At 41.2% G+C, this 101,056-nt stretch carries 97 protein-coding genes, 1 other RNA gene, 1 pseudogene and 1 other annotated feature; of the genes and pseudogenes, 71 read left to right on the top strand and 28 right to left on the bottom strand.

The annotated features are described in order from the left end of the window. Nucleotides 1-241: 241 nt before the first annotated feature. On the bottom strand, nt 242-1,459 hold the full coding sequence (locus WKU33_RS08735; RefSeq protein WP_336253535.1) for a dicarboxylate/amino acid:cation symporter: 1,218 nt from the start codon (nt 1,457-1,459) through the stop codon (nt 242-244). A gap of 536 nt (nt 1,460-1,995) precedes the next feature. Here WKU33_RS08735 and moaA point away from each other — a divergent pair. From moaA to WKU33_RS08695, 8 genes are all read left to right on the top strand, one after another. After that, a complete protein-coding gene (gene moaA, locus WKU33_RS08730) occupies nt 1,996-3,006 on the top strand; it encodes a GTP 3',8-cyclase MoaA (RefSeq protein WP_336253534.1) in 1,011 nt (336 codons plus the stop codon). Between the two features lie 33 nt (nt 3,007-3,039). Further along, a complete protein-coding gene (locus WKU33_RS08725; protein WP_336253533.1) occupies nt 3,040-4,050 on the top strand; it encodes a MoeB/ThiF family adenylyltransferase in 1,011 nt (336 codons plus the stop codon). Between the two features lie 11 nt (nt 4,051-4,061). Beyond that, nucleotides 4,062-5,339 (top strand): molybdopterin molybdotransferase MoeA, encoded by a 1,278-nt coding sequence (locus tag WKU33_RS08720; RefSeq protein ID WP_336253545.1) that lies wholly within the window; start codon nt 4,062-4,064, stop codon nt 5,337-5,339. Nucleotides 5,340-5,347: 8 nt separating this feature from the next. Beyond that, nucleotides 5,348-5,794, top strand: a complete 447-nt coding sequence (locus WKU33_RS08715; RefSeq protein ID WP_442946248.1) for a molybdenum cofactor biosynthesis protein MoaE — start codon at nt 5,348-5,350, stop codon at nt 5,792-5,794. 72 nt (nt 5,795-5,866) lie between these two features. Continuing rightward, entirely contained in the window at nt 5,867-7,261 is a 1,395-nt protein-coding gene (locus tag WKU33_RS08710) for an NAD-dependent succinate-semialdehyde dehydrogenase (protein ID WP_336253544.1), read from the top strand. 92 nt (nt 7,262-7,353) lie between these two features. After that, on the top strand, nt 7,354-7,554 hold the full coding sequence (locus WKU33_RS08705) for a hypothetical protein (protein ID WP_156854864.1): 201 nt from the start codon (nt 7,354-7,356) through the stop codon (nt 7,552-7,554). Nucleotides 7,555-7,670: 116 nt separating this feature from the next. After that, nucleotides 7,671-8,879, top strand: coding sequence for a DUF4317 domain-containing protein (locus tag WKU33_RS08700; protein ID WP_188855986.1), 1,209 nt, complete (start codon nt 7,671-7,673; stop codon nt 8,877-8,879). A gap of 36 nt (nt 8,880-8,915) precedes the next feature. Continuing rightward, a complete protein-coding gene (locus WKU33_RS08695) occupies nt 8,916-9,872 on the top strand; it encodes an acetamidase/formamidase family protein (protein WP_340454155.1) in 957 nt (318 codons plus the stop codon). 51 nt (nt 9,873-9,923) lie between these two features. Here WKU33_RS08695 and WKU33_RS08690 read toward each other — a convergent pair whose 3' ends face one another. After that, a complete protein-coding gene (locus tag WKU33_RS08690) occupies nt 9,924-11,249 on the bottom strand; it encodes a short-chain fatty acid transporter (RefSeq protein ID WP_340454153.1) in 1,326 nt (441 codons plus the stop codon). Between the two features lie 157 nt (nt 11,250-11,406). After that, the gene (locus WKU33_RS08685; RefSeq protein ID WP_340454152.1) at nt 11,407-12,876 is read right to left on the bottom strand and encodes a glycine betaine uptake BCCT transporter; all 1,470 of its coding nucleotides are present in this window, start codon (nt 12,874-12,876) and stop codon (nt 11,407-11,409) included. Between the two features lie 162 nt (nt 12,877-13,038). On the opposite strand from WKU33_RS08685, the gene WKU33_RS08680 reads away from it, so the two are divergent. Continuing rightward, on the top strand, nt 13,039-13,776 hold the full coding sequence (locus tag WKU33_RS08680) for an MBL fold metallo-hydrolase (protein ID WP_340454150.1): 738 nt from the start codon (nt 13,039-13,041) through the stop codon (nt 13,774-13,776). A 365-nt stretch (nt 13,777-14,141) separates the two neighbouring features. On the opposite strand, the gene WKU33_RS08675 is transcribed toward WKU33_RS08680, so the two are convergent. Further along, nucleotides 14,142-15,080, bottom strand: coding sequence for a DMT family transporter (locus WKU33_RS08675; RefSeq protein WP_156854856.1), 939 nt, complete (start codon nt 15,078-15,080; stop codon nt 14,142-14,144). Nucleotides 15,081-15,142: 62 nt separating this feature from the next. Continuing rightward, entirely contained in the window at nt 15,143-15,667 is a 525-nt protein-coding gene (locus WKU33_RS08670; RefSeq protein ID WP_188855983.1) for a Gmad2 immunoglobulin-like domain-containing protein, read from the bottom strand. Between the two features lie 196 nt (nt 15,668-15,863). Here WKU33_RS08670 and metA point away from each other — a divergent pair, with 196 nt between their 5' ends. Then, nucleotides 15,864-16,772: a homoserine O-acetyltransferase MetA gene (gene metA, locus WKU33_RS08665; RefSeq protein WP_188855982.1), complete on the top strand. Its 909-nt coding sequence runs from the start codon at nt 15,864-15,866 to the stop codon at nt 16,770-16,772. 436 nt (nt 16,773-17,208) lie between these two features. Here the strand turns inward: metA and WKU33_RS08660 are convergent, their stop codons facing one another. Next, nucleotides 17,209-17,466 carry a DUF3006 domain-containing protein gene (locus tag WKU33_RS08660; protein WP_156854850.1) on the bottom strand — a complete coding sequence of 86 codons (258 nt, stop codon included), beginning with the start codon at nt 17,464-17,466 and terminating at the stop codon, nt 17,209-17,211. Next, nucleotides 17,463-18,641, bottom strand: a complete 1,179-nt coding sequence (locus WKU33_RS08655) for an MBL fold metallo-hydrolase (protein WP_340454146.1) — start codon at nt 18,639-18,641, stop codon at nt 17,463-17,465. Before WKU33_RS08655 ends, WKU33_RS08660 begins: the two co-directional genes overlap by 4 nt. A 113-nt stretch (nt 18,642-18,754) precedes the next feature. Here WKU33_RS08655 and WKU33_RS08650 point away from each other — a divergent pair, with 113 nt between their 5' ends. Continuing rightward, on the top strand, nt 18,755-19,114 hold the full coding sequence (locus WKU33_RS08650; RefSeq protein WP_336252349.1) for a hypothetical protein: 360 nt from the start codon (nt 18,755-18,757) through the stop codon (nt 19,112-19,114). Here WKU33_RS08650 and coaW read toward each other — a convergent pair. Then, nucleotides 19,046-19,846 (bottom strand): type II pantothenate kinase, encoded by an 801-nt coding sequence (gene coaW, locus WKU33_RS08645; protein ID WP_336252348.1) that lies wholly within the window; start codon nt 19,844-19,846, stop codon nt 19,046-19,048. The two genes, WKU33_RS08650 and coaW, sit on opposite strands and share 69 nt — an antisense overlap. A 185-nt stretch (nt 19,847-20,031) precedes the next feature. On the opposite strand from coaW, the gene WKU33_RS08640 reads away from it, so the two are divergent. The 11 genes from WKU33_RS08640 (at nt 20,032) to WKU33_RS08590 (ending at nt 32,546) form a co-directional block, all read left to right on the top strand. Further along, complete coding sequence (locus tag WKU33_RS08640; protein ID WP_336252347.1) at nt 20,032-20,673, top strand: 5-bromo-4-chloroindolyl phosphate hydrolysis family protein; 642 nt, start codon at nt 20,032-20,034, stop codon at nt 20,671-20,673. Continuing rightward, nucleotides 20,673-21,833: a toxic anion resistance protein gene (locus WKU33_RS08635; RefSeq protein WP_156854840.1), complete on the top strand. Its 1,161-nt coding sequence runs from the start codon at nt 20,673-20,675 to the stop codon at nt 21,831-21,833. Before WKU33_RS08640 ends, WKU33_RS08635 begins: the two co-directional genes overlap by 1 nt. 193 nt (nt 21,834-22,026) lie before the next feature. Continuing rightward, nucleotides 22,027-23,016 carry an NAD(P)H-dependent flavin oxidoreductase gene (locus WKU33_RS08630; RefSeq protein ID WP_340454143.1) on the top strand — a complete coding sequence of 330 codons (990 nt, stop codon included), beginning with the start codon at nt 22,027-22,029 and terminating at the stop codon, nt 23,014-23,016. A 12-nt stretch (nt 23,017-23,028) separates the two neighbouring features. Further along, complete coding sequence (locus tag WKU33_RS08625; protein ID WP_336252345.1) at nt 23,029-23,802, top strand: enoyl-CoA hydratase/isomerase family protein; 774 nt, start codon at nt 23,029-23,031, stop codon at nt 23,800-23,802. Between the two features lie 20 nt (nt 23,803-23,822). Continuing rightward, nucleotides 23,823-24,761 carry an MBL fold metallo-hydrolase gene (locus WKU33_RS08620; protein WP_336252344.1) on the top strand — a complete coding sequence of 313 codons (939 nt, stop codon included), beginning with the start codon at nt 23,823-23,825 and terminating at the stop codon, nt 24,759-24,761. Between the two features lie 341 nt (nt 24,762-25,102). Next, entirely contained in the window at nt 25,103-25,927 is an 825-nt protein-coding gene (locus WKU33_RS08615) for an aldo/keto reductase (RefSeq protein WP_336252343.1), read from the top strand. Between the two features lie 9 nt (nt 25,928-25,936). Next, nucleotides 25,937-26,371: a hypothetical protein gene (locus WKU33_RS08610; RefSeq protein WP_336252342.1), complete on the top strand. Its 435-nt coding sequence runs from the start codon at nt 25,937-25,939 to the stop codon at nt 26,369-26,371. A gap of 235 nt (nt 26,372-26,606) precedes the next feature. Beyond that, nucleotides 26,607-28,502 carry a PrkA family serine protein kinase gene (locus tag WKU33_RS08605; protein ID WP_156854828.1) on the top strand — a complete coding sequence of 632 codons (1,896 nt, stop codon included), beginning with the start codon at nt 26,607-26,609 and terminating at the stop codon, nt 28,500-28,502. Nucleotides 28,503-28,913: 411 nt separating this feature from the next. Beyond that, nucleotides 28,914-30,083, top strand: a complete 1,170-nt coding sequence (gene yhbH / locus WKU33_RS08600; protein WP_156854826.1) for a sporulation protein YhbH — start codon at nt 28,914-28,916, stop codon at nt 30,081-30,083. Beyond that, nucleotides 30,080-31,477 (top strand): SpoVR family protein, encoded by a 1,398-nt coding sequence (locus WKU33_RS08595; RefSeq protein ID WP_336252340.1) that lies wholly within the window; start codon nt 30,080-30,082, stop codon nt 31,475-31,477. The genes yhbH and WKU33_RS08595 overlap by 4 nt, the downstream gene beginning before the upstream one ends. A gap of 520 nt (nt 31,478-31,997) precedes the next feature. Then, nucleotides 31,998-32,546 (top strand): GNAT family N-acetyltransferase, encoded by a 549-nt coding sequence (locus WKU33_RS08590; protein WP_336252339.1) that lies wholly within the window; start codon nt 31,998-32,000, stop codon nt 32,544-32,546. 65 nt (nt 32,547-32,611) lie between these two features. Here the strand turns inward: WKU33_RS08590 and WKU33_RS08585 are convergent, their stop codons facing one another. Further along, nucleotides 32,612-33,088 carry a GNAT family N-acetyltransferase gene (locus WKU33_RS08585; protein ID WP_156854820.1) on the bottom strand — a complete coding sequence of 159 codons (477 nt, stop codon included), beginning with the start codon at nt 33,086-33,088 and terminating at the stop codon, nt 32,612-32,614. A gap of 2 nt (nt 33,089-33,090) precedes the next feature. Next, on the bottom strand, nt 33,091-34,086 hold the full coding sequence (locus WKU33_RS08580; protein ID WP_156854818.1) for a YcjF family protein: 996 nt from the start codon (nt 34,084-34,086) through the stop codon (nt 33,091-33,093). A 277-nt stretch (nt 34,087-34,363) separates the two neighbouring features. Here WKU33_RS08580 and WKU33_RS08575 point away from each other — a divergent pair, with 277 nt between their 5' ends. Beyond that, nucleotides 34,364-35,326 carry a dipeptidase gene (locus tag WKU33_RS08575; RefSeq protein WP_336252338.1) on the top strand — a complete coding sequence of 321 codons (963 nt, stop codon included), beginning with the start codon at nt 34,364-34,366 and terminating at the stop codon, nt 35,324-35,326. Nucleotides 35,327-35,340: 14 nt separating this feature from the next. Here WKU33_RS08575 and WKU33_RS08570 read toward each other — a convergent pair whose 3' ends face one another. Beyond that, complete coding sequence (locus WKU33_RS08570) at nt 35,341-36,198, bottom strand: YitT family protein (RefSeq protein ID WP_336252337.1); 858 nt, start codon at nt 36,196-36,198, stop codon at nt 35,341-35,343. 124 nt (nt 36,199-36,322) lie between these two features. After that, nucleotides 36,323-37,417 (bottom strand): branched-chain amino acid aminotransferase, encoded by a 1,095-nt coding sequence (locus WKU33_RS08565; protein WP_336252336.1) that lies wholly within the window; start codon nt 37,415-37,417, stop codon nt 36,323-36,325. Nucleotides 37,418-38,259: 842 nt separating this feature from the next. Here WKU33_RS08565 and WKU33_RS08560 point away from each other — a divergent pair. The 15 genes from WKU33_RS08560 (at nt 38,260) to opp4A (ending at nt 58,086) form a co-directional block, all read left to right on the top strand. Next, complete coding sequence (locus WKU33_RS08560) at nt 38,260-39,048, top strand: HAD family hydrolase (RefSeq protein ID WP_156855017.1); 789 nt, start codon at nt 38,260-38,262, stop codon at nt 39,046-39,048. A gap of 203 nt (nt 39,049-39,251) precedes the next feature. Continuing rightward, on the top strand, nt 39,252-40,934 hold the full coding sequence (ilvD, locus tag WKU33_RS08555) for a dihydroxy-acid dehydratase (RefSeq protein ID WP_336252335.1): 1,683 nt from the start codon (nt 39,252-39,254) through the stop codon (nt 40,932-40,934). Nucleotides 40,935-41,645: 711 nt separating this feature from the next. Further along, a complete protein-coding gene (gene ilvB, locus WKU33_RS08550) occupies nt 41,646-43,367 on the top strand; it encodes a biosynthetic-type acetolactate synthase large subunit (RefSeq protein ID WP_340454139.1) in 1,722 nt (573 codons plus the stop codon). Next, nucleotides 43,364-43,885, top strand: a complete 522-nt coding sequence (gene ilvN / locus WKU33_RS08545) for an acetolactate synthase small subunit (RefSeq protein WP_336252333.1) — start codon at nt 43,364-43,366, stop codon at nt 43,883-43,885. The genes ilvB and ilvN overlap by 4 nt, the downstream gene beginning before the upstream one ends. A 35-nt stretch (nt 43,886-43,920) precedes the next feature. Then, complete coding sequence (gene ilvC / locus WKU33_RS08540; protein ID WP_156854802.1) at nt 43,921-44,955, top strand: ketol-acid reductoisomerase; 1,035 nt, start codon at nt 43,921-43,923, stop codon at nt 44,953-44,955. Then, nucleotides 44,942-46,492, top strand: a complete 1,551-nt coding sequence (locus WKU33_RS08535) for a 2-isopropylmalate synthase (protein WP_340454137.1) — start codon at nt 44,942-44,944, stop codon at nt 46,490-46,492. Before ilvC ends, WKU33_RS08535 begins: the two co-directional genes overlap by 14 nt. 44 nt (nt 46,493-46,536) lie before the next feature. Then, nucleotides 46,537-47,643 (top strand): 3-isopropylmalate dehydrogenase, encoded by a 1,107-nt coding sequence (gene leuB, locus WKU33_RS08530; RefSeq protein WP_340454135.1) that lies wholly within the window; start codon nt 46,537-46,539, stop codon nt 47,641-47,643. Nucleotides 47,644-47,951: 308 nt separating this feature from the next. After that, nucleotides 47,952-49,358: a 3-isopropylmalate dehydratase large subunit gene (leuC, locus tag WKU33_RS08525; RefSeq protein ID WP_340454133.1), complete on the top strand. Its 1,407-nt coding sequence runs from the start codon at nt 47,952-47,954 to the stop codon at nt 49,356-49,358. A gap of 16 nt (nt 49,359-49,374) precedes the next feature. Further along, entirely contained in the window at nt 49,375-49,962 is a 588-nt protein-coding gene (leuD, locus tag WKU33_RS08520; RefSeq protein ID WP_336252330.1) for a 3-isopropylmalate dehydratase small subunit, read from the top strand. A 243-nt stretch (nt 49,963-50,205) separates the two neighbouring features. Further along, nucleotides 50,206-51,240, top strand: coding sequence for a threonine ammonia-lyase (gene ilvA / locus WKU33_RS08515; RefSeq protein WP_255454333.1), 1,035 nt, complete (start codon nt 50,206-50,208; stop codon nt 51,238-51,240). Nucleotides 51,241-52,212: 972 nt separating this feature from the next. After that, nucleotides 52,213-53,223, top strand: coding sequence for an ABC transporter ATP-binding protein (locus WKU33_RS08510; protein WP_340454130.1), 1,011 nt, complete (start codon nt 52,213-52,215; stop codon nt 53,221-53,223). Further along, on the top strand, nt 53,210-54,142 hold the full coding sequence (locus WKU33_RS08505; protein WP_340454128.1) for an ABC transporter ATP-binding protein: 933 nt from the start codon (nt 53,210-53,212) through the stop codon (nt 54,140-54,142). The genes WKU33_RS08510 and WKU33_RS08505 overlap by 14 nt, the downstream gene beginning before the upstream one ends. Before the next feature lie 6 nt (nt 54,143-54,148). Next, nucleotides 54,149-55,111 (top strand): oligopeptide ABC transporter permease, encoded by a 963-nt coding sequence (gene opp4B / locus WKU33_RS08500; protein ID WP_336252326.1) that lies wholly within the window; start codon nt 54,149-54,151, stop codon nt 55,109-55,111. A 29-nt stretch (nt 55,112-55,140) separates the two neighbouring features. Next, nucleotides 55,141-56,040, top strand: a complete 900-nt coding sequence (locus WKU33_RS08495; protein WP_156854786.1) for an ABC transporter permease — start codon at nt 55,141-55,143, stop codon at nt 56,038-56,040. A 132-nt stretch (nt 56,041-56,172) separates the two neighbouring features. Beyond that, entirely contained in the window at nt 56,173-58,086 is a 1,914-nt protein-coding gene (opp4A, locus tag WKU33_RS08490) for an oligopeptide ABC transporter substrate-binding protein (RefSeq protein WP_340454124.1), read from the top strand. A 68-nt stretch (nt 58,087-58,154) separates the two neighbouring features. Here the strand turns inward: opp4A and WKU33_RS08485 are convergent, their stop codons facing one another. After that, nucleotides 58,155-58,940 (bottom strand): HAD family hydrolase, encoded by a 786-nt coding sequence (locus WKU33_RS08485; protein WP_156854783.1) that lies wholly within the window; start codon nt 58,938-58,940, stop codon nt 58,155-58,157. Nucleotides 58,941-59,117: 177 nt separating this feature from the next. Here WKU33_RS08485 and WKU33_RS08480 point away from each other — a divergent pair, with 177 nt between their 5' ends. Next, nucleotides 59,118-59,399 (top strand): hypothetical protein, encoded by a 282-nt coding sequence (locus WKU33_RS08480; protein ID WP_156854782.1) that lies wholly within the window; start codon nt 59,118-59,120, stop codon nt 59,397-59,399. A 67-nt stretch (nt 59,400-59,466) separates the two neighbouring features. On the opposite strand, the gene WKU33_RS08475 is transcribed toward WKU33_RS08480, so the two are convergent. After that, nucleotides 59,467-60,318, bottom strand: a complete 852-nt coding sequence (locus tag WKU33_RS08475) for a CvfB family protein (RefSeq protein WP_336252322.1) — start codon at nt 60,316-60,318, stop codon at nt 59,467-59,469. Nucleotides 60,319-60,482: 164 nt separating this feature from the next. Here WKU33_RS08475 and WKU33_RS08470 point away from each other — a divergent pair, with 164 nt between their 5' ends. Beyond that, complete coding sequence (locus WKU33_RS08470) at nt 60,483-61,382, top strand: AEC family transporter (RefSeq protein ID WP_340454121.1); 900 nt, start codon at nt 60,483-60,485, stop codon at nt 61,380-61,382. A 128-nt stretch (nt 61,383-61,510) separates the two neighbouring features. Here WKU33_RS08470 and ytaF read toward each other — a convergent pair whose 3' ends face one another. Continuing rightward, nucleotides 61,511-62,131, bottom strand: a complete 621-nt coding sequence (gene ytaF, locus WKU33_RS08465; protein WP_336252320.1) for a sporulation membrane protein YtaF — start codon at nt 62,129-62,131, stop codon at nt 61,511-61,513. A gap of 155 nt (nt 62,132-62,286) precedes the next feature. Between ytaF and WKU33_RS08460 the strand changes: the two genes are divergently transcribed. The 4 genes from WKU33_RS08460 to WKU33_RS08445 all read left to right on the top strand — a co-directional run bounded on the left by WKU33_RS08460 (nt 62,287) and on the right by WKU33_RS08445 (nt 64,438). Beyond that, nucleotides 62,287-62,430 (top strand): hypothetical protein, encoded by a 144-nt coding sequence (locus WKU33_RS08460; protein WP_336252319.1) that lies wholly within the window; start codon nt 62,287-62,289, stop codon nt 62,428-62,430. 233 nt (nt 62,431-62,663) lie between these two features. Further along, nucleotides 62,664-62,879 carry a hypothetical protein gene (locus tag WKU33_RS08455; protein ID WP_340454120.1) on the top strand — a complete coding sequence of 72 codons (216 nt, stop codon included), beginning with the start codon at nt 62,664-62,666 and terminating at the stop codon, nt 62,877-62,879. Nucleotides 62,880-62,888: 9 nt separating this feature from the next. After that, complete coding sequence (locus WKU33_RS08450) at nt 62,889-63,569, top strand: nuclease-related domain-containing protein (protein WP_340454119.1); 681 nt, start codon at nt 62,889-62,891, stop codon at nt 63,567-63,569. 629 nt (nt 63,570-64,198) lie between these two features. Continuing rightward, nucleotides 64,199-64,438 (top strand): DUF362 domain-containing protein, encoded by a 240-nt coding sequence (locus tag WKU33_RS08445; protein WP_188855943.1) that lies wholly within the window; start codon nt 64,199-64,201, stop codon nt 64,436-64,438. 55 nt (nt 64,439-64,493) lie between these two features. Here the strand turns inward: WKU33_RS08445 and WKU33_RS08440 are convergent, their stop codons facing one another. Next, nucleotides 64,494-65,045: a cupin domain-containing protein gene (locus WKU33_RS08440; protein ID WP_336252354.1), complete on the bottom strand. Its 552-nt coding sequence runs from the start codon at nt 65,043-65,045 to the stop codon at nt 64,494-64,496. Nucleotides 65,046-65,368: 323 nt separating this feature from the next. On the opposite strand from WKU33_RS08440, the gene WKU33_RS08435 reads away from it, so the two are divergent. Next, nucleotides 65,369-66,022: a YczE/YyaS/YitT family protein gene (locus WKU33_RS08435; RefSeq protein WP_336252317.1), complete on the top strand. Its 654-nt coding sequence runs from the start codon at nt 65,369-65,371 to the stop codon at nt 66,020-66,022. Nucleotides 66,023-66,192: 170 nt separating this feature from the next. Here the strand turns inward: WKU33_RS08435 and WKU33_RS08430 are convergent, their stop codons facing one another. After that, a complete protein-coding gene (locus tag WKU33_RS08430) occupies nt 66,193-67,299 on the bottom strand; it encodes an NAD(P)/FAD-dependent oxidoreductase (RefSeq protein WP_340454118.1) in 1,107 nt (368 codons plus the stop codon). Continuing rightward, entirely contained in the window at nt 67,296-67,754 is a 459-nt protein-coding gene (locus tag WKU33_RS08425) for a DinB family protein (protein WP_336252315.1), read from the bottom strand. Before WKU33_RS08425 ends, WKU33_RS08430 begins: the two co-directional genes overlap by 4 nt. A gap of 220 nt (nt 67,755-67,974) precedes the next feature. Here WKU33_RS08425 and WKU33_RS08420 point away from each other — a divergent pair, with 220 nt between their 5' ends. After that, on the top strand, nt 67,975-68,898 hold the full coding sequence (locus WKU33_RS08420) for a manganese-dependent inorganic pyrophosphatase (RefSeq protein ID WP_336252314.1): 924 nt from the start codon (nt 67,975-67,977) through the stop codon (nt 68,896-68,898). A gap of 96 nt (nt 68,899-68,994) precedes the next feature. Here WKU33_RS08420 and WKU33_RS08415 read toward each other — a convergent pair whose 3' ends face one another. From WKU33_RS08415 to WKU33_RS08405, 3 genes and pseudogenes are all read right to left on the bottom strand, one after another. Then, a complete protein-coding gene (locus WKU33_RS08415; protein WP_156854769.1) occupies nt 68,995-69,195 on the bottom strand; it encodes a cold-shock protein in 201 nt (66 codons plus the stop codon). A 213-nt stretch (nt 69,196-69,408) separates the two neighbouring features. Beyond that, nucleotides 69,409-71,130 carry a SulP family inorganic anion transporter gene (locus WKU33_RS08410; RefSeq protein WP_340454117.1) on the bottom strand — a complete coding sequence of 574 codons (1,722 nt, stop codon included), beginning with the start codon at nt 71,128-71,130 and terminating at the stop codon, nt 69,409-69,411. A gap of 130 nt (nt 71,131-71,260) precedes the next feature. Continuing rightward, nucleotides 71,261-71,513 (bottom strand): annotated as a pseudogene (locus WKU33_RS08405) (helix-turn-helix domain-containing protein); the annotation flags it as partial. Nucleotides 71,514-71,717: 204 nt separating this feature from the next. On the opposite strand from WKU33_RS08405, the gene mscL reads away from it, so the two are divergent. The 11 genes from mscL (at nt 71,718) to WKU33_RS08350 (ending at nt 79,683) form a co-directional block, all read left to right on the top strand. Further along, nucleotides 71,718-72,095, top strand: a complete 378-nt coding sequence (gene mscL, locus WKU33_RS08400; RefSeq protein WP_156854767.1) for a large conductance mechanosensitive channel protein MscL — start codon at nt 71,718-71,720, stop codon at nt 72,093-72,095. Nucleotides 72,096-72,338: 243 nt separating this feature from the next. Continuing rightward, a complete protein-coding gene (gene sda / locus WKU33_RS08395; protein ID WP_156854765.1) occupies nt 72,339-72,500 on the top strand; it encodes a sporulation histidine kinase inhibitor Sda in 162 nt (53 codons plus the stop codon). Nucleotides 72,501-72,879: 379 nt separating this feature from the next. Beyond that, entirely contained in the window at nt 72,880-73,485 is a 606-nt protein-coding gene (locus tag WKU33_RS08390; RefSeq protein WP_188855938.1) for an adenine nucleotide alpha hydrolase, read from the top strand. 89 nt (nt 73,486-73,574) lie between these two features. Then, nucleotides 73,575-74,561, top strand: coding sequence for an ABC transporter ATP-binding protein (locus tag WKU33_RS08385; RefSeq protein WP_336252312.1), 987 nt, complete (start codon nt 73,575-73,577; stop codon nt 74,559-74,561). Then, complete coding sequence (locus WKU33_RS08380; protein WP_156854759.1) at nt 74,539-75,312, top strand: ABC transporter permease; 774 nt, start codon at nt 74,539-74,541, stop codon at nt 75,310-75,312. The genes WKU33_RS08385 and WKU33_RS08380 overlap by 23 nt, the downstream gene beginning before the upstream one ends. Before the next feature lie 126 nt (nt 75,313-75,438). After that, nucleotides 75,439-75,855 (top strand): spore coat protein, encoded by a 417-nt coding sequence (locus WKU33_RS08375; protein WP_156854757.1) that lies wholly within the window; start codon nt 75,439-75,441, stop codon nt 75,853-75,855. A gap of 79 nt (nt 75,856-75,934) precedes the next feature. Next, nucleotides 75,935-76,519 (top strand): DUF1273 domain-containing protein, encoded by a 585-nt coding sequence (locus WKU33_RS08370; RefSeq protein ID WP_340454116.1) that lies wholly within the window; start codon nt 75,935-75,937, stop codon nt 76,517-76,519. A 50-nt stretch (nt 76,520-76,569) separates the two neighbouring features. Next, nucleotides 76,570-76,731, top strand: coding sequence for a hypothetical protein (locus tag WKU33_RS08365; protein WP_156854753.1), 162 nt, complete (start codon nt 76,570-76,572; stop codon nt 76,729-76,731). Beyond that, nucleotides 76,728-77,255, top strand: a complete 528-nt coding sequence (locus WKU33_RS08360) for a GNAT family N-acetyltransferase (protein ID WP_340454115.1) — start codon at nt 76,728-76,730, stop codon at nt 77,253-77,255. Before WKU33_RS08365 ends, WKU33_RS08360 begins: the two co-directional genes overlap by 4 nt. Nucleotides 77,256-77,430: 175 nt before the next feature. Next, nucleotides 77,431-79,107 carry a formate--tetrahydrofolate ligase gene (locus WKU33_RS08355; RefSeq protein ID WP_156854751.1) on the top strand — a complete coding sequence of 559 codons (1,677 nt, stop codon included), beginning with the start codon at nt 77,431-77,433 and terminating at the stop codon, nt 79,105-79,107. Between the two features lie 18 nt (nt 79,108-79,125). Further along, nucleotides 79,126-79,683, top strand: coding sequence for a 5-formyltetrahydrofolate cyclo-ligase (locus WKU33_RS08350; protein WP_336253624.1), 558 nt, complete (start codon nt 79,126-79,128; stop codon nt 79,681-79,683). Nucleotides 79,684-79,898: 215 nt separating this feature from the next. Here WKU33_RS08350 and WKU33_RS08345 read toward each other — a convergent pair whose 3' ends face one another. Beyond that, the gene (locus tag WKU33_RS08345) at nt 79,899-80,447 is read right to left on the bottom strand and encodes a YusW family protein (protein WP_156854747.1); all 549 of its coding nucleotides are present in this window, start codon (nt 80,445-80,447) and stop codon (nt 79,899-79,901) included. A 199-nt stretch (nt 80,448-80,646) separates the two neighbouring features. Here WKU33_RS08345 and WKU33_RS08340 point away from each other — a divergent pair, with 199 nt between their 5' ends. Then, on the top strand, nt 80,647-82,044 hold the full coding sequence (locus WKU33_RS08340) for an MDR family MFS transporter (RefSeq protein WP_336252308.1): 1,398 nt from the start codon (nt 80,647-80,649) through the stop codon (nt 82,042-82,044). 256 nt (nt 82,045-82,300) lie between these two features. Here WKU33_RS08340 and WKU33_RS08335 read toward each other — a convergent pair whose 3' ends face one another. Then, entirely contained in the window at nt 82,301-82,858 is a 558-nt protein-coding gene (locus WKU33_RS08335) for a beta-class carbonic anhydrase (RefSeq protein ID WP_156854743.1), read from the bottom strand. Between the two features lie 97 nt (nt 82,859-82,955). Next, a complete protein-coding gene (locus WKU33_RS08330; protein WP_336252307.1) occupies nt 82,956-83,996 on the bottom strand; it encodes a C45 family peptidase in 1,041 nt (346 codons plus the stop codon). A gap of 155 nt (nt 83,997-84,151) precedes the next feature. Between WKU33_RS08330 and WKU33_RS08325 the strand changes: the two genes are divergently transcribed. The 4 genes from WKU33_RS08325 to cydC all read left to right on the top strand — a co-directional run bounded on the left by WKU33_RS08325 (nt 84,152) and on the right by cydC (nt 89,612). Continuing rightward, nucleotides 84,152-84,586, top strand: a complete 435-nt coding sequence (locus WKU33_RS08325) for a universal stress protein (protein ID WP_336252306.1) — start codon at nt 84,152-84,154, stop codon at nt 84,584-84,586. A 15-nt stretch (nt 84,587-84,601) separates the two neighbouring features. Beyond that, nucleotides 84,602-84,820, top strand: a complete 219-nt coding sequence (locus tag WKU33_RS08320) for a YdbC family protein (RefSeq protein WP_336252353.1) — start codon at nt 84,602-84,604, stop codon at nt 84,818-84,820. Nucleotides 84,821-86,169: 1,349 nt separating this feature from the next. Beyond that, nucleotides 86,170-87,900: a thiol reductant ABC exporter subunit CydD gene (gene cydD, locus WKU33_RS08315; protein ID WP_188855932.1), complete on the top strand. Its 1,731-nt coding sequence runs from the start codon at nt 86,170-86,172 to the stop codon at nt 87,898-87,900. Then, nucleotides 87,897-89,612, top strand: a complete 1,716-nt coding sequence (gene cydC, locus WKU33_RS08310; RefSeq protein WP_340454114.1) for a thiol reductant ABC exporter subunit CydC — start codon at nt 87,897-87,899, stop codon at nt 89,610-89,612. Before cydD ends, cydC begins: the two co-directional genes overlap by 4 nt. A 112-nt stretch (nt 89,613-89,724) precedes the next feature. On the opposite strand, the gene cydS is transcribed toward cydC, so the two are convergent. The 4 genes from cydS to WKU33_RS08295 all read right to left on the bottom strand — a co-directional run bounded on the left by cydS (nt 89,725) and on the right by WKU33_RS08295 (nt 93,180). After that, complete coding sequence (cydS, locus tag WKU33_RS19075; RefSeq protein WP_442946241.1) at nt 89,725-89,838, bottom strand: cytochrome bd oxidase small subunit CydS; 114 nt, start codon at nt 89,836-89,838, stop codon at nt 89,725-89,727. 5 nt (nt 89,839-89,843) lie between these two features. Further along, nucleotides 89,844-90,857 (bottom strand): cytochrome d ubiquinol oxidase subunit II, encoded by a 1,014-nt coding sequence (locus tag WKU33_RS08305; RefSeq protein WP_340454113.1) that lies wholly within the window; start codon nt 90,855-90,857, stop codon nt 89,844-89,846. Next, complete coding sequence (locus tag WKU33_RS08300) at nt 90,854-92,200, bottom strand: cytochrome ubiquinol oxidase subunit I (RefSeq protein WP_336253441.1); 1,347 nt, start codon at nt 92,198-92,200, stop codon at nt 90,854-90,856. The genes WKU33_RS08305 and WKU33_RS08300 overlap by 4 nt, the downstream gene beginning before the upstream one ends. A gap of 203 nt (nt 92,201-92,403) precedes the next feature. Continuing rightward, entirely contained in the window at nt 92,404-93,180 is a 777-nt protein-coding gene (locus WKU33_RS08295; protein WP_336253440.1) for an NRDE family protein, read from the bottom strand. A 502-nt stretch (nt 93,181-93,682) separates the two neighbouring features. Here WKU33_RS08295 and WKU33_RS08290 point away from each other — a divergent pair. The 9 genes from WKU33_RS08290 to argC form a co-directional block, all read left to right on the top strand. Further along, nucleotides 93,683-94,114, top strand: a complete 432-nt coding sequence (locus tag WKU33_RS08290) for an OsmC family protein (protein WP_229782535.1) — start codon at nt 93,683-93,685, stop codon at nt 94,112-94,114. A gap of 11 nt (nt 94,115-94,125) precedes the next feature. Then, the gene (locus WKU33_RS08285) at nt 94,126-94,386 is read left to right on the top strand and encodes a hypothetical protein (protein ID WP_156854723.1); all 261 of its coding nucleotides are present in this window, start codon (nt 94,126-94,128) and stop codon (nt 94,384-94,386) included. Between the two features lie 118 nt (nt 94,387-94,504). Next, nucleotides 94,505-95,212 carry a CBS domain-containing protein gene (locus WKU33_RS08280; RefSeq protein ID WP_336253438.1) on the top strand — a complete coding sequence of 236 codons (708 nt, stop codon included), beginning with the start codon at nt 94,505-94,507 and terminating at the stop codon, nt 95,210-95,212. Nucleotides 95,213-95,265: 53 nt separating this feature from the next. Further along, a non-coding RNA gene (ssrS, locus tag WKU33_RS08275) (6S RNA) lies at nt 95,266-95,453 on the top strand. A 216-nt stretch (nt 95,454-95,669) separates the two neighbouring features. Then, nucleotides 95,670-96,056 carry a hypothetical protein gene (locus WKU33_RS08270; protein ID WP_156854719.1) on the top strand — a complete coding sequence of 129 codons (387 nt, stop codon included), beginning with the start codon at nt 95,670-95,672 and terminating at the stop codon, nt 96,054-96,056. Between the two features lie 87 nt (nt 96,057-96,143). Further along, nucleotides 96,144-96,394 (top strand) — a binding site (T-box leader). Nucleotides 96,395-96,448: 54 nt separating this feature from the next. Then, a complete protein-coding gene (locus tag WKU33_RS08265; RefSeq protein ID WP_336253437.1) occupies nt 96,449-97,285 on the top strand; it encodes an SAM hydrolase/SAM-dependent halogenase family protein in 837 nt (278 codons plus the stop codon). A gap of 98 nt (nt 97,286-97,383) precedes the next feature. Next, nucleotides 97,384-98,208, top strand: coding sequence for a cytochrome c oxidase assembly protein (locus tag WKU33_RS08260; protein WP_336253436.1), 825 nt, complete (start codon nt 97,384-97,386; stop codon nt 98,206-98,208). Nucleotides 98,209-98,329: 121 nt separating this feature from the next. After that, entirely contained in the window at nt 98,330-99,289 is a 960-nt protein-coding gene (locus WKU33_RS08255; protein WP_188859653.1) for an alpha/beta hydrolase, read from the top strand. Nucleotides 99,290-100,017: 728 nt separating this feature from the next. After that, nucleotides 100,018-101,056, top strand: a 1,039-nt coding sequence (argC, locus tag WKU33_RS08250; protein WP_188859654.1) for an N-acetyl-gamma-glutamyl-phosphate reductase, incomplete at its 3' end; no start/stop codon positions are given.

The raw sequence follows: 101,056 nt of genomic DNA, 5'->3' as shown, positions 1-101,056 counted from the left end.
AGCGATTGAATTCATTGTTTATAACGCTAATTATGAAGAAGATATGTCAAAAACAGAACTTGCAAGAAATTATGAAGTTGCTGTTTCAACCGTCACAAATAATATAAATAAAATGATGCCTGTCATCGTAAAAGAACTAACCAAAATACAAGAAGAAATAAATGAAATCATTTAACAACACGGAGTCAAAGGATTTATCTGGGACAAGGGCTCTGACCCCGTGTCCCAGAAGATTCCTCTCTTATCCAGTTTTTTTACGTTTTTCATTCTCGGAAATAATGTAGGCACATGCCGCGTCACCTGTAATGTTAACTGCTGTCCGCAGCATATCAAGCAGCCGGTCGATTCCAATTATTAGAGCAATCCCTTCAACCGGGAGCCCAATTTGCGAAAGGACCATTGCAAGCATGATTAGTCCGACACCTGGTACACCAGCCGTTCCAATACTAGCCAGTGTTGCTGTAAGAATAATCATAATGATTTCCGAGAATCCAAGATCAATCGCATACACTTGAGCGATAAACACAGCAGCTGTTGCTTGCATAATGGCTGTTCCATCCATATTGATTGTGGCGCCAAGGGGTTGAACAAAGCTGCTTATACTCTTGCTCACTCCAAGGTTTTCCTGAGCTGACTTCATTGAAATTGGTAAGGCTGCATTGGAACTTGACGTACTGAAAGCAACTGACATCGCAGGGAAAAATACTTTATAAAATGTCCAAGGATTTGCTTTTCCAAGCAGCCAGATGGCGAGACTATAAACAACAGCAGCATGGACAAATAACCCAAGGATAACAGTTCCCATATATGCTCCCATTGAGCCGATTGCATCAAGTCCTGCTCCGCCAATCGCCGAGGTAATAAGCGCAAATGCACCATATGGGGCTGCTTTCATAACTAGGTTAACAAGAAACATAAGAATGTCGTTGGCTTGCGTGAACAAACGTTGGATACCTTGTGTTTTATCTTGTAGAAAGGCAAGTGCAATACCGATGAAGATGGCAAATGCGATGATTTGCAACATATCACCAGAAGACATGGCAGACACTGGATTCGTAGGAATAATATTAACGATTGTTTCAACAACTGGCGGGGCTTCAGCCGCTTTGTAATCTGCGGCATCTACATCAAAGACACCTTCCGTCCCTGGCTTGATCATAAAGGCAAGCGCAAGGCTAATACATATAGCAATTGCAGTCGTAATAAGGAAAAAGCTAATCGCCTGAATTCCAATCCTACCTAGCTTAGCCGGCTCACCTAGACCAGCGGTACCGAGCACAATCGAGACAAAGACAATGGGAACAACGAGCATCATAATCAAGTTGATGAACACTTGACCAACCGGGGTTAATAAATACATATCAAGTGTTGAGAAAACGCTTTCAGGAATAAACGTTAAAATAATACCTGCAATGACACCAAGAACGAGGGCGATTAAAATCTTTTTCGTCAGACTCATCATCCGCCTCCTCATCTTTGTTGGTATGGGTTACAATTATATTCCCTATAGTTTATGCTTTTAAAACATAGTTAGAACAGAAATATTAACCCTGACGCACCACCAGCCATTCAAATGCTATCCAATTTAATACTTGGAAAAAGAACGGGAACTAAATCAGTACGAGAAAAAAGATTTTAGAAGAAGTATGTATTGAATGTAAAAATTTAAGCGGGTTAATCAAGGAAGTCTCCTTGAAAACCCGTTTTTTTACTTCTCTACGAAACAGCAGCTTTCATTCAGCGGAAATGTTTAGCACGTTCTCTTGGCTAGACCTCTAATCGCCGTTCAGTTGCCCGATGGACTGCAGACCTCCAAAGGTAAGTTGCACCCACTTAAGCTGAATGAAAGTAATAAGCAACTCAATAAAAAAATAACATGTATCACTATTAATCATACAAACTATTCGATATTATCTAGCAAAAGGCTTATAATGAAGGATAAGAGTGAAAAGAACGGCAACTTGAGGAATATTAATTGGAAGGGAGAGAGCGTCTATGGTGAATATTACCGATAAATTCGGGAGACCACTTCAGGATTTACGCATTTCTGTTACAGACCGCTGCAATTTCCGGTGCACATACTGTATGCCACGGGAGATATTTGGTCCGGATTATGCTTTTTTACCAAAGGAGCAATTACTAAGTAATGATGAAATCACAAGACTTGCGACTGCTTTCGTTGAGCTTGGCGTGAATAAAATTAGATTAACCGGCGGTGAGCCGCTATTAAGAAGGGATCTCCCACAACTGATTGAACAACTAAACGGAATTGATGGCCTTGAAGATATTGCCTTAACGACGAATGCCTCCCTGCTTCCGGTTAAGGCGGAAACGATTAAAAATGCAGGTCTGAAACGGATTAATGTAAGCTTGGATGCCCTCGATAATGAAACGTTTCAAGCGATCAATGATAGTGGAGTAAGTACTGAACGAGTGCTTAAAGGAATCGATGAAGCGCTGAAAGTCGGCTTGCATGTGAAAGTTAATATGGTCGTTAAGAAAGGCATGAATGAACAGGAAATTATCCCGATGTCGAAATTTTTTAAAGAAAAAGGAGTTACGTTACGATTTATTGAATTCATGGATGTTGGCACGACGAATGGGTGGGACTTCAGTAAAGTCGTAACGAAAAAAGAAATCCTTGACAACATTACGAAGCATTTTGACGTCGAGCCGGTTGACCCGGATTACCTTGGCGAAGTGGCGAAACGTTACCGCTATAAAGGAACAGATACAGAAGTCGGTTTCATTACATCTGTGTCTGAATCATTCTGTTTGACTTGTACCCGCGCCCGCATTGCGGCAGATGGGAAACTTTATACCTGTCTCTTTGCTTCCAGTGGGTATGACTTAAAGGATCTTGTCCGCTCGGAAACAGATGACGGAAAAATTAGAGAAACAATAGCTTCAATTTGGGGCAAGCGAACAGACCGGTATTCAGATGAACGCACAGAACAAACAGCGAAAAATAAGAAAAAAATCGAAATGTCTTATATCGGTGGTTAAAATGGATTGCGAGAAAAGAAAGGAAATGAAGTGATGAATGAACGATATTCGCGACAAGCTTTATTTAAACCGATTGGAGAATCCGGTCAGGAAAAAATCAATCAAAAACATGTTCTCATTGTTGGCTGCGGGGCCCTAGGAACAGCTAATGCCGCGAATCTCGTCCGGTCTGGAATTGGTAAACTGACAATCATTGATCGCGACTATGTGGAACTTAGTAACCTCCAGCGTCAGCAATTATTCACGGAAAAGGATGCGAAAAATCAAATACCTAAAGTGGTGGCAGCAAAAGAAAGGTTGAAAGCGATTAATCCGGAGGTGGAAATTGCCGCATATATTCTTGATGTTACTGGAGAGGACTTTGCACCACTGCTTGAGGGAGCGGATCTTGTAATTGATGCGACTGATAACTTCGACATTCGCTTCATTATGAATGACCTGATTCATAAATACAAGCTCCCATGGATATTCGGTTCTGTCGTCGGTAGTACAGGGATGAGCTATACGATTTTACCTGGTGAAACACCATGCTTAGCTTGTATTTTAAATACAACGACGATGACTGGCGCGACATGCGATTCAGTTGGAATCATTGCTCCGGCAGTACAAATGGTTGTTGCCCACCAATCTGCAGAAGCATTAAAACTGCTCGTAGAAGATGAAGAGGCTTTAAGAACCGAACTTGTCATGTTTGATCTCTGGTCCAATCAATATCAGACGATTAAGGTTGACCGGGCAAAAAAAGCAGATTGTCCAACATGCGGTACAAATCCGGCGTACCCAGCATTAAGTTATGATGAAAGAACAAAAACAGAAGTCCTCTGCGGCAGAAATACCGTACAAATAAGGGCGAAGCGTGACGTTGTTTTACCAGACCTTGCAAGCAAGCTGGGAAGGCTTGGTCAAGTTAATGTGAATGACTTTTTACTATCCCTTCAATATGATGATTTACGGATTGTTATTTTTAAAGATGGTCGGACTTTCATTCATGGGACCGATTCAATTGAACAAGCAAGGAAAATTTATTACCAGCTTGTTGGTTAGGAGGTTATTTAATGGTAGAAATACGTACACCTATTGAGGTGGACGATGCAATTCAAAGGGTCATGCAACACGCGGTAAAAGGAGAGAAGACGTCAATCCTTCTTGAAGAGAGCCACGGTTTTTTTCTTGCGGAAGATTTGATTAGTGATCATGCTGTTCCTCCCTTTGATCGAACACGATATGACGGATTTGCCGTTCGGGCAAACGATACTGGAAATGGTCTTAGTAAACTGGAAGTAGTTGGTGAAATTGGGGCGGGTAGTATATTCGAAGGAACCGTTCAGGAAAATGAAGCCGTCCGGATTATGACCGGTGCAGAGATTCCAGCCGGGTGCGATGCGGTGATTATGCTGGAGGATGTAGAGGAAAAGAGGCAAGATGGAAAGACATTTATCGAGTTTACTAGAAAACTAACATCGTTTGAAAATATTACAAAAACAGGTGAAGATACGAAAAGAGGCGAAGTGCTTGTCCAAAAGGGGACATACATAAATCCAGGAATTATGGCGTTGCTCGCGACCTTTGGTTACAGCGAAGTTCCCGTCGTTAAGCAACCGCTAGTAGGAATTATTTCTACTGGTAGTGAGCTTCTATCAGTGGATGCAGCACTAGAACCGGGCAAGATAAGGGACAGTAATTCTTACATGTTAATCGGGCAAATTGAGCGGGCTGGTGGCATCCCCGTTTCCCTCGGCCAGTTTGCGGATGAGCTCGAAGTTTGCTATGACCAAGTTGTTGCTGCGCTGGAAAAGATAGATATATTGCTTACAACGGGCGGTGTATCTGTCGGCGATTATGATTATATCCCGGATATTTTAAAGAGATTAAATGCGAATGTATTGTTTAATAAAATTAAAATGCGTCCCGGCTCTGTTACAACGGTAGCAGAGGTTGATGGCAAACTATTTTTCGGTTTATCAGGCAATCCATCCTCCTGTTATGTCGGCTTTGAAATGTACGCAAGGCCTGTAATCCGGCGCTTTTTGCATATGGAGAAGCCCTATTTGAAAAGGCTAAGGGCAGAGCTTGGTGCCGACTTTCCGAACGCTAATCCATTTCATCGATTCGTCCGGGGGAAGCTCGTATATGAAAATGGGAAAGTAATTGCAGTTCCTGTTGGCCTTGATAAACCGAATATCGTTACTTCCTTAGCTGAAGCAAATATACTTATTGTGCTCCCTGGAAATAAAGAAGGCTATGAAAAAGGTGAACAGAAAACAGTGATTTCCCTGGAGGAGCAGTCTGGAGTTACATGGGGAGATTGGTTGAAAGGGGGAGAACTTGTGTGACAGAGAAAATGTATGAAATTGTAAAAGAGCCAATCGATACGGAGGCTGTAATTCAGAAGGTGATACGCAGAGAAGCTGGGGCAATCACTACCTTTCTCGGGATTGCGAGGGAATGGACTCGGGGCAGGAAAACAATTTATCTTAAATACGATGCTTACGTAGCGATGGCCGAGAAGAAGCTTGCTGAAATAGGAGATGAAGTAAAGGGAAAATGGCCAGAAACAGAAGTCGCAGTCACCCATAGAATCGGGCGTCTGGATATATCGGAGACTGCTGTATGTATCGCTGTCTCATCCCCTCATCGCAAGGCCGCTTATGAAGCAAATGAATATGTTATTGAGCGCATTAAGCAGATTGTCCCGATTTGGAAAAAGGAGCATTGGGAAGATGGGGAGACATGGATTGGTAACCAGTTGGAAACACAAGTCTATCCAACTGGCGCACCAGAGCAGTAGTGTTTTTATCAATATAAACAAGTATGGGAAATGTAATTTTTGATCTATAAATACGGAAGGGGACGAGGAAACATGACGGAAAATATAGAAGTATTGAATCCAGCTACGGGTGAATTAGTGGAAGAGGTTACAGTTGATACTATGGAAGAAATTCAGGCAAAACTGGATAAGGTTGCAGATGGGTTCAATAAGTGGAAGAAAGTGAATGCCCACGAACGCGCACGTTTACTTCGGAAATGGTCGCAAAAAGTATTGGAGCAAAAAGAAGAAATTGCCCGTGTGATGACTCTTGAGAGTGGGAAGCCGCTTTCTGAGTCTCTTGGAGAAGTTGAATATGCAACAAGCTATATTGATTGGTTTGCAGAAGAAGCAAAACGGATTTACGGGAGAACCGTTCCAGCGAATACCGAGTCTAAGCGTATCCTCGTGACCCGCCAGCCAATAGGAGTGGTTGCAGCAATTACACCTTGGAACTTCCCTGCAGCAATGATGACGAGAAAAGCTGCACCGGCACTTGCTGCGGGCTGTACATTTATCGTAAAACCGGCAAGTGAAACTCCACTTACAACGATTAAGCTGATTGAACTAGCATATGAAGCAGGAATTCGAGAAGATGTGGTCCAATATGTCAATGGTTCAGGGAGAACGGTCGGTGAGATTTTCACAGATAGTCCACTCGTGAGAAAAATTACATTTACCGGTTCAACTCCAGTTGGAAAACAGTTAATTAAACAAAGTGCCGATTCGGTAAAACACGTATCGATGGAACTTGGTGGGCATGCCCCACTCATCATCACGAAAGATGCCGACCTTGACATCGCAGTTCCACAAACTATTGCATCTAAGTTCCGTAACGCAGGCCAAACTTGTATTTGTGCAAACCGAGTCCTCGTTGCAAAAGAAATTGTAGACGAATTCGCTGACAGACTTGTAAGGGAAGTAGCAAAATTAAAAGTTGGAAACGGACTGGAAGAAGATACTCAAATCGGCCCGGTCATCAATGGGGACGGCTTTAGAAAAGTTGTCAGTCAAATCGATGATGCCGTTCAAAAAGGTGCTGAAGTACTTACAGGGAATGAATTCGATAAAGATGATGATAAAGGCTATTACTTCATCTATCCTACCGTTCTTAAACAAGTAACTGGCGAAATGGATATCATGCAGGAGGAAACTTTTGGCCCCGTGCTTCCAATTACTGTGTTTGATACGGTGGAAGAAGCGATTGATATCGCAAATAACACACCATTCGGTTTAGCTGCATACTTCTTTACAAATGATTACCGGACAGGTACGTATTTACATGAACATCTAACCTTTGGTGTCATTGGTTGGAATGATGGTGCCCCGTCTGCTGCACACGCTCCGTTCGGTGGTTTAAAGGAAAGCGGAATCGGAAAAGAAGGCGGACTTGAAGGAATTGAACCATATTTGGAAACAAAATATTTATCCATTGGTGGTTTAGAGTAAAAGGACAGGGAAAGGCTCCGTTCCTTTCTTCTAATATGCACACGGACAATCAGAATTCCTGTTGCATATTGTAGAAGAGAAGGAGGGATACCATGGTTGAAAAATTAAGCTGGCTGCTTGCTGCAATTGCTTCCGGATTTGCGTTTATCGGTTTAAGCTACCTCATCCCGGAAGAATATTCAACCTTAGGGACAGTCTTTTTCATTATAGGAGCAATTGCAGTGGTAGTCTTTGCAGCAACGATAATTGTTAATACGTTAACTAGTTTAGTGAGAGGACAGGCAGGTAGCTAAAGAGAAAATATATTATTATATCTAAAAATAAGGACGTTCTGAGGATTCTCCTTGACGTCCTTTTTTGTAGTATAATGAATGAGTTAAGATTAGATTATTAGATAAGGAGTGTTTACGTGAATAAAAAGGATATTGCTAGTTTTCGCAGGCAGTTAAAGCCGGAAAATGATTTATTGAAAATAAATGAAGTATTTAACGTATATATTATGAAAGATTCAAGTGAAATCTATCATCAGGAGAGCACACCATTTGAAATGTTAGAGAGAGAGCAACAAGAATTGTTTATGAACAATTTTAAGAAAGTACTTGCAGGCCAACTCGATCGGAAGCTGTTTGAATTAAGATTCGCTCACGAAGCGGAAAACAGTACCCAGTTGCTTCTCCATCAAGGCGTGCTGACTGAACATAGTGAAACATGGAGAGATCGTATGCTGCAGATTGTAGAGAAGATGTTGGAAGTAAAGCAGTATGAGGAAGATATTATCGTTACATTCACAAAGGGTGAATATTTGAAGACGGTAAAACCGAGCAGTGAAGAAACCGAGGAGAATGAACGAGATAAAGTCTATTCCCATTTCTTTATTATGTGTACGATAAATACGACTCAGGAGCCAAGGAAAGAATTGGCGTTTGATTATGTGGAAAAAGAATTCAAATACAATATTGAAGTCAATCCAATTATTGATTTGAATGCCCCTATAGGTGGGTTTTTGTTCCCATGTTTTACGGATGGCGTTTCAGATGTGAATCATGTCCTTTATTCGACTGGTAAATCAAAGGAATTGGATTTTGCTTTTATTGAAGACGTGCTGAACGCGGAAGAGATGATGACCGCTGAGGAAGATAAGATTGTGTTTGAAGAGATTGTTAAAGACGTTGCTGGAGAACAGTTTACAACAGCGACACTTGCAAATGTGTATGATGAGATCCAGCAGGTGATTGAAGAGACGGACCCGGATGATACACCGAAGCTTGATTACCGAGATATGGAAAGTGTTTTAAGCAGCAGCGGTATAGAAAATGTACAACCGGAAGCTGTAGAGGAAGCCTTTAAAAAGGTAATCAACGATGAGAAGTTCGAATTAAAGGCAACGAATGTTGTACCGAAATATGATTCTAAATCAATTAAAATCAAAACGAAAGCTGCTGATTTGAAGGTGAGCCCAAGTGAATTACGGTACATTCGCCAGATGCGACTTGACGGGAAACTTTGTCTTGTCATTGAACTAGAAGAAAATACGGTGATTGAAGGGTTTGAAATCATCGAGGAAGATTTAGGTAAGAGTGAGCCGGGAAAAGACTCAGATGAATCAATTGTGTTATAGTTTAAATAAATAAAAATATTCCAAGGAGGAGAAAAGATGAGTATACACAGGCACCAACATACACATATGACAATTCATGATTTCCAAACGCATATGCATATTGGCTGGGACAAAGATATACCGCCGATTGCTGAAGTCGATTCTGGACAGACGATTACATTTGAAATTAGTGAAGCTTCCGGCGGACAATTTACGAAGCGTTCGACGAAGGAAGATGTTGCTTCCCTGGACTTTTCCAAAGTAAATCCGGTCGCTGGCCCGATTTATATTAAAGATGCGGAACCGGGGGATACGCTTGAAGTTGAAATGATCAATTTCCAGCAACTCGATTGGGGTTGGACAGCGATTATTCCTGGTTTTGGTCTATTAGCGGATGATTTCGAGGAACCCCATATTAAGACATTCGATCTCACAAAACCGAATACGACCGAATTTCTACATGGAATCGATTTGTTTATCAAACCCTTCCCAGGAACAATCGGTGTAGCCCTGCCGGAAGAAGGGAATTTTGGTGTCGTTCCACCTCGGCAAAATGGCGGGAATATCGACATTCGCTATATGACCCGAGGGACCAAATTATACTTACCGGTGTGGGTGGAAGGTGCCTTGTTCTCCATCGGTGATACACATGCTGCGCAAGGGGATGGCGAAGTTTGCGGTACAGCGATTGAAGCCTCGATGGAAGCGACTGTACGGTTTAAACTACATAAGGGTAAGACAATCGCCGAGCCGCGTTATGAAATTCCTGGACCTCCAACTCCTGAGGCGGACAGCCATGGATACTATGTAACGACCGGATTTGGTCCAGATTTAATGGAAGCATCCAGAAAAGCAATAAAATATATGATTGAACATCTCATGGACACATACGGCATGAAAGCTGAAGAAGCATATATGCTATGCAGTCTAGCAGTTGACTTACGTATAAGTGAAATCGTCAATGCACCGAACATGCTTGTTTCCGCTTTCCTCCCAAATGCTATATTCAAATAATGAACATGAAAAATAAGTCGCCGAGAGAATATCTCTCGTTGACTTATTTCATTAAAATAGCAAAAATCCAAGGGCGATCGGAATGAAGCTGAAAAATAGAATCATAACGCAAAAGCCCATGATATCCCGGATCTTAAGGCCAGCGATTGCGAGGATTGGTAAAGCCCAGAAAGGTTGGATCATATTCGTCCATGCGTCTCCCCAGGCAACTGCCATGGCTGTTTTGGGAATGTCAGCCCCTAATTCCATTGCCGCCTGGATCATGATTGGCCCTTGCACGGCCCACTGCCCGCCGCCAGAAGGTACGAAAATATTAACAATCCCGGCGCTTAAAAATGTGATGATTGGCATCGTATAATCTGTTGCGAAAGATACAAACCAGAGCGAAATTTGTTCGGATAGGCCAGAAGCTGTCATCATGCCCATTATTCCCGCATAGAACGGGAATTGAATAATGATTCCTCCTGCGTTCTTCACACCGTCTGAAACGGTATTCAAGAAACGTTTTGGTGTGCGGTGAAGCAAGATCCCGAGAAAGAGAAAGATGAAATTGACAATATTAATATTCAAGTCGAACCCATTGGTTGCAAAATGGTAAATAACAAAAGCGAGCCCTAATATACTGATGATGAGTGAAACGAGCCGACTATTTTCAAGCCGCTCAGCTGGAGTAGTCGCAGCCACTGTGTCGATTACTTGCTCCTCCTCATCAGAACTGAAACGATTTGTTTTCTCCGATAGATTGGATTCGGCAGCTCCTTTCAGCAAATAGCGGTTGAAAAAAGGTAACGTAACAAGCATTGCAATTACAATAAAAATATTCGCTGGACTAAATAATGTTTGAACGACTGGGATATTTCCCATTGTATCTTCAAGAAAATGACCAGGTGTTGCAATCGTTAATGGAATGGAAGCTGAGAAACCTCCATGCCAGACGAGCATGCCACTGTATGCACTCGCTATTAACACGCGAAAGTCGACGGTCGGTACTCTTTTTGCCACATGGATAGCAAATAAAGCGCCGACAACTAAACCGAACCCATAATTGATTAAACATGCAACAAGTGCTACAAAGGTAACGAGGATAACAGCTTGTGCCGGTGTTTTTGCAAGTGAACTTAGTCTTTTAAGCAACCCTTTCACGACAGGTGTGCTTGCTAAAATGTACCCTGTAACAACAACAAGAGACATCTGCATCCCAAATGCAAGCAAATCCCAAAATCCATCACCCCAATAGGACACCATTTCAATTGGTCCGCTGCCAGTGAAAAATACACCTAATACATACACGAGAACGGTTAGTATGATTGCAAATAAGAAGGCATCTGGCAAATAACGTTGGACAAGCCTATCAAACATTACGGTTAAAGCTTTCATCATAATCCTCCCGTCTAAATTCATTCAAGCCTGTAGCTTGTCTTACATCCTATGCAGGATTTTCCTATATCATGAAAACCCAGCATAGGAGTGCTGATTTATTAAATAAAAAAGCCAGTTCAATGGATTATCTCCACTGAACCAGCTTTATTTTTCGCTATACTTCCTTTTTCAACGCTTTATACAATGCGAATATCATTAGGATCATGATGAAGGAGAAGGGCAGTGCCGCGATGATGATTGTATTTTGCAAAGCGGTGAGGCCTCCTACATAAAGGAGAATGACTGCAACTGCAGATTGAGCAATTCCCCAAGCAACTTTAACGGTATTAGGCGGTGTTAGCGATCCTCTCGTTGTCTGCATGCCAAGTACAAACGTAGCTGAATCCGCAGATGTTATAAAGAATGAAGCAATTAAAATAATCGCTATAATAGAAAGAATCGTTGACAACGGCAATTGATCGAACATATTAAATAATACGAGCTCTGTTGCGAAATTGGACAAGTCGAATCCAGAGTCCTGGATACTCCCGGCTGTCGTACCGAATGCTGCATACCAGATCGCGATAAAGAGAGTAGGAGCAATCATCACGCCGACAATAAATTCGCGGATAGTGCGTCCACGGGATACTCGAGCAATAAACATTCCGACAAAGGGTGCCCAGGATAACCACCACGCCCAGTAAAATATTGTCCAGCTATCAAGCCAAGCACGGTTGTCGCCCGAAAGAGGTGCAGTTTTAAAGCTCATTCCAATTAGATTTTGAACATATAATCCGAGAGTTTCCGTAAACATATTCATAATGAGAACGGTCGGTCCAATCGCAATAACAATTATTAACAGAATAACTGCTAACACAATATTTGTATTAGATAAATATTTTATTCCTCGGCTTAGTCCTGACCAAGCAGACATAATAAAGAGTCCAGTCACAACGATAACAATTATTGTTTGCGGGACAAATCCTACTTCAATACCGAATAAATGTGATAATCCACCGTTTATTTGAACAGCACCGAAACCAAGAGAAGTTGCGACTCCGAACACTGTTGCAAATACAGACAACACATCAACAAACGTTCCGAATGGCCCATTCATCTTGTCGCCAAAGAGCGGTTTTAATGTTGATGAAATTAAACCAGGCTCGCCCTTTCTGAACTGGAAAAAGGCAAGGGATAAAGCAACGACTCCATACATCGCCCAGATATGGAGTCCCCAATGGAAATAAGAATAGACAAGGGCATCTTTGAAAGCTGCACTTGACCCTGCCTCTGCGTTCGGAGCGTCAACAATATAATGAAATAATGGCTCAGCTGCCCCGTAGAAAACAAGACCGATCCCCATTCCGGCAGAGAATAGCATTCCAATCCATGTAACTGTGGAAAAGTCGGGCTTATCGTGATCTTTTCCAAGGCGAATTTTCCCAAATCGGCTGAAAGCAATCATTATTGCTACTATGACCATGGCGGACATGAGCAACATATAATACCACCCAAAAGTGGTGGAAACAAATACTTTAATCCGACTCGTTAAATTTTCAAATTCAGTAGGGAACACTGCTCCCAAAATAACCATAATAACTACAATTGGTAGTGCTATGTAAAACACTTTTGAAACTTTCTTCATAGGTCCTCCCTTAAAACAAGTATAAAACATACGCGTTCTATTATACCCATAATAAAATAAATTGAAACCCGAATTACGTTTTTTTACATCGTTTAGGGAAAAAAAGTAAAATAACAACTTCAATCCAGAAAGGAAAACAGGGTATAATAAGGTGGGGAGATGATGGAGATGAAGATTACAGTAATTGGAATGTGGGGAGGCTATCCTAAAAAGGATGGGCCGTGCTCAGGCTATCTAGTTGAACAAGATGGTTTTTCAATGCTAATTGATTGCGGAAGTGGAGTACTTGTTAAACTGCAGGAATTCATAGATTTAAATGAGATTAATGACGTTCTATTATCCCATTACCACTATGATCATGCAAGTGATGTCGGTGCTTATCTGTTTTCCCGTCTGGTAAATACTCAGCTTGGTAGGGTTGATGAATCCCTTACAATTTATGGACCTCAAGACGAGATGAAAGAACAGGAGTTTACATCGGTTCCCTATACGGAATTCCAAGCAATTGATGAAGAGAGCGAGCTACATATTGGGCCGTTTCAACTAAATTTCTTAAAAACGATTCACCCGGTAGAAACATATGCGATGAAAATATCGAATGGAAAGAAAAGATTCGTATATACTGCGGATACAAGTTTTACGAAGGGACTTGTAGACTTTGCAAAAGGAGCGGATTTATTAATTGCAGAATGCAGTCTGTATGAAGGAATGGATGGGAAAAACTCAGGCCATATGAATGCGAGGGAAGCTGGGATGCTTGCAAAAAAAGCAGGAGCGCACAAGACATTATTAACCCACTTGCCACATTACGGAAATATTCAGAAGCTGGTAGAGAGTGCAGAAAAAACAGGAGCTGCAGCTGTTGAATTAGCGCAGCCCGGTATGGTAATTACCATTTAGAAAAATATGAATAGCTTTGGGAAAAGTATGAAATTCAATTATTTTCTTGAGGAAAAGTAAAAAAGTGGAGATTTTAAATTTTAAATCGGATTATCGACACACTTCGACGAATTCCGCTAAAAAAATTGAGTTATTTGCAAGTGAATCGACCTTTCTCGACATAAAAACAGAAGAAAAATCAAAAATTGCTTTTTGACGGATTAATGAATATTTATTATCTTTGGACTTAAGAGATTGGTTGAGGGACACTTCCCTCCAATATAAAACGCCATGGAGAGGTTCTATTAATTACGAATGCTCCCTTCCCGAAGAAAGCGATAGACCTCCTCCATGACGACTCGCATTAACCCCTCCATATTGGTTTCTTATTCCCTCGACCATTCCTTTTGATTTTGTGGTCTCATATTTACGATAATGATCCCAAGTGCAACCAAGGCAAGCGCGAATAGTATTGCCGGCGTAATATTTTCTCCTGGAATAAAGAGCGTTGATAAAATAGACCCCGAGACTGGGACAATGAATTTGTACATTGTGATTTCTCCAGCAGGGTTATATTTTAATAGGGAGTACCAGAGAGCAAAAGCAACGGAAGAAAGTAAAGCCGAATAAATAAATAATCCCCAGCCAAATGTGGTGAAAACAATCGCGTTTTCTCCAAGCTGTGGTAAGCCGATGATTAATAGCACGATTGCCCCTAAAGTGAACTGCCAGCCTGTAATCGCAAATGGATGGATCCCTTTAGCAAGTTCCTTCGCCATAATCGTTGCAACCGCACTGGTTACACCAGATAGAATCATAAATCCTTCACCAGTGAATGTGAATTGGTAGGAAAAACCTTGTCCCCAGTTCGCGATAATGATTCCTCCAAATCCTGCGAGGAGTCCGATTGCTTTTTGGATTGTCATCTTGTCGTTTACATAAAAATAATGTGCCAACAGGACGGTGAAGAATGTTCCGCTTGAGTTTAGAATTGCTCCTTGCATACCCGTAACATTGGCTAGTCCATTATAAAAGAAGAAATATTGCAATGCGGTCTGGACAATTCCGAGTACGAGCAAGATCATTAATTGTTTTTTAGTAATGAATAACTGTTTGATGTTACTAATCATTAGAAAGCCAAGTACGATAAGCCCAGCGAGCAGAAATCTCAGTCCAGCAAACACAATTTTTGCAATCACATCTTCTGAACCAATTTGGAATTCTTCATAACTTATTTTAAGTAATGGAAAGGCACTTCCCCATAATAATGAACAAAATACAGCAATGGCCACGACGGACCATTTATTCTTTAACAATCTTTGCATCTATAAAACCTCTAATCCGAAAATTAGGGCCAATTAGACAGTATCTAATTGACCCGTTCTTATTAATCTTCAACTTTTACTGGGATGATCAATTCGTTTTGTCTGGAACCGTCTTTGGCACTCTCTTCAAAAAGAACGATCATTCCAGTGTCATTCGTAACTTCATCGAATGAAATTTTAATTTCAAACTCGCCCCATTCTGGAGCCCCTTGGCTTGCCGTAACAGTTCCCTTATCAAGGATGTTATGGCCGTCTTCAAATTCATAGGAAACAGTTGCCTCGAATACGCGGGCTTCTCCGCGGACAGTAATCTCGTTATCGACAACACTGTCGGGTGCAGGTTCGAAAACTTTAAAAGCATCATTTTCTGCGACGATTTCTTCTCCCATTTCCTCAGTCGTGTCCTCTTCGACCGCTTTTTCATCCTCTGCTGACTCGTCATCTGTTGCTTCCTTTTCTGAGACATCTCCCTGTTCCGGTTCGTCTTGCTGTTCTGTATCCGGATCATTCCCATTTGTTCCACAAGCACTCAGGGAAATCAACCCGGAAAGAATGATTGCAAAGAAAATTATTCTGAACTTTTTCATTGCTTCTACCCTCCGAAGATATGACTTGTTGCATCTTGATTATATAACATTAAACAGCAACCTGAAAGCAAGGCACTTGGAAACCGATTCCATTTAGGCGGATTATGGTTTCAAGAACTTGCTGTTTCATGACTTAATATTTATAATGATTGGTATTATATAAAATGAAACTTTATTCAGAGGGGAGATGCGTGGATTGCCAATTAATATACCGAGAGAATTACCAGCAAGAGAAACATTGAAGAAAGAAAAGATTTTTGTAATGGATGAAGACAGGGCCCGTACACAGGATATCCGTCCATTAAATATTTTGATTTTGAATCTAATGCCCGAAAAGGAAAAGACCGAACTGCAATTATTACGTTTATTGGGAAATACACCATTACAAGTGAATATCAATTTCTTACGGACAGCAACGTACCAATCAAAAAATGTCAGCAATTATCATCTTGATACGTTTTATACAACATTTGATATGGTGAAATCCCGTAAGTTCGATGGCCTTATTATTACTGGTGCGCCGATTGAACATCTGGAGTTTGAAGAAGTGAGTTATTGGCGGGAATTACAGGAGGTTATGGATTGGTCGGTAGAGAATGTAACGTCCAATCTATACATATGCTGGGGAGCTCAAGCAGCACTTTATCATCATTATGGAATCAAGAAGAAATCCTTGCCGGAGAAATACTTTGGCGTTTTTAATCATGATATTTCCCTGCCTACTGAGAAACTCGTTCAGGGTTTTAATGATCATTTTTTAGCACCACATTCAAGACATACAACGGTTAGCGCGGAAGCAATTGAAAAGCACCCGGAACTTACGCTGTTATCGAAGACAGATGAAAACTCTCCATTCATCATTCTTTCAAATGATCGGAAAAATATTATGATTACAGGCCATCTTGAATATGATGCTACGACACTTCGTGATGAATACGAACGGGATGTGAAAAAGGGGCTCGACATCGCGGTTCCCGTGAATTATTTCCCTAATGACGATCCGGAGAAGACTCCGCCTAATTCATGGCGCTCCCACACACATTTATTATTTTCGAATTGGCTGAATTACTATGTGTATCAGGAAACACCGTACCATTGGAATTGACTCCTTAGCTTATAAAAAACAAAGGCGCAAGTATTTATCACGTATCAACGGTCTGTAATACCTCCACCTCTAAACAAGAGGGAAAACCAAAATGCTAAGGGGTGGAGGATATACAGTCCGTAAATACCTGATTCTGTTCAACTAACATTCGGTGGGGGGTAAGGATTCCCCACTGAATGAAGTTTCACTTTATCACGTATCAACGGTCTGTAATACCTCCACCTCTAAACAAGAGGAAAAACCAAAATGTTAGGGGGTGGAGGATATACAGTCCGTAAATACCTGATTCTGTTCAACTAACATTCAGTGGGGGTACGGAAACCCAACTGAATGAGTTTCGCTTTATAGTATCCTATGCTAAAAAACCGAACAAACCATATGTTGTACCTGCTGAGATGATTGGTTTGTTCGGCTATTTTCACATTTACCGCTTGTTTTATTGTTTAAATTTGCTACCTTTGTTTTTTGCGCGCAGTTGATCCATAAGGGAGGAGGATTTTCTCTCTGCTGCCTTTGTCTGTGCTAAATCAATGTTGACAATGGTGTAGCCATCGCTTTCTTTTTTCAAGTTGAATATTGTATTCTTCATACTGCCACGAGGTAAGACTTCCTTGTTGACTATCAATTCCTCTTTCGTTTCTTCGATTAGAATAACTGCTTGATTACCTTCAAATCGATCTAATATACCTTTCATTGTATACACGCTATCCCTTCTGATTGAATATCCGCAATTCGTGCTGGTCCAATTCCATCAATTTGAGTGAGGTCATCAATGGACTGGAATGGGCGTAATTCAACTAAATCCTGAGTCCGCTCCGGACCGATATGGATGATCTGCTGTAATTCTTCGGCTGTTGCTTCATTTATATTTACACAGCTTGAATTAGTGTCTTGTTCCGTATCTCCGTTCTCATCATTTTGGGACATTTGCTCTGACCCCGTTGTCCCACTTTCAGGCGTTGTTATATTTGTGTTGATTTGGATGTCGGTGCCGTTGGTTGTGAGAAGGATGGTGCCGTGTTTGTCTGTACCATATAGTTCGATCTCTCTTTCTTCAACTGCGGTTACGACTTCTGGGCTCGGATGGTCATAGCTGTTATCTGTACCTGCGCTATAAACGGCAATTTTTGGTGAAACAGCATCAAGGAATGCGGGATCACTGGATGTTTTCGAGCCATGGTGTCCAAGATGCAGGACGTCAGCTGCTACATTGAATGTGTTACGCATATACGTTTCTTCTCCCCTGCCAGCATCTCCAGTAAGAACAAACTTCACATTACCGTATGTAAATAAGGCAGAAATGGATTCCTCATTAGTCTTACCTGAAATACTTTCCGGGTAGAGAATTTGAATATCCATTGGACCGATGGAAAAATCTTCACCTGCCCGAGGTTCATAATAGTCTGCATCACTTGCCAAGACAGCTTCCACCGCTTGTTGAAACGTCTGGGAGGTACTTTCATTTCCAGACATCCAGACCTCTCCAACCTCAAAATTCTGCATTACTTGAGCAAGCTGTCCAATATGATCTGCATCTGGATGACTCACGATGACAAGATCGATAAAATCAACTTCATTAGCATTGAGATAACTCGTTACCTCGGTACCGCGCCAATCTCCCGTATCAAATAAAATTGTATATTTTCCTTCAGTCGTGTGATAACGGAATAACGTGGCATCACCTTGACCAACATCAATAAAATGAACGGATAATTCCTCAAGGTTTTCTCCAGCAATGGTAGTAGTATCTTTATCTTTCGTTGTTACCGGTGTTTCGTCTGAGTTGCTTGATTTCTCTGTTGGCATTTCATCACAAGCCGTGATAAAAGAAAAGATGAAAAATGCCAGTATAATTGTTAAACGCTTCACTTGCTTTCCCCCTAAGATTTCCAAAACTTCCATTCATAGAGTAGCAAATAGAATGTGGAAAATCCAGCGGTCAATATTTTTCATCCGACTGTTTCGATTCGAGGAGGTGTATTATGAACATATGGCTAATTATTTATTTATTATTTTCTGGGCAGCACGCCATTCCTGAAATTGGTGTAGTAGATCGAATCGAAGGGGGAAAGGCTGTTGTTTTACTAGAACAGAAAGGCGATGAGCTCGTTATTTCCACCGAACGTTTTGACCATATTATTACTGAAGATAGCTGGTTGCTGCTTACAGTAAGAAATAATGAACCGATTATTTTAATAGAATTAGCCGGTCTAGCGGACCGGCAACGGAAAAAGAGTAATACATTAATTGGTGAATTAAGAGAGAAGAGCCAGCTATTCCAGCATGGCCCCAATGGCACCGGCATAAGCCCCCATCTCCAAAAATATCGCCTCATACGCTAACATTTCTTGAAAGCTTGTCAGTACATTCTGCAGCGGTTTATTCCCTTGAATGGTGCTACCGATAAAAACAACTTTCCCTACATTTTTACTTTGCATGACGGTACTCGCAAGGGATAAAATGACCTCACCGATCAGTTGTGTTAGAGCATGCAGTTGATCAGCGTGTGTACTAGTTTTTAACAGCCCTAGTTTACCAAAATTAGCAGCCGTTAGTTCTTGTATGAGGGGAGCTTGTTGCTCGCCGTATATATCTTTTACAAGCAAATCGACTTGTAGATGATTTCCAGCCGCGCTCAGTTCGACAAGTTCTTGGAAACTTTTCTCATTACCTGTTAGAAGGGAGCCGATTCCCATCCATGTACCACCACCAATTCCGCTTCCTATCACCCTTTCGAAGGATCCATTATAGACGTGGAAAATTGAAGTCCCCGTACCAATATTTACGAGAATGTATTCCTTTGGTGATCCGACCTCTTTGCTCAATAAATAATCTGCGCCCCGGACAATAGCGGGAAATTCCTCTACCGTTTCGGTTGATTGCCGAATGATACGTGATACATCCTGCCATCTTCCACCCGTTCCGTAAACATGGACTTGTGGTGCGAGCATATGGAGCCAATTCATGATGGAATCTTTTTCCGGGTATTGGTAAGTTTTAACATGTAACCGTTCTCGTTCTACATAAGCAAGCTTGATTAACGATCCGCCAGCATCAATTCCAATTCGTTGCATCCCATTCATCTCCTAAAATAATGAATTTAAAAACTCTAACCAAACATCTAATTGTCATTATCTAAGTGTAGTTATTTCTCGTCAAGTTAGGTAAAATAGATTTAAGTGAAACTTTATACTTGGTTTTATCGTATTAATGGTTGAGTATCCATACAGGCCGTGTAATTTATTATAGGAGTGATGAAATGAAAGCATTTTTCGACTTTGTTTTACGACAGGCGGCGGCTTTCACTGCAACAGGGGTGATCTGGTTGATCAGTTTTTTCGCCTTTACACAAGTTATTCTCCTATCAACGACATACGCTATTGTCGGTGGTGTAGTCACCTATTATTCTGTAAAACATATACAGATTTCGCGCTATGCGAAGCGTCAAGGGCTGACAAGGAAGGAATATAAATTCATTTCCGAGAACTTGAAAGAAGCGAAAGCAAAAGTTATCCGACTGCAGCGCGCCTTTCTTCAAGTCCGTCACTTTGGGAATGCGAAGGAGAATTTTGAAATTCTTCGTACCGTAAAAAGGATTTATACGAATACGCAACGGGAACCATGGAGATTTTTTAAGGCGGAAGCTTTTTATTATAAACATCTTGATTCGTTAGTTGAAATTGCGGAAAAATATGCCTACCTATCCAAACAGCAAGTGAAATCCCGTGAAATGAGCGAAACGATGCGGGATTCCAGACATACCATTATCGTTCTTGGTCAAACCGTAAATAAAGACCTACGCGAGATGCTGAATGATGATGTCGATACATTACATTTTGAGCTTGACGTAGCGAAAAAGACATTACAAAAACCGAAGAAAACAAATGGGAGGGTTATCTGATGGCCGAAGAGAAGAAGAATGAATTTGAATTGGACGAGCTGTTGGCGAATCCGTTCGGCAGCGACTCTATTGACAAGGAAATTAGCGAAATAGAGACAGAGAAGGAAGTAACCGAAAAGAAACTCATCGATGTATTGCCGGAAGATAAGAGGAAGCGAGCTTTGCAGCTTGCAGAACAAATCGACCCGCAAAATCTTCAGAGTGTATCTTTATACGGTACGGAAGCACAGTCTAAGCTAATGGATTTTTCCCATGACATGCTGGACCATGTAAAAAATAGTGATATCGGCGAAATTGGTGGCATTTTATCCGATCTGATGAAAAAGCTCGAACAAGTAGATCCGGACGATTTGCGGACAGATAACCGTGGGTTTCTTTCCAAGATTTTCAATCGGGTATCTAATTCAGTGAATCAAGTTCTTTCTAATTATCAAAAGACTGGTGCACAAATTGACCGAATTAGTGTAAAGCTTGACCGGGGGAAGGACGAGCTCACGAAGGATAATAAATTATTGGAACAGCTATTCTCGAAAAACAAGGAATACTTTGATGCATTGAATGTTTTCATTGCTGCTGGAGAAGTGAAGATTGCTGAGCTCCGGACAAAAGAAATTCCCGCTCTGAGAGAGAAAGCGGAAGCAAGTCAAAATCAAATGATGGTTCAGGAAGTAAATGACTTGATTCAATTTACCGATCGTCTTGAGAAGCGGACGCATGATCTGAAATTAAGCAGACAAATTACGATTCAAAGCGCACCGCAGATTCGGCTCATTCAAAATACGAACCAGGCACTAGTGGAAAAGATTCAATCATCAATCTTAACTGCAATCCCACTATGGAAAAATCAAATTGCAATTGCACTAACCTTGCTGCGTCAGAGAAATGCCGTTGAAGCTCAAAAACTCGTTTCTGAAACAACAAATGATCTCATGTTGAAAAACTCCGAGCTCTTACGAACGAATACAATTGAGACGGCAAAAGAAAATGAACGTGGACTTGTCGATATTGAAACATTGAAGAAGACGCAGGAAGATTTGATTTCTACCATCGAAGAAACACTTACAATTCAAGCAGAAGGTAGAGAGAAGCGCCAACAAGCTGAAAAAGAAATGATTGTAATGGAAGAAGAAATGAAGCAGAAATTATTAGAGTTGAAATAAAAAGAACAGGGTCAGTTGGATTTTTCCAATGCCCCTGTTCTCTTTTTTACGCGTAATCACTTGACATTAAAAATATGAAAATTTAGAATTAGAATAATACAAGAAGAATAGATTTGACCAATTCTATTTTTTTTGAAAAGGAATGAATGAACATTCACTCAAGGAAAGAGATGTTAGAGGAGGAGTATATTTCATGACAAATGAAGCAACGAAAAAATTGCTGCAAGGGGTTAAACTACCGGTCATCATGGCACCAATGTTTCTCATTTCCAATCCAAAAATGGTGCTTGAAGCATGCGGTTCGGGAATTATCGGGACGTTTCCAGCATTAAATGCACGCACAACCGAACAGTTAGATGACTGGATGCAAGAAATTACAGATGGCTTGCAACAGTTAAAAGAAGAAAACGGGGAAGAAACTGCCCCATGGGGAATCAATTTTATTAGTCATCGTTCGAACAAACGCTTTACAGAAGATCTTGCGTTAATCGAAAAATATCAACCACCACTTGTCATTACGTCACTGGGAGATCCGAGCCCCGTGGTAGCAATTGTGAAGGAATACGGTGGAGTCGTTCTTAGTGACGTCATCGATATGAAATTTGCGAAGAAGGCTTTAGAAAAAGGAAGTGACGGACTTGTCCTTGTTGCTGCCGGAGCAGGCGGGCATGGTGGCAGGTTGAATCCGATTGCTTTTATGCATGAGATCCGTGAAAATTTCGATGGGCCTATCGCTTTAGCAGGAACGTTATCGAAGGGGGAGGACATCCTCGTTGCCGAGACACTTGGTGCTGATCTTGCCTATTTCGGAACTAAGTTTATCGTCGCAGAAGAAAGCAGTGCTGTGGATGAATATCGAAAGCTTGTTATTGATTCTTCAGTTTCAGATATTACGTACACGCCTGCATTTAGCGGAATTCACGCTAATTACCTGACGAAGAGTATTGTAAATGCTGGTCTTGACCCAGAACAGCTTCCTGAAAAAGGAAAAATAGATTTTTCTGAGCTCGGTAATCCCGATGTGAAAGCATGGCGTGATGTTTGGGGGGCAGGTCAGGGAGTTGGCCCGATTAAAAAGGAGCTGACGGTAAAGGAGATAACAAATGAGCTTCGGGAAGAATATTTAAAAGCTAAAGAAAAAATCGCAAATGAATATCACGAAACCGTCCAGCGAATGAAATGAGGGGGAGAGAGTATGGGGTTAGTAAAAGTAACAAAAGAAAATAGTATCGCTTATATTTCAATGAACCGGCCGGATAAGCGGAATGCCTTATCCATCGAACTTGTAAATGACGTAATTGCCGCCCTAAAAGATGCAGATGAGGATCAAGCAATTCGTGCTGTCATTTTATCAGGTGAGGGAAAAGGGTTTTCAGCTGGCGGTGATTTAGAAACACTTCACACCTTAAATAAATCCGCTTCCATTATGAAGTATATGAGGCGGGCGCTCGAAGTCGTCCAGATAATCCGTAAGATGGATACGTATGTTGTTGCGGCTGTGAATGGCTTTGCTGCTGGAGCTGGGTTTAGTATTGCAATGGCGGCAGACTTTATTGTAGCGGAGAGCAAAGCAACATTCATTAGCAGCTTTTCAAATATTGCACTGATTCCCGACCTTGGGCTGATGAAGGCCTTAACAGATAATGTCCCGCATCCGCTTGTAAAAGAATGGCTTTCTTCAGCAAAACCTGTATCTGCGGATGAACTGAAAGCTTGGGGGCTTGTTAATCATGTTGCCAAAGAAAATCTAATGGAGGAAGCAACTGAGTATGCCCAATTTATTGTAGATGGTCCTCCGCTTGCGAATCGGTTTGTGAAGCATTTCGTGAACCATGCTGAGCAGCTGAATTATGAAACGAGTGATTTACAAGAAACAGCAATTCAGACACTGCTCCTCCAATCTGAAGATAATAAAGAAGGGATTGCAGCGTTTTTTGAAAAGCGAAAACCAAACTTTAAAGGTAATTGAGGCGAAAGGTGTTGATGTAAATGTTAGAAGAATATGGTTTACGACTTATTCGGCTTGACTTGCCATTTCGCCTGAACCATGTGAATTGCTTCCTTGCAGAAGGAGTGGATGGCTATAAAGTCATTGACGTTGGTCTTCATAATAAGGAGACGGTGAAACGTTGGGAAGAAGAGCTTGCGGGCAAAGAGGTCACTGATTTGATTATTACCCATTATCATCCAGATCATTACGGGTATGCGGGAGCTTTTCAAGAGAAGTATGGGCCCCAGGTGTCCATGTCCCAAATCGATGCGGAAAATGGGCTGTACAGCTGGGAAGAAGGATTGCTCAGCGAACTCGGGAAATATTATACGTTATCCGGAATACCGGAACAAGTTGCGCGGCAGATGATTGAGAATACGGAAGAATTTGTCCCAAGGGTACAACCATATCCGACCGTCGGGCATTATTTAGAAGAAGGGGAAAAGCTTGTTCTCGGAAAATATGAATATGAAGTTATTTTTACACCGGGTCACTCGGAAGGGCTTGTCACCTTTTATAATATGGAAAAAAATGCACTTCTTAGCACGGATCATATTTTACCGAAGATTACACCAAACATTTCCCATTGGTTCCATGGTGACCCGAATCCGCTCGCGAGTTACTTCGATTCTTTGGATAAAATTGCTGCACTTGAGGTCGACTTTATTATCCCTTCACACGGGAAACCATTTCATGACGGGCACTTGCGGGTGCTTGAATTAAAAGCACATCACGACGAAAGACTCGCTGCTTTGCACGAAATTATTCAAACAGGCTGCACGGTTTACGAGGCATGCGAAAAGCTTTTCAATAAACAATTAAATATCCATGAAACACGGTTCGCAATCGGTGAAACCCTCGCTCACCTAGAATATCTCCGCCTAAAAGGAGAATGCATAAGGGAACTACAAGGGGGAGTTTATGTATATCGAAGTTGAGTCACAACTATTTTAATATAGAAGAAAACAAGAATAACATTGCTGATCAGTGCCGGAAATATATGGAGACTCCAGCAAAAGGGCGACTAAGCACATTCAACTCCTGTGGCGGGCAACGACATTAGAACGCCCCGTTCGTCTTCGTCGGCCGGCATAGTGAGACCCACGGGCCGATAGCCTTTACCCGCCAAGATACTCAACGTATATTTCCGGAGCGGCAGATGCTCTTATAATAATTTTTCAGCTTTATACGATATTTTTTCCCTTTCATTCAATTTGTTAGAAGTAAGAAAATAATGATAAGATAGAAGACGATAGAAGTAATGAATGGGAGGATAACGATGATTAATAACTTGCAAGATACAGTCGCATTAAATAATGGAGTGAAGATGCCTGGATTCGGACTCGGTGTATTTAAAGTAGAAGACGGTGATACTGTAATTAATGCCGTTAGGGATGCACTATCTGTCGGTTACCGTCTGATTGACACTGCGAGCGTTTATGGGAATGAAGAAGGTGTCGGACAAGCAATTAAGGATTCCGGAATCCCTCGGGATGAAATTTTCGTTACATCTAAAGTTTGGAACGATCAACAAGGATACGAATCTACATTGCAAGCTTTCGATGAATCTTTGGAAAAGTTAGGACTCGATTATCTTGACCTTTATCTTATTCACTGGCCAGTATCAGGAAAATTTAAAGATACATGGAGAGCACTCGAAAAGCTTTACCGGGATAAAAAGGTGCGAGCTATCGGTGTCAGTAACTTCCATGTCCATCATATGGAAGAGCTGCTAAAAGATGCAGAAGTGAAACCGGTAGTGAACCAGATAGAATTCCACCCACATCTGACACAACGTGATGTATTAGCTTTCTGTAAAGAAAATGATATTCAAATGCAAGCATGGTCTCCACTCAAAAAGGGTCGTATTTTCAATGAGCCATTACTTGTTGATATTGCCGAAAAGTATGGAAAAACAGTACCCCAAGTACTTTTACGTTGGGATTTGGACCAGGATGTTATGACAATTCCAAAATCGATTAATAAAAACAGAATGATTGAAAATGCGGATATCTTTGATTTCAAGCTTACTGCAGAAGAAGTGGAACAAATTGCTGGCATGAACAAAAATGAACGTACCGGTTCCAATCCAGATGATTTCTAAGGTAATGGCATGCGAAAAATTACTGCTTTGTTAGTTAGTTCTGTCTTTCTTTTAACAGGATGTTTTAACCCTGCATCGGTTTCTGTTGTGGAGGATATGTACGGACAGGCACTAATGGAAAATGAAGCAGCTGTGGCAGCTTATTTCAGTGAAGAATTTTTAAGCGAGCATCCGATTGAGGAACTAGTAGAAGAACTGGCGGTTCAAGTCCGTAGTGTAGAAGGGGTTAAACTTTTAAACGCAATTGAACTTACTCGCAAACGATTGAATCCCGAAATTGTGGAAGAATTGGACGAGATGTATGAAGAACGCTGGCATTACGTTGTGAACGATGCAGGTGGAGAAGATATCATGACCTGGGTCGTCCTGAAAACATCGAGCCAATACGAAATTGTCGAAGCCGAAAAAGTTACCAACGAATATTACAATGAATCTATAAAGTGAAACTTCATTCAGTGGGGAATTCCTTCCCCCCACTGAATGTTAGTTGAACAGAATCAGGTATTACAGACCGTTAATACGTGATAAAAAACTAGTCAAGCCTTAACCAAGTATATCAGGGCCGCCGGAACGAAGTAGTAAGATACTCGTTCTGGCGGTTCTTTCTCATTCCGGGGTAATGTTAACTTCCTGTCCGGCATAGGATATATAAATCGCCGCTATCATGGAGGGAGTAACTATGGAAATTATAAATAAAGTTCGAGCGTACCGCGAAGAAGAAAGTCGTTTACGGTGGGAAGGAACGTTTGCCGAGTATCTTGAGATTGTCAAAGAGAGACCCCATGTCGCTCAATCTGCTCACTCCCGTATATATAATATGATTAAAGATAAAGGATTCACCGAAGAAAATGGCAGGAAAACCTATCATTTTTTCGGGGATGATATATTCGGATTAGAAGAGGCGATTGAGCGGCTCGTGGAGGAGTATTTTCACCCGGCAGCTAAGCGTTTGGATGTTAGAAAACGAATTTTATTACTAATGGGTCCAGTGAGTGGCGGAAAGTCTACGATTGTAACCCTGTTAAAACGTGGATTGGAAGAATATACCCGTACAGATGCAGGTGCTGTTTATGCGATTAAAGGATGTCCAATGCATGAAGATCCGCTCCATTTAATTCCGCCACATCTGCGTAAAGATTTCCAGGATGAATATGGTATCCGGATTGAAGGGAGCTTGTCTCCACTTAACACGATGCGACTTGAGAAAGAATATGATGGACGAATTGAAGATGTACGTGTGGAACGAATCTTTTTCTCAGAAGATAAACGGACTGGGATTGGGACATTCAGTCCATCCGATCCGAAATCCCAGGATATTGCCGATTTAACCGGAAGCATCGACTTTTCAACGATTGCGGAATACGGGTCGGAATCCGATCCGCGGGCATATCGCTTTGACGGTGAATTGAATAAGGCAAACCGTGGAATGATGGAGTTTCAGGAGATATTGAAGTCTGATGAGAAATTTTTATGGCACTTACTATCGTTAACACAGGAAGGGAATTTTAAGGCGGGAAGATTCGCATTAATCTCGGCGGATGAGATGATTATAGCCCACTCGAATGAGACGGAGTACCGCTCATTTATCGCCAATAAAAAGAACGAAGCGCTTCATTCAAGAATCATCGTCATGCCAATCCCGTATAATCTCCGAGTGAGTGAAGAAGAAAAGATTTATGAAAAGATGATCATGGAAAGCGATATAGCAGATGTTCATATTGCTCCGCACGCATTAAGGGTTGCAGCCATTTTTTCCATACTGACTCGTTTGAAGGATTCGAAAAAGCAGGGAATCGATCTCGTGAAGAAAATGCGTCTTTATGATGGAGAAAATGTTGAAGGATTTAACCAAGTTGATATTGAAGAGCTCGGGCGTGAGCATCAAGATGAAGGGATGTCCGGAATTGATCCGCGCTATGTAATCAACAGAATCTCTTCTGCCATCATCCGTAAAGAAGTTCCGTCAATTAATGCGTTAGATGTACTTCGTTCCTTGAAAGATGGGCTTGATCAACATCCAGCGATTTCGAGGGAAGATGCGGAGAAATATATGAATTACATTGCTGTCGCCAGGAAGGAATACGATGAAATCGCAAAAAATGAAGTCCAAAAAGCATTTGTCTATTCTTATGAAGAATCAGCGAAATCTTTGCTTGATAACTATCTCGATAATGTCGAGGCCTATTGTAACAAGAATAAGCTGCGTGACCCATTGACAGGAGAAGAGATGAACCCAGATGAAAAGCTCATGCGATCGATTGAGGAGCAGATTGGAATTTCGGAAAATGCGAAGAAAGCCTTCCGTGAAGAAATTTTAATTCGTTTATCTGCCTATGCACGTAAAGGAAAACGATTTGATTATAGTTCGCATGAACGGCTCCGGGAAGCGATTCAGAAAAAATTGTTCGCAGATTTAAAAGACGTCGTGAAAATAACAACAACCTCCCAGACACCGGATGAAAATCAGCTGAAAAAAGTGAATGAAGTCATCGCGAGACTCATTGATGAATACGGCTATAACTCTACCTCTGCCAACGAACTGCTCCGATATGTCGGGAGCCTACTGAACCGTTAAGATTAAACTCTCATTCAGCATAAGTGTTTTAAACGTTCAATTATTCCGAAACTCTAATCGCCGTTCAGTTTCCCGGCGAACGGATGCTTTCCGTGGGCACGGCCTTAACCTCGACGCACAAGACGTGCTAATGCAGACGTTGCTACAGGACGTGGCGATCTAAGTCTGCCTCGGAAAAAGTTCGCTTCCTGCGGGGTCTTCGGACACGTGCTATTCCCGCAGGAGTCACCGTGCGCCGGTGCGAGAGGTGTCTGGACTGCGGACCTCCAGTTGAAAGCTGCACTTACGCTGAATGAGAGTGATATTTTTTGGATATGAAAGTTGGGTTATGGGGGGAAGCAATTGATCCTGAAGATGAATAGGATATAACAAGCAGTATTCATTTTGAAAGGGATATGAAGGAGGAGAAAGATGGGAGAAAAGCCAAATAAGCAGCAATTTATCGTTTCCAAGGAAAATTGGTCTCTCCATCGTAAAGGCAATCAGGATCAGCAACGTCATTTAGAAAAGGTCCGGGAAGCTATAAAAAACAACCTACCCGATTTAATCAGTCAGGAGAACATTATTCTTTCTGATGGTAAGAAGGTTGTAAAAATTCCAATCCGCTCCCTGGATGAATATAAAATCCGTTATAACCATGATAAAACAAAACATGTCGGCCAAGGGGATGGAGAGAGTCAGGTCGGTGATGTGATCGCCCGCTCAGGAAGTGAGGATGGAAAAGGCGGCGGGGAGAAACCAGGTGATCAGCCGGGAGAAGATTTTTATGAGATGGAGGTCTCCCTCGCTGATATTGAAGCTGCATTATTAAAAGAGCTGGAACTGCCGAACTTAGCGGAAAAAGAAACGGGAGAAATGGTAACGGAGAATATTGAGTTCAATGATATTCGAAAAAAAGGTCTCATGGGGAATATTGATAAGAAACGGACGATTTTATCTGCTTTGAAGCGGAATGCAACAGAAGGCGAGGCAAGTATCACGCCGATTCATCCGGATGATTTACGTTTTAAAACATGGAATGAAGAAGTGAAGCATGAATCGAAAGCGGTAGTCCTTGCGATGATGGATACAAGTGCGTCTATGGGAACATTTGAAAAGTATATGGCGCGCAGTTTCTTTTTCTGGATGAACCGCTTTTTAATTAAAAAATATCAGACGGTTGAATTTGAATTCATTGCGCACCATACGATGGCAAAAGTTGTGTCAAAGGATGACTTTTTCTCCAAGGGGGAGAGCGGTGGGACGATTTGTTCCTCCGCCTATATAAAAGCACTGGAATTGATTGAAGAGAAGTATCCGCCGTCCCGTTATAATATTTATCCGATTCATTTTTCGGACGGGGAGAATATCACATCAGATAATGTAAAGTGTCTGCAATTAGTTGATGAGTTACTGGATGTGTCGCAAATGTTCGGTTACGGGGAGGTAAATAGCTATAACCGTTATTCAACATTGATGAACACGTACCAGACGATAAAACATCCTAACTTCCGCTATTACCAGCTTCGGGAGAAACAAGATGTGTATCCCGCACTAAAAACCTTTTTCTCACGGGTGAAGACGAGGGAGGGGTCTCGTTGATAGAGAGTAAGGAATTGGAATATGCAATCCAGGAGATTACGGAAATTGCAGAAGGTTTCGGACTCGATTTTTACCCGATGCGTTATGAAGTTTGTCCGGCAGATATTATATATACCTTTGGCGCTTATGGGATGCCGACTCGTTTTAGTCACTGGAGTTTTGGTAAACAGTTTCATAAAATGAAGCTCCAATATGACCTCGGTTTAAGTAAAATTTATGAGCTTGTTATCAATTCTGATCCTTGTTATGCTTTTTTACTTGATACAAACTCACTTGTACAAAATAAAATGATAATTGCTCATGTTCTCGCCCACTGCGACTTTTTCAAGAACAATGTCAGGTTCTCTAATACACGCCGGGACATGGTGGAGAGTATGACTACGACAGCAGAGCGAATCGCAGCTTACGAGATGCGGTACGGCAAAAAAGAGGTCGAGGATTTCCTCGACCGGGTGCTCGCCATTCAGGAGCATATCGACCCGTCCTTGATGCGTGGGGAACAAGATTATGAAGAGGTAGAAACAAAACCAGAGCGAAAGCCTATACCCTATGATGATTTATGGGGACTAGATGAAGTAGAAAAAGAAAAGCCTATTGTTAGAAGGGAACGGAAGAAATTTCCGCCACAGCCTGAAAAGGATTTACTTTATTTTATCGAACAGCATAGCCGGGAACTCGATGATTGGCAGCGTGATATTTTAACGATGCTCCGGGAAGAGATGCTCTATTTCTGGCCGCAGCTTGAGACGAAAATCATGAATGAGGGCTGGGCATCGTATTGGCATCAGCGCATCATGCGCGAGCTTGACTTAACGAGCGCCGATACGATTGAATATGCAACATTAAATGCGGGAGTCCTGCAACCTTCTCGCACATCGATCAACCCGTATTATTTAGGAGTCAAAATGTTTGAAGATATTGAGGAAAGGTACAACAACCCGACGGAGAAGATGCTTGCCCGCGGTGTGAAACCTGGAAGCGGACGGGAGAAAATCTTTGAAGTTCGTGAAATAGAATCAGATATTTCCTTCATCCGCAATTATTTAACAAAGGAAATTGTGGAGCGCGAGGATATGTATCTGTTTGAGAAAAAGGGAAGGGATTACCGGGTTTCTACAAAGGAATATGAACAAGTCCGCAATCAACTTGTTTCTATGCGGGTCAATGGTGGATTTCCATATATCACAGTAGTGGATGGCGACTATAGCCGGAACGGAGAGCTATACCTTATGCACCACTACGAGGGAACCGAACTTGACCTACCTTATCTTGAACATGTATTACCTTATATTTATGAACTTTGGGGCAGACCTGTCCATCTTGAAACGATTGTAGAAGACCGTGATATCCGCTTCAGTTGTCACGGCGAAGATGTTAAAAAGAAATTTTTATAATGTTATTGTCAGTCAAGCCGGATTGCGAGATATGCAATTTCCGGCTTTGACTGTTCTGTTTTTGTGGTATAAGAAACTATAAAATAAAATGCTATGATTACTTAGGTATCCGGGGCTAGCCACGTCCGCTCTGCACCCAGCAACTAGCAGATCTTTTGGCGGGGCGAGAAGTGCGCAGTCCCAAACTTCACACTCCTCCAATCGATCATCTTACTTTAAAGGGAAAACAACTGGGTTTATTTTCCCATCAGCATGTTCATCTTACTTTAAAGGGAAAACAACTAGGGTTTATTCTCCCATCAGCATGTTCACCTTACATCAAAGGGAAAACAACTAAGGTTTATTCTCCCATCATCACGTTCACCTTACTTCAATCGGAAAACAACTGGGGTTAATTTTCCCATTAGCATATTCTTCTTACTTTAATAGGAAAACAACTAGGGAACTATTTTCCCATTAGGGCGCTTGCGCCTTTGTGTGGTATAATAATCCCCAACATTTAGGCAGGGGGGAGAAGGCAATGCGAGTTCAAGATATATATAATAATTTACCTACATTGGAAACAGAACGGCTTCGGTTAAGAAAAGTAAGATCAACGGACTTGCAAGCGATGAATGCTTACGGCGGTGATGCAGAAGTGAGCAAGTTTGTAACGTGGGAACGACATGAATCCCTTCAAGATACAGAGGCTTTTTTAAATTTTGTACTAGGGAGGTATGAAAAAGGGGAAATTGCTCCGTGGGCGATTGAATATAAGCCAAATAGCGAAATGATTGGTACCATCGACTTTGTTAATTGGAAACCGGCTAGCAGAGTAGCTGAAATCGGCTATGTGCTCCATCGTGATTATTGGGGGAAAGGGCTTATGACCGAAGCTGTGAAGCGTGTCATTCAATTCGGTTTCGAACAAATGAATCTCGTCCGTATCGAAGCAGTCTGCTTGCCGGAAAATGTCGGCTCCTACCGTGTTATGGAAAAGGCGGGATTACAATACGAAGGGACACTCCGGAAAGCACGAGTAATCAAGGGGAGAAATCGAGATATTAAAATGTATGCTATCATTCGTTAACTGTTTCAAGTGGAAAAAGAACTGGAGGCTGGGACATAAATCCATTAAGGCTAGTCCCAGCTACATTATAATTCCTTTAAGTACCAGCAATCACATGCATTATGTTCTGAGCCAGAGAGCGGTTTTTTAAGCTTCACAAAACCAAACTTTTCATATAAATGGTTTGCTGCGGAAAGGGATTTGAATGTCTCCAAATAGCATTGGGTGTAATGTTTGCTAGCAAATTCTAGCGCTGTTTGCATCAGTTTTTTTGCGAAACCTCGTCCTTGTGCAACTGGTGCAAGATAGAGCTTCTGAAGTTCCGCCACACCAACGTGGTTGCCAAAGGGGCCAATACCAATGCCGCCAAGTACCTCATCGTTTTCATCAACAACAACCCAATAATTTGCATTTGGCTCCGTTTGATAAAATTGGTAAAGCTCACCAAGGTGAGGGTCAAAATAAGCGGTTCCCGGAATATTTAAGTTCTCGGACTCGAGTGATTGCTTAATGATTGCTTCAATTTTTTTATTGTCTTTTGCCTGGATGGTGCGAATCTGCATAATTAACTCCTTTGCTTTTTTTCTTTAAAGAAATCATACAATGATCGAAGTGTCTTCGCATCAAGTTCCATATCATTTTCATAGGCATACTTTACAGCATATCCTAGGGCGAGTGTCATTCCGCCGGCAATACTTCCGCCAGCAACAGAGCCTGCACCTGGTACGAATTTAACGACTTGTCGGAACAATGTTTTTCCGATATTCCCGGTAATTGTCGCTAAGATTAATTCCTTTGCTTTCGCTTTTGATAGAGGCTTTTCATATAATGTAGCAAGCCTTACCATCAGTCCAACCTGGATACCAGTTAAAGGTACAAAGTCAGAACCAGGAATCGGCGCAGCTCCAACAGCTGTTGCTGAACCGGCTGCTGTGAGAATCCATTTATTTGCTGTTGACGCTTTTTCCTTGATTAGCCGCGCAAATTGGACTTCTTTATGCTTTTTTTGCAGGATATCCAAAATCTCATTACGCAGTTTGTCGATATTCTCTCCAGTCCTTGAGGAAATAGGCACCACCTTGGACCGGGAACCCGTATGCTTTTTAATATAGTTGACGAGTTCTGGAATATCGTCTGCTGCATCAATTTTATTTAGGACGAAAAGGATGTCTTTATTTGCTTTTCGAATGATTTCAAAGGATCGTAATTCCCCTTCAGAGAGGACCGTTCCTGCTGCGTTTAGAAAAAAGAGCACGACATCCGCTTCTTTATAAAATTTTAATGTTTCTTCCGAGTGCTTTGCTTCAATATCATCTAAACCAGGGGTATCGACAAAGATGATTTTATCACGGTATACATAGCGGTCGATTCCTGTTGTTTCGCCAGGTCTTGCGCCGACCTCGGCAACTTCATCACCAATCAGCTGATTAATGGTGGATGACTTACCCGTGTTTACATCACCGATCATTGCAAACAAAATCTCTTTCTCAAGTTCTGCATTGACCTTTTTTGTTTCATGTTCAAATGCTTGGTTAAAATCTTTTTCATTGTATTGCTGCAAGCAAATCACACTCCTTTGTATTATTTTATCACGTATTAACGGTCTGTAATACCCCTTCCTCTAAACATGAGGGAAACCCAATATGTGAAGGTGGGGGGATATACAGTCCGTGAATCCCTGATTCTGTTTAACTAACATTAAGTGGGGAGGTAAGGGAACCCACTGATGAAGTTTCACTTTATCAGACAATTAACTTTTTTGATAGAAAATAACTTTTCTTGTCGAATGCTCTATTCAGGTTTAAACTGGATGTACTATCGTTGAGAGGAGAGTAATAGTGAAAATTATCGATACCCATTGTGATGCCCTATTAAAATTGCAACATACGAAAAGACGTATTGATTGTGATACACCGCTTAACTTTCGCACATCTCCAGAACTGGAAACAAATATGCTGCGCTTAAAAAAGGGTGGAGTACGTGTACAATTTTTCGCTATATTTATTTACCCTGATATACCAACTGATGAACAATGGCAGCATGCGCTGGAACAGGCTGATATGTTCCATTCAGAAATTATCGGGAAAAATCCCGAAATGAAGCATATTAGAAGTTTTACCGAAATTGATAATTTAAAACCAGGGGAAATTGGTGCCGTTCTTACACTCGAAGGTGCTGAGTGCATCGGGAATGATTTGACGAAGCTGAGAACGCTTTACCGGCTTGGAGTATTATCCGTTGGACTAACATGGAATTATGCCAACCTTTGTGCTGATGGGGCAGGGGAAGTGCGCGGGGCTGGGCTGACTGCATTTGGAAAAGAGGTTGTTGCACTTAATAATGAGAACCGGATACTAACGGATGTTTCCCATTTATCTGATCAAGCTTTCTGGGATGTGTTGGAACATGCCGATTATCCATTTGCGAGCCATTCCAATGCCAGATCAATCTGTAATCATCCGCGTAATCTTCCGGATGAAGCGATACAAGCGCTGATTGGAAAAGGCGGTTTTATCCATATAGTTTTCAATCCGCCATTTATCCGGGAAAATAGTGAAGAAGCATCAATCTTGGACTTGATCAGGCATATTGATCATATCTGCTCCCTTGGTGGTGAGAAATATCTTGGCTTTGGCTCGGATTTTGATGGAATAAGCAGCTTTGTCGATCGTCTCTCTCATGCTGGTGAATACCAGAATTTAATCAACGAACTACTTAAATCCTACCCGGAAGAAATCGTTAAGGGATTTGCCTATGATAACTTCATGAATCATACTAAAAAAATAGAAGCTCATGGGTAATCCCCCCTGAGCTTCTATAATTTTTGTCCATAATATTTATCAATGGAAAAGCCGCGTCCAAGAATTTCAGAAGCATTCAGGAAGATGACAAATGCATTCGGTGTTTCTTTTTGCAAGATTTTCTTTAATTCGACAGCCTCATGTTGTTCTGTCACACAAAGCAGCATTGTTTTATCCTCGTTAGAATAACCGCCGACTGTACGGACTTTTGTTAGCCCCCGGTCAATTTCCTCTCTAATGATTTGCTGAATCTTTTCTTCTTCCTCACTAATGATAAGGATAAGCTTCGTTGCAGATGTACGCAGTTGTACAAAGTCGATTGCCTTGCTTGATATGAAAATTGTCATCAAAGCGAACAATGTTAGTTCGAGACTGAAGACGAATATGGAAGTAGTGACAACGAGACCATCAACGATTAATTGAGCATAGCCATCCGACAGATTCGTGAAGCGTTTCATAATTTGCGCGAGAGCAGCCGTCCCACCGGTAGAGCCATTTCCTTTATAAACAATTCCCAACCCAACGCCGAGAAGGAGCCCGCCATAAATGGCACCTAGTAAAGGGTTAGTAACCGTAATCGCGATATCTTGAGTCAAATAGATGATAAAAGGGACCCAAAATGTTCCGACCAACGTTTTTAACCCGAAGTCACTTCCCATCGTAAGCCAGCCAATCAGGAAAATTGGGATGTTGATTGCAAATTGGGTCAGGCCAGGACTGAGTTCGTACATTTCAAAAAGTAAAGTAGCTACCCCAGAAATTCCTCCGGCGGCAAGCTTTGCGGGTAGTAAGAACATATTGTACGTTACCCCGACAATAGTTGCCCCGAAAATAATATAGAAATACTGAATAAGTTGATTTTGATTTTGCATCAAAGTGTTTCCTTTCTAAATTATTATGACCGTATCTACTTTACCATTCACAGGCTAAGGCGTAAATAGTTGAAGGAAAGAAATAAAAAATCTCCAGCACAAAGGCGGCTGAAGAGTATATATCTTATTGATTTACTTTTGCTTTTTGTGTTACTGGTATGTTCCAGTTGAATGGATCTTCAAGTTTACCGTACTGGATTCCAGTTATCGTATCATATATTTTCTTAGAGAGTTCACCGGTTTCTCCGTTGTTGATAGGATAATCTTTACCATCCCAGCAAAGCAAACCAATCGGTGAAATAACTGCGGCTGTTCCAGAGCCAAATGCTTCTTCCAACGTTCCATCCGCGTGGGCATCTGCAAGTTCCTGCATGCTCACTCTTCGTTCAGATACTGGGATGTTCCAATGTTGGAGCAATTGAAGAACAGAATCACGGGTAACTCCAGGTAAAATACTGCCATTTAACGCAGGTGTGATGACTTCACCATTAATTTTGAAGAAGACGTTCATACTGCCGACTTCCTCAATATATTTCCTGTCAACCCCATCAAGCCAAAGTACCTGGGAATAGCCGTCTTTTGCTACATCCTCCTGACCTTTTAGCCCTGCTGCATAGTTTCCACCTGTCTTAGCCTCACCTGTTCCGCCTTTAACAGCACGGACAAATTTACTTTCAACTGCGATTTTCACGGGATTGATACCTTCTTTGTAATAGGAACCAACTGGTGAAAGAATGATGATGAATTTATAATTTCGGGATGGTGCGACACCTAGAAATGGTTCTGTTGCAATGATAAACGGGCGAATATAGAGGGAAGTACCATCTGCACCCGGCACCCAATCCTTATCGATTTCAACTAGTTTTATTAATGCATGCAAGACAAATTCTTCGTCAATTTCTGGAATAACAAGCCGTTCATTAGATTTATTCATGCGTTCAAAGTTTTTTGTAGGTCGGAACAGCTGGACCTCACCTGATTCGGTACGGAATGCTTTTAATCCTTCAAATACGGACTGGCCGTAATGGAATATCATTGCAGAAGGATCAATCGAAAGCGGCTGATATGGTTGAATTTTAGCATTATGCCATCCAAGCTCATCGGAATAATCCATTACAAACATGTGATCCGTAAAGGCTCTGCCAAATTCTAATTGATCAGTCATAGGTTTTTCCTTAGGTGCTGTATTTTTCTCGACTTGTATTGACTGTACTTCCATATCTCTATCTCCTTATTCAACAAAGTTTCCCTTAATGATAAGCGATTTTTCTGATTTTAGCAAGAGAATTTTTTGATTCTTTATTTTTTTGTGTTAACGTGGAAGTGTTATTTAGGCGTTCAATCGCAGTTTATATTTATTCGATAAAAAAATCACTGTTTTATCATCATCCAGTTGAACACATAACTCCCTGAATAAAGTTGCGTTTTATGCTAAAGTAAGGTTATCCAACCTTCGTAGCATGAAACAGTGGATTACTATCAATCAGCGTAAGTGCAACTTTCTTCTGGAAGTCCGCAGTCAGACACCCCTAGCTTTCCGCAGGCGGCCGGGTTACTCCTCGCACGCTTTGCGTGCTGCGGGGTCTCACCTAGGCCTATCCTCCTGCTGGAGTCTCGAGGTGTCTGGACTGCTCCGGGGAAAGGCCAAATTTGGAGCACTATTTTTCATTTTAGTAAGAGGACACTATCATGGTGGGATATTTTCCATTAATAATAATTCTCTCTACCAGTTCAGTTGCCCGGTGGACGGTGACTTCAGCGGGAATAGCACGAATCCGGAGACCCCTTAGTTCTCAGCCCAAGGCAGACTAAGTTCGCTCTCGTATGTTCTCGTATGTGGCAACGTCTGACATTAACGTCCTGTGCGTCGAGGCTTCGGCTGTGCCTTAGGATAGGATGCGCATCCGTCCACCGGGCAACTGAACGGCGATTAGAACGCCATAATTAGTTAACAAACCAGACACTTACGCTGAATGAAAGTAATTGGCAGGTTTGTAATTTGATTTTTAAGGTGTGAAAGTTGATTAAGATTAGCTTATTGATTTGAAGGGAGAACGAATGGTGATTAAGACGATTATATTTGACTTGGATGATACCTTACTCTGGGATGAGAAGAGTGTGCAAGATGCATTTGAAGCAACATGTAAGATGGCACAGGAAAAATATGACCTGGACTCCCTGGAATTGGAGAAACGTGTTCGGGCAAATGCACGAGAAATTTATGCATCTTATCCTACATATGAATTTACCCAAATGATTGGGATTAACCCATTTGAAGGCTTATGGGGGGAGTTTCCGGATGAAGGCGGCATGTTCCCGGAACTTTATAAGCTAGTCCCGGGGTACCGGAAAGAAGCCTGGACAAGAGGATTGAGCGACCTTGGAATTGATGACGCAAAACTTGGAGCAGAACTTGGTGAAGCATTCCCTGCCAACAGAAAGAAAACGGCAGCCCTCTATGACGATACATTACAGTTACTCGATGCTTTAAAAGGGAAATACCAACTTGTTTTATTAACAAATGGTTCGCCAGCTCTGCAAAATATTAAACTTGATTTGACACCGGTTCTTGTGCCGTATTTTGAACAGATTGTAATTTCCGGAGCGTTTGGCAAAGGAAAGCCGGATGTGGCAATATTTGAGCATGTATTGGAGCTTGTGCAGAAAGAGAAAGAAGAGGTTATCATGGTTGGTGATAACTTGAACACGGATATACTCGGTGCGTTACAAACGGGGATCACATCCATCTGGATCAACCGCAAAGATACGAAACCTGGCCAAGTTCAACCCGATCACGAAATCAACGCACTTATGGACCTTGTTCCGCTATTGGAGAAATTAAATAAATAAACGTTCACACATCAGCTTGGATATAACTATAATGGACTAGTTGTATCCTTGCTTTTTTATTTCCGAAAAATGTTTACGGAATTATCGAAAATGTTGAGTTGTCCGCATTTTATGACTCTTTTCTATACATAAAAACAAATTTATACATTGAACTATTTGAAAGTTAGTCATATAATTATTCGAAAATGAAAGGTGGAGAGGGAATGTCAAAGGATCTAAGAATTAAAAGCCAGGCATTTGATGGAAAAACGCGTGCACCGAACCGGGCGATGCTTCGTGCGGTAGGTTTAACCGATGAAGATTTCAAAAAACCGATGGTCGGGGTTGCTGATACAGAAAGTGATGTCACACCATGTAACGTACACCTCGGAGCATTAGCTAAAGAAGCAAGAGAGGGTGTTCGGGAAGCAGGAGCAGTTCCGTTCTTATTCCATACGATTACTGTTTCAGACGGAATATCCATGGGAACACAAGGGATGCGCTACTCGCTTCCAAGCCGGGAAATTATTGCAGACTCGATTGAAACAGTTGTCGGAGCGGAGAATATGGACGGACTTGTCGCGTTTGGAGGATGTGACAAGAACATTCCAGGATGTATGATCGCAATAGCAAATGCGGAAATCCCATCTGTTTTCGTGTATGGAGGTACGATTGCACCGGGTAATCTGAACGGAAAAGACATTGACCTCGTATCTGTTTTTGAAGGTGTTGGAAAAAATAATAAAGGGGATGTCAGTGACGAGGAGCTAAAACAGATTGAATGTGCTGCTTGTCCGGGAGCCGGTTCCTGTGGCGGAATGTATACTGCCAACACGATGGCATCAGCAGTTGAAGCGCTCGGTATGAGTTTACCAGGTAGCTCTTCCCATCCTGCAGTATCTAAAGAGAAAGGAATCGACTCGAAGGAAGCAGGACGAGCTGTATATAATTTGATTGAAAAACGGATTTACCCGAAAGACATTATGACGAAAGAAGCATTCGAAAATGCAATTACAATCGTTATGGCACTTGGTGGCTCAACGAACGCAATTCTCCACTTACTTGCGATTGCTCATGCGATTGAAGTTGACCTTACGATTGATGACTTCGCACGTATTCAGAAAAAAGTACCTCATCTTGCCGACTTGAAACCGAGCGGAAGATTTGTATTTCAGGATTTATATAACGTGGGCGGTGTACAGGCAGTAATGAAGTTGCTTCTTGAAAATGGTTATCTGCACGGAGATTGTCTCACCGTAACTGGAAAAACATTAGCGGAAAACTTAAAAGATGTTCCAGATTTGTCAGAAGGACAAGAAGTTATTATGCCACTAGACAATCCAAAGCGAAAAGACGGACCATTAGTCGTCCTAAAAGGGAATCTCTCTCCAGAAGGTTCGGTTGCGAAATTGTCAGGAGTTAAAGTAAAACAACATACTGGTCCAGCACGTGTATTTAACACGGAAGAAGAGGCAACTCAAGCCGTAATGGACGATAAAATTAAAGAAGGTGACGTACTAATTATCCGTTATGTCGGACCAAAAGGCGGTCCAGGAATGCCGGAGATGCTATCGCTATCTAGTATTCTAGTTGGGAAAGGCCTCGGTGAAAAAGTTGCCCTCTTAACGGATGGACGTTTCTCAGGAGGTACTCATGGGCTTGTAGTTGGTCACATTGCGCCAGAAGCACAAGTTGGTGGACCAATTGCGCTAGTTGAAGAAGGCGATTCCGTTACAGTTGATACGGTGAACATGGAGCTTACGTTCGAAGTGAGCGAAGAAGAACTCGAGGCCCGTCGCAGCAAGTGGGTTGCACCGCCTCTTTACAAAAAAGGTGCACTAGGGAAATACGCACATAATGTTACAAGTGCCTCTCGAGGTGCCGTTACCGATTACCTAAATAGATAACCCACCTGAAAATGATCCGGGAATTCCCGGATCATTTTTTTCGTATTGGGGGACAGAGGGTCAGAGCACTTGTCCCATGTGGGACAAGTGCTCTGACCCTCTGTCCCGTTTTAATTTTTTATCAGAAAAAAATAAAATATTTTTTAAAAATATAAAAGTTGATTGAATCAATAATGTAAGCGCAATCAAAGTGTTTGATTTATCAAAAGTGTCGAATAACTTTACAAAAAGCTGTTGACCTTTTAAAAAATACGTTGTATGATAAACGGCAACATCATAAAGCACAACCGCTTAAGGCATGAAGCCGAGCGAAATGGAATTAATAGTGCACAATGAAATGCTAAATCTGATACTTAAAAATCGATGACGAGAATAAAGGAACATGGTCCTGGTACTAACAGAGATCTGGGGTTGCTGGAAGCCCAGAAGTACCAATTGTTCTGACATCATCTCCGAGTGCCCAGCTGAACGATCTTGCTTTAAAAGATTCATTAAGCTGTGCCAGGTGCATCCTATTGCACCTGTTATCCAATCAAGCTGCTATTAGCTTGATGAGACAGTATCCGTAAGGGTGCTGTGAATATGGGTGGTACCGTGAAGAGTAGACGCTTTTCTCCCCAGTATACATGCAATTAGGCGTGTTGTGGGGTGAATAGCGTCTTTTTTAATATTAAAATATCTAATTCTTTAAAAAATAAGGGAGGTATACGAATGGCGGTTGAAGCTAGGCAGAAGACGGAAGCAGGAAAGGAGTTCGTGACGGGGGCTGATTTACTCATTGAAGCCCTGGTGGAAGCAAAAGTCGAAAAAGTTTTTGGGTATCCAGGTGGTGCAGTATTACCGATTTATGACGCGATGTTTCGCCACGAATTTCCCTTTGAACACGTACTCTGCCGCCATGAGCAAGGCTCCATCCATGCAGCAGAAGGGTATGCAAGAGTAACAGGAAAGCCGGGAGTAGTCGTTGCAACGTCAGGTCCTGGAGCGACTAACCTGATCACAGGAATTACGGATGCAATGATGGATTCCTTGCCACTAGTTATCATTACGGGGCAAGTCGCGCAAGGAGTGATTGGAACAGATGCTTTCCAAGAAGCAGATGTATTAGGTCTTACAACCCCAATTACGAAATACAATTATCAAATCCAGGATGCAAAGGAATTACCACGAGTCATCAATGAAGCATTCTACATTGCAACAACAGGACGTCCAGGGCCGGTTCTCATCGATATTCCGAAAAATATCTCAGCGGAACTGGCTGTCCGGAATGAGAGCAACGCGATTGAATTACCAGGCTACCAGCCGAATGTTAAACCGAATGCATTACAGCTGCAGAAGTTAGCAAGCTTGCTTGAAAAAGCGGAACGACCAGTCCTCTTGGCAGGAGCAGGCGTGTTACTTTCAGATGGAGCAACATATTTACAGGAATTTGTCGAAAAATATGAACTTCCAGTTGTAAATACCTTACTTGGACTTGGAAGTTTCCCTGGCGAACATGAGCTATTCCTTGGAATGGGCGGGATGCATGGAACATACACTGCGAACATGGCGATTTATGAAGCGGACTTTCTTATCAATATCGGAGCAAGGTTTGATGATCGTTTAACCGGAAAAGTCGCAAACTTTGCACCAGGGGCAAAAGTTGCACATATTGACATTGACCCGGCAGAAATTGGGAAAATTATCCGCACAGACGTACCGATTGTAGGTGACGCGAAAACAGCCTTACAAGCATTACTCGCTATGGATATTAAAAAACCGGAAACGACAGAGTGGGTAACGCGGCTGATGGAAAACAAAGTCAACTACCCATATTGGTATAACCGGAGCGAGAAGCAGGTTTCTCCGCAATGGCTGATTGAACAAATCTGTGAAAAGTCAAAAGGAGAAGCAATTGTCGCGACGGATGTTGGACAGCATCAAATGTGGGCCGCGCAGTTCTACGCTTTTAATAAGCCGCATAATTGGCTTACGTCCGGCGGGTTAGGGACGATGGGCTTCGGCTTACCAGCAGCAATCGGTGCACAACTTGGTAGACCAGATGATTTAGTTGTGGCGATTGTCGGTGACGGCGGCATTCAGATGACCATCCAGGAACTAGCTGTTATTCATGAACGTAATTTGCCGGTTAAAGTATTTATCGTGAATAATGAAGCACTTGGAATGGTAAGGCAGTGGCAGGAGGAGTTCCATGGCGAGCGTTATTCCAGTTCATTATTAACTCAAAATCCAGACTTTTTGAAAATAGCAGAAGGTTACGGTATCCGTAGCGTACTCGTCGATAAAGAAAAAGATGTGCCAGGTGTACTGGAAGAGGTTTTCGCCTATGACGGTCCAGTACTTGTTGATTTCAGAATTCATTGGAAAGAAAAAGTATTTCCAATGGTGGCACCTGGAAAAGGTATTAACGAAATGGTGGGGGTGAAGCCGTGAAGCGGATTATAAGTTGTACCGTTCAAAATCGCGGTGGAGTTTTAAATAGAATTACCGGAATGTTTTCAAAGCGACATTTCAATATCGAAAGCATTACCGTTGGCGAATCAGAAACAGAAGGAATGGCGAAAATGACTTTCGTCGTTAATGTGGAAGATGAGCATAAGCTTGAACAGCTGACGAAACAGCTTCACAAACAAATTGACGTTATTAAAGTATCCGATATTACAGAGAAATCTGTCGTTGCTCGCGAACTAGCATTAGTGAAAGTGACAGCGACCAGCCAATTGCGAGCTGAAATACAAGGACTGATTGACCCATTCCGTGGGACGGTTGTTGATATCAGTAAGGAAACGATGACCATCCAAGTAACTGGAAAAACAGATAAGATTGACGCGTTCATCTTGTTATTAAAACCATTCGGTATTAAAGAAATTGCTAGAACAGGAGTAACAGCATTACTTAGAGGCCAACAAGCGAAAGCCTATGTGGCTGAAGTAAGCTCACTTACAATATAAAAAAACAAATTAAATCAGGAGAGGAAGATTTAAAAATGGCAAAAGTGTTATACGAAAAGGACATCAATAATCAAGTATTAGAGGGGAAAAAAGTTGCAGTTGTAGGATACGGTTCCCAAGGTCATGCACATGCACAAAACTTACGTGACAGCGGATATGAAGTAGTGATTGGATTACGTAAAGGTAAATCTCAGGAGCAAGCGGAAGAAGATGGATTCAACGTATTCCCGGTTGAAGAAGCAGTAAAACAGGCAGACGTTGTTATGGTTTTACTTCCAGATGAAACGCAGCAAAAAGTATATGAAGCAAGCATTAAAGAAAACTTGAAACCCGGCAGCGCGTTAGCGTTTGCTCATGGATTCAACATCCATTATTCACAAATCGTTCCACCACAAGACGTTGACGTGTTCCTAGTTGCTCCAAAAGGACCGGGTCACTTAGTTAGAAGAACATATGAAGAAGGTGCAGGTGTACCAGCATTATACGGAGTGTATCAGGACGTAACTGGTAAAGCGAAAGATGTTGCCCTTGCGTATGCACAAGGAATTGGAGCTGCTCGCGCTGGAGTACTAGAAACTTCCTTCCAAGAAGAAACGGAAACAGATCTATTTGGAGAACAGGCAGTTCTTTGCGGTGGGGTAACAAGCTTAATCAAAGCTGGATTTGAAACGCTAACGGAAGCGGGATACCAACCAGAAGTTGCGTACTTTGAGTGTCTCCATGAAATGAAACTAATCGTTGACTTGCTCTATGAAGGTGGACTCGAGAACATGCGTTATTCCATTTCTGACACAGCACAGTGGGGTGACTTCGTATCTGGAGAACGCGTCATCAATGACGAAACGAAAGAGCGTATGCAAGAAATCCTAAAAGAAGTTCAAAACGGTGCATTCGCTAAAGGCTGGATTCTTGAAAACCAGGCAGGACGCCCGCAGTTCAATGCAATCAACCGCGCGGAAAATAATCATCCGATTGAAAAAGTTGGAAGGGAGTTACGTGACCTGATGCCGTTTGTTAAACAGCCTATTCAAGAAAAACAAAAGGATGTGAAGGAATATGTCCAGAATTAAAATATTTGATACAACACTACGAGACGGCGAACAGTCACCTGGAGTAAATCTAAATAAATTAGAAAAATTAGAGATCGCTAAACAACTTGAACGTCTTGGTGTAGACCGGATAGAAGCAGGATTTCCTGCTTCTTCCCAAGGTGAATTCGAGGCAGTGAAAGAAATTGCGGACACGATTGAAACAACATCTGTAATTGCCTTAGCAAGAACCGTAAAATCGGATATTGATGCGGCTTGGGAAGCTTTAAAAGGAGCTAAAAAGCCAGCAATTCATATGTTCTTGGCAACCTCACCAATCCATATGGAATATAAATTACGTAAAACCCCAGAAGAAGTAATCGAAACCTCGGTTGAAATGGTTCGCTATGCGAAGCGGAAATTTACGGAGGTGCAATGGTCAGCTGAAGACGCATCCCGTTCCGACTTGAATTTCTTAGCAAAAATCATTGAAAAAGTGATCGATGCTGGGGCAACGGTCGTAAATCTTCCAGATACGGTAGGCTATGCGACGCCAGAAGAATACGGGAAAATGTTCAAGTATATGAAGGATAGCGTGCCAAATATTGATCAAGTAAGCCTGTCTTGTCATTGTCATGATGATCTTGGAATGGCAGTAGCGAACTCGATTGCAGCGGTAGAGAATGGTGCAACCCAGGTGGAAGGTGCAATTAATGGTATCGGTGAACGGGCAGGGAACGCGGCATTGGAAGAAGTAGCTGTCGCACTGAAAGTCCGTTCTGACTTTTACCCTTATGAAACAAGACTTGTCTTAAACGAAATTAAACGGACGAGTGACCTTGTGGCGAAGTTAACTGGAATGCATGTTCAGGCAAATAAGGCAATTGTCGGACGAAATGCCTATAGTCATGAATCAGGCATCCACCAAGACGGTGTACTAAAAAATGTGGAAACATACGAAATCATCACGCCAGCAATGGTTGGAGTCCAAGAAGCGAATACGTTATTCCTAGGTAAACACTCCGGCAGACATGCATTTAAAGAGAAAATACAGGAGTTTGGTGTCGAATTATCGGATACAGAGCTACAACAGGCCTTCAAGAAGTTTAAAGCATTAACCGATCATAATAAAGAAGTGACGGATGATGATATTTACACGATTATTATGGAAATCAAAACAGACTCAGATGAAATGAATAAATACGAGATTGAAAGTTTCCAAGTGTACTATGGGACAGAAAATTCACCAACCGCAGTTGTGCGGTTGATATCACCGGATAAAGAACAATTTGAAGCAGCGTTAACAGGGAATGGGAGTGTGGAAGCACTTTATAAAGCGATTGAAAGTTTAATTGGAGAAGAATTGAAACTCATCGATTACCAATTAAATTCAGTTGGCGGCGGGCAAGACGCATTGGCAGAAGCGTACGTCCAATTGAGTGTGAATGGTGAGGTTATGAATGGTCGCAGCTCAAATCAAGACGTATTAATGGCATCAGCGAACGCATATATTAATGCGGTAAATCGCTATTTCTTAAAACATAGCCCGGTGAACCAGAAACGAGCAGTCAGCCACTAAAGTAAGAAAAAAGAGTATGTAAACTACAGGAAGGGGAACCAATCATGAAAAAACAAATTACTTTGCTTCCAGGTGACGGTATCGGCCCAGAAATTATGGAGAGTGCGAAAGAAGTATTACAAGTCATTGCTGAAGAGTTCAATCATGACTTTATATTTCATGAACATGCCATTGGTGGAAATGCAGTTGACGCCTATGGTGAGCCCCTCCCGGAAGAGACATTGAAAGCTGCTGAAGAAGGCGATGCAATATTACTCGGTGCGGTAGGTGGCCCAAAATGGGAAAACCATCCGGTGTATCAGCGACCTGAACAGGGGCTGCTCAAAATCCGTAAGAGCTTGGGATTATTTGCAAACTTACGCCCGATTAAATTAATCCCTGCGTTAATTCATGCCTCACCATTAAAAGAGGAGATTGTGGCAGCAAGTGATATTGTCATTATCCGTGAATTGACCGGGGGATTATATTTCGGAAAACCAAGTGAACGCCGGAATAACGGGAATTCTGTAGTAGATACTCTAAGCTATGAACGCTACGAAATGGAGCGGATTATTGAAAAAGGCTTCGAAACAGCAATGTCCCGCAGAAAGCATCTGACATCTGTTGATAAAGCCAATGTGCTTGAATCCAGTAGAATGTGGCGGGAAATTGTGGAAGAAAAGGCAAAAGATTATCCGGAAGTAACCGTTGAGCATGTCCTTGTCGATGCCGCGGCGATGAAGTTAATCACAAACCCAGCTTCCTTTGACACGATTGTGACGGAAAATTTATTTGGTGATATTTTAAGCGATGAAGCATCTGTCATTACTGGTTCATTAGGTATGTTGCCATCAGCAAGTGTCAGGGAAGATGGATTAGGGTTATATGAACCAATCCATGGTTCTGCACCTGATATTGCTGGTAAAGGAATTGCTAATCCATTAGGGATGATTTTGTCTGCAAGCTTTATGCTAAGAGATTCATTCGGACTTGAAGTGGAAGCAAATGCAATGGAACAAGCGGTGAATGAAGCTTTAGAGCAAGGCTATCATACAGCAGATCTGGACGTGAAAGATGGAACTTTAGTTTCGACGAAGGAAATGACGGATGTTGTAATAGGCAGTCTATCTGCACGAAGTATTTCAGACGATATTTGTTATATGTATGTGTAAGAGTGTATTCAAAAGGGAGGATAAAAAGGACCGAGGTCGGCTAAGTTCGCGATCGTCTTTGCAACGCCGGCACTAGCACGTCCTGTGCGTCGAAGTTCGAGGCGGCGAAAGTTCCCGGCACCGGAATGTACGTTTTAAGTACATGAGGAGCGGAAACGCGAGCAAACGAGCTTCTCGCGTGTGTGGTGAGTTCTACATTGTCCACAGGACGTGGACGGTTTTAGTAGAACCTTCTCTTTCTCGGAGTGTCCTTTTTACCGGACTTTTTGAATATCCCCCTATAAGAGAAAACGTAAGAGGTGAGGAAGATGGGAAAGCCGAAAACAATTATTGAAAAAGTTTGGGAACAGCATGTCGTTCATCGAGAAGAAGGGAAGCCTGATCTTTTATATATTGACCAGCATTTAGTGCACGAGGTAACATCTCCTCAAGCTTTTGAAGGTCTGCGCCTTGCAAATCGCAAGGTCCGTAGACCGGATTTAACCTACGCGACGATGGACCATAACGTACCAACAAAAAATCGGGATGTCGTGAAAGATGAAATCTCCCGTAAGCAAATGGAAACACTACGCAAGAATTGCGAGGATTTCGGAATCAAGCTTGCGGATATGTTTCACCCGGATCAGGGAATTGTGCATGTCATCGGTCCACAACTTGGTCTAACGCAGCCAGGTAAAACAATTGTCTGCGGGGACAGTCATACATCTACGCACGGTGCCTTTGGAGCACTTGCTTTCGGAATTGGTACAAGTGAAGTGGAGCATGTTCTTGCAACACAAACAATCTGGCAAGACCGCCCGAAAACATTGAATGTAAAAGTTGAAGGCGATCTCGGGCCAGGTGTTACAGCAAAGGACCTTATTTTAGCGATTATTGCAAAATTTGGTGTCCGGTTCGGTACAGGTTATGTAATGGAATATACTGGTGAGGCAATACGTAAGCTATCTATGGAAGAACGGATGACGATTTGTAATATGTCAATTGAAGGTGGTGCGAGAGCTGGTTTAATCAGTCCGGATGAGACAACTGTTGAATTCTTAAGAGGCAGAGAGTATGTTCCGAAAGATGAAGAGTTTGATAGAGTAAGTGAGGAATGGCTTGCCTTAGCAACCGACGAAGGAGCAGTTTACGATCATACGGTTACAATCAATGCAGCAGAAGTTGAACCACAGGTCACTTGGGGAACAAACCCAGGAATGGGGGTTCCAGTTAGTGGTGCAACCCCACGCGTTGCGGAATCGGATAACCCGTACGAGGTAGAACGTGCGCTAGAATATATGGGACTTGAAGAAAATCAGCCGATTACCTCCATTGAAATCGATCATGTCTTTATTGGTTCTTGTACGAACTCGCGCCTTAGCGATTTGAAGAAAGCGGCGGCGATTGTAGAAGGGAAACAAGTAAAAGACACGATTAAAGCAATTGTTGTTCCAGGATCCTTCAGCGTTAAGCTTCAAGCTGAAAAAGAAGGTATTGACAAAATATTCAAAGAGGCAGGTTTTGAATGGCGTGACTCCGGTTGTAGTATGTGTCTAGGAATGAACGATGATATCGTCCCGATCGGTGGCCGTTGTGCATCCACTTCTAACCGTAACTTTGAAGGAAGACAGGGGAACGGCGCACGAACGCACCTTGTTAGTCCGGAGATGGCTGCAGCAGCTGCTATTGAAGGTCGTTTTGTCGATGTCCGTCATTTTGCAGGTGTAGCGCAATAGGAAGGGAGATATTATAATGGAAGCAATTGAACAGCATGAAGGATTGGTTTACCCACTAAACCGCGCCAATATTGACACCGATCAAATAATCCCAAAGCAATTTTTAAAGCGGATTGAACGAACAGGCTTTGGTCAATTCCTCTTTTATAATTGGCGTTTTAACGAAGATGGAAGCTTAAGAGAAGATTTTAGTATGAATGATCCGAAATATGAAGGAGCATCTATCTTACTTGCCGGAGAGAATTTCGGTTGTGGTTCTTCAAGAGAACATGCACCATGGGCGCTTGAAGATTATGGTTTCAAAGTGATCATCGCTCCGAGCTTTGCTGATATATTCTACAATAATGCGCTGAAGAATGGAATCATCCTTATCAAGCTGGATGAAGCGCAAATAAAAGAGTGGCAGAATCAGTCGGAAGATGGCGAATTGAAGTTGAGTGTGGATTTGCCAAATCAGACGATTACAGATGAAGCCGGTAAAGTTGTTGGATTTGAAATTCCAGCCTATCATAAAGAAAAGCTAATCAATGGCTGGGATGACATAGCTCTAACTTTATTAATGGAAGAAAAGATTTCAGAGTTTGAAAATGGTGCCCAAGCTTAATCAAGAGATAGAATTGGAAAAAATAGAGTAGTAACGTAAAGTGAAACTTCATTCAGTGGGGAATCCTTACCTTCCCACTGAATGTTAGTTGAACAGAATCAGGTATTTACGGACTGTAAATCCCCGCTTCATATACTGGGTTTCCCTCATGTTTAGAGATGGGGATATTACAGACCGTTAATACGTGATAAAGGAAGATATGGAAGATGTAATGTATATAGAAGGAAACTGATAATAAGGAGTGTGGCTTTCTTTGGGGATTTAGTAGGAGATTTATTAACTGGTGAGAAAATTTATCAAGCATGGAAGCGGTTGGCACCGATCGTGCATCGAACACCATTGCTTACCTCCCATACAATTGATGATATGGTTGGCAGAAAAGTGTATTGCAAGATGGAGAATCAGCAAAAGACAGGTGCCTTTAAGTTTCGAGGGGCAACATTCAAGCTCATGCAACTGACGAAAGAAGAATTGCAAAGAGGTGTAATAACCGCTTCAGCTGGTAATCATGCACAGGGAGTTGCCTATGCAGCAAGAAAGCTCGGCGCCAATGCAAAGATTTTCATGCCTGAAGGAACACCGCTTGCTAAAGTACATGCAACAAGAAATTACGGAGCAGATGTTGTACTTACTGGTGAAAGTTTCCAAGAGGCTTATCAAGCATCGATGGAATATGAAAAGGAAAGCGGAAGTGTATATGTCCATCCCTTTGATGACTATGATGTGATGACAGGACAAGGAACGATTGCTATGGAGCTGCTGCGGCAAGAAGACCGGATTGACACTGTCTTTGTACCAATTGGCGGGGGCGGTCTCATTGCTGGAATTGCAGTTGCCTGTAAACACATCAACCGTAATATCCAAGTAATCGGTGTCCAAGCAAGCGGGGCAGATGCAATGTATCAAAGCTACCATTCGAAAGAGATGCGGCATTCGACCGAGGTAAACACGCTTGCAGACGGAATTGCTGTAAAAGAACCTGGGAAATCAACATTTCCGATCATTAGAGATTATGTTGATGATATTGTTACAGTTACCGATGAACAGATTGCTGCAAGTATTTTATTTATGCTGGAACGGAATAAAACCCTTACGGAAGGTGCGGGAGCGACTGCATTAGCTGGATTATTCGCTTATCATAAAGAGATTCCGAGCAGGCACACTGGTGTCATTGTAAGTGGCGGAAACTTCGATATTAAACGAATGGCCGAAATCCAAGATCTGGCAGAAGGTTTTTTTCCCGTTGAGGTAAAGGAAAAGGAACAAATGGCTTATTAACATGAAGTGAAAAATATAAAGTGAAACTTCATTCAGTGGGGGTTTCTTTCCTTCCTCCACTGAATGTTAGTTGAACAGAATCAGGTATTTACGGACTGTATAACCCCTGCCTTCACATTTTGGTTTACCCTCTTATTTAGAGTTGGGGGGTATTACAGACCGTTAATACGTGATAAAGTGAAACTTCATTCAGTGGGGGTTTCTTTCCTTCCTCCACTGAATGTTAGTTGAACAGAATCAGGTATTTACGGACTGTATAACCCCCACCTTAGCATTTTGGTTTACCCTCTTATTTAGAGATGGGGGTACTACAGACCGTTAATACGTGATAAAATTACGCAAATCCGAACAATTCGAAGTATCATTTTCCAATGATCGAGATAATTGTTCGGATTTATTTTTATTTAGGCTGAATGAAGGCTTAACTGTACTATTACTATAGCAGGAAATGGTTATTACAGATGCATTTCGGTGGGAAATGAAATACATAAAAAGGAAAGAAACAATTGAAAAGAACATTCGTTATCTAGTCTCAGAGAGCAATTTCCAAAGTTTTTAGTAAAAAAATAAACTATTCCATATTTAGACGGAGTGATAAGAAAGGTTATCCTAGCAAGGCTTTTTATCTTTGGTTGCTGAGTTTTGGAAAAATACTGGAATTAAATTGATTTTATAATATTGCTTTTTTCAAATAATTCCATTATAATCACATTACTATAATTTTTCACTACTATTACGAAAGTTACAGAGGTGCTAATATTATGTAACAAAAGCCAAAAATGAACTCTTTTTCTTGTATCAGCTGAATGATGATTCAGAAGGAATGAAAAATAGTTGCAAAAATTGTTAAAAATGATAAAATAATATACAACTAAATCAAAATTGTCTGAACTTTACGATATTACGTGTGATTGAAAAGCCCTTAGAAGGACATCTATTCATTAGAAATTTGCTACGTAAGAGGGGATAAATTTGAGCAGAAAACTACTAGAAATAGAAAATCTAACCACTTCATTCCAAATCGGTGATGCGTACTATGCTGCAGTGGATGGTGTGTCATTAACCGTTAATAGAAATGAAGTTTTAGGAATTGTTGGTGAATCCGGTTCGGGAAAGAGTGCACTGGCATTTTCCATAATGAGATTACATAATCGTGCAAAGATTGAAGGAAAAATACAACTTGAAGGAATTGATTTGGCAAAAGCGTCAACGGGTGATTTGAATAAGCTTCGCGGGGATAAACTTTCCATGATATTCCAAGACCCGTTAACTGCACTTAATCCATTAATGGAAATTGGTGTACAAATCGATGAAACGCTCATTCTCCATCGACCGAAAATGTCAAAACAGGAACGCTATAATCGCGTGATTGAATTATTCGATTTAGTAGGCATTACAGGACCGGAATACGTCTACCAGCAATATCCACATGAGCTTTCGGGTGGAATGAGGCAACGTGTCATCATCGCTATTGCGATTGCGAACAAACCGCAATTACTTATAGCTGACGAGCCGACAACAGCGCTCGATGTGACCATTCAAGCGCAAATACTTGATTTGATTCGGGAATTGCGGGACGAAATGGATGCAGGAATTATCTTAATTACCCATGACCTCGGTGTTGTTGCAGAAATGGCAGACCGAGTTGCTGTCATGTATGCAGGTCAAATTGTGGAAATCGCTGATGTACATACATTATTTGAAAACCCTTTACACCCATATACAAGATCATTACTTAATTCGGTACCAACTGAAGGGCAGGATAGGCTTCACGTCATTCAAGGAATTGTACCAGGCTTACAACATTTACCTCGAACAGGTTGTCGCTTTGCCGCACGAATTCCATGGATTGATGAATCTGTTCATGAAGAAAACCCGTTATTACATGAAGTGACACCAGGGCATTTCGTCCGCTGCACTTGTCACAGTTATTTCTACTTCCCAGAAAAAGGTAAGGAGGAAATCACACATGGCGATACTTGATATTAGCGGATTAAAAGTACATTTCCCGATTAAAGGTGGAATATTCAATCGTACAATCGGGCATATCAAAGCCGTCGATGATGTCTCCTTCTCGATCGAGCAAGGTAAAACATATGGGCTTGTAGGTGAATCTGGTTCAGGTAAATCGACGACTGGAAGAGCAATTGTTGGATTAGAGAACATCACAGCCGGCAAAATCCTTTTCGAAGGAGAAGATATCACCTCACGAGAAAGTAAAACAAAAGATATGAGAAAAGATATTCAGATGATTTTCCAAGATCCGTATTCATCATTGAATCCGCGTAAAAGAGTACGCGATATTATTGCAGAACCACTACGAAACTATGAAAAGTTAACAAAAAATGAAGAAAAGCAACGAGTATATGAATTATTAGAATTAGTAGGGTTGAACCCGGAAAGTATATGGAAATTCCCACACCAATTCTCTGGTGGACAAAGACAGCGGATCGGAGTTGCACGGGCAATCGCTTTAAAACCGAAGCTGATTATTGCAGATGAACCGGTTTCTGCACTTGATGTATCCGTACAAGCACAGGTGTTGAACTTTATGCAGGATATTCAAAAAGAACTTGATTTAACGTATTTATTTATTAGCCATGACTTAGGTGTCGTTGAGCATATGTGTGATGAAATCGCAATCATGTATAGGGGACGCTACGTTGAACAAGGTACACGTGAAGATATATTTGAAAATCCGCAGCATATTTACACGAAGCGGCTCATTGCGGCAATTCCGGATATCAATCCGCGTAACAGGGATGCACAATATGCATTTCGCCAAGAAGTGAAGAAAGAGTATGAAGACTCATTCGATGACTACTTCGATGCGGAAGGGTTAGCGTATAACTTACAGAATATCTCTGAAACCCATAGAGTCGCATTACCGGAGAGAGGTTGATTCGATATGTGGAAATTTATCGTTAGAAGACTATTAATCACATTCCCGCAAATTGTATTACTAAGTATATTAATCTTCTTAATGGCGCAGTTTATGCCTGGTGATGCATTAACTGGAATGCTAGATCCGAACGTGGATCAATCAACCATTCAAGAGCAGCGTGAAAGAATGGGGCTAAACGATCCATGGCATATTAAATATGCTAATTGGATTAGTGGTGTAGTACAAGGGGATTTAGGGAAATCCTTCCGTTTTAAAATGGATGTGTCCGAACTTATTTCACAACGAATGCAAAATACAATTATACTTTCATTTGTGACATTAATATTTACATATCTCTTAGCAATACCTTTAGGAATTACCAGTGGGCGTTATAATGATACGTTACTGGACCAAGCAATAACAGGCTATACGTACGTTGGTTTTGCTACACCGTTATTTATATTCGGGCTTATCATGTTATTTGTTTTTGGTTATCAATTAGGATGGTTTCCGACAAGTGGAAGTGTTGCACCTGGCATGGTTCCGGGCACATTCGAGTACTGGGTAAGTAAATTAAAACACGTGATGTTACCAGCGCTTTCCATGGCATTAATCCAAACGGTATCAACGGTCCAATATTTAAGAAGCGAAATCGTTGATACGAAGCAGAAAGATTTTATTATTACCGCAAGAGCGAAAGGGGCTTCTGAATCCCGGGTCTATAATAGGCATATTTTTAGAAACTCATTACTGCCGATTGCAGCATTTATCGGTTGGGAGATTACGACTCTTATTGTTGGAACAGTATTTATTGAACGTATATTCAGTTATCCTGGTATGGGCCTACTGTTTTTAGAGTCTATTAATATGCGTGATTACAGTGTAGTAACTGCACTCGTCTTATTATTTGGTATTGCACAGATCTTAGGTGCTCTGCTATCGGATATTATTTTAAGCATTGTTGACCCGCGTATTCGCATAAAATAGAAGTCGAACAACTCTGAGGTGAATATAAAATGGAAATAAAAAATGTTCAGATGGAGGCAGCGAAGGCGGAGAACCCTACTGCACTCCGGATACTCTGGCGCGAGATATTTAGGGATAAACTAGCATTAATTTCATTAATATTTTTAGTATTAGTCACAGCCTTAGTATATGGAATTTCAATTGTCCTGGATCAAGATGATATTGTTAAAGTAGATTTGTTCGCGATCCACCAACCGCCCAATGATGAGTTTATATTAGGAACGGATTACGGGGGGCGTGATGTGTTTGGGCAACTTATTATCGGAACTCGAAATTCCCTGACGATTGGTTTTCTAGTGACGTTAATGAGTGGAATAATCGGAATTGTCTTTGGTCTCGTTTCTGGTTATTTTGGCGGACATGTCGATAACGTGATGATGCGTATTTTGGATTTTTTCAATGTCCTTCCTTTCCTGATGATCGTTATTGTGTTTGTTTCACTTGTTCCAAAGTATAATACGCTCACGTTCTCGTTAATTATGACAATATTTTTATGGATGGGAATCGCCAGATTGATCCGGTCAAAAGCTTTGCAGGAAAAAGAACTTGATTATGTACAGGCATCGAGAACTCTCGGTTCATCGCATTTTAAAATCATATTCAAAGAAGTGATGCCGAATATCACTTCACTTATCGTCGTAACGATGACGCTTAATTTGGCTGCGAATATTGGGATTGAATCCGGATTGTCCTTCTTAGGATTTGGTTTACCCGAAAGTACGCCAAGTTTAGGTACACTATTAAGTTATGCAACGAATCCGCAAACGCTTGAATCAAGATGGTGGATTTGGATCCCTGCAGCCATCTTGATTCTGCTGCTCATGCTAGCGGTAAGAAACGTTGGCGAAGCATTAAGACGAGCAGCTGATTCAAGGCAGAGAAGAGGATAGCTTTTAAAAAAATCTTTATTTATTCCATTACTTACATCAATATCAATCCTTGTATTGGTGTTTAGTATAAGCTGTCCGCGCCAATGGGATGGACAGCAAAAAAATAAAAGAATTAAAGGGGAGGTTAAAAGGATGAAGAAGGCAAGCTTTAGTAAATGGCTAGTAGCTATGATGTTACTATTACTCTTAGTACTGGCGGCTTGTAGCGGAGATTCTGATGATGAATCGGGCGATACAGGTACCGGTTCTGATACAGATACTACCGGAGAGGAAACGGATGATGAAGAAGGCACAGAAGATGAAGGTGACGATTCTGCTGAAGGCGGAGACGACGTTTTCTCTATCGATGATTTCGCTACAGAAAAAACAAATGAAGGGGAAGCTATCGAAGGTGGTACGCTGAACTTTGGTTTAGTAGCGTCATCCGTATTTGAAGGAACGCTTAACTTTAACTTCTATTCAGGAGAAGATGATGCAGAGGTTCTTAAATGGTTTGATGAGCCGTTACTCACAATGGATGAGAATTTCTACTATACAAACGACGGTGTTGCCACGTTTGAAACAAACGATGAAGGTGATGTATTCACATTCACAATCCGTGATGATGTTTACTGGCATGACGGTGAGCCTCTAACGGCAGAAGACTGGGTATATGCCTTTGAAGTAATTGGTCACCCAGACTATGACGGAGTTCGTTTCGGTAACATTACGAACGTAGTCGGTGCGAGAGAATATCGTGAGGCAGAAGAGGAAGCGGAAACAACGTATGCAGCTGAAGCAGGTACAATTGAAGGGCTGAATATTATTGATGATAAGACATTAGAAATCACATTTACACACGCAACACCTTCCTTGCTGGCTGGCGGTATTTGGGAATATGCTTTACCGAAGCATATTTTTGAAGAAATTCCAGTGGCAGAAATGTCTGAATCAGATGCAGTTCGTGTGAATCCAATCGGAATCGGACCGTTTAAAGTCGAGTCTGTTGTTCCTGGAGAGTCTGTAACTTATACAGCGAATGAGGACTACTGGCGAGGTGCACCGAAACTTGATGGTGTGACATTAAAAGTAGTTAGTCCACAAACGATTGCTGAAGCACTCGAAACTGGAGAAATCGACTTAGTTGATAAATTCCCAGCAGACCAATATATTGACGTGCATGATCAGTTAACAAACGTGGAATTCTTAGGTCAAACCGATCTATCCTACACGTATATTGGATTTAAATTAGGTTCATGGGATGCGGAAAACAAACGTGTCCAGATGGATCCGGATTCAAAAGTGGCAGATGTAGAATTACGTCGTGCAATGTGGTATGCAGTGGATAATGAAGCTATTGGCGAACGTTTCTATAATGGATTACGTTGGAATGCAACAACACTTATTCCACCATCACATGGTCTGTTCCATGATCCATCAATTGAAGCGCCAACTTATGATCCAGATGAAGCGAATCGTATTTTAGATGAAGCTGGCTACGAAGATGTAGATGGTGATGGCATACGTGAAACTCCGGACGGGGAAGAGTTAGTACTCAACTTTGCTTCCATGGAAGGTAGTGACGTAGCTGAGCCAATCGCTAACTATTACATCCAAGCTTGGAATGATATTGGAATTAAAGTGGAATTACTTGATGGGCGCTTACAAGAGTTCAACGCATTCTATGACCGTGTAGGGCAAAGCGGTGAAGATGATCCTGAAATCGACATCTATCAAGGAGCCTGGGGAGTAGGTTCTGACGTTGACCCGACTGGTCTATATGGACCGGAAGAATTATTTAACTTCCCTCGTTATGAAAGTGACGAGAACACGCGTCTGTTAGAAGAAGGGGTCTCTGCTGAGGCGCTTGATGATGATTATCGTTTTGAAGTTTACAGCGAATGGCAAGAATTGATTGTGGAAGAGATTCCAGTATTCCCGACGAATTACCGTGCGGAGCTAGTCCCTGTTAATAACCGTGTGGTGAACTACAACATTGAGCCACATATTAATCCATTTATACGACATGAAATTGCTGTAACTCAGGAAGATCCTATATTGCCTTAATAACAGGAACTGCCAGCAACAATAAAAAAGTTCCGAGTATCAATCTGATACTCGGAACTTTTTTTAAATTACCCAACAAGACCTAACTGCTTTAAGCCGTTAAATATTCCTGAGTCGCTCACCGTAGTCGTCCGGTGTGTTGCGTATTGGAAGAGCTCAGGGTCGGCATTCCCCATTGCAAAGCTAGTTCCAACGGTTGAAAACATTTCTTTATCATTCATTCCGTCTCCAAAAGCAATTGTTTCTTCTTTATCGATTCCCAAATGATCAAGAACTTGCTTAATTGCTTTTCCTTTATTTACATTTGTACGAATGACATCGTAAGCATGCTGCATACCAGGAACGTTCACTTGAGAGAGGTGAATGTTTTTATCCGATTGATATGTATTGACTTCTGACTCTTTAAGTTTCATCAATGTCATTCCTAAAATGTTGTCATATTTAGGGGCTACTAGCTCCACATTTATTTTCATTTCAAAAGTTTTAATAAATCCTTGTGCGAAGGGGTCATCGATGGCCGTGAAATAGTTCTCGCCATTCGCATAGAGGACCATTTCATTCTTTTTCTCTTCAGCTGTTTTTCTGAAACGCTCTACTGTTTCTGGTGTGAATGGTTCGTTTACAATTTCTTTCCCTTGAACAATCCCGTATGCCCCGTTATAGCCAATTAGGTTCGTAATATTCAGCTCTTCCGTCAGTCCCTTAATTTCATGCAGAGGGCGCCCAGTTGCAATGAATGTATGTATATTTTGCGCTTGCAACTGCTTGATTGCTTCTACGGTAGAGGAAGAGTAGGTATGGTCCGGCATTAATATAGTGCCGTCAATATCTAGAAATACTGCTTTATATCTCATGTTATTCTCCTTTATTACCCATATTCCTATCTTATTATACCATATTTAGTTTCATTTCCATGCATCTTAACGAAAGGATAATATTTTATATGAAATTTCGTCATTCTAATGAATTGACTTTAATTCTCTTTGGATATAGTCTATAATAAGAACTATATCAATATATGGGGTGAAAGCATGGTACAAACAGTTATTTTAGCAGGAATTATTCTTACAGTAGTAACCCTTGTCGTTAACGCTGTTATTCTGCGAGCAAACAAAAGTTCACAGGCCTGCTATTATTTAAGTTTCTTCTTTGTTATCGTAGGTTTGCTACTATTAGCAATTGCTTCCGTAGCTCCAAAAGTTGATCTGCTTGGTGCAGGATTTGGAGGCTGGGGAATTGCATCCTTATTCGCAGCAGCAGTCAGCTTCATGATTACATCGATCCTTGATGCATATCAGAACGTTGAAGCATAAAAAGTTAACAATGTAAAAGCAAAAAACATAAAACATTTCATCGAAGAAATGTTTTATGTTTTTTATTTTAAAGTAAAAATGTTTTCCCGTCGCGTTGTTCAATCTTTCCTTCTTTCATTAACTTCCCTAGTGCGCGTTTAAAAGCAGCCTTGCTTATATTGAATGTTGCGCGGATTTCTTCAGGATCACTCTTATCGTTGAATGGAATAACGCCACCGCTTGCTTCAAGATGCTCTAAAATATCTTCTGCATCAAGTGGGATGCTCTCTTTCTTTACTGGACGAAGGGAGATGTTTATCGTGCCATCTTCTTTTACATCGATGACCCGACCAGTTACGAGTTCTCCTAATCGTGGTTCTGTTTTACGTTCCGTGTGATGGATAAACCCACGATAATTATCTTCTGTGAAGACTTCGGAACCTTCTCTACTCGAGTAATAAACTCTCCCGGATACCGTTTTATTTAATAAATGTTCTGGTGCTGCTTCATAATATTCAGCGATAACATTTCCTGTAGCGAGAAGGCCTATGAGACGATTTTTATAATCTAAGTCAAGACGGACAAAAAGCTTGTCTCCTGTCTTTGGCCAAACCGAGCGAAATTTAGGGAGGTCATCATTTGAAATGAGTATCTCTTTAGCGATTCCGATATTGATAAAGACGCCAAGCCTTGGGACGACCTCGACAACTTCTGCCCAGCCATAATTAATGGTCGTTACGGTTGGCAGTGAAGTTGTTGCTGCAATGTTCCCCTTTTTATCACGATAAAGAAATACTTCCACTTCTTCGTTTTCTTCTAATTCTCTATCTGTCTCATTGTGATGAAGAAGGGCTTCACTATCATCCTTTACAAGCACATAGCCGGTTTCAATTTTCCTGAGTACGGTCATCGTTATATGATTACCTAATGGAAGATGCATCTTTCACACTTCTTTCTTTAAGCTTTTGTTCATCCTTTTTGAACATCTATTTTTAGCTGTTTTTCTCATCGTATCACAGTACAGAAAAAAGCAGAAGAGATTCATCCTATCCTATACTGTGGTAAAATAGAAGAGGTGACTAAAAAATACTGGAGCGATGAGTTTTGGCTTTATTTATTCAAGTTATTATCCCAATTATGCTAGTCTTTTTATCAGGCTTTATCCTGCAGCGATTACGCCCGATGAGTGTGCGTTCTGTTTCGGCAGTGACGATTTATATTTTGTCACCGGCGCTTGTTTTTATTACATTGTATGATACGGATTTTGACAGTGGCTATTTAGTAATTATTATTTATATGCTCGTCTTATTTGGAATCATGGTTATTTTAAATAAAATTTTAGGTAAAATATTCAAATGGCCAGATAAAACGGAAAGTGCAGCAATCCTTGCGACAGGATTTATGAATTCGGGGAACTACGGGTTGCCGGTTGTTCTCTTTAGTGTCGGAACGGTTGCTCTTCCATATGCCGTATTCATTATGGTTATTCAAGGGTTGATGAATAACTTCTTCGGGATCTATTATGCTTCCCGGGGAAGGGACGGAGTGAAGACGGCATTTCTTAATGTGATGAAAATGCCGACTACATATGCAGCAATACTTGGTGTTGCCTTTCAATATCTGAAGGTACCAATCTCGGAATCGATCCATTCCATGCTCTCGATGGTCGGGGAGGCTTCAATCCCAGTGATGATGGTTGTGCTTGGCATGCAGCTCGGATCTATGACCTCTTTACGTTTGAATTGGCAAGTGATTGCTTCCAGTGTAACGCTGAAAATGGTCGGGGCACCAGTTATTGCTTATCTGTTCGTGAAACTGTTTCATATCGATCCACTTGTCGGGGGAGTGTTAATCATTATTTCTGCAATGCCAACTGCAGCAACGACGACGATGTATGCAATTGAGTTCGATAGTGAACCAGAACTCGTTTCAAGTATGACCTTTATAGCGACGGTCGTCAGTGTCATCTCTATTTCCGTCGTATTGAATTTATTGCAATTGTAAAAACAGGTGCAGGAACCGGATGGGGTTGCTGCTAGCAATTCCAGTTATCCAGTGTATCTTAATTTAATTCACTTATGTTAATAAAAGCTAGGATTCTTTTGAATAAGAAAATCCTAGCTTTTTAGATTTCATGTTATTAAATTGAATAATCCGATGCCAATTAAGAGGAGGGATGGGAGTAGGGTGAAGAATTGGATGTCTTCGTATTTCGATAGAAGCAGCCCGATCTTTAATCCGACGATGAGAAAAATCCCACTCATCATTGCGACGAGCACAGCTGTAAGGAATGCCGAATAGTGCAGCAGACTTGCTGCAAACCCTGCCCCGAAAGCATCGAGTGAGAGCGCCATGCCAAGAAGGATTGCTTCTGGCTTTGAAATTGTTCCGGAACGGTCCAAGTCAGCTTGCTTAGGTGAACGAAACACTTTTTTTACATTTGTAAGCATCGAATTATTTTGGGTTTCTTCTTGTTTTGTTTTATTTTTCCGGATTATATTGTATAAGGTAAAAATACCTAGGGAAATTAGTATTAGTGCCCCAATATTTTCAGAAACAGTTGGTGGAATGATAACTTTTAACCCCTCACCAATTGACATCGCGGCAAAAACGGTAACCCCTGAACAAAGCATAATAATCGTTATTGCAAACATCGGGACGCGGGTTTTCTGAATTCCATAACTTATGCCAACCCCAAGTCCATCAAGACTTACTGCAATAATTAATAAAAATAAACCAGTATAATAAAGCATCGCATCCATTCCTTTTTCATATCTAAAGTATTGTATGAAAATAGAGGAGGGATGTGCGGAGAAAGCTACGTGGGGGAATTCCGACAATTGATAACGTTACCCCCTTTTTTGATTATAAATATGGTGAAATATAACTAGTAATATAGGGGGGCGACATGCGTGTTGCTTATATTGATGATGAACAGTTAGCCTTAAGTTACCTGAAACGGCAGTTAGTAAAAATAGCAGGAGTTGAAGTAATTGTTCAGTCATTAACCCGCTGGAAGGGAAAAGTTTATTTTACGCGAAGAACCGGATGATATTTTTCTAGATATTGATATGACACCCATTTTGATGCGAAACCAAGCGACCATATTATCGAATGGTATGTGGACATATGAAATAAGTAATGTGGGGCTGACTCAAATCAGTCTCTTATTTTTCTAATGATTGCCTGCGTGTTGGAGAGGGTGGTTTCAATAGGCAGAATAATAAAACATGCAATATAATTAGACATAGATATGAGTTATTTTTAATAAGAAGGAGATGAAAAATGAGTACTGCAATTGTTAGAAAACCAAAGGAATTAAATTTCTTGGAAACTTTAAGTAAAAGGAAAAGGTTAACGAGTAAGGAAAAGAGATATTATTTCAACCTCCAACGAGGCTTTGAAGGTGAGTTGTTATTTTCTCAATCCATAGGGAAATTAAAGAATGATTCTATTATTCTAACGGACTTGCTTCTTGAGTACAATCAAACAACTTTCTAGGTGGATTGTTTGTTAATCACACGAAGTAAAATTTATTTATATGAAGTGAAGAATTTTGAAGGGGATTATTATTTTGATAATGATAAGTTTTATAAAATACCCCGCCAGGAAATAATCAATCCGTTTCACCAATTAAGTCGAGCTGAATCAATTCTGCGGCAAATGCTTTTAAGTATCGGTTCGAATACTCCCATTGAATCCCATGTTGTCTTCGTCCATCCGACATTCTTTCTTTATCAATCCCCACTCGATATCCCTGCTATTTTTCCTAATCAGATTGAAAGACATGTCTCATTTCTTATGCACGAGGCTGGGAATGTGACGGCTTCTGAAAGAAGATTAGCTTCCCGGTTAGTGGAACTTGCAAAAAAAGAATCACCATTTCAGAAATTACCTGAGGTGGAATATGCCGAATTGGATAAAGGAATAACTTGTACAGCCTGTGAAGGCTTATCGATGAGATTAGTAAAAAGAACTTGTGTATGCGGAGTTTGCGGTTATAAGGAATCTGTGACAACAGCCGTGCTGCGTTCGATCAGCGAATTTCAACTATTGTTTCCAAATGAAAGGCTAACAACACACCAGATTTTTCACTGGTGCGGAGAGCTTGTACCTAAGAACATCATTTACAGAGTATTATCAACGAATTTTAAATCGGTTGGGACAAAAAAATGGACTCACTATGTTTGATAGATTTGTATTCGGCCGAATGCATAGAGAAGTTTATCCATTCGGATGAAAAGGAACTTCCTAATTTCATGAACGGTTTGGTTTTCCGTTTGCTCGCATGATAAAGGGTCTCCTAATTTCATGAACGGTTTGATTTTCCGTTTGTTCGCATGATAAGGGGTCTCCTAATTTCATGAACGGTTTGATTTTCCGTTTGTTCGCATGATAAGGGGTCTCCTAATTTCATGAACGGTTTGATTTTCCGTTTGCTCGCATGATAAGAGGTCTCCTAATTTCATGAACGGTTTGATTTTCCGTTTGCTCGCATGATAAGGGGTCTCCTAATTTCATGAACGGTTTGATTTTCCGTTTGCTCGCATGATAAGAAGCTCTCTAATCCCTTGAAAAGTTGATCTTTATGTTCGTTCGTATGATAAAGAGCTCCCAAACCTTTCGGGTAAGTTAAATTTTATACCCATTCGATCGATAAGAAGCCTCCTAACTCTTCGAATTTTACTTTACAGATGTACTGTAGGTATTTGGCTACTCAAAATTCATCCTTGCAATCAATCGATTTTATTTACATTCATTAAATAAAGTTCTATCATAAATAGAAGAGAGACTATAGCTATTAAGGAGGTAGAAAATAAATGGCTTTTGTTATTCTAGAAGCATGTCAGTCGGAAAAAGCTGCAGAGTGTGTAAGCGTATGTCCGGTTGATTGTATTGAAGAAGGTCCCGATCAGTTTTATATAGATCCTGATGTATGTATTGACTGTGCAGCTTGTAAAGCGGTGTGCCCAGTTGATGCGATTGAGGAAGAATACGATCTATCACCAGATCAGGAAGTATTCCTCCAGCGCGCAGAAGAATTTTTCGCAAATCGATAATTAGACAAGCCGTATGCAAGGTAAAGAGCATACGGCTGTTTCATATAAGGGGGATTTATTCTTCTTCTCGGTGCTCCTGCATCGCTATTTCCTTTGTCTGATGCACCGTTCCTTTTGGGTGCTCTGGAGGTGCATAAATGGAATAAAGGAGTAGAGGCTTTCTTCCGGTATTTATAATGTTATGCCATGTACCGGCTGGAACTAAAATTGCGTCATCCTCACGAACCCGCCGTTCGAATGTTAATTGATTATGCTGGGGCCCCATTTGCACAACTCCGCGTCCATCTTCTATTCGTAAAAACTGGTCTGTATCTGGGTGAATTTCAAGCCCGATGTCTTCTCCTGGCATAATCCGCATCAGGGTGAGCTGGAGATGAGTACCAGTCCAAATTGCCCGCCGGAATGCCCGGTTCCGCTCGGTTGCATGTTCAATATTAAATACGTACGGCTGCCCACCTTGGTCCCCCTGCCTTTCCATATCCTCTTCAGGTAACGGATAATAATCCCTGTCTTCGTCCATATCTGAATAAACCGGTTGTTCATAAGGGTAAGGGTATGGATAGTAGCCTTGAGGATAGTTGGGGTATGGATAGTAACCATAGTACATTTCTATCATTTCCTTTCAATTATACTTTTCTTGTTATCCTATGCAGGCGGTGCCTATTTTGTTTTTCGATAAAGTGAAACTCATTCAGCGGGAGTATCCTTCCCCCGCTGAATGTTAGTTGAACAGAATCAGGTATTTACGGACTGTTTATCCCCGGCCTTTACATAATGGTTTTCCCTCGTGTTTAGGGAAGGGGTATTACAGGCCGTTAATACGTGATAAAAACTTTGCGTGAAGGGGGCCAGAATAAAAAGCAATCCGAAAGATAGTCTGAATATGGTATAGTATGTGCAAAGGTATAATCGGAAAAGGGGGATTAGGTCTTGAAGCAGACGATTCGGTGGGCTTTTTTCCTTGTCGGGGTTATGATATTCAGTATGGGAATTACATTAACGATTAATGTGCAGCATCTTGGGATTCACCCGTGGGATGTTCTAAATGTTGCATTTTTCCATCATTTTGGCTTATCGATCGGTTCATGGGCGATTATCGTTTCCGGATTACTGATCCTGATTACCCTCATAATGGACCGGGGGTATATCCGGTTAGGAACATTTTTTAATGCTTTTCTCGTTGGATTATTTGTAGACTTTTATATGTGGCTGGATTTTCTACCCGCAGCAACGAATCGCTGGATAGACATTCTGATTATTTTAGCCGGAATTGTTGTGATGGGTTTCGGTGGTGGTATGTATAATGCTGGTGGAGTCGGTTCAGGTCCGAGGGACGGCTTTATGCTTTCATTGTCGGATAAAACGGGAATCTCAATCAGTCGGGTGCGAATTATCGTGGAGACACTCGTTCTTGTACTTGGTATTGCTGTAGGTGGTCCGGTGTTTATCTTCACTTTCCTGTTCACGTTTATCCAAAGCCCAATATTTCAGCAATCTTACCTCTTTTTTAAGTCATTGATTAAAAAGATAGAAGGGAAATTAGATAGGGAAGGGCAAGTTCCTGTAAAGAAAGAATTGAGCTAATCTCGTTGTATGCTCAAGACAAATCTTACTGGAAGATGGGATAATGTTTAACTGACTTTAAATGCGATAGATGAGTGGGGGATTCCATTCGCGTGAGAGATGCAGACAAATTTTCCAGTATTTATTTGTCAAATAAAAAATGTGGGCCAACTTTAAGGACCCACATTTTTCTATAGGTGATAATCTTCCAAGTTTAGATCAGTTTCTTCCCCAAGGGCAAGTTTAGCAAGTTGCTGGCCCATCAGGGGACCGGCAGTAAGTCCGGAAGCACCGAGACCATTTGCATAGAGTAAACCGTCTAGACCTTGTAATGAACCAATTACTGGAAGTGATCCTTCTGTCATTGGCCTAAAGCCAACCCGTGCTTCAATAATTGCGCTATCCTTTAGAGCGGGGGCAACTTCCAAGCCTTTCGTTAAAATCTCATGGATTCCAGCTGCAGTTACATCTGTATTATAACCCACCTTGCTTTCAGTAGTAGCGCCCATGACGAAGCGGTGATCGTCAAAGCTCAGTAAATACTGATTCGTTGGTGGCTTAATGACTGGGAGATTACCTGTTTCCAATTTGTCGTAATGAAGATGTAGGATTTGCGCTTTTTGCGGCCTTACATATAATCCTTCCACACCAAAAGGTTCCAGTAGTTCATTCATCCAGGCTCCCGTTGTTGCAATTACTTGATCAGCTGCTAGCTTTTCACCGTTCACGTGGACACCGCGCACTTGAGTTCCTTCTACTAAAAGCTCGGCGTTTCCTTGAATGAGTTTTACACCATTTTTCCTTGCGCGGCGGATCAATGCATCTTTTAATTTACGACCATCTACTCGGGCAGCACCACTGACAAATATGGCTTGATATCCGTCGTTTAGAAGTGGAAATTTCTCTTTTGCTGCAGCTTCATCGAGAAGTTCGATCGCTTCAATTTCGGGGGCTTCTTCCCGGCGCTTTGATACGCGCTCGATTGTTGCGTGCAATTTTTTCTCATCATTGTGAAGGCTTAAGGCACCGACCTGTTTATAACCGGTATCGGTTTCGCCGGCCGCTTCCAGTTCTTTAATTAAATCTGGATACATTTTCGCAGCCATCCTCACTAGCCGGTACCATGCTTTATTCCTGCGCTGGGCAAGCCAGGGGCAAATGATTCCTGCTGCGGCATCGGTTGCCTGTCCAGTATCGCTACGGTCTATAAGCGTTACGTCTACTCCTTCTTTAGAAAGGTAATAGGCTGAGCTTGCACCGGCGATACCGCCTCCGATTATAATTATTTTCTTCGTCATACTTCCGCATTCACAACTTGAAGCATGGCTTTCATTTTTCCAAGATGCTCCGTTTCATGATGGCCGAGCATGATGAGCAAGTCACCAAATGTTTCAATACTGCCGAATGGTACTTTAAAGGTTACATTTGTTTTCCAGAACAGGTCATCGAAATTATTCACTCGCTCCTGCTGGTCTAGTAAATGTTTCTTCAATTCTTCCAATGTTGGAGCTGCTTCTGTCCAATCACTCGGTTTTGTACCTGGGCCAAATAGATCCGCATAATTTTCCGGAATGTTGTCTGATTTCTTCGGATAGCGGAATAACAATTTTTCTGTAAAGGTGAGAACATGGCCGATGTGCCAGCGTAATGTATTGTTGAACGGTTTTGCCTGAACGTCTGCCGTTTCCTCATTTATATGATCCATAAAATTAATTAAAGCAGTTCTTGCCAAGTTGAATTGTTTTCTTGACATTGTACATCCTCCTTGTAAAAAATAAGTTCTTCACGTTGTACGTACTCTTAACCTAGTTTAGCCTTTCACAAATAAAATGTAAAATATTGTGCTGGGTTCCGCCTGAATTTCGTTAAACTCCTATTTGTCGATAATTGAAAGAGGGAGGTTCGTGTGATAGAATTTGATTAGATTTCAAACGAAATTACATAATGAATACGTGTATAAAGGAGAAGACGTCATGACGAAATTAGTTTTTGGACATAAAAATCCAGATACCGATACGATTTGCTCGGCACTGGTTTATGCAGATTTAAAAGGAAAACTTGGTGAAAAAGTGGAAGCCCGCAGATTAGGAGAAGTGAGTAAAGAAACCGAGTATGCACTTGAGTTTTTCAAAGTGGATGCACCAGCATTACTAGAAAGGCTAGAGGATGGTGCAGAAGTCGTATTAGTCGACCATAATGAGTTCCAGCAAAGTGCAGACAACATTGAACATGCGAAAATTGTAGAAGTGGTAGACCACCACCGCGTTGCTAACTTCGAAACGAAAGAGCCGCTTTATTTCCGCGCTGAACCAGTTGGGTGTACGGCAACGATTCTAAATAAAATGTACAAAGAAAATAATGTGGAACTTTCTAAAGAAATGGCAGGTTTACTACTGTCAGCAATCATTTCAGATTCGCTACTGCTTAAATCACCGACATGTACAGAGGAAGATGTAGCCGCTGCAAGAGAATTAGCTGAGATTGCGGAAGTGAATCTAGAAACTTATGGCTTGAACATGTTGAAGGCTGGAGCGGACTTAAGTGATAAATCGATTGTTGATCTGCTTACAATGGATGCAAAAGAATTTACAATGGGGGATTCGAAAGTTGAAATCGCCCAGATTAACACGGTTGATTTAAATGCAATTTATGAAAAACAAGGTGAGATTGAGGCTGAAATCAATAACATCATTGAGGAGAAAAATCTCGATCTTTTCTTATTCGTCGTAACGGATATTTTAAATAATGATTCAGAAGTCCTTGCACTTGGAAACGGACAAGCGAATGTCGCAACCGGATTCAACGTGAACCTCGAAAATAACCGTGCCTTACTAAGAGGTGTCGTCTCTCGTAAGAAACAAATCGTCACCACATTAACAGATGAATACACGAAGTAATGGGACAGTGGGGTCAGAGGTTTTGTCCCACTTAAAACAAAAATGAAACATAAAAAAAGCCTTCCCGAAATTCGGAAAGGCTTTTTTTAGCGCGTCTTATAATTTAACAACGTTTGCTGCTTGTGGTCCACGGTTACCTTCTTCAATATCGAAAGAAACAGATTGACCTTCTTCTAAAGTTTTGAATCCTTCGCCTTGAATTGCTGAGAAATGTACGAATACATCGTCTCCACCTTCAACTTCGATAAAACCGAAACCTTTGTCTGCGTTAAACCATTTTACTGAACCTGTGTTCATTAAAATACCTCCATGTGCGTGTTGCACGTTTATTACTATTTTGTTCAAGTTGCCAATTCAAGACGATAACAACCAGTGTTATTTTCTATCCTTATAATCACCGAACCAAAATAATTACCATTAGTATAGCACTATTATTTACTAATTGCAAACTTATTTTAATTTTTTTCGAAAAACCGAAATTGGGACAAATGCTCTGATCCCAGTGTCCCGCTATGAAGATTGGAGTTTTTGGCTTTCTTGGAAGACTTGACAGGCGGTTGCTCCTTTTTTACCGCAGCGGGAACATTTTGGTACGTTGATGATATGCAGTGCGTAGTCGACTGCTTTGCTTGCGTCATTGAAGATATGATCAGAACCAATTTCTTCATATAATCCACTTACCTTCATAGCTTCGAGCACATCAGGATTGACTTCTGCAAGTAAAGTAGTTCCCCCGGTTTTCCGGAAGTCGCGGATAAGGCTAGTGAAGTTATTGCCGCCTGTTGCATCTATATAGGAAACATGCTTCATTTTCAAAATGAGTACTTCCGGTTTCTGGTTGATTGAGCGGGTGATCGTGGATTCAAATTTATCAGCCGCTCCAAAGAACAATGGACCTTCAATGGTGAAAAATGCAAGCTGTGGACATTTGGCAGTCAATTTCTCGTCTTTTAAAGCCTGCTCATCTTTCAAATGACTCGGAATGACTTTCTCTACACCAAGCACTTCACTCATCCGTTTCACAAAGGAAACCATTGCAAGCAGTAAACCGAACTGTACTGCAACCGTCAAATTAACGAATACCGTAAGCAAAAACGTAACCGCTAAGACTAAAGAGTCACTCGATCTCAAGCGAATAATATGGGCGAACGATTTATATTCACTCATATTAAGAGCAACCCGCATAAGGATCGGTGCCATACTGGCAAGCGGAATATGGGAGGCGAAAGGTGCAAAGGCAAGAATCGTAGCCAAGACAAATACACCCTGAAACACGCCGGATAATGGACTGACTGCACCGCTATTAATATTTGTCGCGGTCCGGGCAATCGCACCTGTTGCCGGTATCCCACCAAACAAAGGTGTGATGACGTTGGCAAGACCTTGCCCGACAAGCTCCCGATTCGAATTATGCCGTTTACCGGTCATTCCATCGGCGACAACAGCAGATAGTAAGGACTCAATCCCGCCAAGCATCGCAATAACAAACGCCGGTTGCAGGAGATTAATGATTTTATTCCACGTAATTTCCGGAATGTGCAAGCTTGGTAAGCTTTGCGAAATTCCTCCAAAAGCTGTTCCAATCGTATCAACTTTTCCAGGGAAAAATATATACGCAACTAGTGCTGGAATAATGAGTGCTACTAGCAATACTGGTACACGCGGGAAAATACGAGGCACGAAAACAAGAATAACAACCCCAAGAACGGCGATTAAAATACTGTACCAATTCATCGTCGGCAACTTATCAAAAATCTGCAGCATTGTTTCATGAAAATATTCTTTCTTCTCCATGCCTGCTAAACCGAGGAAGTTTTCAATCTGTCCTGAAAATATGATGACGGCAATTCCGGCAGTAAACCCAATCGTGACAGAACGAGGAATAAATTTTATCAGATTCCCTAGCTTGAAAAAACCCATAATCAAGAGGATGATTCCGGCCATAAATCCTGCAATCAGCAAATCCTCATAACCGAATTCTAAAACAATCGCAAGCAGGATAGGGATAAAGGCTCCTGTTGGACCGGCAATCTGGTATCTTGACCCCCCGAACAATGCAACAAGAATCCCCGCAATGACCGTCGTATACAAGCCATATTCCGGTTTCACTCCTGACGCAATTGCAAATGCCATTCCAAGAGGGATTGCTACGATGCCAACTGTAATACCAGCAATCACATCCTGCTTGATATCATTGGCAGTTAACCCTTTGAATCGATTGTCTTTCAACAATTTTACTTCAGCTCCTATTTCATGCTACTAACTATGATACCATAGAAGATGGGGAGTACTTAAATAAGTGCATTTTTCATTGAATGATTACCTCTCATGTGCGATTCACGTTTTTTGTTGTATAGCTTTACGCCGGATTGTTTTTACTTTTGAAGTTTGATTTGTTGTTTTGTTTCTTAAAGAAACGGGAGGAAGAATCAGCGAGGTTTCTGATGAAAGATTGAAGGGCAATGCTGCCCGACTTCATTTAGCTTCTTCCCGTTTCATTTTTGGGAGCATAGCCGAACAAGCGTTGTAGGATAAGCCTTTTTGAGCTTATTCCACTTACAAAGGACAAGAAAGTGATGATATACAAATCTGGAACAACCCATTGTTTTAGCAATTAAAAATTGTTAAGCTTGATTTGGATACATTCGAAACTTATATGCTTTATGTCTTAACACGACATTCACCTCACTTTATTTACTAGTATACAGGACGTAGAAAAAGTGAGAAAAAGTCAAAACCAAACCAATTCATCTCATGGCTGAAGTCACGAGTGTTCTTGGTTTATTCGATTTAGTCTTAAGGAAATGGAGAGAGTTTAGATGTGGAAAGAATTTAAAGAATTTGCTTTTCAGGGAAATGTCGTTGATTTAGCGGTAGCAGTTGTGATTGGAGCTGCATTTAACGCAATCGTAACTTCTTTTGTTGATCATATTATTACACCACTGATTGGTATGCTTGCGGGAGGAATTGATTTCACTGGTTTGAAAATAACCGTAGGGAATGCTGAAGTGATGTATGGAAGTTTCATCCAGTCATTTGTTGACTTTTTAATCATTGCCTTCTCTATCTTCATGGCAATCCGGATTTTGAATAAATTTAGGCGGAAAGAAGAAGAGGAAGAAGATGAAGTTGATGCACAGGAACAATTACTTACCGAAATCCGCGATTTGTTAAAAGAGCAAAATGGACAAAACTAACAAACAAACAGGCAGTTAGATACCGCCTGCCTGTTTGTTTCTGAAAAGAAAATATAGAAATACCTATATTTTACAAGGAACGAGATCGATCCATTTCTCGTTCCTTTTTGTTGTCCATTTTTTCATCCCACATTTTGTAGAATAAATTTAAACACGTGTAAATAAATTGTCGATTTAGGTAAACTCATCCTCGCTTTTTGCGTAAACAACCCGTATCTTAAGCCTAAGAAAGGGGGTGTGATCATGAATGAGCTGAGGAAGTTATCAAATGGCGGTCTTGTTTGCGCTTATAACAAAGCCAAAAAACTGGATCTGGACCCGCATTTTATTTATCAACTAGAAGAGGAACTGAAAAGGCGCTCCAGCTCTAAACAAAAGAGGCGTAAAAGTTCCTGGCAAGAATAACATTTAATTGGTTACTCTTGCCAAGAGGGGGGAGGGTTTATCTATAAAATCTCTTGCCCCCTCACCTTTATCCCGTATTAAAGGTCTGTAATACCCCCATTGAATGAATTTCACTTTTTTTAATCCATCACCAGAGCTAAATTTTTGGCCGGGATGTAATTGATTAATTAGGTTAATTTTGCCATTATAGGAGAAATAATAATTTTTCTATATATTTAGCGGGAATGGAGGAATAAAATATTTATTCTTTCGCCTATATCCTTGTATTCATCCCCTACCGAAAAATATAGTGGGGGCTGGTGAACAGTAATATACCGATCGGGAAGGGAATCGATATTTCTTGTAGAATAGGTAATATAACGGAAAGGAGAAAGAAAAAATGACAAATACAGTATTATCTTTTAGTGGTGGGAAAGATTCTATGTTTGCCCTGCACCGGATGATAGAACAAGGGATTACGGTCGTTTGCCTTATGACGACTGTGTGGAACGAGAGCGGGGAAACAGTTGCTCACGGCGAGAAATTAAAGCGGCTGGAAGATCAGGCGGCACGTTTAAATATACCAATCGAATGGGTCGTTACCGATTTTGAAAATTACACCACAGATTATAAACGAAGACTTGAAGAAATAAAGGAAACGTATCAGTTGGACGGAATTGCTTTTGGTGATATTTATCTGGAAGGGCACCGTAAGTGGGGGGAAGAACTTGCACAATCGGTAAATCTCGAAGCAATCTATCCGTTATGGACGAAGAAGGAGCGTTCGATTGATTTGCTCCATGACTTTGTAAAGACCGGCTATAAAAGTGAAATCATAAAGCTGGATGAAGAAAAGCTTCCAAAAGATTGGCTTGGAAGAGAGATAGATCAACATTTTATCGAGGACATTGTGAAGCTTGATGTTTGTCCACTTGGTGAATCGGGCGAGTACCATACGTACGTATATGACGGTCCGTTATTTCAAAAGAACAAATTTCAGTCTTAAGGCTGAGAAGTGTTCCTGCTAAGGAGTGTATTCGTAGATGTTTTCTTATCTTACAATACATGTAAATGATACGAAAAGGGGATGGAAGGATGGAGCCGATTGTCGAGGTACATAATCTCCATAAACAATACAAGAAGCGGAAGACAAATGAATTCACCCAAGCGGTGTCAGATGTTTCCTTTGCCGTGTATCCTGGTGAAATACTTGGGTTGCTCGGTCCGAACGGGGCGGGGAAGACGACAACAATTAAAATGATTTGTGGTCTGCTGCGTCAGGATGAAGGGACAATTACCATCAAGGGGATTGATAACAAAAAGAATCGGTTGAAAGCTCTCCGGCATATTAGTGCTGTGCTCGAAGGAAACCGTAATTTGTATTGGCGCTTGACAGTAAGAGAAAATCTGGAATACTTTGCAGGGAACCGCGGAAAGAGTAACCGGGAAGTACGGGGAAAAATTGAGAGATTCTTGCGTGACTTCCATCTGAAAGAGAAGGAACATGAACTCGTCAATAGATTGTCCCGCGGCATGCAGCAAAAACTGGCGATTGCAGTGGCGATGCTTGCTGATACGGAGGTCATTTTACTTGATGAGCCTACCCTTGGAATCGATATAGAAACAAGCTATGAGGTCCGGGAAATTTTAAAACAGATTGTGAAGGATGCTAAGAAAACGATTATTATCAGTTCCCACGATATGGATGTGATCCAGGATATTTGTGAACGCACGGTTATTATCAATCAAGGACAAATTGTCATTGATGAAAAAATCGATAATTTATTAAAACTTTTTGCCGTGAGGAACTATAAGCTCACATTAGGTGCGCCGCTTACTACGGAACAGCAACGTCTTTTACGTGAGAAATTCCCAGCTCATCAATATGAAGAAACAGACCATTTACAAGCAGTCATTGAAGTGGATTTAGCAGGAAATGAGGAATTCTATGATCTATTTGATCTATTAAAGCTGGCGAAAACACCGGTGGAGTCCATTGACAGGGAAATGGTGAACTTCGAGCAGATCTTTATGAAAATAGTAAAGGGGGAAGGCGGAAATGGCTTGGCTCAACCTTCTTAAGGCAAATTTGAAAAAAGAGTATCTGGAATTAAAACGTTATTTACCAAATACAATTGCGATGATTTTAACCTTTTACATTATTTTTCTAGGTTTGTTCGGAGTGATCCAGATGGTTGGCGATCCGACAACCCAGGATGCGAATACGCAATATGTAATTGTGAATTACATTTTTTGGTTTTTAACAATTACAATTATCAATAGTATCGGATACGAAGTCATTAATGAGGCAATGCGGGGAACGCTGGAGCAGCTATCGATGTCGCCAATGGGGATCTGGCGAATAATGGCAGCACGGCTCCTATCGACGACGGTCATCAATTTAACGATTGTTATTGCTTTGCTTTACGTGTCGATGGCAACTGCCGGTCAATGGTTGAATATAGATGTAGTAACACTGGTGCCGATTATGCTGCTCACCCTTGTTGGTATGTTTGGCATCAGTTTCATCATCGCAGGTATTTCCATTATATTGAAGCAGGTGCAAGCATTTTTGCAAATTCTGCAGTTCATCTTAATGGCACTCGCCTTTATCCCGTTATCCTTGTCACCAATCATCCAGTTCCTGCCATTTGTTAAAGGGTTCGATATGGTCCGGGAAGTGATGATTCATGGTGTCAGCCTCAGTCAATTTGCCATGAATGATTTCCTTGTTCTGCTTGCAAGTGCCTTGTTCTATTTCGCTCTTGGACTTGGCGTATTCATTTATTGTGAAAGAGTGGCGATGGAAAAAGGATTACTTGCCCATTATTGAATCATGATTTGGCGAAACGGGCGAACATATATATTTTCCTGAAAGCTGGGTACTTGCTTATACACTCTGCCGGCTACTGTCATAGGTTAGTAGTGAATCTATAACAGAAAGGGGATTAAATAAATCATGTGGCATCATCACGGGCAGCATTGTGGCTGTCATGCATGTAAAACGATTGTATATCCAACAAAGCATAACTGTGTCAACAAATTCTCTGAGAGTACAGTAAACCATGTGCATCCATCGCACACCACTGTTATGAAGCATCATCTTGTGAAAAATAAGCATTTTTATCCGCATTCAACTTCCGTGCAAAACACTTGCAGCAGTGTAGACCAATTCGGCGGAGCTTTCGAAACCCCACCAAGACCAAATCAAGTAGCGGGTGCGTATAGTCCTCCGGGAGGCCCAGGTGGGTATGGCATGGGACCTGGATATGGCATGGGTCCTGGTGCAGGACCAGGCCAGGTCATGGGGGCAACTCAGCCGGGTTATGGAATGCATCAGGGTCATCATTGGCATAAGCACGGTAAGTGGTGTTAAGATAGTAGCGAAGTCAGGCTGGAACTTAATCGTTTCAGCCTATTTTTAATTAGTGGACTATTTGATAAGAGGTGAATAAATGAAAGTATTACATGTAAGTGGCTATAAATCACTTGAAATGGGAATTTTTAAAGAGAATGATCCGAAAGTTCATATTATCAAAGCAGCGATAAGGAAGAGAATTATCGGATTTATCGAAGAGGGACTGGAATGGGTGATCGTATCCGGTCAGATGGGGGTGGAGCTCTGGACAGCTGAAGTTGTGCTTGATTTAAAAGAAGAGGAGTATGAAGTTCAGCTGGCGATCTTCCCTGCTTTTGAAAATCAGGACAAGCGCTGGCCTGAAATGCTTCAGGAGAAATATCAGGAAATGGTGATGACAGCAGACTTTTATAAGCCGTTATATGTTGGCGACTACAAAGGTCCTTACCAATTCCGAGCACGGGATGCATGGTTTGTTGAGAAAAGTGATGCGAGCCTTTTGCTGATGGATGAAGAGTACCCTGGGAGCGTCCGTTATTTTTATGAGGCGGCAAAGAAAACAAACGAAGATTATCCGATTTATTTCATTACACCGATGGATCTTGATGACATTGTAGAAGAAATTCAAATGACTGACCCGGATTACTGGATTAACTTGCAAAACAATCAAGGATTGAAATAGATGGAACAGAGCTGGAGAAATAAGTATAATAATAGAGAGGGGGTAAGCTTGTGAATGTTTTGGCATCGTTATTAAATTTGTTTGTATTTGTTGTCCCATTTATTATTTTATACTTTGTTATCGCTGCTGGGGTGAAGAAAGGAATTGAGGCCTCAACAGTCGGCCAGGCCATACTTGAAGAGCATCACGAACGGAAAGCGAAACGGAAATGAAGAAGAACGAGGAAATAAATGGCAAGGTGAGTAGGATGGACTTAACGATTCGGAAGATGAAGAGAAAAGATATTCCGGCAATCCAGGATATTGCTAAAATCAGCTGGAATTCTACTTATACAGGAATTATTCCGTCACAAATTCAGGAAAGTTTCTTGAATCAGGCTTACAGCGTGAAGATGTTGAAAAAGCAGCGGAGAAATTCGAACTTTTATGTAGCATTAATCAATCAAGAACTTATTGGGTTTGCTAATTATTCGCAAGTATACTCAGATGACAGCGTTCACTTACACGCGATCTATCTACATCCGGAATACCAGGGAAAGGGAATCGGCAGTGCCCTATTAGAGATTGGGAGCGATCAATTAGCTGCGGACAAGATTTCCCTTCATGTGGAACGTCAGAACATAAAAGCAATCCAGTTCTACAAACGGAAAGGATTTTATAAGATTTCTGAATTTGATGATGAATTAGAAGGACATACTATACATACAATTCGAATGATATGGAATATACATGAATAAATACTGCTAATTGCTTATATTCAGCAGTGAAAATAACTTCGCCCGTTTCTTTTTTTAGAGCCATAATAGCGATTCGGTTGCTCGGTTAACGGATGCGCATCCTAGGGATAAAAGTAATCCAATTTGAGTAATAAAAAATAGTTAGCAAGGTTGATTATAAAGGAGGAGTAAGCAGATGACCTATCAAACAGATATTGAAATTGCAGAATCTGTTGAAATGGAGCCGATAACGAAAATTGCCGATCAAGCAGGATTTGACAAGAGTGATATTGAATTGTATGGGAAGTATAAGGCGAAAGTAAATTTTACCGCTTTACAAAAAATGCGCGAAGCTCCCGACGGCAAGCTCATTCTTGTGTCGGCAATCAACCCGACGGCCGCAGGTGAAGGAAAGACGACGACTGTAGTTGGTCTCGGTGACGGCTTAAAGCGAATCGGTAAAAAAGCAATGCTCGCTTTAAGGGAACCATCACTTGGTCCGGTTTTCGGAATAAAGGGCGGTGCTGCCGGTGGTGGATATGCGCAAGTTGTCCCGATGCAAGATATAAATCTGCATTTTACAGGAGACTTTCACGCAATCGGAGCTGCTAATAATCTCCTTGCTGCACTTATCGACAACCACATCCATCAAGGAAATAAATTGAATATTGATACCCGGAAAATCACTTGGAAGCGTGTAGTCGATATGAATGATAGACAACTCCGCCATATCGTGAATGGTCTCGGTGGGGAGAAGAATGGGGTGCCACGGGAAGATGGGTTCGATATTACAGTCGCTTCCGAAATTATGGCTATCCTTTGTCTTTCCAATGATCTAAACGAACTAAAGGAAAAACTAAGAGAAATTATTATCGGTTACAATTACGATGATGAACCGGTGAAAGCTGGCGAACTCAAGGCTCACGGAGCGATGGCTGCCTTACTTAAGGATGCATTAAAGCCGAATCTTGTGCAAACCTTGGAAAAAACACCAGCCCTTATCCATGGTGGACCGTTTGCAAATATTGCCCATGGCTGTAATAGTATTATGGCGACAAAACTTGCATTGAAATATGCGGATTATACGGTGACCGAGGCTGGATTCGGGGCGGACCTGGGTGCAGAGAAATTTATTGATATTAAAAGCCGGATGGCTAATATCGCACCTGATGCGGCTGTAATTGTGGCAACTGTCCGCGCCTTGAAACTGCACGGAGGAATAGCTGCCTCTGATTTGAATGAAGAAAATATTCAAGCAGTTGAAGAAGGTCTGCCTAATTTGCTTAAGCATATTGAAAACATGCAGGATGTTTTCGGTATTCCTTCCGTTGTCGCGATTAATAAATTCCCGACAGATACAGAGGAAGAACTTCATGTGATAAGGAAAAAATGTGAAGAAATCGGTGTGAATGTAGTTCTTTCCGATGTCTGGGCAAAAGGCGGAAAAGGGGCGGAAGACCTTGCTCGGGAAGTCGTAAAGCTTTGTGAAACGGAGAGCACCTTGCGTCATCCATATAGTCTGGAAGATCCCATCCCAACAAAGATTGAAAAGCTTGTGCAGAAAGTGTACGGTGGAAGGGGAATTGAGATTTCAGCGGAGGCGGAGCGGGAGATTACAAGGCTTGTTAAGCTTGGGTATGATAAGCTCCCGATTTGTGTGGCAAAGACACAGTACTCTTTATCAGATGACCCTGCATTACGAGGGGCGCCGAAGGATTTTCATATTACTATCCAACAAGTGAAAGTATCTGCGGGAGCGGGCTTCCTTGTTGTCTTGACGGGAAGAGTCATGACAATGCCGGGCTTGCCGAAGATCCCGGCAGCTGAAAATATTGATGTTACACCGGAAGGGAAAATTGTTGGTTTATTTTAATGATAAAGAGGGGGCGAGATGTTGGATAAGCTCAATTTAAGGAATCTTGCAAAGGATAGATTAACGAACCTCAGCTGCGTGGAAAGAGCGGAAATTGAGGAGAAAATAGTTCAAAATCTCACTTCCTCTGACCTTTGGAATCAGGCCAGTACCGTCGGGGTCACGGTTTCCGGTGGTTTGGAATGGGATACGGAACCCCTGATTAGAAAGGGATGGCAAGAAGGAAAAACGGTCACGGTTCCGAAGTGTGTCCCTGAGGAGAGAAGGCTTGATTTTTATCAGCTTGATGATTTTGAACAATTGGAAGCAAGTTACTTCAATCTCCGTGAACCGAATCCGCATGAGACAGTAAAGGTGGAAAAGCGGGAAATTGATCTACTTATCGTTCCGGGCCTTATATTTGATAAGCGCGGCTATCGGGTTGGATTTGGTGGGGGATATTATGACCGTTTCCTTACAGATTTCCCTAACCGAACCGTTTCGGTACTATATTCAGGCCAATTAGTGGAGGAAGTACCAGCTGAGCCATTTGATATCCCCGTCGATTATCTGGTTACGGAGAATGGTTTTTTATAATAAATCGACAAAAACAATCGCACCGCCCTTCCCAGAGCACCGTGCGATTGTTTTATCACGTATTAACGGTCTGTAATACCCCCCCTCTAAACATGAGGGAAGCCCAATATGTGAAGGGAGGGGGTAAACAGTCCGTAAATACCTGATTCTGTTCAACTAACATTCAGTGGGGAGGTAAGGGAACCCCCACTGAATGAGTTTCACTTTATTATTTCTTATCTTCTATATTCTTTTTCCACATTATCTCCATATTCAATTTCCAAATCGACTTTGGCAGCATCTTCTGGGATGTTGAAAGCTTGGAGCACTTCGTTGATCACTTCTTCATCTGGTGTATTTTCATCAAACTGGAAGGAAGTGAAGATGTTGTCAAGCTCTTCCATTGCTTCGTTTCCACGTAAATTGATGTTTTCAGGTTTGTTCTCATAAGATGCTTCGGTTTCATTCTCATCTATGTCCACTTCATAATCAACATCGATTGCATCATCGTTATTTTCAATATCAACTTCTAAATCGAAACTCGTAAAGACGTAATCATTTGAGAAATCGGCCTGATCACTGTCTCCCTTCGTTTGGTTATTATTGGCTCCGTTGTTATCATCTGTTTGATTATCATCATTTATGTCTCCACCAGCTGCACCATCATTTGGTTCTTCCGTTGTTGTATCGTTATTCGGTGTTTCTGTCGCTTTATTACTATTCCCACAAGCTGCAAGAACAGCGGATAGCAGCAGAATCAAAAATAATGTCATTATTTTCTTCATAGAGGCTTAACTCCTTTTCATCGTGATATCTATTAACTTATCCAAAAATGGGAAGAACTAAACTAACTACTTCAATACAGCGTAAGTTTTTAAGAAAGTAAAAAGGGTTAGTGGTCGTTAAGATTGTTTCTAAAGAAAAATAATGCTAAAATATAAAGTTACGTGTAGCTATTCGTATGAGGAAAGAAGGAATAAATATATGGGAGAAAATTTAACAAAGGATCAAAGTGTCCAAAATTTCAATCGTGTACCATTGGTTATTGTGCTTATTTCTGGTGCCTTTGTAGCAATTTTAAACCAGACATTACTTGGAACGGCATTACCTAAAATAATGATTGATCTCGATTTGACGGAGAATACTGTTCAGTGGTTGCAATCCGTTTTCATGCTTGTAAATGGGATTATGATTCCGATTACTGCGTTTCTTATCGGACGGTTTACAACCCGCAGTTTATTTTTAACAGCGATGAGTTTATTCTCATTAGGGACATTAACAGCTGCAATATCAGGAAGCTTTGAAGTACTGTTGTTAGGGAGGATTTTACAAGCAGCAGGTGCTGGAATTATGATGCCGCTTATGCAGACGATTCTCATGCTTATCTTCCCGATTGAAAAACGGGGAACAGCAATGGGAATGTTCGGGCTTGTTATTGCGTTTGCACCGGCAATCGGACCATCTCTTTCCGGCTATATTGTAGAAGCAGCATCCTGGCGTTGGCTGTTCTGGATGATTCTTCCAATCGCAATAGTTGACATCATTCTCGCATATTTTATATTAAAAAATGTAACGAAGCAGACGAAGCCCAAGTTGGATGTGCTTTCGATTATTCTGTCGACATTCGGTTTCGGAGGAATTCTTTATGCATTCAGTATTGCTGGAAGTGCCGGATGGGGAAGCATGGAAGTCCTGATTGGCTTTGGAGTAGGGATTACCACGCTCGCTTGGTTCATTACCCGTCAGTTCAAGTTAGATCAACCGATTTTAGAATTCCGGGTAATGAAATATAAAATGTTTACTCTTTCGACAATCCTCGGGATGATTACGTTCATCGCAGTAATCGGAGCAGCAATTGTATTACCATTATATATGCAGACGATGCTCGGATTTACGGCGTTTGAATCAGGACTTGCTCTCCTTGCTGGAGCGGTCATTCAAGGGTTGTTAAATCCGATTACAGGTCGGCTGTTTGACAGATACGGAGCAAGATGGCTGGCGATTTCAGGGATGGTCATCTTAACTGTTTCGACATTTATGTTTGCAGTTTTAACACCAGAAACGTCATTTACGTACATTGCGGTCACGCATGCTTTACGTATGGTTGGTATTTCGATGGTGATGATGCCAGTCACAACGGCTGGACTTAACGTATTGCCTACGGACCTTATATCCCACGGAACGGCAGTTAATAATACACTCCGTCAGGTATCAGGTTCAATAGGAACAGCACTTCCGGTAACGATTATGACAACATTCACGATACCCGAAGAGGGGATTGAAGGAATGATTCATGGGGTAAATATCTCCTTTATCTTCTCAGGAATTATATCCTTAATCGGCCTTATCATGTCGTTCTATATTAAAGATCGGAGAGTATAAAATGCAAAGGCGAAAGCGCCCGTTTAGCAACGTACAAACTGGAGCACTCCGGAATGAGATAAAGGAAACACAACGAACGGCAGTGAGTTGATGTTGACTTATCGATTGGAGGAGTGTGAAGTTTGATAGTTGTTGGGCGCTGGAGCCGGACGTGGCTAGCCCTAGATACCCATGTTATCACAGCATTTTTATTTTATAGTTTCTTATACAAATAAAAAGACTGAGTTGAAATGTTAACTTCAACTCAGTCTTTTTATTATTCTTCATCCCGTGTCACTACATCAACTTTACCTGTGTCAGGGTCAATGACGAGGCCGTGCACTTTGATACCTTCAGGCAGTAAGGGATGATTACGGATAATTTCTGTACTTTGCATTACTGATTCTTCTACCGTCGTAAAACCGTGAAATTCTTCTTCTAAATGGATACCGCTATGTTCTAACGTTTGAATACGATCTTCACTAATTCCGCGATCAATCATACTTTGTTTTAACGCCTCAATATTTACATCAGACATGCCACAGTCATGGTGCCCGATGACGATTACTTCCTCCGCTTTTAATTTATAAATAGCGACAAGAATGCTCTTTGTAATGCTATCGAAGGGTTTACGGATAATTGCGCCGGCATTTTTAACGATTTTCGCATCACCGTTCTCCAAGTTAAGTGCCCGGTGTAAAAGCTCTAGTAACCTTGATTCCATACAAGTGAAAATAACCATCTTCTTGTTCGGGAATGTATCTGTTCGGTAAGGCTCATAACTTTTTTCTTCTACAAATTTTTTATTGAAATCAAGTAAATCTTGTAAACTCATATACCATTCTCCTTCACTCTAAAATTCTTTCTTTAAAATATATCATATTTTTGGAGAAAAGAAATAAAAATGAAGGATGAAGGTGAAGGTTAAAAGCTTAACGATTGATGAATCCGTTCGTCGATTCCAACTTACCCTTGATTTGTTTCGCATTTATATCGGCTCCAGCAAGCCATTTCTTGAAATCAAAAATAAGTGGCAAGCGATCATGGCCAAAGGAGATCCAAGCTTGCATATGCACTGGTAAATAGGCTGCTGTATGAATCGTCCCTGCCCAAGCGCCGTAATTCTTCGAGAAAACCCCTTTATCGGCATCATTTAATATGCGAAACGCATCATATACATTGTCGATATTTGCTTGTTGATCGACCATTGCTTCGTAACGGCGCAAGGAATCGTCCATCCGGTAACGATTCTCCTTTGTTAATTTCTCGAAGTGGTTCGTACAGATTGTACCTTCCCTTGTTACGACTTCATTTGAAGAAGCTTCAACGACGAGTGTTTTTCCGGTTGCGTCGACGAGGGAATAACTGAAGGAGTGACGGTGGGGAATTTCCTTTAGCAGTTCAATTGCTTCATCAACGGTTGCGCAATTTTCCAGTACGAGTCTGCCAATCATATTGCAAACAAATCCATCATCTGAGCGGAGGCGATTAATAAAGTTATAGCCCATGGCGAGTCCTTTTTCATTCAGACCATCCGTCCGGCCAGTAATTTGCATGGATGGACCAATCGTTGCATATCCGCCATCAGTTGGTGCATAAAGGACGTAACGCCCTTCATAGGTGATGGGGTCATTGTCATAGTTTCGAATCATAAACTGATTACCAGTCAATATTGAGCAGCCGCTCTTCCCGTATTCAAAATAATAACCGCCAAACTCTCGGAGGGCCTCTTCAGTAGATAGTTCGAGGGCATCGGCAAGCCCGAGTAATTCATTCCAGATGCCGGGACTAAAATATTGGATGATTGGCCTGATTTTTTCTTCATCCACGATATAATGGTGTTTTGCCCGGCTGCTCAATTGTCTTCTGCGGGCTTTTAAAATGGGAGAGTCCTGTAATTCTTTTCCTTGAAATCGACCAAAATCATCATGGCTTCCCCGAAATTGAATGACATCGCTAACTACCTGTCTCACGTTATCCCTCCATTCTGATGGTTGTGTGTAGTATACATGAAGCATACTAGAAGCAAGGGAAATAAGAAAATGAATTGCATTTTTAGTACCAGTGTAGTTATTGTAAGAATGTCTAATTGTTTGGTAAGATAAAGAGACGGAAGGGAGAGAAGTCCATGGGCCGGAAAATCCTTGTTGCTTATGATACATCTCTATTAAGTAGAAAAGCAATTGATGAAGCAAAAATCCAAGCGAAATTAGTTGAAGATTCCCATCTTTATATTGTGACGGTAGTAACCCCGGGGATTACGAGTAATAGCACGGCTGCAAGTGGTAATTTATCGATGAATGATGCCGAGCTCATCTATCCGAAACTGGAAGAAATAAAAAAAGAGTTACAAGGTAACGGATTTAATGTGCACACCGAAATCATAACCGATTTTTCCCAACGAAACCCGGGAGTTGCAATCTGTGATTATGTAGAAGAACATGCGATTGATATGGTAGTTGTTGGTCATCGTGGACTCAGCAATTTAAAAAGACTCTTTCTCGGGAGCGTCAGCAGCACGATTGTACAACGAGCAGCAAGTCAAGTTTTAGTAATTAAATAGGAAAGAGGTAGAAGAATAATGGCTATCCAATATGAAATCATTGAAAATATTGCCGTCCTATCCGAATCACCAAAAGGCTGGACGAAAGAGCTCAATCTCGTCAGCTGGAATGGAAGGGATCCGAAATATGATCTTAGAGACTGGGCCCCAGATCACGAAAAAATGGGCAAAGGCATCACATTGACAAAAGAAGAAGTACTTAAACTAAAAGAAAGCTTGGGAAGTTTCAATTGAATAATAACTGAATATACGCTGCCTGAACAGTGGATTCCGTTCATACAGGGTAAGTGTTTGCTCTTTCACTAATTAAGGCGCTCTAATCGCCGTTCAGTTGCCCGCTGGACGGATGCTTTCCCAATTAAGTAAGATAAACATGTGAATAGGAGAATAAACCCCAGTTGTTTTCCCATAAAAGCAAGATGAACATGCTAAAGGGAAAATAACCCTCAGTTGTTTTCCCATTAAAGTAAGAAGAACATGCTGATGGGAGAATAACCCTCAGTTGTTTTCCCATTAAAGTAAGATGAACATGCTGATGGGAGAATAAACCTCAGTTGTTTTCCCATTAAAGTAAGATGAATATGCTAAAGGGAAAATAACCCCAGTTGTTTTCCCATTAAAGTAAGATGAACATGCTAAAGGGAAAATAACCCTCAGTTGTTTTCCCATTAAAGTAAGATGAACATGCTGATGGGAAAATAACCCTCAGTTGTTTTCCCATAAAAGTAAGAAGAACATGCTGATGGGAAAATAACCCTCAGTTGTTTTCCCATAAAAGTAAGATGAACATGCTGATGGGAAAATAACCCTCAGTTGTTTTCCCATAAAAGTAAGATGAACATGCTGAAGGGAAAATAACCCTCAGTTGTTTTCCCAATAAAGTAAGAAGAATATGCTGATGGGAGAAAGCTGCACTTATGCTTTATGAAAGTAAGCACAAAAGGGATGGGCAAAAAATGTTCATCCTTTTAGTAATATAGGAAACTATATACTAAAAATGCTCTGGATAACGAATATTTCCAGCGATAGCCACGTCCGCTCTGCGCCCAGCAACTAGCAGATCTTTTGGTGGGGCGAGCAGTGCGCAGTCCCAAACTTCACACTCTTCCAATCGATAAAGAAGACTTGCCGAGCGGTCTTTGTGAGGCCTAGTCGCCCTTATACCCTTGTGGTGAAAGCGGGCATCAACTCAAAACTAAAGGAGGGCCGCTTAAATACGGGCTAAAGCCCAACTCACGTCTACCCCTAAAGGGGCACGTTTCCTTTATCTCATTCCGGTAAAAAGGAAGTTCGATTAAGTTCGCTCACGTATGGGGCAACATCGAACTACCTCCCATCCTGGGAGGCACAGTTTGTACGTTGCTGCGACTACTGGATGTGCTAGTACAAACGCTCTTCGGTGGGACGAGAAATCGCAGTCCCAGGCGTTGCGGAACGAATCGCATTTTTAGCCTGTAAGGGCGTTTACGCCTTTGTTCAAATTTCGACAGCTTTGTTAACGAAGGGTCTCTTGTTTTACTGCGGGGTGAAGAATCAGTTATACTTATGTGAAAGACTTCACTTCTTAGTAGGAGGAACAATACATGCACAGTTGGAAGGATCTGGCACAAGACCATAGAGGCAGACTGATTCTGATGATTTTATTTTCACTGCTTAGTGGGATCAGTATTATTGCTCAAGCCTACTTGCTTGTGTATATCGTAAATGAAGCATTTTTACAAGGAACAGCTTTTGCTGACCTTTTACCATATCTTGCCTTATTACTTGCAGCATTGCTCGGACGAACTTTATTTAATTATGGAAATGGAAAAACGGGGGTCCGTCTTGCAGCAATTGTAAAGCAAGGACTGAGAAGCCAGCTGCTTCGTAAATATTCTAAGACGAATATGCAAGCAGCGATGTACGGAAGGTCCGGCGAGAAAGTGAGTGTCATGATGGATACGGTAGATGAAATAGACGATTATTATAGTAGCTACATCCCCCAAGTTATCCAGTCTATTATCATTCCCATCATGCTACTTATTACGATTTTTGCCGAACATTTCACGACTGGAATCATCATTATAATTACCGCACCATTCATCCCGATTTTTATGGTAATTATCGGTTTTAATACGAAGGATAAATCGGAGGAACAGCTCGATAAAATGGCGGCATTCTCAGGAAAGTTCCTTGATACACTGCAAGGACTGACGACTCTTAAGTTATATGGTCGCTCAAAAGAACAAAAAGCAGAAATAGAGGAAAGCAGTCTGAACTTTCGGGATGCTACGATGGTTGTTCTCAAAACGGCTTTCGCGAACTCGTTCGCACTGGAATTCATTTCGATGCTTAGTATGGGATTGATCGCACTTGAAGTTGCATTCCGTTTGATCATTTTCCAAAACATTAGTTTTTTCACCGGTTTTCTTATGCTTTTGCTTGCACCGGAATTTTACAATAAGTTAAAGGAACTTGGAAATGCTTTTCATACTGGAAGAGGCAGTAGTGGTGCTTTCAACAAGTTGCAGAAGGAACTCGACACACCGGACATGCCGGTGGAATGGGGGAGTAATGTATTTGAGGTAAGAAAACCGCCTGCCATTGAATTAAAGGATGTTTGCTTCCGTTATGAAGAGAATGGTTTTACTTTAAATCATATTTCGGTAGAGATTTCTCCTTATGAACAAATCGCCATTATTGGTAAAACTGGTTCAGGAAAATCCACTTTGCTGCATGTTATCGCAGGTCTCGTTGCTAATACAGAGGGGGAGATTCTTGTTAATGGAAAACCTCTCTCAGAGTATGAAGAAAAGGCATGGTTTAACGAAATAAGCTATATTTCCCAGCATCCATATTTATTCTCTGGAACAATTGCGGATAATATAGCTATTGGCGGGAGAGGGGAGAGAGCGAGAGTAGAAATTGAGGCGGCAGGTGAAAAAGCTGGAATATCAGAGCTCGTTGCCTCTTTGGAAAAAGGATATGACACTCCGGTCGGTGAAGCGGGACGCGGACTGTCCGGTGGAGAGAAACAGCGGGTCGCCCTTGCAAGGGCTTTTCTGAAGCGGCCTTCCATTATCCTATTTGACGAACCTACTGTAGGACTCGACTTACGAACCGAACGGATATTACAACAATCGATTGAAGAATTGGCGAAGCATGCAACCATTATTACGGTAGCGCATCGCCTGCACACGATTAAACATGCGGACAAGATTGTCTTGCTTGATTCCGGAAAGATCGTGGCAAAAGGGAAGCACGAAGAATTGTTAAGAACGAATCCGGATTATCGTTCTATGGTCTCAGCAGAGCAAGGAGGTGAGCGGAAGTGAGGGATTTAACAACAGTGATCCATCTATTATTTAAAGAGAAAAAAGACATTATCCTCTCGATTATATGTGGATTTATCGGTGGGATTACCGCTGTCGGATTGTTTTCAGCGAGTGGGTATTTAATTTCCCAAGCAGCACTCGCTCCGCCAATCTATACCTTGATGGTGCTTGTCGGTACGGTAAAACTCTTTGGGATCATCTCTGCCGTTAGCCGCTACGGAGAACGTTATTACTCGCACCGAGGCACGTTTACGATGCTCAGTAATTTACGGGTATCTTTTTATGAAAGATTAGAGCCGCTTGCTCCACAGATTTTCCAGAAGTTCCGGAGTGGGGACTTGCTTGCCCGTATTGTCGGGGATGTGGAAACATTACAGAACTTCTTCTTGCGGGTCTTTTATCCGCCGATTGTACTATTTCTTGTGTTCTTCTGTACGATATTTTTCACGGCATATTTTTCTATTACGCATGCCATTATTATTTTTGTCGGGTTTCTTCTGACGACTGTGCTTGTCCCAGTGTATTTCGCTATCAGGCAGCGCCGAGTGGATCAAGGGTTACGAGAGGAACGCGGAAAATTATCAACAGAAGTGACAGAGCTCTTCTACGGTTTCCGCGATTTGAAAATATATCAACGGTTGGAAGAAAAAGAGGAAGCACTTGAGCAAATGGCTGAAACCTATGTACGGGAACAGGAGAAAGCAGGTGTCCATCATCTTTACAGTGAATCATTAAATACATTTGTATCACTGATCATCTCGGTCGTTGTGCTTGGAATGGGTGCTTATTTAATCGCAGCAGGCAGCTTGAATGGAGTTTTCTTAGCGATGTTGTTAATGATTTCTTTAACTGTCTTTGAAGACACGACATCAATGGCGATTTTCCCCAGTCATCTCGAGGATAATAGAAGAGCGGCAGCTAGATTATCGGCAGTAGTTGGTAGTGAACCAGTTGAAGTAGAAGAGAGGGAAGACCTAATCTTGACTTCTTCCCCAACTATAACGTTTAATGATGTATCATTTACTTATTCAGAAGAAGAAAGACAAACTCTGAATGATGTTCAGCTCCATTTTCCGGCAGGTTCGAAAACGGCAATCGTTGGCCCGAGTGGTTCTGGGAAATCAACCATTCTTAGCTTGTTGCTAAATTTTAATTCTGCGGATACAGGAGAAATTCTGATTAATGAAGAAGAGATTAGCAGGATGAACCAAGAAAGCATTTGGAAATATGCAAATGTCGTCCTTCAGGAAAACCATTTCTTCTTTGGGACAATCCGAGATAATCTGAAAATCGCTGCGGATGAAGTATCGGATGAGCATTTGCTGAAAGTATTGAAAAAAGTTGAATTAAGCCAGTTCAAGCTGGACAATGCGGTGCTTGAAAAAGGTGCCAATCTATCAGGCGGAGAAAAGCAACGACTGGCGATTGCTCGGGCGATGCTTAAGAACTCCTATCTCTGGCTACTCGACGAACCAACGTCATCAATGGATTCCCTTACGAGTTTTAATATTTATCAGGAATTATTTGAACTAGCGAAAGATGATACACTTATCCTCATTAGCCATCGCTTGAATGGACTGGAAACAATGGATCAAATTGTCGTTATGGAAGAGGGCAAAGTTGTTGAAGTCGGCAGTTACGAACAATTGATGGAAATGCAAGGTTATTTTTACGAACTGAAACAAATTGAACAAAGCGTTTTTCATACCTAAAATCAAAGGTTCAGGGCGCCCTGTGTCGAGGGCGGACGCGGCTACAATTTCATATTATAATTTCCCAAGAGATATAAAAAAGTGATTGCTCCTATTAGAGCAACCACTTTTTTTATTTTTCCTTATCTCCAAAAGCATCATCTTTGTCAGCTACGATAAAAGCGAGGATGATGGCTATGATAATCACTAATCCTGGAGCAACAAACATTAGAAAATCATTAAACATTTCGTTCACTCCTTCTTACCTTGGATATATTCCTCATCAAATAAGAACAGTTTTAATAATAAATAGATCGACGGGATCAATAATGCGAGCCCTAGTACGAAGACGATAACAAGCGAAATAGCCATTGCTTGGTTGGTGAAGCCTTCATGAATCGTCAAGTGCGGGTAAAGCAGGTAAGGATAATGGGCAATACCATATGCGAAAAATGCAAATGCAAATTGCCCGACTAACAACCATAACGCAGCTGTATAACTTCTTTTTTTCCAAATGAACCACGTAGTCAATGCCCATAGCACAAAGGAAACGGCAAACATCCACCATAGGTTCATCAGATTTTCGAACAACATGTAGTTATGGTAGCGGAGTTCAATAATAATCCCCGAAGCTGCTACGATTAATGGGATAGCCCAAATTAACGCATATCTGCGCATCAAGTCTCTCGCATCAGCATCTTGCGCTTTATCTGCATACCATGTAAGGAATACTGCAGAAATGTATAATACAGCTATAATGGCAAGAACGACGATGGACCAGGATAATGGACTCGTAAATAATGCAAAATAGTCAAGCTGTGGAGTTCCATTTTCAATGGTTACAAATCCACCTTGAGCAATTGCGAGCACAACCGATAAAGCTGGCGGAATAAGCAATCCTGCAATACCGTACATGGTGGCATACCCTTTATGGCCTGCACGATACGATTCAAAGGCATAGTAGGAACCGCGAATTGCCATCAAGATCAAAGCGATACTGCCTGGAATTAGTAAGATTGTCCCGAAGTAAGTCGCCGTTTTCGGGAAAAATCCAACAATCCCAATATAGAAAAATACAAAGAACACATTCGTCACGGACCATACTGGTGATAGGTACCGCTGAATAACCTTTGATAGGATTTTCTCTTTACCAGTCAATATACTATAAGCATTGAAGAACCCGGCACCAAAGTCAATGGAAGCGAGGATGACATATCCGAATAAGAAGGTCCACAGTACGGAAATCCCTAATATTTCTAAACTCATGACTGCTCACCACCTTGTGTAGATTGAACTTTCGCTAATTCTTTTTCTATCGGGTTATTTGCGAACATTTTACGTAGAATAACAATCGTTCCAATTCCCAAGATAAGGTAAAGAAGAGCGAATAGCACAAACATTAATCCAACATAATCACTTGTCGTGGCAGCCTCGCTGACTGTCATAATACCACGCATGATCCACGGCTGACGACCGAATTCCGCGAGCCACCAACCAGATTCGATAGCTAACATGGATAGTGGACCGCCTAAAACGATGAGCCAGCGGAACCAGTTGGATTCAACAAATGTATATCTCATTCGTGATCCAAGCCAATATAAGAAGGATATTGCAATCATCACCATACCAATCGTAATCATAGTGTCGAAGTAATAATGCACTGCAAGCGGTGGTTGTTCCTCTGCAGGGAATTCATCGAGACCAATTACTTCAGAAGATGGACTTCCAAAGGCGAGAATACTTAAAACGTAAGGAAGTTTAATTGCATATTTTGGTTCTTGATTTTCATCGAGTACTCCGTATAACAGGAGCGGAGCACCTTCTCCCGTTTCAAAATGCCATTCGGCAGCTGCAAGTTTTTCTGGTTGGTATTCTGCCAGGTATTTACCAGAGAAGTCACCAATCAATGCTACTGCAACAGCAAAAATTAACCCGGTTTTCATCGTCATATGCAATGCTTTTTTATGATACGTATGCTTCGATCCCTTAATTAGTTTAAATGCAGCTATTGCCGCTAATATAAAGGCAGCCGTCATATAGGATGCAGCAAGCACGTGAGCAATCTTCGTAGGTGATGCCAGGTTAAACATGGCAAGGACTGGGTTAGCATTAACAAGTGTTCCATTTACAATATCAAACCCTTGCGGCGCGTTCATAAAGCCGTTCACTGTTGTAATGAAAAAAGCTGACATCCCAGCACCGACGGCAACTGGTATCAATAGGAGAAAATGAGTCTTCTTATTTTTAAATCGGTTGCCGGTATATAAATAAATACCAAGGAATATAGCTTCAAAGAAAAAGGCGAAAACTTCCATGAATAAAGGTAAAGCAATGATATTACCTGCAAGTTCCATAAAGTTTGGCCACAATAAGGCAAGCTGTAGACTGATGATCGTTCCAGTAACTACACCTACAGCAACTGTAATTACATAGCCTCTAGCCCAGCGTCTAGCCATAAGGATATAGTGGTCATCGTTCTTTTTAATTCCAAGCCACTGTGCAATCATAATAAAAAGTGGTATCCCAACACCGATAGTTGCATAAATAATATGAAACGATAATGTTAGCAGTGTCAGCATCCTGCTCGCAAATACAGGATCATGAAACATAAGCTTTTCCCTTCCTCTCTTTATAAGTTCGTGTACTATTGAACATAAGGAAAAACAGTTTTTACTTATGTTCGATAGTAAAAACTAGTTTCGTCTCTCTATTGTAGCTTATAAACGACGCGAAAGACCCATCTACTTATGACAATTTTTCAAAAACCCGTTACTTTATTTTGCACAAAGCAACGGGAATTATTATCATTACTTTATTTGGTGGAAATTGGCAACGTGAAGGTGAAATTCTCTTCCGCTGTCAGCTCTCCATCTTTATAGGTTCGTTCACTAAATACAACATCATACTTCCGGTTAATCAGAACGACCGTTGCTGAGCGAGTACCATAGTTAGGCGTTTTAATAAAGGATGCGGATAATTTTCGTTCAAGTTCTAATCCTATACCCGTATTCGGCAGCATTGAATCAGGAGCTTCTTCTTCATTTTCGAGAATATGGAATAAATCATCTGTTTTTACATGGTCGGTTTGACGTAGATAATTATCCAACCTTGCTCTTCCTTTAACGACTTTCGGCCACGGTGTGTTTAGTGTTGCGTTGCTTAAACTATGTGTCCCTGCTGGCACTGCAGTAATCGCATTGTCTGCATTATTATAATGAAAGAGTCCGCTTGTATCACCAACGAGAATGTTGAATCCGGCATAGGCGTCTCGCTCGTTACGGATATTATCAAGGAATTGGCTAGGAGAAATGGTTGTCGATAGAAATTCACGCACAATATGCCCCCGTGACTTTTTATCTTCCCCTTCAAGGGAGAAATCACGAATATTTGTAAGAGCAGCAAATCGTCCTGCTTTCGTAATGCCAAGCCAGGTCCCTTGCTGGAGCATATCACGTCCGGCGAGAAGAAAAGGCGCATCAGGCCAATAGTGAGCTTTCTCGGTAGGTCTGTCGTAGAATTCATCTCGATTTGCGGCTACAATTAATTTATAATTCGGATGGTCTTGTAAATGAAAATGAATTAAACACACTACTAATCACCTCTTAACAATATATTATACGCTCGGCCATTCCCGTCCACCAATTTAAAGCTTTACAATCGTCACTCATCTGACAAACAAAGTGGAGTGTCAATGATAAGCCAAATGTTATAATGGTAATAATTGATTTCAACACGGAGAAAGAAGACATCATTTATGTGGAAAGTTCATTGAAAGAGTGAACAGCCACTATATTTACAAATCGTTGATGAGCTAGAAAGGAAGATTTCAGATGGTGAATTCCCTTAAGGAAAAATTACCTTCTGAAAGAAAATGAGCTGAACAATTGGAGGTAAATCGAAGTGCCGTTGTTTTAGCTTATGATGAGGATGCTTACAAATGAAGAAAGATATATTATAATTGTAATTACGATGATAAACTAAGGTCAAAGTGTAGTATTTTCAATTCGTTTGTGTTGTAATAGAAGCAGGAAATACCTTATTAAATTCAGTGGTCTATTAGATATATTTCAACTGAAGGAGGAGGGCTTCTTGTGGAATTAAAGATGGAATGGGAAGGGAAAAGAGCTTTTAACGGTGTAACTCCCTCAGGATATCCATTCATTACAGATGGATTGCCAGAGTTTGGTGGAGAGGGGCGCGGACCGACTCCAATGGAAATGTTGCTCGGAACGGTGATTGGTTGCACCGGAATTGATATTATTTCGATTTTAGAGAAAATGAAACTTGCACCAAAGGCCTTCCATGTTCAGGCAAAGGGAGACAGGTCTCAAAGTCATCCGCGTCGTTATAAGGATATACATCTGCATTACACAGTGAACGGTGACATCCCGGAAGATAAATTATACCGGGCGATTGAGTTATCGTTAAATAAATATTGCTCCGTTGTTTATTCATTAAACGCGGAAATTACAGCAAGTTATTCATTGAATGGAGGAGACCAGGTCACAATGGACCTTGATTAAGGGGGAAAATGATGCTTGATTTTAATGCTTTTACAGTTGGTTTGATTATAGTCGTTTGTGTTATTGCAACGGTTCTGACATATAGGGTTTTAAAAGAAGAAGAACACAAGCAAAAGGCATACAAAGAAAGTGGTCAAACGATTGAAGACGAACTGCAGCGATCTTTGGAATATGAAACATCTTCTTGGAGCAGTAATGTACCTATTATGTCTTGGATATATATCGTTGCAACAGTTCTCTCGATTATCGCATTTGTTATTTATATGGCTTAATGGGACAGTATGGTTGCTGTCTCATTTTTCAGTGTATAAGAAACTAATATTCAGTGGGAGTGGTAAGGAAACCCCCACTGAATGAGTTTCACTTTATTAATAGTCTAGGAGAATAGGAATGTATCAGAATTCAGAACGATTTTTGACTGCCTTTAATCGAATCGAGAAGAAGTTACGGGCAATTATTAATAATGGACGGAATATTGGTTTTTCCAAAATGGTACATATGTTGAAGAATAGAAATGCGATTGTTGGAAGATATAGTGATGATCTGCTTGAATTTGCAGAATTACGAAATGCGATTGTTCATAATAAAGTCGATATGGCTCATGTAATAGCAGAACCGCATGAGTCTACAGTAAAGCGGGTGGAACGAATTGAAAAAGAATTGCTCCAACCAAGGATCGTGTCACCGAAGTTTATTAAAGAGGTCATTTCATTTCAGCATGACGAACCATTTACCAATCTACTTGCACTTATTCATGAAAAGAAAATATCAAAGTTTCCGGTTTATGATCATCAGGAATTCAAGGGGCTGATCAGTCAACGGGCGATCACTTTTTGGCTCGCCGGCAATATGTACGCAGCAAATAAAATGCCAATGGAAGTGACAGCGGGGGAAGTCCTCGAATATGAAACGAATGATAATTACCGCTTTATTGCAAAGAATACATCTGTACTAGAAGCGATCGATATTTTCAAAAAACAATTTGGCAGAGGGAATCGCCTGGAAGCCTTACTCATTACGGAAAGTGGTAAGGAAACGGAGCCCTTGATTGGAATCATTACGAACCTAGATATTATTGGACTCAGACAGCCAAATTAACAATAGTAAACTTTTACCATTGCGTTTTTTTAAGATAAGGTATAGAATATGATTACAAGCTACAATGTTCGTATGGAATTAAGTTTTAACCTCTAAATAATGAATAGGGAGTTTTATATCGAAGTTGGAATGTCGGGCCGTCTTTGAACGGAAGACAAGAAGGCTTCTGCAAACACCCACTTGAACAAAGTGAGTGGTTTAAAACTTTTTATTTCAGAAATACGGCAATTGTGGCTGTACCTACATATTATAAAAGGCTGATTTCCTTACTGGAGATTAGCCTTTTTTTGTTTGTTCGTACTGACGTTGCGAAGACAATCACATACTTAGCTTGTAAGGACGCTAACACTTTGATCGTGGTTAAAATGCTCATTCCGATCCATAGACAGAACGGATCTCACCACCTATAATCGAGATATAGAAAAAAGAGCGTTTTACAGATGTTGGGAGTGGGATTATGGGTGGTTTTTTAATATTTTACATCATATTTATTGTGCTTGCCTTAAGTACCGGAATTATCTTTTGGGTAAGGTATCAGTACCGGATACTCTCGGTATTATCGCTTATCTTTGCATTGCTGGCACCTCTTCTACTCCTGTTGACGGTTGCGCAGCGGGAAAAGAAAGAAGCCGGTGCATTTAGTTACTTAATGGAACAGGTAGGGGCTGGAAACACTTGGGCCCGGATTACGTTCATTATTCATATTTATCTTGTTGGTTGGATGTTATTTCTAACCGTTCGCCTGATCATTTACCTTGTGCAATCACCAGATGTTAGAGTGAAATATAAAAAACTACTAGAACAGATCCATAAATTAAAGCGGAAGAAGGAGGAAGGGACATGACGCTTCATTAGTAAATTCGTCGTGTTCTTATTTTTTCTTGCAATGTTTCTGTCTTTTGCATATAATAACAGTAATTCGAAAAAGCAAATAATAGCGATGAAGAGGGAAAAGTAGGATAGTCGATTTTTGGATAGAGAGCTTCGGCTGGTGAAAAGAAGCAAAATTGACGTCACGAACAATGGCCTCCGAGCTGCAGACTGAACGGAATCTAGTAGGTTGTGCCGAGTTGGCGACTCGTTATCAAAACTAAAGTATAGATGTTGTACTTAATGAGGCTGTAAGTGTGAACTTACAGTGAAATAAGGTGGTACCACGAATTGTAAACCCGCGTCCTTATCAATTATGATATTGACGTGGGTTTTTTATGTTTTGCGAAGAAGGGGAGGATTTAGTTGAATAAACATATCGTTCTACAAACAGATTTCGGATTACATGATGGGGCAGTTAGTGCAATGAACGGGGTTGCTTTTTCCGTTGATTCAACACTTAGGATATCTAATTTAACACATGAAATCCCGCAATATAATATTTGGGAAGCATCGTATCGTTTATACCAAACGGTTGCTTACTGGCCAGAAGAGACCGTGTTTATTTCCGTTGTCGACCCTGGTGTCGGAACGGAACGTTTAAGCATTGTGGCGAAAACAAAGGACGGGCATTATATCGTAACACCGAATAATGGGACACTTACCCATCTTGCACATAGCACGGGGATTGTTGCGGCTCGCGTCATTGATGAAAATATAAATCGCCTCCCCCGATCTGGTGAATCGTATACATTCCATGGCCGTGATGTATATGCCTTTACGGGAGCAAGACTTGCGGCTGGTGTAATTAGTTTTGAGGAAGTCGGTCCGGAACTCTCACTTGACGATGTGATAAAGCTAAGAATCCCTGAAGCGACATATTCAAACGGTATTATTCATGGAAATATTGATATTCTCGATAGCCGTTTTGGTAACTTATGGACGAATATCAATCGCGAACTTTTTAAAAAAGCAGGCATTGAGTATGGAGACGTGGTTGAAGTGACGATTGTGCATAACTCGACAAAAGTATATAAAAATTTAATTACTTTTGATCGATCATTTGCAGACAGGCGCCTTGGTGAGCCCTTATTATTTGTGAATTCCATTGATAATCTGGGAATAGCGATCAATCAGGGGTCCTTTGCCGATGCGTATCATATCCGTTCTGGGGTGAATTGGACGATTATAATTGAGAAATAATCTAACTTAGTTGTCATGAGTTTGTTAGAAGTTCACAGGCAGGATTCCGGAAAATTACGCTATACTATAGACATAAATTCACAGGAGAAGGTGAATCTATGCTGGAAATTATTTTGGATGAATTTCATTATTCCACGCTTTGGAATGGTGGAATCCTAATTTATATCGGTTTTATTTTTATTATTTATTTTTTATTATTGCCACAGAATAAAAAATATCCGGTTTGGAAACAAATTATGTTTGTCGCAGGTATGATTGCTGTATTTGCAGCGCTTGGCAGTCCGATTAATGTAATTGCAAGAATTAAATATAGTTATCATATTATTCAGCTTGTATTATTGGTGCTTGTAGCGCCTCCATTGATTATCATTGGTTTTAAAATAGAGATATTTGAACATGCAAAGAAAATTAACATCTTAGATAAAACACTTAACTTTTTAGCAAAACCGATTGTCGGATTTTTAAGCTTCTTTATCCTTTTCTATACTTACCATATTGCAAGTGTATTTAATTTTGCACGACTGGATTTATATATTAATTATTTCTTTATGCTTGCATTGCTTATCGCAGGAATTCTATTATGGATGCCGATTGTGTCACAGCGCTTTTTAAACACCAAGAAAAAACAGCTGTATATCCTATTCTGCATTCTTTTCTTTATACCGTATAGCCTGGTTTTGTTGTTATCAGACAAGAGTCTCTACCTTGTTTATACAGATGTTGAATTGTTTATGCAATCCCTCACGGTCTGTATGCCAAATATAAAAGAATTACCGCCCGAATTTGCAGCAGCCCTCTTGCCGTTCAATCCGGAAGAAGAACAAATGCAAGGTGGCGTGATGCTTTTAATCAGCCAGCTCATTTTGTTTGGCATCGCTTTTTTCGCGGCATCGATAACTCGTAAAGAAAAAATACATATTTAAACATGTATTTGAACACTTTTAAAACATTCAACGATAAATGGAAGGTATTTGCCCAGGAGGTGTGGCGGATACCTTCTTTTTCTAATATAATAGATTAATAGAAATCGAGAGGAGCAAGAGTTTGAAGAGAAAGAAGTGTTGGTTGAAAGTTGTCGGAATCTTACTTGTCATTCTAGTGATATTGGATGTTGGAGCTGGAGTCTTCTTTTATAAATTGGCGATTGAACGGGGAACAAAGGAATTCTTGACTGGAAACGCAGATTTGGAAGTTTCTGCTGAGGCGATGGATGTATTTACGAAAGGGGATTGGCGTTCGTGGGCCGATACCCGGGACTTTGAATATTGGCAAATGGAGTCGTTCGATGGACTTACACTTCAAGGTTATTTTTTAGAAGCAGAAGAACCGACAAATAAGACGGTTGTCTTCGCGCATGGTTATCTTGGGCGCGCTCAGGATATGGCTTTATTTGGACAATATTATTATGAAGAGCTTGGGTTTAATATGTTTACCGCAGATAGCCGTGGGCATGGTTTGAGCGAAGGAGATTATTATGGTTTCGGTTGGCATGACAGGCTTGATTATGTCGCTTGGATTGATCGGATTATTGCTGAACTCGGTGAAGATACAGAAATAATACTTCACGGTGTATCGATGGGGGCGGCAACGGTTTTAATGACGCTTGGAGAAGAACTGCCAGATAATGTGAAGCTTGCCGTAGCGGACAGTCCGTATTCTAGTGTCTATGATTTATTTGATTATCAGTTGGATCGTATGTTTAATCTACCAAGCTTCCCGATCCTTCCAACAATGGGAATGGTAACGGATTTTCAAGCAGGTTATTCATTGAAAGAAGCATCTGCACTTGATCAGGTTGAAAAAGCTCAGGTACCGATCCTTTACATTCACGGTGGAAAAGACACCTTCGTTCCAACCGAAATGACGAAAACACTTGTTGAACATACGAAAACAGATACAGAGATGCTGATCGTACCCGGAGCAAACCACGGCGAATCCATCGTCCTCGACCGCGAAGGTTACCTTGAAGCCATGAACAGCTTTTTTGATAAACATCTTTATTGATAGACAAGTTTAAATATAGGACTGGAACATAGCTATTTTATCCATAGTAGAATAGTTATGTTCCAGTTTTTTAATTAACTGGTAATAATCTTCATTGACCGAGAGTACAACTTTTGTTTGAACTGCTCTGTAGAGGCAAACGAGACGAGCGAATGGGGGGAAAGCCTGTTTGCTTTCCAATTGGTTCGAGAGAGATGGACTGATGGGAGAATAAAGTCCGTTTGTTTTCCAATTCGTAGGAGAGAGATGGACTAATGGGAGAATAAAGTCCGTTTGTTTTCCAATTCGTACGAGGGAGACGGGTTAATGGGAGAATAAAGCTCGGTTCTTTTCCCAATCGAACAAGATGAGCGTACTAATTGGAAAATAAGAGTTGTTTGTTATCCCAATTCATCGGGTTGAGTATTCTGATGGGTTAATAAAACCTGTTCTTTTTCCATTACAGTGACGTGAGTGGACTAATAGGAGAATAAAACGATTTGTTTTCCGATTTGAACAAGAAGTGTGCGCTAACGAGATCATAAAGCAATTACTTTACATAATTATCGAGAAGAGATGTGAGTTAATATCTCCCAATCCGATTTTCATAGCGAATCATCCACTGAGATAAAGGAGGGTAGGTAAAATTTATAAAAATTAATTATTTATTTTTATAAACGCCGTTGCATATTTATGCATAAGTGTGTATAATGATGAATAATTAATTTTTAGAAAGCGAGTTGTTCAAATTGAGGAAAGCGGCAATCATAGGTGGAACGGGGTACGGGGCGATTGAATTAATCAGATTGTTACATAACCACCCCAAACTAGAAGTGACAAAGGCAATTAGCCATTCCCAAAGTGGTGAAGTCCTTTCATCAATTTACCCGCATTTGGAGAAACTACATGAAATTAAAATGGTAGATTTGGATATTAAGAGTTTAGAAGCTGAAGTAGATATTGTCTTTATCGCGACTCCAGCAGGCGTTGCAAAGACAATCGTACCCGATTTACAAGATCTCGACTTGCAAATTGTCGATTTATCCGGAGATTTACGGTTATCTTCACGGGATGTTTATAAGGAATGGTACGGGAAAGAAGCGGCACCACAGGAAACGATTAATCAAGCTGTTTACGGTTTAACGGAAATTTATAAAGAAGAAGTTCAATCCGCGAAAATCATTTCCAATCCGGGCTGTTTCCCAACATCTGCATTACTCGGGACGATACCAGCACTCGAAAAAGAGCTCATTAGCCCAAAAGGAATTGTAATTGACGGGAAAACGGGTATATCCGGAGCAGGCCGGACACCTACAGGTACGACTCATTTTCCGGAAGCGAATGATAATGTATTACCATATAAAATTGGCAGGCATCAGCATATACCTGAAGTCGAACAATATTTGTCAAAAACAATTGATGAGCAAGTAACTACGATTCTTACAACTCATCTTATCCCTATGACACGGGGATTGATTTGCACGATTTATGCTGAATTAAATCAAGACATAACGACAAAAGAAGTAATCGAACTATATGAAACGTATTATAAAGAAGATAAATTCATCCGCGTCTTGAATGAAGGCGAGTTCCCGGCAACAAAAGCGGTGCAGGGAAGTAATTTCTGTGATATCGGCATTTGGGTGGACAAAAGAAGTGATCAATTAATCATTGCTGCGGCGATTGATAACCTAGTGAAAGGTGCAGCCGGTCAGGCAATTCAAAATACGAATCTCATGAACGGCTGGGAAGAAGACCTTGGTCTCGCTGCCGTTCCAATGTATCCAT

This window comes from Oceanobacillus sp. HCA-5259 (assembly GCF_037892815.1).
Taxonomy (GTDB): domain Bacteria; phylum Bacillota; class Bacilli; order Bacillales; family Amphibacillaceae; genus Oceanobacillus; species Oceanobacillus indicireducens.
The sequence above is the reverse complement of the archived record's forward strand: the minus strand, read 5'-3'. Positions and strand labels throughout refer to the sequence as shown.

Excerpts from the sequence above, each read along its gene's own strand:
- WKU33_RS08735 (WP_336253535.1), bottom strand. The coding sequence starts at position 1,459 with ATGAGTCTGACGAAAAAGATTTTAATCGCCCTCGTTCTTGGTGTCATT.
- moaA (WP_336253534.1), top strand. The coding sequence starts at position 1,996 with ATGGTGAATATTACCGATAAATTCGGGAGACCACTTCAGGATTTACGC.
- WKU33_RS08725 (WP_336253533.1), top strand. The coding sequence starts at position 3,040 with ATGAATGAACGATATTCGCGACAAGCTTTATTTAAACCGATTGGAGAA.
- WKU33_RS08720 (WP_336253545.1), top strand. The coding sequence starts at position 4,062 with ATGGTAGAAATACGTACACCTATTGAGGTGGACGATGCAATTCAAAGG.
- WKU33_RS08715 (WP_442946248.1), top strand. The coding sequence starts at position 5,348 with ATGTATGAAATTGTAAAAGAGCCAATCGATACGGAGGCTGTAATTCAG.
- WKU33_RS08710 (WP_336253544.1), top strand. The coding sequence starts at position 5,867 with ATGACGGAAAATATAGAAGTATTGAATCCAGCTACGGGTGAATTAGTG.
- WKU33_RS08705 (WP_156854864.1), top strand. The coding sequence starts at position 7,354 with ATGGTTGAAAAATTAAGCTGGCTGCTTGCTGCAATTGCTTCCGGATTT.
- WKU33_RS08695 (WP_340454155.1), top strand. The coding sequence starts at position 8,916 with ATGAGTATACACAGGCACCAACATACACATATGACAATTCATGATTTC.
- WKU33_RS08690 (WP_340454153.1), bottom strand. The coding sequence starts at position 11,249 with ATGAAAGCTTTAACCGTAATGTTTGATAGGCTTGTCCAACGTTATTTG.
- WKU33_RS08685 (WP_340454152.1), bottom strand. The coding sequence starts at position 12,876 with ATGAAGAAAGTTTCAAAAGTGTTTTACATAGCACTACCAATTGTAGTT.
- WKU33_RS08680 (WP_340454150.1), top strand. The coding sequence starts at position 13,039 with ATGGAGATGAAGATTACAGTAATTGGAATGTGGGGAGGCTATCCTAAA.
- WKU33_RS08675 (WP_156854856.1), bottom strand. The coding sequence starts at position 15,080 with ATGCAAAGATTGTTAAAGAATAAATGGTCCGTCGTGGCCATTGCTGTA.
- WKU33_RS08670 (WP_188855983.1), bottom strand. The coding sequence starts at position 15,667 with ATGAAAAAGTTCAGAATAATTTTCTTTGCAATCATTCTTTCCGGGTTG.
- WKU33_RS08660 (WP_156854850.1), bottom strand. The coding sequence starts at position 17,466 with ATGAAAGGTATATTAGATCGATTTGAAGGTAATCAAGCAGTTATTCTA.
- WKU33_RS08650 (WP_336252349.1), top strand. The coding sequence starts at position 18,755 with ATGAACATATGGCTAATTATTTATTTATTATTTTCTGGGCAGCACGCC.
- coaW (WP_336252348.1), bottom strand. The coding sequence starts at position 19,846 with ATGCAACGAATTGGAATTGATGCTGGCGGATCGTTAATCAAGCTTGCT.
- WKU33_RS08640 (WP_336252347.1), top strand. The coding sequence starts at position 20,032 with ATGAAAGCATTTTTCGACTTTGTTTTACGACAGGCGGCGGCTTTCACT.
- WKU33_RS08635 (WP_156854840.1), top strand. The coding sequence starts at position 20,673 with ATGGCCGAAGAGAAGAAGAATGAATTTGAATTGGACGAGCTGTTGGCG.
- WKU33_RS08630 (WP_340454143.1), top strand. The coding sequence starts at position 22,027 with ATGACAAATGAAGCAACGAAAAAATTGCTGCAAGGGGTTAAACTACCG.
- WKU33_RS08625 (WP_336252345.1), top strand. The coding sequence starts at position 23,029 with ATGGGGTTAGTAAAAGTAACAAAAGAAAATAGTATCGCTTATATTTCA.
- WKU33_RS08620 (WP_336252344.1), top strand. The coding sequence starts at position 23,823 with ATGTTAGAAGAATATGGTTTACGACTTATTCGGCTTGACTTGCCATTT.
- WKU33_RS08615 (WP_336252343.1), top strand. The coding sequence starts at position 25,103 with ATGATTAATAACTTGCAAGATACAGTCGCATTAAATAATGGAGTGAAG.
- WKU33_RS08610 (WP_336252342.1), top strand. The coding sequence starts at position 25,937 with ATGCGAAAAATTACTGCTTTGTTAGTTAGTTCTGTCTTTCTTTTAACA.
- WKU33_RS08605 (WP_156854828.1), top strand. The coding sequence starts at position 26,607 with ATGGAAATTATAAATAAAGTTCGAGCGTACCGCGAAGAAGAAAGTCGT.
- yhbH (WP_156854826.1), top strand. The coding sequence starts at position 28,914 with ATGGGAGAAAAGCCAAATAAGCAGCAATTTATCGTTTCCAAGGAAAAT.
- WKU33_RS08590 (WP_336252339.1), top strand. The coding sequence starts at position 31,998 with ATGCGAGTTCAAGATATATATAATAATTTACCTACATTGGAAACAGAA.
- WKU33_RS08585 (WP_156854820.1), bottom strand. The coding sequence starts at position 33,088 with ATGCAGATTCGCACCATCCAGGCAAAAGACAATAAAAAAATTGAAGCA.
- WKU33_RS08570 (WP_336252337.1), bottom strand. The coding sequence starts at position 36,198 with ATGCAAAATCAAAATCAACTTATTCAGTATTTCTATATTATTTTCGGG.
- WKU33_RS08565 (WP_336252336.1), bottom strand. The coding sequence starts at position 37,417 with ATGGAAGTACAGTCAATACAAGTCGAGAAAAATACAGCACCTAAGGAA.
- ilvD (WP_336252335.1), top strand. The coding sequence starts at position 39,252 with ATGTCAAAGGATCTAAGAATTAAAAGCCAGGCATTTGATGGAAAAACG.
- ilvB (WP_340454139.1), top strand. The coding sequence starts at position 41,646 with ATGGCGGTTGAAGCTAGGCAGAAGACGGAAGCAGGAAAGGAGTTCGTG.
- ilvC (WP_156854802.1), top strand. The coding sequence starts at position 43,921 with ATGGCAAAAGTGTTATACGAAAAGGACATCAATAATCAAGTATTAGAG.
- WKU33_RS08535 (WP_340454137.1), top strand. The coding sequence starts at position 44,942 with ATGTCCAGAATTAAAATATTTGATACAACACTACGAGACGGCGAACAG.
- leuB (WP_340454135.1), top strand. The coding sequence starts at position 46,537 with ATGAAAAAACAAATTACTTTGCTTCCAGGTGACGGTATCGGCCCAGAA.
- leuC (WP_340454133.1), top strand. The coding sequence starts at position 47,952 with ATGGGAAAGCCGAAAACAATTATTGAAAAAGTTTGGGAACAGCATGTC.
- leuD (WP_336252330.1), top strand. The coding sequence starts at position 49,375 with ATGGAAGCAATTGAACAGCATGAAGGATTGGTTTACCCACTAAACCGC.
- WKU33_RS08505 (WP_340454128.1), top strand. The coding sequence starts at position 53,210 with ATGGCGATACTTGATATTAGCGGATTAAAAGTACATTTCCCGATTAAA.
- opp4B (WP_336252326.1), top strand. The coding sequence starts at position 54,149 with ATGTGGAAATTTATCGTTAGAAGACTATTAATCACATTCCCGCAAATT.
- WKU33_RS08495 (WP_156854786.1), top strand. The coding sequence starts at position 55,141 with ATGGAAATAAAAAATGTTCAGATGGAGGCAGCGAAGGCGGAGAACCCT.
- opp4A (WP_340454124.1), top strand. The coding sequence starts at position 56,173 with ATGAAGAAGGCAAGCTTTAGTAAATGGCTAGTAGCTATGATGTTACTA.
- WKU33_RS08485 (WP_156854783.1), bottom strand. The coding sequence starts at position 58,940 with ATGAGATATAAAGCAGTATTTCTAGATATTGACGGCACTATATTAATG.
- WKU33_RS08480 (WP_156854782.1), top strand. The coding sequence starts at position 59,118 with ATGGTACAAACAGTTATTTTAGCAGGAATTATTCTTACAGTAGTAACC.
- WKU33_RS08475 (WP_336252322.1), bottom strand. The coding sequence starts at position 60,318 with ATGCATCTTCCATTAGGTAATCATATAACGATGACCGTACTCAGGAAA.
- ytaF (WP_336252320.1), bottom strand. The coding sequence starts at position 62,131 with ATGCTTTATTATACTGGTTTATTTTTATTAATTATTGCAGTAAGTCTT.
- WKU33_RS08460 (WP_336252319.1), top strand. The coding sequence starts at position 62,287 with ATGCGTGTTGCTTATATTGATGATGAACAGTTAGCCTTAAGTTACCTG.
- WKU33_RS08455 (WP_340454120.1), top strand. The coding sequence starts at position 62,664 with ATGAGTACTGCAATTGTTAGAAAACCAAAGGAATTAAATTTCTTGGAA.
- WKU33_RS08445 (WP_188855943.1), top strand. The coding sequence starts at position 64,199 with ATGGCTTTTGTTATTCTAGAAGCATGTCAGTCGGAAAAAGCTGCAGAG.
- WKU33_RS08440 (WP_336252354.1), bottom strand. The coding sequence starts at position 65,045 with ATGTACTATGGTTACTATCCATACCCCAACTATCCTCAAGGCTACTAT.
- WKU33_RS08430 (WP_340454118.1), bottom strand. The coding sequence starts at position 67,299 with ATGACGAAGAAAATAATTATAATCGGAGGCGGTATCGCCGGTGCAAGC.
- WKU33_RS08425 (WP_336252315.1), bottom strand. The coding sequence starts at position 67,754 with ATGTCAAGAAAACAATTCAACTTGGCAAGAACTGCTTTAATTAATTTT.
- WKU33_RS08420 (WP_336252314.1), top strand. The coding sequence starts at position 67,975 with ATGACGAAATTAGTTTTTGGACATAAAAATCCAGATACCGATACGATT.
- WKU33_RS08415 (WP_156854769.1), bottom strand. The coding sequence starts at position 69,195 with ATGAACACAGGTTCAGTAAAATGGTTTAACGCAGACAAAGGTTTCGGT.
- mscL (WP_156854767.1), top strand. The coding sequence starts at position 71,718 with ATGTGGAAAGAATTTAAAGAATTTGCTTTTCAGGGAAATGTCGTTGAT.
- sda (WP_156854765.1), top strand. The coding sequence starts at position 72,339 with ATGAATGAGCTGAGGAAGTTATCAAATGGCGGTCTTGTTTGCGCTTAT.
- WKU33_RS08390 (WP_188855938.1), top strand. The coding sequence starts at position 72,880 with ATGACAAATACAGTATTATCTTTTAGTGGTGGGAAAGATTCTATGTTT.
- WKU33_RS08385 (WP_336252312.1), top strand. The coding sequence starts at position 73,575 with ATGGAGCCGATTGTCGAGGTACATAATCTCCATAAACAATACAAGAAG.
- WKU33_RS08380 (WP_156854759.1), top strand. The coding sequence starts at position 74,539 with ATGGCTTGGCTCAACCTTCTTAAGGCAAATTTGAAAAAAGAGTATCTG.
- WKU33_RS08375 (WP_156854757.1), top strand. The coding sequence starts at position 75,439 with ATGTGGCATCATCACGGGCAGCATTGTGGCTGTCATGCATGTAAAACG.
- WKU33_RS08370 (WP_340454116.1), top strand. The coding sequence starts at position 75,935 with ATGAAAGTATTACATGTAAGTGGCTATAAATCACTTGAAATGGGAATT.
- WKU33_RS08360 (WP_340454115.1), top strand. The coding sequence starts at position 76,728 with ATGAAGAAGAACGAGGAAATAAATGGCAAGGTGAGTAGGATGGACTTA.
- WKU33_RS08355 (WP_156854751.1), top strand. The coding sequence starts at position 77,431 with ATGACCTATCAAACAGATATTGAAATTGCAGAATCTGTTGAAATGGAG.
- WKU33_RS08350 (WP_336253624.1), top strand. The coding sequence starts at position 79,126 with ATGTTGGATAAGCTCAATTTAAGGAATCTTGCAAAGGATAGATTAACG.
- WKU33_RS08345 (WP_156854747.1), bottom strand. The coding sequence starts at position 80,447 with ATGAAGAAAATAATGACATTATTTTTGATTCTGCTGCTATCCGCTGTT.
- WKU33_RS08340 (WP_336252308.1), top strand. The coding sequence starts at position 80,647 with ATGGGAGAAAATTTAACAAAGGATCAAAGTGTCCAAAATTTCAATCGT.
- WKU33_RS08335 (WP_156854743.1), bottom strand. The coding sequence starts at position 82,858 with ATGAGTTTACAAGATTTACTTGATTTCAATAAAAAATTTGTAGAAGAA.
- WKU33_RS08325 (WP_336252306.1), top strand. The coding sequence starts at position 84,152 with ATGGGCCGGAAAATCCTTGTTGCTTATGATACATCTCTATTAAGTAGA.
- cydD (WP_188855932.1), top strand. The coding sequence starts at position 86,170 with ATGCACAGTTGGAAGGATCTGGCACAAGACCATAGAGGCAGACTGATT.
- cydS (WP_442946241.1), bottom strand. The coding sequence starts at position 89,838 with ATGTTTAATGATTTTCTAATGTTTGTTGCTCCAGGATTAGTGATTATC.
- WKU33_RS08305 (WP_340454113.1), bottom strand. The coding sequence starts at position 90,857 with ATGAGTTTAGAAATATTAGGGATTTCCGTACTGTGGACCTTCTTATTC.
- WKU33_RS08300 (WP_336253441.1), bottom strand. The coding sequence starts at position 92,200 with ATGTTTCATGATCCTGTATTTGCGAGCAGGATGCTGACACTGCTAACA.
- WKU33_RS08285 (WP_156854723.1), top strand. The coding sequence starts at position 94,126 with ATGCTTGATTTTAATGCTTTTACAGTTGGTTTGATTATAGTCGTTTGT.
- WKU33_RS08280 (WP_336253438.1), top strand. The coding sequence starts at position 94,505 with ATGTATCAGAATTCAGAACGATTTTTGACTGCCTTTAATCGAATCGAG.
- WKU33_RS08270 (WP_156854719.1), top strand. The coding sequence starts at position 95,670 with ATGGGTGGTTTTTTAATATTTTACATCATATTTATTGTGCTTGCCTTA.
- WKU33_RS08260 (WP_336253436.1), top strand. The coding sequence starts at position 97,384 with ATGCTGGAAATTATTTTGGATGAATTTCATTATTCCACGCTTTGGAAT.